Below are 82,759 nucleotides of genomic sequence, written 5' to 3'. Positions count from 1 at the left end.
CGATAATTCCCAAGATTTAGGCAGAAATGTCGGACGACAACTTCTGGCAGATGGCGCAAAAGCGATTCTCGACTTGGGAAATGACTAAAACAATCCTCAACACCCGTGCTGTTGAACAGCAAAAACACACTCAGGAAATTTTTGAAAAAAACGGTTTTCAAGTTATCAATTTCCCTTGTCTGGAAATCGTAACTGTTTCAGATACAGATTTTGTAAGAAAACAAATTATCGAAACATCACACTCAGATGTATTTGTTTTTACCAGTCAGAATGCCGTTATTCATGCTTTTAAAATACAACCAAACTGGAAAATTTCAAAAAATGCCACAGTCATTGCCGTAGGCAATAAAACTACTGAAATTCTTGAACAATATTACTCAGGGGATATCTGGGTTCCGGAGAAACACAACTCCGAAGGTGCTATTGAGCTCATAAAAGGTTTCAAGAAAACATCGAGTCTCGCTTTAATCACCGGTAAATCCGGCCGTGATGAAATCCAAAATTATTGTGAATCAAATAAAATTAAACTCACCCAAATCAATGTCTATCAAAGACAAACTCCAACTGTTGATCCAGATGTAATACAGGAAATCCAGAACAGTAAAGACTTATTGATACTCGCAACCAGCACCACAACACTCGCACATCTTAAAAAGATGGTCTCAGAAAAACTATGGAATAAATTCCAGCATCAAACCATCATCTCTGCCTCCGTTCGTATTACTGAATATGCTAAAGAACTTGGCTTTCAAAGCATCATCACAACAAACACTGCGAATCCCGAAGAGATTTGTTTGTTTTTGAATGCAGTGCGTTTATGAGGGCCGAGTATTTTGAGCATCGAAGGTTGCCGCGGACTGGAATACCGGGGTTCCCTAGTTTGGTTACTTTATTGGGTGGCGGCGAAGTAATATTAGAAGTTTTAGACAAATATATCGAAATATGCTACATTTCTTCTGTTGTAAAATAATACCAGTTGTATGATAAATCTTCCTCTGATTCATAAAGGCAAAGTTCGTGATGTTTATCAGGTTGACGAAAAAACTTTGCTTATGGTTGCTAGTGACCGGTTGAGTGCTTTCGATGTGGTATTGCCTGATATCATTCCTCAGAAAGGTCAGTTACTCACACAAATTTCCAATTTTTGGTTTGATATGTCTAAGAATCTTATCAGCAATCACTTAACAGGAGCATCAGTTAAAGATGTGATTGAAAACGCTGATAATGATTTGCAGGCTCGCTCGGTTGTGGTGAAAAAACTCAAAGCCTTGCCTGTTGAGGCAATTGTCAGAGGATATATCATTGGTTCGGGTTGGAATGATTATCAAAAGACCGGTGAGATTTGTGGCATTCAGCTACCTGAAAACCTCAAGCAAGCTGAAGAATTGCCGGAACCGATTTTTACACCTTCTTCAAAAGCAGCCGTCGGTGATCACGATGAGAACATTTCGTTTCAGAAAATGATTGATCTTGTTGGCGAGAATTTAGCGAAACAGGTCAGAGATGTTTCCATCAAATTGTATCAGATGGCATCAGCACATGCTTTATCGAAGGGTATAATTATTGCTGACACCAAATTTGAGTTTGGTTTGGATGAAAATGATAACTTGGTATTGATGGATGAGATATTGACCCCGGATTCATCGCGTTTCTGGAATCTGGAAAATTACAAAGTCGGAACTAGTCCTGAAAGTTATGATAAACAGTTTATCAGGGACTATCTGGAAACCTTGGATTGGGATAAAACACCTCCGGGTCCGCATGTTCCTGCTGATATTATCGATGCAACGGCAAATAAATATCGCGAGGCTTTTCAGCTGATTACCGGGAGAGAATTTATATGAGTAGCAGTCAAACCATGCAACAACTTCTGCAAGAATACGCATCCAGCCATCAAAATAAAACCAACAAAATCATTCACTTTATTTGTGTTCCGGTTATTTTTTGGACGATTGTCGCCATGTTATGGTTGGTTAAAATTCCATATGTTGAAAATCTCGCTTTAGTGACCTCGGTATTACTGAGTTTTTATTATCTTGCCAAAGATTTGAAAGTTGCCATTCAAATGATTGTCTTCACCATTTTATGTCTGTTGCTGACTGCATTTGTGGAAAAACGAGGCTTACCACTTCTGGAAATAGCTTTGATACTCTTTGTTGTTGCATGGATTTTCCAATTTATCGGACATCAGATTGAAGGTAAAAAACCCTCTTTTTTCAAAGATTTACAGTTTTTACTAGTTGGACCTGCCTGGATTATCAAACAAATCTTCGGCTAAAACTTCAACAAATTGTAAACCGATTTAACACCTTTGCGTTAGGTTAGGAAACCATGGTTTCTTGCTTAATCAATATTTGGAGATAATAATGAAAAAAATCTATTACAAATTCATCGTTGCACTTTTTGCAGTTTTTACATTTTTCGGAACCTCCCAAGCGGGATTCGATATCACTCGTATGACGACGATTGTCGATGACTTTCAGGGGTCATATACGGTCACTAACAGCGGACGCAGAGAAGATATGGAATTCACAGGAACAGAGTTGACAGAGTTTTCAAGTTTCCATCCAATGCCTGATAATGGCGATGTTACTATCTCAGGAACTCTTTCAAAAGTGATTGAAAGAGGTGAAGAAGGTTTAACAACATCATCAGATGGTAATTTGGTTTTCTCGAATCCTGATAACTCAGTGAATTTGAGTTTTGAAGGTTTGCAGGTGATTGTCCAAGAAGGTGAAGAACCGCAAATCTCCGGAACTGTCAATGTCAATGATGAATCATTCGATGTGGCAGACTTACCGGACCCCATTCGCAGAATGTTAAGAGCTGTTTTTCACTTAACACGCAGATAATTATTCTTCCTGAGCCTGTTGTTGCAGGCTCAGCACTTTTTCCTTATAACGACTATTGTTCTGAATTAATTCAATTTCCAGAAGATGATTACACATTACAATCGCTTCCTTTTTTTGACTGTTGAATAAATAACTTTCTGCCAAAGTTAATTTTACGCCGATTGTAAGTATGTGTTCATCACCCAAGCTATTTTGGCTTAAAACTAATAACTCCTCACCTTCCTGAACAGCTTTGGAATAGTCTCTTGTCAGATTATAGGCTTTGAGAATATTCATTCGAGCATAGATTGTTGCTTTATTATCCTCACCAAATTGTTGTTTTTGCAATTCATACAATGGTAATAGCATTTGCAGAGCTTTGTTTCCCTGATTGGCTTTCATGTAATAACCCGCAAGTGTGGTTTTTACCTGATTGGTTTCAAAATGATCAACTCCATAATGGAGTTCATAGTTTTTAACCACATTTTCCAATTCCTCAATCGCTTGTTCCATTTCATCATTTAAAAAACTCAACTGTGACATCAGTAAATCAATGTGTGCAGTCAGCATGTGTTGTTCACCAAAATTGGAAACAGCAATTTTTCGAGCCTTTTCAGCATACTCTCGAGCTTGTTCAATCTGTCCGGAAACGCGAAGAAAGAAACCATAATTGAGGTAGGTTTTTGCAACTAGTGGATGGTTTTCGCCATAAATCTGTTTTTGAATTTCTATCGTTTTATTGTGAATACGATGCAACTCTTTTTCCGGCAAGGGGCTCATATTCCCATAAGCAGCTGCCAGTTTGTATAAAATGTTAGTGCTAGTTGTAGAAACTTCTGTGTTTGCATCATTGCTTTCTTCAAGAGCTTTTTTCAGGATTTCAACAGCTTTGATTGTTTTTCCGGATTCATCATAAATTTCTGCAAGAATCAGTCGGCTGGAGATTTTATCTTTGAGAGTCGCGGAGTTATTGTCAATAACAGTATTCAGCTTTGTAATTGCTTCTTCAAAATTTCCTTGTTTGTAAGATAATAAGGAGTCCAGTTGAGCGAATAGAATCTTTTCACTGACTTGCAGATTCGAGATTTTTGCTTTTAAAAACAGCAATTCGGATTCGGCTTTCTGATATTCATGTTGCTCCAGGTAAAGTCGAATCAACTCTAATCGTGCAGAAAAATTGCTCGAGTCACTAGTTATAGAGTTGCTTAATAATTTTTCGGCTTCACTATATTGTCCGATTTTTGATAAAGCAGAGCCAATGGTTTGTTCAAGAGCCGAGCTCAACTCAGAATCATTAAACGAAGTTTCCTGAATTTTAACTTTGGCATTCATTAAAAGTTCTTTTACAGAAATTTCTTTACCTTTAGTGATGTCCGGGTCGTTCATTTGAATAGAGTCAATCAAAAAATTAGTCACTTGATTGGCCTTGAGTGCCTCTTGTTGAGCTTTATTTTTTTCCTCAACAATGACTTTGATACCGATGATTAATGAAAAGATTAAAGTTGTAGCTACAAAACTTAAAAGCGGATTTCTGGCAATTGACTTAGTCAAAATATAGAAACTACTTTGTTTGCGAACAGATACAGGGCGTAATTCCAGATAAGCATTCAAATCATTAGCAAACATCGCCATTGATGAATATCTTTTACGACTATCAACCTTTAGTGCTTTTTGTAAAATCAAACTGAGATCTTTTTTAAGTCCCAGTTTTTTCAATGTTTGCGTTGTTTTTCTCTCAAAAATATTTGAGTCGAATTTTTGTTGTTGGTCAATACAATCGGAGTTTGATAGTTTCTGATTTCCGGATAATAGCTCAAGTAATGTTATTGCCAATGAAAAAACATCGGTATTAGACGTTATATTTTCATGATTGATTTGTTCCGGTGAAGCATAGTCGGGAGTAAAAATTTTATTTGTATATGCTGAGTCTTCCGAATCATCCAGTTGTTCGAAGGATGCAATACCAAAATCGACCACTTTGGGATTTCCCATTGAATCTATTAAAATATTATTGGGTTTAATATCTTTATGAGTGATTAAGTTCTGATGGGCATAATCAACCGCCTGAGCCACTTTGATAATAAGCCTTAGAATATGCTTTTCTGATAGCTTTTTATCAGAAACATATTGGCTGATAGTTTGGGCATTTTCAATGTAGTCCATGACCAAAAAAGGGATACCATTTTTACTAATCCCGCCGTGGTGAAAAGATATTATATTTGGATGATTGAGCTTGGAAAGAGTGATTTGTTCTCTTTCAAACATACCTCTCAGAGAATCAGAAATATCGCCCTCAACAATGGTCAGAAGTTTTAACGCCACATACTTTTGAATATCACTATTGCGTCGTTTCGCCTTGTAAACATTTGACATTCCACCTTGCCCGATTCGGTTTATAAGGTGATATTCCTCAATATTTTTTCCGCTTAAATCCTCTGATCCTTCTCCAGCGACCTGAAAAAAAACCAAATCAGGTTCGTTTATTAAGGTATCTTCATCGCTTTGTGATTGAACCAAGTTGATTAATATCGGCTTGACAATGTCCTCTATCGAAGTGTCATTTGTTATCTGTAAAACAGCTTCATCTTTTGGGAGGTCTATGTATTGTTCAAAAAGTTCTCTGGCTTTCTTCCAGTGTTGCAAAGAATCGCTACTGTTCATCTTTTTTCAAATCATTGGAAAGTGTGATGATAAAAGACTTGGTCATGTTCCATTTTCTGATTATAGTCCTTTTGGAAACTTCGTTAATATCAGCAATTTCTTGCAAGCTGTGACCGGAAAAAAATCTCAATTCAGCAAGTTCTGCCATTTCTTCATCAATCAAATGAAGTTTAGAAATAATTTCGTCAATTTCTAAAAGTCTAAAATTGATATCGCTATCACCCATTACTTGCGTTATTGGTTCTTGGCTGATTTCACCGGCTCTTTTTAAACGAACATTTTTGCGCACATTATCAACCAAAAACTGGCGCATACATCTGGCAACGGTACAAATGAAGTGTTTACGGTTTTCAAAAGACATTTCTCCCGGTTTTGCCAGCTTCATGTAACACTCATTCACCAAAACTGTGGGTGTGATAGTTTGTCCCCTATTTAAACGGGCCAATTGTGAATTTGCCAACTTTTTTATTTCAGGGTACATCAAATGAAAAACACGATCCAAGGTGTCTTTGCTGTTAACCTTGCTGGCAAGAATTTGAGTGATTTGATTATTCATAAAGTGCTATTCTAGCATATAAACATGACTGAAAAATTAACAGTGAATTGTAATAGTTGATAATTGCATCACAATATTTTTCCGGTATGTTCTGAGATGTTGGTATTAATTAGCAATTGTAGATAGACAAGCTGATTTTACTGAATTAGAATTTATTGGCTACTTTTAAAGATTGCTATGCAAGACAATTTCACTCAACAATTAAACGGAAAGGAAAATCTGGAAATTTCTCCCGAAGTCTATGCTGAATTAGTAAAAATTGCTCGCTCAAATCTGAATAGGAATAAAAGACACCAAACATTGGATACATGTGCATTGGTGAATGAGTCTGTTTTAAAGTTTTATCAAAGTAAAAAAGATTTCTTTTCCTCCAGAGGTCATTTTTACGCACTCATGTCGAAAATCATGCGTTCACTTGTCATTGATTATGCACGGAAAAAAAGCAGTGAAATTCATGGTGGTGATCTCAAGAAAGTCACTCTAACCAGTCTTTATGATGAAGACGCTTCGGTACCAATGGAGTTTAACCATGTTCTGGATATTGATAATGCAATGCTAAAACTAGCAGAGTTAGACTCTCGATTGGAACAGATGCTGATGATGAAGTTTTATGGAGGATTGACTTTACCTGAACTGGCAGAAAGTTTTTCCACCTCAGAAAGCACTATCAAGAGGGAGCTGAGAATTGCCAGAGCTTTTGTGCAGTCTCAATTGAGAGAATACTCAGATATCTGAATCAACTTTATTGTCGAATTGTTCTTGTAACATTTGGACATGCGTTTTTATTCCTAAATAGTTTTCAGGATAAATTGTCCAAAGTTTCCATGCTTTATCTAGATAAGATTGAGCTGTTGAAAAGTCTTTTAATTGAATTGAATTGTTGATATTCAAAATTTCAAGATAGGCACTGTAGTAATTGTAAGATTTCGTTTGGGTACATGGTTGGTATTTTTTTATCAGTTTTTGAATTTCACCTTGACTTACGTTTCCTTCTATCCCGAAATAAGCATCAATAAAATACATTTGGCACTTCTCTCTGGAATTTAATTTCATATTTTCTGACAGACTAGATTTTGCCAGTTGATATTCTTTTTCTGCTTCTTGAATATGATTTTGTGCAAGCAAAACAAGTGTTTTGAAGAGATAAATTTCAAACACTTCACTTTCTTTACCATTGCTTTCTTTCAGATAGTATTTTATTGCTTGGTTATAAACATCAAGTGACTTTTCAAGTTCTCCGGCATAAAAATACTCTCTTCCGAGGTTTCGTAATCGAAATCCAAATGCCTTGGGTTTTTTATCGGGAAAAAGACTCATCACCAAATCGACAGAATTTTGTCTGTATTTTATGGATTGAGATGGTTGGTTAGCTATGGTGTAATAAACGCCTTTGAGGTTCAACCACTCTCCATTGAGTTGAGTTTTCTCCAGTTGATGTTGGTTGATAGATTGTTCGATTTCATTGATATACAAGAAGGCGGCTTCTTGTTTGCCGTTAAAAAGTAATGAAAAAGCAATGTCAATTTTAGCAGAAAGTAAAGATGCGACTTCGTATTCGTTAATACTTTCAAATAAAGATAGAGCCTCGCGAACTTTTATCTCTGCATCGTCGTGATAGTCAAGATTAATCAAGGTTGCAAATTGATCCATTAAAACAGAGGCGAGGAACTCGGTATCAGATTTGTGTTCGCTTCGTACTATTTTTTCAACTTTTTGATATACTTCCAATGCCTTTGTGTCATTTGATTTTTCATGCTCCAGTCGTGCGTTATATAATAGAAACATTAAACAAATCTTGTCATTCTCAGAGAGTTTTTGGCTGCATTGCTCATAAATTCCATTCAGTGCCTTTTCAAAGTTATCAATTTTTTCCAGTGAAAGATAACTTTTTAAAATAGTACTCATGAGTTGATATTTGCTTTCCGGTTGTAACTCTGAATCTTCTCTTAGACCTTTAATTGCGGTATCTAGTAAATTCTCAACGGTCACCTCTTTTTGGTTTTCAGTCGGTTGGGCACTGGTAAATATATTTTGTAAAAAGTCTGAAATTTGTTTCGATTTTTGACTTTCGATGACAGCAATTTTTTTCTGTGATTCAGCGATGTTTGCTTTATTAATCGAAAAAATAGTAGCTATTGCTAGTGAAACCAACATCATTACGATAGCAATCGTTGTTATTTTATGTCTTTGAACCAGTTTAGTCAGAGCGTATGTCGTGCTGGGTTTACGAGCTGAAACAGGTTTGTTTTGCAAGTAATTATTTAAATCATCAGCAAAAGCCTGAACCGATGTATAGCGTTTTTCCGGTTCAATTGATAAGGCTTTGAGCAAGATGTTTTCCAAATCACCTTTTATTTTTGCGGTTTGTATCTTTGATAACTCCGGAAAAACAGCTTTGGAGGAATCTGTTCGTTCAGTCACACGCATGACTTTTCCTGAAACCAGTTTTTGTTCCCTTTCCAGTTGTGTTTCATGTTGATAAGGATGAAATCCGGTGATGAGTTCGTAAGCAATCACTGCAAGTGAAAACATATCACTGTGAGTGCTGACCGGTTTGCCTTGAATTTGCTCCGGGCTTGCATAATTCCGGGTCATGATTTGAGTGGCGGTTTGATTAGCCTTTCTTTCATCTTCGGGATTGAATAATTTTGCAATGCCAAAATCAAGTAATTTTACAATTCCTTCTTCAGTTACCAGGATATTTGCCGGTTTTAAATCCCTATGGAGGATTAAATTTTGATGAGCAAAGGTAACGGCTTTGCAGGTTTGAATAATCAACTCAATTCTGGCGTTGAGGTCAGGTATGCTTTTTACACAGTATTGATCAATTGTTTGACCGTCAATATATTCCATTGCCAGATAAGGTCGTCCTTCTTTAGTTGTTCCTCCATCCAATAATCGGGCGATATTGTTATGAGTCAATTGAGCGAGAATTTGACGTTCATTCTCAAAACGGAGTTTCATTTCTTCATTGAAATTATGGTTTGGAAGTTTAAGCGCGACTTTTTGTTCAAACATTCCGTCATTTCGTTCCGCCAAATAAACTTGCCCCATTCCTCCTTGACCAAGAACTTTAATGACTCGATATTTATTGATTTGTTTTTCTAATAAATCTGAATCTTCAATAGATTCATCTATAGTTATTTTGTTTGATACAGATTGAATATTTTCTGTTAAATCCGGTTCGCTGTCAGCATTGAGCATTTGTTTTAGTAATTCCGACTGAGATTGATTGAGAACGCCTCGTTTTAAAAGGTTGTCAATTTCTTTGGATTGCTCGCCGGAATTATGGTTCACCAATTTTGTGAACCATAATTTTACTTTCTCGAAGCTTTCTCTGGAATTTTCTGAAGACATTGTGTCAATAACTCAAAATTGTAATTGATTATATTTTCTTTCAATAATTAAAACAATCACCTCTAAAGCTCAAAGTCATCTGCAAAAATTAAATCTTTAAACTCATCAGCTCCGGCATCATCCATTGCACCTTGTGGTCTCGCATCATTTTCAAAATCGGAATCCAAAGTGCCTACAAAATGGTCAACCGCCGGAGAATCTCCTTGAATATGGAAATTTCCAGAAGCGGGATTGGCGAATAACGGATCAGCTTGAACAGTATTGGTCATTCCTAATGTATCATATTGAATCACTGAATTTCCGACAACAACATTTCCTTGGTTATTTGGGTGTAAAAGTGAGTTAGCCGTGTTTCCCCAGATTATCCCACCATCAAAACTGATGGCTCCACTACCCAATGTATAAAAAATGGCCTCGTCATTATTGTTGTGTGCAAGAGTCACATTGTTTAAATTCACAGTTCCTGCAAAGTTGGAAAAAATCAATCCTGAAGAGTTGGTATTGAGAGTGTTGTTTGCAAATACAGAATTATCTATATCAACCTGGACAGAAGACTGACCAACGACATCGACTATACTGCTGTTTGTGTTATCGACTACCAATGTTTTATGCACTGTACCTGATGAACCGCCGGTGAATCTGAAAATTGAACCGGTGTTTCTCATGATTTTAGTACACGGAGGATTTGCACAGACTGACCCTAATACAAAACTTGCGGTATCCTGAACAGAGATTACTGATGTGAATTTATTATCACTGATTTCTAAATCACTAAGTTGGGCAAATGTTGTACCCGATAATAATAAACTGTTTCCGTCACCGCTAACATTTGCAAGTTCATTAAAACTCAAACGACTACCTTCATGATGAAAGGTCAATATACTGTTATGAGCATAGATTCCAGCACCATTGGCACTCTTGTTATAGCTGATATCAACAGGTCCATTACCATTTAATGTATTCCCCAAACTGATTGTACAAGATGAAGCACTGATTCCACCGCCTTGACCATTTTCACCGGCAACAGTGTTGCCTTTGTCGATTCCATCAGCAAATTTTCCGATAACCGTATCGTAGGCTGAAATTGTGGAAGAACCACAGAAAATTCCACCACCATCACTCGATGCGTTGCGATAGATTTCAGTATTGCCTGACAGGTTCAGTTGAGCTCCTAATCGGACACTAATGCCACCACCAAAGAATGATTCGTTGTCGTGGATATGTGAATTTTCAATATTGAGCGTTCCATTTCCATAAACATAAATACCACCATCGTAATCATTAAAGTTATCGTGTTGAGCTCCGCTAATGTCCAACCCTGAAATATTGACGGTTTCGCCTCCACTCACATCAATTTCCAAAACCGGTCCTATATCATCTAATTGCAGGTAAGTGCGATTGGCAGTGAAAACCTGACAATTGCTATCGAGTCCACCCCAAATATTTAAACTTTTATCGATGTATAATTTAGCTTCAACTCCACTATATGTTCCTTCTGCAATCATGATTGTATCACCGGAACCAGCGAAATTGAGTGCTGTAAGAATATTCGGAAACCCACAATCATTCCCGGGACCAACAGTCAAAGTGACTGCTTTTGTAATAAAAACATGACTCAATAAAACACAAAATATAATAATTTTTTTCATTTCTTTTCCCCAAAGATTTTAAAGATACTAGTACCATCGAAATTTTCAGAAAACCGGGTCAAAAAAGTATAAAGTATAAAAAGTTTTCTCCAAGGTAAGAAAAGTCTAGTGTAAACAATTGATACACAATGAAAAAATACAGGTTAATCATGATATATTGGATGTTCTAATTAAAACAAAGGGGAAAATTTATGAGTCTTGAAAGTTTATTAATTACATTACTGATAGGTGCGGTTGCCGGTTGGCTTGCCGGAACTTTAATGAAAGGTTCGGGTTTTGGATTGGTAGCAAATATTGTTGTTGGTATTTTAGGTGCTTTTGTTGGTGGGTTCTTACTGGGTAAACTTGGTGTTTCTATCGTCGGAGGTTTACTTGGTTCTATCCTGAACGCAACTATCGGAGCGATTGTATTATTAATTGTAATTGGTTTCGTTAAGAAAGTTATGAAATAGCAAATATCTTAATGGAGTCACTGTGAACAGGCTGTCTGTTATATAACATTCAGCCTGTTTTTGTATCTAAAACCTGGCTTTAAGCTTTATTGGCAACGAGGACGTTTGCCTTGTTGCAATGCTTGTTGTTGCAACTGTAAAGCATTGGGCATGTATGCCGAAAGCTTCTCAATCCTTTTCTCAGGATTCGGATGAGTTGACATAAATTGAGGGACTCTGGAACTTGATGCAGCAGCCATGTTTTTCCATAAATTCACACTTTGCCGTGGATCAAACCCGGCTTTTGCCATAAGATCAATTCCGAATAAATCGGCTTCACTTTCATGAGTTCGGCTAAATGGCAACAAAACTCCAATTTGAGCTCCCAAGCCTAGTGCAGACATCAATGCTTTTTGATTTCCTTGATTGTCCATTTTGTTTTTACTGATAGCATCGGTTGTTTGCAATGCTAACTCTAATCCAATTTGTTGAGAGACTCGTTCTGCTCCGTGACGAGATAGCACATGAGCAACTTCATGACCGATAACTGTTGCCAATTGATCTTGGTTTTTTGCAACATTCAGTAATCCGGTATGCACTCCGATTTTTCCACCGGGAAGTGCAAAAGCATTAGCGCTGTTATCTTCGAATACAACTGTTTCCCATGCTTGTTGTTTCCATGAATCCGGAAGCTCGTTGATTATTGCTTGAGATACACATTGGACATATCTTTGTGCTTGCTGATTTGTAGAAATTTTTGAAGATGTTTTCATTTTTTGAAATGAGGTAACACCCATCTGATTCATTTCAGCATCGCCAATGAGGATGAATTGCTTTCTTCCCATTGGAGACGTTGCACAGGAAGATAATAAAGCTACAGCAATGAAACTCAATAAAATTTTTCGGAACATAACATATACCAAAGTAGTAAGATACTTGAGATAGTATGCTGAAAAGACGAATTATTCAATATGTTGAAGAATCAATTATCAGTCTTTTATAATTTGAGAGCTTCGATTGGCTATTTTAGAATTTGAAAAATTTTATTGAGAACGACAGTAATGTTCTCCGTGTTATCAGGCAATTCGTTATGAATTAAACTTTGAGCCTGTTCGCACAGAGAGCTGAGTTCATTAAACCCATAACTTCCGCTTGAGCCTTTCAATTTATGTAAGGCGGCACCCAAACGGGAGAAATCCTTTTCTTCCCATGCTGTTTTTATTTCGGTGGCTTTCGCCGGAAATGTGGATTGGTATTTTGTTTTCAGTTTAAGAAAAGCATCATCCATGACTTAGTCACCGACACACATTGTCACTGTAGCTGTTGAAGTAGCTCCGTTACTATCAACAATTGTGTATGTGAAAATATCATTACCAATAAAGTATCCCGGAGCCTGATAACTCATGCTACCATCTTCGTTAACAACTAGAGTTCCATTTAATGTTGAAGTATCGACTGAAACCAAGCTAATTGCATCGCCATCCACGTCGCTGTCATTTTCCATGGGATTGAAATCCAGTGAACCGCCCCAGGAAACCAGATAGAGGTCATCGACAGCAGCAGGTGCATTATTATCAGATTCAACAGTTACTGTCACTGTGGCACTTGCAGTCGTTCCATCTTCATCAGCAACTACATAAGTGAATGTATCTGTGCCGACAAAGTCTTCATTAGCCTGATAGGTTACAGAACCATCAGGATTGATAACAACGATACCATTTGTTGGTTGAGAGACGGATTCTGTGGTTAATGAGTTACCATCACTATCAGAATCATTGGATAAAATGTCTATAATTAATTGTTCAGAGCCAACCGCAATTGCTGTATCATCAACAGCGACCGGAGCATTATTTAAAACCTCAACTGAAACGGTTGCAGTTGCTTGTCCACCATTACCATCATCAACTGTGTATTGGAAAGTATCGATACCAACATAGCCATTATTTGGTGTATAAGTCAGAGATGTTCCGTTATTGACTACAGTTCCGTTTGCAGGTTGAATTACATTTGTTACTGTCAAAGTGTCATTGTCAGGATCAGAATCATTATCCAGAATGTCAATCAAGGTTGCACCCGAATTACGGAAAACAGTCAAACCATCATCCGCCGCCAGTGGAAGCTGATTGAGATAGACGATATCGCCTAATGTTTCAATTTGTTCCTGAGTTTCGAAACGATAAACATCGACTTCACGTTTGTGTTTGATTGGGTTCTTCAATGCTCGTGATAACCAAGAAGGAGCAATCTTAACAGGAGTTTTCACCCACTTAACCGGAACATCTTCTGCCGGAATTTCAGCTTCTTTAAATTCTTTTTCCAGGCTGAGGAAGCTCACCGTAACTCTTCTGTTTTTAGGTTGTTCTTCCGGGTTATTATTATCGAATGCAGGCTCTGTTTCCCCTTTTCCGGATGAAAGAAGCAATTCCGCATCAAGACCCTGTGTCATAAAAAAGTCATGTGCTGCCTTTGCTCTTCTCTCAGACAACCACTGATTATAAGTTTCAGTTCCTATAGAACATGTGTGTCCAACGATGTTGATTTTTGAACCGAGTGTTTCTTGTTTGATTTGTTCGATTAAGTTTGCCAGCGTTTCTTTGGTATCTTTACGCAGAAGTGATGAATCCAAATCAAAAAACGCCATGGTTGATAAATTGATTTCGTTTTGGACAACAACTCGTCTTTCCTCTTTAAGTCTTGCCAGTGCTTCCTCATCAACAACTTTAACTTCTTCGTATTTTTCTGTTGGCTGATAGGTATTGCCGAAATCATAACGGTACATCAAATAAGCACGAGTGTCGTCTTTATCCAGTTCAAAGTCACCATCCTTGCTTAATTGTCTGAGACTTAACGCTAAAGAATGCCCGGTGTTTTTAAAGTATTTCTCTAAATCAACACTTGCAGTCAGTTGGTCAGAATTGTAATCGCCTTTTTCATAGTCCAAACCACCGGTTAAACGAACTAAATTGGAGTCAAAATATTTACCAATTCGTCCACCAACACCCCAGTCATAGGCCTGTTCATAGGTGCGAGTGATAGTTTCTATGGTTTGATTCTGCATGTAATCCAGACCATCAATTGTTCCATATAGGACGTTGTAATTGAATGTCGAAGTTTCATTGGACAGTCTTTCGTCTGTAAGAGCTTTACTGAGATTGAAATTCCAGAATTTATTTTGTTTTTCTTGTCCAAAACCCAAACTCAGTTTTTTATCATCGTAAGTATTTTGATCAACAGCTAAAAACAATTTGTTGATTTTCAGGTTTTCGTGGTTATCAATCAAATCTTGTTCACTCGGATTGCCCGGAATCCAATGGTAATCCAACTCAAGACCACCAGCGCCATCGGAATACCAGCCCTGAGCCATAAAATTGTTTCGATAGCTATTATTGAATGACTTTAAAAACTCACCAATAAAATCACCATCTTCGGTGATGCCGATTCCGATGCGACTGTCGTCACCACTATATGAAACATTGATTTGATCCAATGCTTTGTTTTCAAATTCCGAATCTGAATCTGAGGCTCCGGAGACAGACACAAGTCCTGCACAGAACATGGAAATTATAATTTTTTTAGTGTAGCTTTTCATAATTGATATTATTTTTATCGAGATTTGGGAGATTTTAGCAAAGAAAGCAATGATTTAGAACTATTATCTAGAAACAACCTTAAAAAGAAAAACAATAAGAGCGAAATAATAACAAATTCAGTTTAAATCATGAAAACAATGTTAAAATGAGAGTTGTTTTAGTGGTAAAGTTTGATTCAAAAAGTGAAAAAAGCGATAGTTACAGGAATTACAGGACAGGATGGAGCCTATTTATCTCAGCTACTTTTAGAAAAAGGTTATGAAGTCTATGGAACCTATCGTCGGACCTCCACAGCTAATTTCTGGCGAATAGAAGAGCTCGGAATTACCAATAATTTGAATCTTCACTTGGTAGAATTTGATCTCACCGATCAGGCAAATTGTATCAAAATGGTGTCTGACATCAGACCGGACGAAATCTATAATTTGGCTGCTCAAAGTTTTGTTGGTGTATCATTTGATCAACCCATTGCGACAGCGCAAATTACCGGTTTGGGTTGTTTGCATTTGCTCGAAGCCATTCGTTTGGTTGATACAAATATCAAATTTTATCAGGCGAGCACTTCGGAAATGTTTGGAAAAGTTCAGGCTGTTCCGCAAAATGAAGGCACGCCATTTTATCCTCGCAGTCCTTATGGTACAGCTAAATTATTTGCTCATTGGTCGGTGGTTAATTATCGGGAATCTTACGATATCTTTGCTTGTAGTGGCATTTTATTCAACCATGAAAGCCCGCTTAGAGGAACTGAGTTTGTAACCCGAAAAATTACCGATGCGGTTGCCCGAATCAAAGCCGGAAAACAAGACTTTCTACAGCTTGGAAATCTTGATGCCAGAAGAGACTGGGGATATGCCAAAGATTATGTGGAGGGTATGTATTTGATGTTACAAGCAGAGAATCCGGATAATTATGTGCTGGCGACGAATCGCACAGAAACGGTCAGAAAATTTGTGCAAATGGCGTTTGCTTATGCGGAAATTGAAATTGAATTTAAAGGTGAAGGAGTTGATGAGATTGGAGTCGACACATCAAGTGGCAAAACAGTTGTTAAAATCAATTCAGCTTATTATCGCCCGGCAGAAGTCGATTTGCTGATTGGAGATTATTCAAGAGCTGTAAAAAAATTGGGTTGGAAGCCTCAATGCAGTCTCGAAGAATTGTGCAAAATGATGGTTGAAGCTGATTTAAAGAGACACCGCATCGGATAAAAAAGAATTGAAACAAACAAAATGTACGCAATAATTGTAGCTGCAGGCAAAGGACAAAGATTTGCTTCGGACACACCGAAACAATTTCTTGAAATTGCCGGAAAAATGGTTGTTCAGCACAGTATTGATGCCTTTGATAAAATAGAAGAGATTGAAGGTATTGTTATAGTAATGCCGAAACAACAAGCACTCTGGAAAAATATTGAACTCACCGCTTCAAAACCATTAATGTATGCAACCGGTGGTTCATCCAGACTCAGTTCGGTTTTACATGGCTTGCAAATTCTTGAACCTTTAGTCACAGACAATAGCTGGATTTTGGTTCATGATGCCGCTCGTGTGTGCGTGAAAAACAGCGACATCAACAAACTCATTCAGTCATGCAAACAACAAAATCAAGGCGGATTGTTGGTTAAGCCGATAACTGACACCATAAAATTCAGTAAAGACGGTAAAAATGCTGACAAAACTATCAATCGAGATAATTTGTATTCAGCTCTAACTCCACAAATGTTTCCTTTTGGTCAATTGGTTGAGGTTTTACAAAAAGCGGATATCGAACTCACGACCGATGAAGCCTCTGCCTTTGAACAAGCAGGAATCAGGCCATTACTGGTTAAAGGCCGTTCAGATAATTTCAAAATTACCTATGCGGATGATTTGTTACTGGCATCATTTATTCTGAGGAAAGGTCAATGAGAATTGGCAGCGGTTATGATGTTCATGCTTTTTGTGAAGGCGACCATCTCATTTTGGGCGGAATTAAAATACCTTTTCACAAGTCTTTCAAAGCACATTCTGATGGCGATGTATTGATACACGCTATTTGTGATGCACTACTCGGAGCATTGGCACTCGGCGATATTGGTCATTTGTTTCCTCCAAGTGATAACCAATGGAAAGATTGTAACAGTGATGTTTTTTTGAAGCATATTCACAATCTCATTCTGAAAAAAGGTTACCAAATAGGAAATATTGACACAACAATTATCTGTGAAAAGCCTAAAATCAAACCTTACATTTCATCCATCCAAACTAATCTTTCTGAAATTCTAGGCATCAATCATAAACAAATCAGCATCAAAGCCACAACAACTGAAAAACTGGGCTTTTGTGGTCGCGAAGAGGGAATAGCAGTTCAGGCTGTTTGTTTATTGGAAAAAACGACATAAAAAGTATTTATACCTAGAAGTCACACTGTTAATTTGTGCTATCATTGTGTTGAAAAAGTGTTCACTGGGGGTGTAGTTCAATGAAGAGAATAATTCTTATCTTGCTATTTTTCGGGATAACAGCAAACGCTCAAAATATCTTCAAGAATGAATTTGAGCAGCTAATAGCAACAAGAACATCAACAATGAATATGGTTGACCCTCATGTTTTTTTACTTTTATTGCAAATAGTTTGTACGGATATTACCAGTGAATTAAATTCAGAGTTTAACAATTCTTTGACACAAGATTCAGATGGTGATGGATCAATTGACTTAAATCAAATCACCCGTTTAACCACGGATCAACCGGACTATCTTACTTCAAGAACTTTGAATGCCTCTATGTGGGATGCGGATTGTCCGATTCCTTTACATAGTGCGGCATGTCAACCCCGTACCGGAACAACCCCAATTATAACCACTACCACTTTTAGTCAGGATTCTACTTGCCTCGCACCTCTTGCGAATACAACTAGTGGATATATTCCAGAACCTAATACTGTTGATTTTCCATGTTATGCAACAGAGCCAGAAGATTTTGATATGAATATATTTGGAAGCAGTATTACTCTTTCAGGTTATCAGCAAAGTTTAAAATATGATGGAGGTTTATTATTGAGTGATGGATTGAGTCGAGGATTTATCAGTGAGACTGATGCTGAAAACTTTATCATTCCTCCAACCACACCCATTATTGGAGGAATGACTTTGGCATTTTTGTTGCCCGGTGGAATGGGGAATTGTAGCGCTAATGACGACAGGGATTTAGGTCCCGATGGAATCACTCAAGGCTGGTGGCTATACTTTAACATTACTTCGGAATTGGTTGAGTATGAAATTCCGAACAACTAATTGGATTTTAATTTTTTAATCATCACAATGGCATTTTCTCTGCCATTGATGGTTTTGTAATAACCTTTTCGGATTCCTACTTGTTCAAATCCAAATGATTGGTAGAGGTTTTGAGCCACCGGATTTGATTCTCTGACTTCGAGAATGAACTCTTTGGATTGGTTGTAGATGCAGATATTTTCCATGTATTGCAGCAGTTTTCTCCCTAAACCCTTACCTTGATATTCTCTATCGATACACATGTTGAGCAAGTGAGAATCCTCATAACCCGACATTAAAAAAGAATAACCGATAATGTCGTTATTTTGATTTTTTACGACAATGGAATGATAACCGGCAAGTAAACAGTCGAGCATGATTTTTTGGCTCCAGGGAACCGGATAATTATTTATTTCAATTTGATGAACCTCATCCAAATCCTGCTTTGTCATTATGTCAAAAAATATTTTTCCCATGAGTGACTGTATATCTTAATCAGAAAATGTCATATAATACCTTAACAAACAAACTCTTTAAACAAACAAAAAGTATTAATTAACTATGTCAGAAGCAGTTCCCAACGAGGCAACCGAGAAAGATATCCACGCCCTGAATGTAGCTTTGGATGATAATCGGATGCATGAAGTCGAACGAATGATTAATTCGTTTCCGGCGGCGGAAATTGCTTTTTTCCTGGAATCTTTACCTAGCGATAAAAGGAACATTGTTTGGGAACTGGCTGATAGCGAACATAGCGGTGAAATTCTGGTTCACCTGCATGACGAAGTCAGAAGCAGCCTCATTGCCAGCATGGAAAACGAGGAGCTTGTTGAAGCCACGGCCGATTTGGAGCTTGATGACCTTGCTGATATTATTCAGGATTTGCCAAAAGAAGTCTCTGATGAACTGTTACTGTCAATGGACAGAAACAATCGTGAGTTACTTAAAACAGCTTTATCCTATCCGGAAAACTCTGCCGGTGGTTTGATGAATCCGGATGTGATAACCATCAGACCGGATGTGACTTTGGATGTGGTGTTACGTTATATTCGTATGCGAGGTTCCCTGCCCGAACCGTTGGGAGATTTATTTGCAGTTGGTCGAAATGGCCATTATCGGGGTCGTTTGAACATCAATGACTTGTTTTTAAAAGATCCGAATACCAAAGTCGCCGATATCCTAGATATGGACTCTCCTGCAATTTTAGCTAAAACACCGGCCAGTGAAGTGGCTCAGGACTTCCAGCACTATGACTGGATTTCAGCACCTGTTGTTGATGAGAATAACACTGTGATAGGCCGCATCACTGTTGATGATATCGTGGACGTGATTCGTGATGAATCTGAACATTCCGTCATGCGTATGGCAGGCTTGGATGAAGAAGACGATATGTTTGCTCCAGTTTTAAAGAGCTCTAAACGACGAGCTTTATGGCTGGGAATTAACTTACTCACCGTTCTGTTGGCCGCTTATGCGATTGGTTTTTTCTCTGCCGCTTTAGAACAAATCGTTGCCTTGGCAATTCTAATGCCAGTTGTTGCCTCAATGGGTGGAATTGCCGGTTCTCAAACATTGACCTTAATGATTCGTGGTATGGCAACCGGGCAGGTTGGTCTTGGCAATGCTAAACACTTGCTGTCGAGAGAGGTTTCAATTAGCGTGATTAACAGTTTTGTCTGGGCATTTGTTTTAGCGGCGATAACCTTTTTATGGTTTCGACAATGGGATATTGGTTTGGTTATTGGTATTGCATTGACGGTTAATCTCATAGCCGGAGCTTTTGCCGGAGTTATGGTTCCGATAATTTTACGCAGAATGAGCATCGATCCGGCAATTGCCGGAGGTGTGGTTTTAACAACGGTAACGGATATTGTTGGATATGTTTCTTTCCTTGCTTTGGGAAACTGGATGTTATTAAACTAACAAGAGCTAAAGAGCTTCTTCGTCCAATTCACCGGTGCGAATTCTCACAACTTTCTCCAAATCGGAGACGAAAATCTTTCCATCACCAACTTTATTACTACATGCTGTGTTCAAAATAGCTTCAATCACCTCATCAACCATTTCCGCTTTGACGGCTATTTCCAATTTCAATTTTGGCAAGAAATCCACCACATACTCAGCTCCACGATACAGCTCCGAATGTCCTTTTTGACGACCGAACCCCTTCACTTCTGTCACCGTAATTCCGGTAATTCCAGTCTCTTCGAGCGCATCTCTGACATCATCCATTTTAAACGGCTTGATTATGGCGGTTATCATTTTCATAATAATTTCCTGAGGCATTAATTCATACAGAAACATTTTTGCATAACAGAGTAAATTTTATCAACAAATAGTTTTTTCCCGTTCACAAAAGGTCAAAAGCTAACCTCAATATCATGTGATTATGGTAGAATTTGTCCTTTATTCACAAAACACAAAATCATGATTAAACCACAAGCAGTAGAAGATGTTGTCAATAAAATCGGTGAACTGATTCCGCAGGATATAAAAACTCTCAGAGAAGATTTTCATAAAAATGCCAAGGCGGTATTGGTTGCAGGTTTAAAAAAAATGGATTTAGTCACCCGCGAAGAATTCGAAGTTCAAAAAGCCGTCCTGGCAAAAACCCGTGAAAAACTGAAACTTCTGGAAGCAGAATTGAAGAATCTTAAGTCTTCAGTAAAATAAATCACATTAATCCTATGCCTCAGTAGCTTTTTTAAAAAAAGCAATAAACTACGCTATTCTAGACATCGGGCAGAAATCATTCTTTGGCTTGATCCCTTACGAAGCCTAAATACGTTGATAATTACTGGTAATCTTTCCCTCTATCAGAAATTGAGAGAGGTTTATACTTCGTTTTATGTCAAGTCAAAACAAACGTAATTTGGCGCTATAGATTAGTTGTTAATTGCTTATACTCCATTATTTTGTTCTAAAATTTAAAAAATTATTGACCCTCCCATAATACTCAATCATTGAAAACTTAATGACTAATCATTTAGTTTGCAATAGTGTCAGCTCACAATAATCCCAGTTTCGTCGGTTTTGTTGGTGAGACCAGATGATACTGAAGTTTTTAGTTTTTTCAGGGTCAAAATAGACTGAAATCTGATAATCTGCACTTTCGCTGCGATCATCAAGAAAAATGATTTGGTCTTTATGGTTCACACCACAGATTGAGCTTGGAGATTTTTTGTCCGTGTCTATAACAGAAAATCCATACTGGTTATAATCGCATACTATTTCTGAACCTTCCGGTAAATTCCAAGGTTGATGTCCCAGCTTTCGTGTTGTGTGCCATTAAAAAACACATTGACGGGAAGAGCCTCAACTCCCTGTTTAAATCTTGGTTTTTTGGCGGATTGTAAAACTTTATTTTCCAGAGTGATTTTCTTTAGCGCCATTTGAACCGGTTTGTTCGGCGTTTCCGGGAAACTAAAAACCCGGATGTTATAACCGGCATGTTCATACAACCTTTCCCATTGTTGCGTATGCGTCGGAAAAGCATCTGATGATACTGTAATACCATTTGGTGATATCAGGAACTTCACTTGATGGGGAGAAAGAGTGGATGTTTGTAGTTCCCAGACTGGTTTATAGGTTGAGTGGTATGTGTTAATCAATTGCATATTATCACTGAGATAAACTTGCACAGTTCCGCTGTCAGATTCATGGTTTTTAAACCACTTCAAAATGAAATTTTGTTTTTTTATAGAGAGTGCAATAGCAAAACCCGATGTGAGTTCTGGAATAAAATCAAATACCAACTCCCTGCGTGTTGCTTTTCCAAACTGATCCAGCCATATCAGAGGTTGAGTGGATTCAATACCTACATTTGCATAGCTGGATTCAGCAGGAACATCAACTCGCAGCGCGCCATTTTCAAGTTTAGCAACGGTATCAAACTCAGTTTTTGCTTTAACGTATTGTTGCCAGTTATGACCGAATAACTCGCCGTCAAATAAAACTGTTTTTCCTGTTTTGGAAGAAATTAAAGAAAAGTCATTTTCTTTTTGGTAATTGATGTCCTGCATTTCAATGCTTTTAAGCGCCAGCTTAACCGCTGAGTTTTCTTCTTTCGCATGAGTCATAGCACTGACCTTATAGCCGTAACGATAGAGATTAGTGTTTGAAGTGATTTTGCCTTGCAGGATAATATTATGATTTCGATTTTTTACAAGAACAACTTTGTCTGATTGAATATTAACGACTATTTCACTGAGCTGTTCCATTGGGAAACTTCCACTCATTAATTTCTTCTTTTCAATCCATAGAGAAGCGGTTGCAGTCTCTCCATTGTCTTCTTTATTGACCTGAAGCCGAATGATATGAGATCTCCATTCTTTGTTAGCATCCCAGTTATCCGGAATGATAGCATAAACAAAACCTGTGGTTTGTTGCGGATCGATGCCAAACTTTAACTGAACAGCCTTGTTTGTACTGTATTCAGGAAATTGGAATAAAGTATTCGCTGAACGAATTCCTGTCTTTCCCCAAGAATTTCCCTCAGGAACATCGACAACCAATGTTTTATCTTTTAATTGTGCGAATTTTGGAAAATCACCGCCAGCCCATGCAAGTTCAAGCCATGTCTTACCCAATTCTCCATTAAACAATGTAAACTCTTGCTGACTTTGAGCATTCGATAGGCTCTAATGAGACATGCATAACAGAATTACTGTTGTTGCCCTGATGATATGAATATTCTTAATGAAGTTTAACATCACTAACACCCCAACTCAATCGACAATTATTACAAAGAGTATAGCACTCGACAGGTGTTTTCAGGTTTGAATTCTATTCAAATTAACATTTTGTTGATAATGGTCAATTACAATCAAAACTGGAGTTGTTCTTATTTCAAAGTATTTTAGTTTTTTTCAAAAACTGCTCTTAACTAAGGAGCCCTGACGATAGCGTAAAATCCTTGAGATGATTCATTTATCAAATAAAGTTTGAGTAACTCACCAGATTTCGTAGATTCGAGAATAGTATGAAGCTCATTGGCTGAATTGAGAGTCTTGCCGTTAACTTCTCTGATAATATCTTGTGATCGCACATTTTTATCATAAAAATAACTGAGCGGGTTTATATCAGTAACTTGCACAAATTGTTGATCGTGAATATAAATCGTTTCATATTTTAATCCCGGCCAAAAATCGTCATTATGCTCGTTGTCATTAGATTCAACTTTAGAGTCGACGATAGGTTCTCTCTCCTCGACAACAATATCATAATACTCGGATTGGTTATTTCTAAAAACTTCCAAACGAGTTTTTGTTCCGGGTTTTAAGGAGGATATGTAATTAATAAGGCTACTGTTATCGGTAATCTCTTTTTTGTCAGCAGCCAAGATAATATCACCGTGTTTCAGTCCTGCTTTTTTTGCAGGTGATCCTGACATGACGTCTTCTATTAAAACTCCAGTAGGTTGGTTTAACCCAAAAGCTTCTGCGATATCAGCATCAACAGATTGAACTTGTGTCCCAATATAACCACGACGAGTTTTGCCATTTTCCTTTAACTGAGGCAAAATGTAAGAAACGATATTAGAAGGAACTGCAAAACCAATGCTTTCTGAACCAAAGTTGACAGCTGTTGCAACTCCAATCACTTCACCGTTAAGATTAATGAGTGGACCACCGGAATTTCCAAAATTGATTGCCGCATCGGTCTGAATAAAACTCTCAAGACTGCTGTCAGGAGTGATATTGATTGAACGTCCTTTCGTTGAAACAATTCCAACGGAGACTGAATTGGAAAGCCCCAAAGGAGAGCCAATAACCATCAACCAGTCGCCCATATTAACCTTGTCGCTGTCAGCCAATTTAAGATATGGCAATTCGGCTTTTGATTCAATTTTTAACAATGCAATATCATTGGCAGAGTCAACTCCAAGAACTTTGGCTGAATAGTCGCGATCACTATGGTGGATAATAATGCGCAGAGCATCCTCAATTACATGATGGTTGGTGATAATCAGACCATCAGGGCTGATAATAAAACCCGAACCGCTGGTGTCACTTCTAAGTTCATCAGGCGATGAATCTGTTTCAATGTTGTTTTCCGGAACGGGTAAAGGATTTATTGAATCATCAGGTAAAGCCGGAGCTGAACTTTTATCAAAAAGTTTAACTGCTTGTATCGAAACAACAGCAGGAGAAGTCGATTTTACCAGTTCGGCAAAATCCGGCAATATGATTTGATTTTTTGATGGTTGACTTTGTTTTGCAAGCGAACCTGTTATCAGCAGATTGAGTCCTGCAAAGATAATGATGGCTTTGAATATGAACCTGTTTATACTGCCATAGATTTTCATGAGATGCCCCGCCTGATTTTTATAAATTTTAAGTTAAAATGTCTTGGTGGTCAATTAGACTTTAAGTTAGCGTAGTTTGAATTTTTATAGCAAATGCAATAAATTCATCATTGCAAATCCATTGAGTTCCTGACTGAAATTTCGCGATAAGCCGATGACTTTAAATTTTTCTCCCATCTCTGATGGAAGTGTGAGTTTTTTCAACTCAGTGGTTTTTTCATAGTATTTGCTGTAATTGTCATTGCTGTCACCAAGCAGGTTTTGAATGCCCAGACTCATTAAAAAATAAGCCTGTGTGGTGTAACCGTCAACGTCCAGTCCGCAATCATCCGCAGCTTCGGCTACAGCGGTAAAATCTACAAACGCGGTGATATCCTGCAAACCGATATTTTCAAAATAATCAAAATTGGCCTTATGCCGATGATGACAAACCAATGTGCCATTATTTCGTTGAAGATGATAATAGGCATCGCGTTCATAACCATAATCGACAAACAAAACCACACCTTTTTTCAGGTTTTGTGAGATGGTATTCAGCCAGGAGGATAAATTGGGAATAAACTCTGAAACATAACTTTCCGGCAAATCTAATTCTTTCGCGTGTAATTGCTCATAGAGATTTTGTGGAAATTCTGACCAAAGGGTTTTGAAATCGTCCTTATAATCGACCCGCATTTGTTGATATTGATTGTTCGAGTATTTGAAAACTTCAACAGGTAAAGCATCAATCACCTCATTGGCAAAGATAACTCCTTCAAAATCATCTTTAAGTGGTTCGCTAATCCAGCAAACAAGTTGACTCAAATGTTTAGGTAAGGATTTGATTTTTTGCTTTTGTCGATGCTGTAGATCTGCGCTCACTTCCAGAATATAATACTTTTCCGGTAAGCTGTTAAGATTATCTAACTCTGTCAAACAATCAAAACAAAATTGCCCGGTACCGGCTCCCAGTTCCATAATTACCGGAGAAATTAAACTTTCAATAATTTGTCGAAATTGTACCGCTAAAGACTTAGCAAATAAATCTCCCAACTCTGGCGAAGTTATAAAGTCACCTTCTTTTCCAAACTTGTGCGTTCCCGAAGAGTAATATCCCAATCCTGGTTCATAAAGACACATATTCATGTATTCAGCAAAACTGATACTATTTTGCTGTTTTATTTTTTCAATAATTTTATCTTTCAGAGCCTGTGAGTGGCGTGTTAAACTGAGTTGTGAAGAATTATTTTGTAACATTTTCAGATGACTGATACCAATAAAGTTATGTTAGTGACCGGTGCGGCTCAAAGACTTGGGGCTTATATTGCCAAAAGTGCTCATGCCAACGGCTGCAATCTGGTTTTGCATTATCGAAGTTCCGTTGCTCAAACGCAAGACTTGCAACAACAACTCAATCAAATTCGTCCTGACTCCTGTATCATTTTTCAAGCTGATTTTAATGAGGAAACAGAGTTTTCCAGTCTTCAAAAGAACATTGAAAAACAATTTGGCAGATTAGATGTGTTGGTTAATAATGCTTCAGATTTTTTCCCTACCGATATTGATGAGATTACAGTTGAGAATTATGACAAATTGTTTAACAGTAATGTCAAAGGTCCGTTGTTTATGGCGAAAAGCTGCTATCCATTACTCAAAAAATATCAAGGAAACATTATCAATTTGGTGGATATTCATGCCGATAAACCACTGAAGAAATATCCGATTTACTCTATGGCAAAAGCGGCTAATAAAATGATGGTTCAATCACTGGCGAGGGAATTTGCCCCGGATGTCAGAGTTAATGGCATTTCTCCGGGTTGTATTATCTGGCCGGAACAGGAAATGCCGGGTTATGAAAAAGAAGAAATTTTAAGTCGAGTTGCATTACAAAAGGTCGGTAATCCCCAGAATATCTATCACACAATAAAATATCTTATCAGTAATGACTACATCACCGGACAAATCATTCGGGTGGATGGTGGTAGAAGTTTGTTTATGTGAGTGATTTGCTATAGAAATTTAGCTTTTTGAGATATATTAGATTAAGTTTAATTCAATCAGGTTGTGATATGAAATTCATTTTAATAATTGTATGTTTCCTTTTCGTCAATACTTCTGCATCAGCAGATTCATATATTAAGGCTAATGCCTATCTCGATGTTAAATCCGGCAAACTGGTTGAGCCTGCCAATATCTTAATTAAAGATGGTAAAATTTCAGCCATAAATCCAGAATCAATTCCTCAGGACATTAAAGTCATCGAGCTAAAGGGGCAAATATTACTTCCGGGTTTGATGGATATGCACACCCATCTGGATTTGGACTATAGTGATGGTTTTGGAAAAATTATCACACACGAGAGTGCCAGCAAAGGCGCAATCCGAGCAACAAAAAATGCTGAAAAGACCCTCATGGCCGGATTCACAACCGTCAGAAATGTTGGCCAGGTTCATATTACAGGGGAGTTAATTGGTGTTGCTTTGTCAGAAGCTGAACAGGAAGGCTGGATTGTTTCACCAAGAATTATCCCGGCAGGACACATGGTAACCATTAGTGGAGGACATGCCGATTTGACGCTAGGTCTTTCTGAAAACCTGTTTGAGCCTGAACCAAAACATGGTGTGGTTAATAATAAGGATGAAGCGATTGAAGCAGTTCGATACCAAATTAAACATGGAGCTAAAGTGATTAAAGTTCACGCCACAGCCGGAGTCATGTCTCTGGAAGATTCGGTCGGGGCTCAACAGCTCAGTGATGAAGAAATGAAAGCTATAGTTGAAGAAGCCGAAAGACACCATACGAAGGTAGCCGCTCATGCTCACGGAGCCGAAGGGATTAAAGCAGCTATAACAGCGGGTGTTTCATCTATTGAACATGGGTCACTTTTGGATGACGAAGGCATTCGAATGATGAAAAAACACAATGTCTTTTTGGTTCCAACGACCGGTTTAGTGGATTTTGTCATGGAAGGAATTGACCGCAACGATCCCAAAATTGCTGCCAAAGCAAAATATGTTCTTCCATTAGCAAAAGAAAATCTTTCCAAAGCCATCAAAGCCGGAGTAAAAATAGCATTGGGAACTGACTCGCCACTGATTCCTCACGGAGATAATGCTCACGAACTTTCAGCAATGATGGAACAAGGTATGAGCGAACTCGATGCTATTCAATCCGCCACAATAAACTCAGCTGAGTTATTAGGAGTCAAAGACCGGGGACAAATCAAACAGGGTATGCTAGCAGATATCATAGCAGTAAGCGAAAACCCTTTGAAAAACATCAAAACTCTTGAAGATGTGACCTTTGTAATGAAAGGCGGAAAAGTGTATAAAGAGTTGTGAACTAAAAAAAACTATTTCAACTCTGCAATCTGAACTTGGTAGGATTGATACCACTTTTCCTTGCCCATTTTCTGAGCTTGTAAATGTTCAGAGTTTTGTTGCCATCGTTTGATATCTTCTTCAGATTTCCAATAAGAAACTGCTATCTCCTGATTTCCTTCGGTCACAGCAATAAAATCAATACAATCATATTTTGCCATTGCAAGTTCACGCAGTCGTTTCGCGGTGCTTGAGTATTGTTCGTCCAACTGTTTAGTTTCAGCTCTAAAAATAACTGCAAACATCTTATTCTCTGATATACCAATAAAAAGTATATTCTATCACCATGTGATTTGCTTTTATCGACAAAATGAATTGTAATTAATTTTCACACTAGTTGATGAATCATTATTTTGGGATAATGTTGAATTATCTCAATTTAATAATATATTGTGAAGTTGCACTCAACTATTTTTAATCGGCATTTTCTATGATTTTCATCGGCTCTTTGATTGGCTCCATTATCGGCTTTAAGTTTGGTGGCTTTTTTGGCATGATATTTGGTGCTTTGTTAGGTAGCAGAGCTGAGGTTTGGGTTCGTGAGAATTTATTAGGAGAACCCAGTCGGCAATATAGGGTTCAGCAAAGCTATTTTGAGGCACTGTTCACTTCTATCGGCAAGCTGGCAAAAGTTGACGGAGTTGTGACCAAAGATGAAATTCGCCGTTGTGAATCCATCATGCAGAGAATGCAACTGACATCCGAACACCGAAAACAAGCCATCAATTATTTCAACCAGGGGAAACAACCGGGTTTTGATATCCGTCCGGTAATTGAGAAACTTTACTTCGCATCCGGCAGGTCATATTCTATCAAGCAAATGTTTATGGAAATGTTGCTGGAAGTGGCTGCCGCTGAAAACCAAATCAAACAATCCGAGTGGCAATTGATGTTGCAAATTTGTGAGTATTTAAGATTTCCTCAGAATCTATTCATTACCTTAGCCCGAATGCGGGGCTTTGATGCCAACGGCAGTCGTTCACAATCTTCTAATCAAAGACAACAATGGACACGACCTCCGCAACAAAAAACCAACCCTTATCAGGTTTTAGGTGTGAATCAGTCTGACTCCAAAGCCGTTATTCGTAAAGCCTATAAAAAGCTCATGAGTTCTCATCATCCGGATAAATTAATTGCGAAAGGAATGCCACCGGAAATGATTGAAATTGCCAAAAATAAAACTCAGAAAATCCAGGCGGCTTGGGAAGACATTAAACAGCAAAGAGGATTTTAGACCCAGAGTTGTACTTTGATCAATTAGTACTAATTTTGAAACCCAATAATTCCCACGCCTTTTCTGCGACTGTCTCCGGTTGCGGAAATACAATCGCCTGAGCGAACAGCATTAACTCCTCCAAAAAATAAACTTCGGGTTTTCCATTGATTAACTTTGTTAAATGAGGCAAGAAGCGACTCAATCTTTTGCAAACTAACTCCTTTTTCGATATCCAGAGTATCATTTTCGTAGTGCATTCGGGGAGAATTGACAGCCTGACTGAGAGTCTTTCCTGAGAAAATATGATATATCACCTGAAACAATGCGGTTTTGATTCGGTTTGAACCACCGGTTCCAACAGCAATCTTGCAGTCGTGGTTTTCAAGAATTGTTGGTGACATCATGGAAATCATTCGAGAATCCGGTTGAAAATTAAAAAACCCACCTATGTTTATATCTTCTTCACCCAAAAAATTATTGAGCATAAAACCGCTCTCTGGCACAACATAGCCACATCCCTCTCCGTTAGACACGGTCAGGCTGGCAACATTTCCTTGTTGATCGATAACACTCATGTGAGTTGTGCCTTTTGAGCTTTGCATTTGGATATTTTCTGAATTTTTAATGCGATCGGCATGCATCATTGCTTCAATTATTCGAACACCATCAGGTTTGTTTGGATTTTTCAGAATGTGTTTAAGCTGCTCAATAATTAACATTCCTCCGGTGGTCGGTGCAGAGTTTGTCATGATTGTCCAGTCCTGAATATTGTCGACCAGAGGTTCTCGAACCAATACCTGATAATCATGAAAATCCTGTTGTGTTAACAAACCGTTTGATTGTTGCATATCCTTGATAATAGATTGCATCGGACTTCCTTGATAAAACCAACCTTCAGAATGGGTGACTAAATTTTCTAAAAATCGAGCTAAGTCGGGGTTAGTAAAGTTGTCACCGGTTTTATAGAGTTGATTATCCTTATTTTCAAAAATAGCTGCCACCTCAGGTGTCGACTCAAGGATTGGGCGCAGAATTCTCAGAATTTCAGCGTAAAGTGGTTCAATTTTATAACCCGAATACGCTGTTGAAATTGCAAATTCAGCTAACTCTTGTAGAGGGAGTGTACCGTATTTTTTATGAATGGCAAAAATTCCGGCTGGTATTCCGGGGACAGCAGCAGATGCTTTACCAATATGAAATTCTTGCTGAACGTCTCCGAAATCTCCGTGAATCGGAAAAAAGTCTTTATTTTGAGGTGAAATGTCTTTAGGAGTTTGAGCGAAGAAATCAAAAATCTGCGCTTCTTCTCCATTCGGATGAGCCAGTAAGTAACCACCACCGCCGGGTGAAGATAATAATGGTTCGCTCACGAATGACATAAACAATGCTGCCAGAATGGCATCGTAGGCATTCCCGCCTTTTGCCAGAATTCTCACAGCGGCTTTGCTGGTATAATAATTTCCGGTCGCAACTGCGTAAGTCTTTCCTTTTACGTTCAAATATTAAACCTCAAGATTAAAAGTAACCGGCCCGTCATTTTGCAAAGAAACCTGCATATTCGCTGCAAATTGTCCGGTTTGAATTTTACCGGGAAGTTTCAGACTAGCTTGGTTTACAAAATAGTCATAGAGTTTTTTCCCGGAAACCGGATCAGCTCCACTGGAAAAACTGGGACGTAAGCCTTTTTGAGTGTTTGCAACCAGAGTGAATTGTGAGACGATAAGTAGTTCGCCCTCAATGTCTTTTAAAGAAAGATTCATCTTGTCATCTTCATCTGAAAAAATTCGGTAATTACAGACTTTTTCCAGTAATTTGTCAGCGATTTCTTCTGAATCCTGCTTTTCCACTCCTAAAAGCAAAAGAATTCCTTGAGTGATTTCTCCCACGGTTTGACCATTCACTTCAACTTTAGCTTCTTTGACTCTTTGAACTAATGCTTTCATAGCGACATTATATTATAGAGATCTTATCGAGTCCCTATTTATTATTTGAAAATAGTTTTTCCTATAGCTTGTAGGAAATTTCCTACAAACCAAAAGTATTTTTCCTATATTCACTTCACGTTAAATCCGGATAATGAGCATTGTGGAGGAGAAAAGGGAGATTCTCAGATTGTTCTTATTGAAAGGAATACGTGGATAAGGCAATAAAGGTAACAGCGTAAGGATGGCAGTTATCATAAAGACGGATTTTTTTCGGGGAATATGGATTTGAATACGGATGTTCAGACTTTTAACCGTCGGATGATTCCGGCGGTTTTTTTTGCAAAAAAAATGTGAATGCCTTACCATTAGGCAGTTTCCAATTCCTATAATCCAATTTGAAGGTATTTTTATTTAAAGCTATATTAGCATTAGGAAGAGTTCTATCTCTTTCAGCAGGTCGTAAATTCGCATCTGTTTTGGGGTGGTTGTTCTGGTTACTGTCAAAAAAGAATAAAAAAATCACTCTGACCAATGTTCGCAAATGCTTTCCGGAAAAATCAGAATCACAACAAAAACAACTCGCCAAAGCCTGCATCAATTCCACTCTGATGAATTTTATGGAGTTAGGCCGAATTTGGGATAAAAACAAATCGGTTGATGATTTGGTTGACAACATTTTTGGAGTGGAAGACTTTCAAAGTGCTTTGAAACAAGGAAAAGGTCTGCTTTTGGCAGCTCCGCATTTTGGTAATTGGGAAGTTGTCAATTTGGTTTTAGCACGATTTGAGAAGTTTGCTTTTTTGTACAAAGCGCCGGATGATGAAAAAATCGAACAGCTATTAATTGAATCCAGAGGTAAATCTGAAGCCTTACAGATTGAAGCCAGTCCCAAAGGCGTGAAGAAAATTCTTTTGCATTTGAAAGATCAGGGATTCATTGCGATTTTGCCCGATCAAAGACCTAAAAGCGGACAAGGGATTTTTGTGCCTTTCTACAATATTCCGACTTACACCATGACCTTATTTCCGAAATTAGCGGTGAAAACCCAAGTGCCGGTGTTTTTTGTTTATGCGTTAAGAACCATAAAAGGTTTTGATGTTTATTTTGAAAAATCAAGCGATGAAATCTATGGCGACATCGAACAGTCTGCGACATACATGAATGCACATATTCAGAAAATAGTGGACAAAGCTCCTGAACAATATCAATGGACTTATAAAAGATTTAGTATTCAACCAGAGAACGAACCTCCATTTTACCAATAACACCAATGACGAAGAAATCTGTTTTTTTAATGGGACCAACCGCAGCCGGTAAAACCGAAGCGGCGATTTTTCTGCATGAAAAATACAATTGCGACATTATTTCAGTTGATTCAGCGCTGGTTTACAAACAAATGGACATCGGCACTGCTAAGCCGAGTACCGAAGAATTACAAAAAGCACCTCATGCTTTGGTTGATATTATTGAGCCCTGGGAATCCTATTCAACGGCAAATTTCTGCAAGGATGCTTATGGTTTGATGGAACAGTCGATTGCAAAAAATAAAACTCCATTGTTAGCTGGTGGAACGATGTTGTATTACCGGAGTTTGCAACATGGTTTGTCAAAATTACCCGATGCCGATGAGGGGATTCGACAAAAGTTATTAGATGAAGCTGAAACTCATGGGTGGGAATATATGCACCAACTGTTGCAAAAAATTGATCCCGAATCGGCTGCCCGTATCAAAAAGACCGATCCGCAACGCATTCAACGAGCTCTTGAGGTTTTTCACATTAGCGGAAAAACCATGACTGAATTGCACAAGGAGGATCAAGGGAACGAACTCGATTATCAAGTCTTAAAAATTATCATAGCTCCAGATCGAGCCTTATTGCACGAGCGGATCGAGCAAAGATTCCGACAAATGGTTCAACATGGTTTCATTGAAGAAGTCGAAAAACTGAAAGCGAATCCTAAAATCAAACTCGAAATGCCATCCATGCGTTGTGTCGGTTATCGCCAGGTTTGGCAATATCTGGATGGCGAATTTGACTACGACGAAATGATTTTCAGAGGAATTGTTGCGACCCGACAACTTGCAAAACGACAATGGACATGGTTGCGAAAAGAACAAGATGCCATTTGGCTGGACTCTACCAAAGTGGGTTATCTTAATCAGATTCAGTCGCTAATTGAGGAGTTTTTATAGCTTTTGTATATAATTTATCCAGTAATCAACTGAATTACAAAAGTTTCAATTTTTGATTTCAGACAACTTCCATGCTTCGCATTATGTTAGAATGCTATGTCTTTGTTAGAGTAGAAATCAACCATGTTATCCAATAGTGAAATTGCCAAAAGTGTGACAACTCAACCCATAAAAGAAATTGCAACAGCAATGGGGATTAGTGAGTCGGATATGATTCCTCACGGAACAGAAATCACCAAGGTTCATATTAATGCTTTAAACAAACCTCAAAACAACTCAGGGAAATTGATACTGGTTTCAGCGACCACGCCAACCAAAGCCGGCGAAGGAAAAACTACTACCTCCATCGGTTTAGCACAAGGAATGAAAAAACTCGGTGAATCAGTTTGTCTGGCTTTGCGGGAACCTTCATTAGGACCATGTATGGGCATCAAAGGTGGTGCAACCGGTGGCGGATATGCACAAATTGTTCCTAATAGCCGAATCAATTTACATTTTACCGGTGATTTTCATGCCATCACTTCTGCTAACAATCTGATTTCGGCAATGATTGATAATCATATTTATCATCGTAATCTATTAAACATCGACCCCAGACGCATTGTTTGGCGTCGGGTGATGGACATGAATGATCGTAGTTTGCGAAATATCGTTGTTGGACTCGGAGGAAAAGCTCATGGTGTCCCACGAGAAGGCGGATTTGATATCACCGCTGCTTCTGAAATCATGGCGATATTATGTTTATCCAACGATTTGGAAGACTTAAGAAATCGTTTGGATAGAACGCTTCTGGCATATAATCATGATGGAGAACCTATTTATTTGAAGGATTTAGAGTTTACCGGTTCACTCATGGCATTGCTTAGTGATGCAATTCACCCGAATTTAGTGCAATCGCTGGAAGGTTGTCCGGCATTTGTTCATGGTGGACCTTTTGCCAATATTGCTCATGGTTGCAATAGTGTGATTGCCACTAAAATGGCAATGCATCATTCTGATTGGGCAATCACCGAAGCGGGTTTTGGTTTTGATTTAGGTGCCGAAAAATTCTTTGACATCAAGTGTCAATCCGCAGGACTTGACCCGGCGGCCGTTGTATTGGTCACAACTGTCAGAGCATTAAAGTTGCATGGCGGAAAAAATGCTGAAGAACTGGAAAACGAAGACTTAACGAGCTTGTCCGAAGGTTTGTCAAATCTGGATAAACATATTGAAAGTGTGCAACAGTTTAATAAACCGATGGTTGTTGCTTTAAATCGTTTTATCAGTGACTCTGATGCAGAGGTCGAGTTAGTCAGAAAGCACGTTCAAAGCAAAGGCATTCGATTTGCTGAATCCAGACATTTTACCGAAGGCGGGAACGGCTCTGTCGAGTTGGCAAAAGCCGTAATTGAAGTTGCTGATACTTCACGAAAATTCATACCACTTTATGATAAAACCGATTCGGTTTTCAAAAAAATTAAAAAAGTCAGCCAAAAAATGTATGGCGCAAAAGACATTGCTTTCACCAAAGATGCTGAAAAGGATTTACTACAAATTAAAAAACTGGGACTCGAACATTTACCCGTTTGCATCGCAAAAGCTCCCAGTTCCCTATCGGATGACCCTAAACTGCATGGTCGCCCAAAAGACTTTTTTGTCACCGTCAGAGGCATCCAAATCAACTCCGGTGCCGGATTTCTGGTGGTTCTTACCGGCAACATCATGCGTATGCCCGGATTACCCAAAGCCCCGGTTGCTTTAAAGATTGAGTTGCAAAAAGATGGAACAATTACAGGTGTGGGATAATTGTGTCATTCTGAACGAGTGAAGTGATTTGAAGAATCTCAAATCTTAATTCTGATAAGGGGAAAATGTAATGTGCTGATGTTGGGCGTTAGGTCAAACTACATTTCATCAATCTATCATTCATTTTTTGCTCGTGCAAAAAACGAATCAAAAAACACGCCCCGACATTCCGGCCTGCGGCTTCCTTCGATACTCTAAATATTCAGCGCGTAACAAAACTCGCTTCGCTCAAACAGTTGTTACGCTTATTTCCGAATATTTCTCCGTGTCTCAGCGGAATGTAAGGGGGTTAATAAACAATCTGTCAGAGTGTACGTCGTCAAATCATTTTGGACCACAGCCCTCATAAATTAAGCTTGAGCGAGAAACTCTCCACCTGGAGCTTCAAGCCTTTGTTCTAGAATCGGCAGCATATTCATTGATGATGGCCGACAGATCTTCTTTGAAATTAACTCATCACCTATAGAAATATCGCACCCAGCTCACCAGCCAAACCCCATGCCTCTGCAATAAAGGTACTCGCATTCTTAATTGGCTGCCAAGGCAACAAATATCCAAGTTCAATTTTACTTATTTCTTGTGCTTCATCTTCGTAGTAGTCCACTTCTGTATCATTTATAAAAGCACTCACTGTGATTAGTGTGTCAGTTTGCCACTTTTCTATGTTGTCTTTCCGCGCATAAAAAAATACTTCACCACTTCCATCAGTGAGTAACCCCTACGATTAAGCATTGAAGCTAATTCAGAGAACAGTACCGCTACGGGCTTGAGTGTAACGATAACCTCTTGGTGCCACCGATCTTTTTCATTTCTTCAGCTAACGACCAAGCTGTGCGGTGCAAACGAAGCGTAGCGTAGTTTGCATCGAACAAGCGCCTTGTTATGCATTTACACCCTCAAATGGAAAACTGTTTAGAACAGTTTCTACCAATTCATATACGGTAGCATAGTCATAATTCTGTCGCCCCATCTTCGGGGTCAAGTATCTGCCATGCGCAAGCCAGTGTCGATATTTTAGCGCGCCTTTTAAATCACCAATGATCTTAGAAGTTCCGTGCGCATTACTTTCCACGCTTCAGAATGTCATCTTCCAGCGAAGCTTTTGAGTTCTTTGTTTTGAACAAATTCCTAAAAGATCTCGAAAGTGGGTCTCTTTTCTTTTTGTAATTTCTTTGTAAGTAATCTATTCTAAACGCAGCTTCTAGAGTTGCCAAAAGCGTAAGTGAAGATGTGTGATTTAGCTCTTCAATCCTTGATCTCAACTCGTTAGCCAAATCTTCTCTGGAATAACCAAAAAAACCTCTCCTCCAAGGCGTGGTTATTGTTCAAATAATACATTTTAAAGGACTGCTCTGAGTCCGAATAATAATTTGCAATTTCGACAAGCTCTAATTTTTCATTTGAAAAAAAACCTTTTTAGCCACCGACAACCTCCATTAGTGCGCTAAGAAATGTTTCTTGATTAAATTCTATATATTTTATTCTTGGCGGTGGGGTCGATATTTTCCATTCCCATTCAAGTATTTTAGACACCTCCTCTTGTTTGGAGGCTCTTCCCCTTCAATCCATATATTTACTTTTATTTTTGGACCTGATGAATTTTTATTAACAAGAACGAACCGAATAGTTCCGTTTTTACCTATTAAGTCCACGCGGCCTTTTGCCCCAATAAGATTCGTACCTATCGGTTCTAATTTAACTTTATGCCCAGCCAATTCTATATTTAATACTTTTACTGTATAGCCGCCAATATATTCTTCATAAATTTCTTTATCTGTATACTTTATGCTTACCTTATTATCTTCAATATATTCTTTTAGAAACTCTTCCGCCTTACTGTAATATTCTGAAAGATAATTTAGCCACTCATCTCTCTGATTATCCCAATTGATAGGTTCTTCTTGAGATTTCTTCGCGGCCTGCTTATTTATGAAGTCATCGAAATCTTTTTTGCTCATGATATATGTCTTTTATTAAATTAATTCCGTTTAGTTACATGTTTTATTGCATAACAATTTATTATATGTGCATCAATGCAAGATATTAAATATTTTGCGTATTTTAATGCGCCCATTTTCATGGCTTTTGATACTAACATACTGATTTTTTTATGTAAAGTGATGTTTTAGTACGCATATAATCGCTATGAACCTGATATCATTTCACACTTTCATATTTCCGTAAATATCCGGCTATATGTGCATTTTTGGAAGATTCCTGCCTTCGCAGGAATGACGAGTTAGTTTGAAGTACTTACGACTTTGTTGATTAAGTCTTCTTCGCTCAGAATGACGGCGTTCTTTTAAACCCCTTTACTCTCACCGAGATATTTTTGAAAAATTTGGAGCAAAGTTTGCAAGTGTTTGAACATTGCTTGCAATGTGAGTTTTTGCAAACGCCAAATTTGAGAAAATAGTGAGGGAAGCCAACGGCTGAGAGTTCGGGGCGTGCTTTTACGCTCCTTTTGCACGAACAAAAGGAGCAAAGAAAAGATACTGAAATAAGTTCAGCATGACTTGTAAATATTTTAGATTTCTCGACTACGTTCGAAATATCGAGTAAACAAGTCAAGTACATAGGCAACAGCGTAACATTAAAAAATCCATTTTTAAATTTTTTGTATCACTCCCAATCCCAAAGCACAATTTCCCAATCATCGTGATCGTCTTTGTAGGTTTTAATCGTTTCAAAACCCACTTTTTCATGGGCTCTCTTGGAACGAGTGTTGCGACTTGAAATTTGGGTAACAATGTAATCAAAATGTGGAGACATACACTTTTTCATGTGTTGGTAGAGTCCGGCAAACACACCTTGAGAACGGTACTCTTTGGCAACACAAACTTGTCCCATTACAAAATATTGGGTATTTCCAAGTTTTTCGCCTTTATGTTCCAATAAATTGATTCGTTCAAACATGGTGAACAACACCGGAACTTCATCAGCAAAATCTTTTAACATCACTAAGGCATATCCCGCAATTTTATCTCCGTCTTTGGCAATGATATGTCCATAAAGAGAGTTCATCCGGGTGAGCAAGTCAAGATTGTGTTTTACGGTTACAAAACCTTGCTGTTTTAGTTCTTCATCAGAAATGTTGGAAGGAAGATTGATGGCTTGTAAGTCAATAATCTGTTGCAACTCAATGCTGTTCTCTGCGGTTTTGTATTCAATCATGATGTTTGTGATATTAAACAAAAATTAAAAGCAAATTATATCTTATTCGCTCAACCAGTCACTTAATTGTTTTTCATTCAAAAGCGATTTAATGGTTTCATCCAACATTCCTGCCTGATTGAGAAACTGAATGTGAGGACGAGCTTCATCGAACTGTTCAAGCATTAACAGAGCCGTGGCATAAGTATGACGATAGTATTTGTTATTTGGCTCCTGCGAAGTCACATACTGAATAATTTTCAACGCTTCATTTGTGAGCTGATTAAATTTTTCATTTTCCTCAGTGCTTCTAAATTGTTCAGCAACCAGCAATAAATCGATACAAAAGTCATTAGCTACAGAATAGTTCTCTGAGTCGCGTTGATAATTCTCACGCGAAATTTGCAGACCTTTTTCCATATACAATAGCGCATTTTGACTATCTTGTATTTGTTGATAGATTTCTCCCAAGGTGCTGTATGTGTACGACAATCTCTCGTTTATATTCCTTGTTTAAAGGAGCTTGTGATTCTAGGTTTAAACCATATTCCAGTGCTTTATTTGCGGTTTCAAGCCCTTCATAATGTTTGCCATCTTCAAGATAGAAGAAACTCAGTTGATTGTGCAGAATACGAATATTATTCATTTTGCGCAAATCTTTAGCGTCAATTTCAATAGCGTGATTTCCTTGAATAATAGCCTTTTTTAAATCGTTGATACCCAGTTGTAAACTGCCAAAGTCGATTTCATACCAAGATTTTAATTGCAAAGCGTGCGAATAGTTATAGAGCCAGTTTGCAGAATTCGGCTCGTTCTCGAGCATTTGTTGGCAAAGTTGTAAATTATTGTTGATTGCCTGAATTGCTAATTCAGGTTTGCCGTATTCGAGATAATAATAACCTTGTTCCAAATAGGCTTCGGACAAAAATTGTTTGTCCCCGTTTGGATTCAGCGAAAGATATTCTTTTGAAGATTCAACAGCTGTTTTCAGGGTTTCTTCGGTTTTTTCTTCCTGTCCTTCGGAGCTTAATACTTGCGAGTGATAAACACTCAGGCGCGAAAGCAAATTGTAGTATTCAGTTAGCTGATTGCTTTCTGATTTGTATTTTCCCAGATTTTTTAGTGCTTGCAAGAACGCCTGATTGGCTTCAGTCGATTGCTCCAATTGGTCATAAACTCTTCCGGCATTGATGTAGGCTGTTGCTGATTGCAGATATCCTTGAGGTGAAAGTTGATTGTTTTCCTGCGCATTAAGATGATTGATACTTTTATCAACAACTTGCTTGAGAATATCCACCCTGCCAATTTTTACCAGGTTTTCGTACAAATCATTCAGCATAAAATTCATCAATTGATCAGTGGCATTTTTTTCCTTGATAGTCAGAGACTGCTGATATTTGATATCGCTGGTGTATTTAATTGCAAAATAAACTCCGGAAATAAAAACAGTGGCAAGCAAGGTCGAGAGAAGTTTATTCCGTTTGATTGATTTAACAAATATGTGCGACAGCTTGTTGTTGTTAAAACTCAGAGGAAAGTCCATTAACCAGTTGTTTAAATCGTTTCTCAGTATGGCAACAGAATCGTATCGCTGTTGCGGGTTTTTCTGAACACACTTCAAGACAATCTCTTTCAAGTCCTTTGGGATGTCTGATTTCAGAATACTTAGTTTTCTGTTCTCATTAAATTTTTTAATATCAAACTCATCCTTTCCACTCAACAACTGGAACAGTACTACTCCCAAAGAGTAAATATCCGATCGATGGTCGGGCTTATTATTCTGAACTTGCTCCGGTGAACTATAGCCATAAGTGGCAAAAATCAACTGATTGTTATCATTATCTTTCTGTTCTTGAGCGATACCGAAATCAATCAAAACAGGATAAGGAACATTGTTGATTGGTTTGATTAAAATATTGCTGGGTTTAATATCTTTGTGAATAATTCCACGTTGGTGCACAAAATCGAGTGTGTCACATAAGCTGATAATCAGTTTAGCAATGTCACGATCGCTGAGCTTGTCTGTGGAACAATATTCATCAATATGCTGCCCAGAAATGTACTCTAAAACCAACCACGGTTGTTCAGAGCCATCTTTGGTTTGAGTGACATCCGCATCAATAATCGGCACAACCCCCGGATGTGATAAATCTGCTAGCAGTTGCATTTCCTGTAAGAATTGCTCTTTCAGAATCGAGGATTTGTAGTTGTTGGAAATAAATTTAATAACTACTTGTTGTTGATAGATTCCATCATTTCGTTCTGCCAGATAAACATCACTTTGGCCGCCGCTATCAATTTTGCGGATGATTTTATATTTGGAATTGACAGTAACACCTGGTTCTTCATCACCTGAAAATGCGGATGTCAAAAGCTGACTGATATTTTCAGAGGCACTTTCTAAAGAATTCTCAGGTTTCCATTTTTTTGATTGAAAATAGCTTTGGAAATCGAGACTTTCATCCTCATCAAAAGATGAGTCTATTTCATCCCATAATTTTTCGATGTCTTTTTTCATGCTTGCATGGCAGCTGCCAGCATGGTTCTGGCTTTTTGCCAATCACGAAAAACTGTTCTCTCACTGAGATTCATCACATCTGCAATGTCATTAAAATCCATATCACCAAAAAATTTATAAGTGAAAACTTTTTCCAGACGTTCATTGTAAGATTTGAGTTTTGTCAGACATCGGTCCAGCTCAATTAAATAGTCAGATTCGTTGATGACTTCTAACTCGGGAACGATTGTGTCATCCAGATAAGTCATCGCACGGTTCTTTTTAGCCTCATTCAGTAATATGTGCCTCATTGCCAGTGAACAATAAGCAAAAAAATGATTGCGGTCATTGAATGTGTTTTTATTTTTTTGGCTTTTTAACCACGCTTCATTGACAAGTGCCGTTGTATTGAGACCGGCATCCTGAACTTTTAATCTTTGCCCGTGAGCGATTTTTTTCAAATGCTGATAAATCAAATCCATATCCTGATACTGGTCATGAGTTGCCTCAATTCCTTCACGGTTTATCAGTTTGGTGACATCATCGCTTAGCATGTTTTAGTCATTGTAAGAGTCCTAATCATGTTATCAAACCGAGTTTCTCAACTCAAGAGAATACTTTTTTTGAGAGTCAGAATAAAAAAATGTCAGTAAAAACCGGCTTATGTTGTTAAACATTCTACTAAACAACAATTTGTGAGGAGAAAATGAAATTGAAACAACTAATTATTTTAAGTCTGGTCATTGTATTAACAGCTTGCGGAGAGAGCGGCACTCCAAGAGAGAGAGTGGAAAGCAATCTTTCGAAATTGATTAAAGCCTGCTCTGACAAGGGTGGTGATTATAGCGGAGCTGCTGGTTTGGTGGTTTATAACGGTTCTGACCGTAACAGAAAATACAAAGACCTGGCATCAGCAGAGGGTGACGATAGAAGCATTCTAAACTCAACCTGTTACAGAATCAGCAAACTGATGAACGGCAAAAACAGCTATACCTTGATGAAATTTGAAGAAGAGCCTGAATCAGAGGGTACATGGTACATCCAAACCGTCAAATTTGATGGAAACAAAACAGCTCAACTGGCATTTCTGGATATTAAAGGAACTATGGCATTGGGTGATATTGACTGATAGGGAAAGAAATGAAAAGTAAAAATTTTAAACATGTAACACAATTCTTGGTGATTATTGGAATTCTGGTGATGACAGCTTGTGGAGGGAAGGAAGAAGGTGAAGAAGTGATAGGTTCAACAAATCAAAGTAACAATAGTGGTTGTAAAAAGCTCTCGCCGGAACAAGCCGGCGAGCAGGTTGTTGCGATTTATCGTAAAGCAATGAAAGAAACAGTTGATTTATTAAAGGATAAACCGGATGCTGAATCTGTCGAAAAGACATTTCATACATCTTTGGAAAACTATCAAAACCAACTTTTGAAAATTGGTCAACATGTAATGACCATGAACCCACAACAAAAAGCTGTCGTTGAAAGTGCAATCAACAAAGAGCATATGAATATGCAAATCAATAAGGAAGCTAAAGAGTTATTTGCAGACTTTTCCAAACTAATCTTTGAATATCGCAATCATAAGGAGCTTTATGCAAATCTTAAATCTATAAATATCATTACCCAGTTTGCTTTTTTTGATTTGTTGAAAAAACAAAATCCAAATGCGGAACAAAAATGGGGAGAGATGATGAAACCAACATCGTGTAAATAATTCGAGATTCACTAGCAGACTAAACCGAGAAGATTTTTTATATCTTTTCGGTTTTTGGTGTCAGTAAATTCCTCTTTGGGTTGTTATAAAAGGAAACAACCAAAGAAGTATCATTATGAAATCGTTCAAACTATTACTATTTACCTTTGTAATCTCGATACAAGCTGTAAACGCAGATGTATTTACAGTTAATTCAACATCAGACGGAGATGTGTGCAATGTTTCCATCTGCACATTACGCGGAGCGATAAACGATGCGTTGGCTACCGTTGGTGCTGACACCATTGAATTTAATATTCCTGTTGATCCAATCAATGAAAATTATTTTCAAGGAGGTTCAGGAGCAACGGCTTTTCAATATTGGTTGATACAACCCGAATCTGAATTACCAAATCTGATTGACATTACAATTGATGGCACAACAGCCGGAACTTCTAATGTTGGTAATCCAACCATTGTTTTGGATGGCTCTTTAGCAGGAGATCAAGACCCTGGACCTTCGGATACTTTAGACGGATTGACACTTTTGGAAAACAGCCACATTAAAGCTCTTGCTCTTATCAATTGGTACAATGCCGGAGTGAGAATTGGTTATTTCACAGGAGACTACGATGATGATGCTTTTAACAACTCCATCACAAGCTCGTGGCTGGGTTTGAGTATTCCTTTTGGACAAGCGAGTGCTCCCAATAAGTATGGAGTTATAGTCACTACCAATGGAGGAACAAACAATATCATTGGTGGAAATATGGCTACTCAAGGTAATGTGATTTCTGGAAATTTACAATTTGGAATTTATTTTGATTATTATCTCTCTGAGGGTAGTGTCGGTGTTTTTGGCAATAAAATAGGAACTAACCCTGAAGGAGACCTGGCTGTTCCGAATGATAGTACTGGCATCATTTTATCTACCAGAGCGAATTCCAACATAGTAATTGGTAATGAAACTCCCGGTTTGGGTAACCTGATTTCAGGCAATAATATAACAGGCATACACGTATCTGCTTCTGATAAGGAAATAAATCTGGTCATTGATGGCAATCTTATTGGAACAGATATTAGCGGGCTTTCTGCTCTTCCAAACCGAGAAGGGATTACTCTCAACACAGGCAGAAATATAATTGTAAAAAATAATGTCGTTTCCGGAAATAGTGGTCGAGCGATTGATTTATCACACAGTTCTGATTCCCCACTTAAAAATGTTGACCTATTAGGCAACTACATTGGTGTGGGTATTGATGGTCAGACACCTCTGGGAAACCAAATGGGGATCTATGCTGGCGGTATTGCCATCAATACCAAGATAGGTGCACCCGGCGAAGAAAACATTATTGCCAATAATGGACCGTGTAGTGCTTCAGCAGGCTGTGGTTTATATATGAGCGGTTTCACTAACAATGCGATTGAGGTCAGATATAATAGCTTTTACAATAATACCAATCAAGGCATCGATCTTGAGGCTGATGGCTTCACACCCAATGACCCTGGTGATTTTGACTCCGGTGCTAACCGATTACAGAATTTCCCAGAAATCAATACTGCCGCTCATGATCCATCAGGCAACCGTCTGAGTATCAATTACTGGATAGACAGCCACTATGCGGCTAGTGATTATCCGATTACCATTGATGTTTATGCTGCTGATGCGGATGGTCAGGAAGGAAAAACCTGGTTGGCAAGTACCACTTTTAGTCAGAGCCAATATATTGTTGGAAATCCGGTAACAAGAACATTGACCGCACAGGGAACCATTTCCGAAGGCGATGTTATTGTCACCACAGCCACCGATGCCGGTGGTCGTACTTCCGAGTTTTCACCCGGAGTGACATTATTGGGTGAACCTGACTATTCAATAAGCTGTTCCCACAAAGAAATCACTACAACAGCAGCTTTAACATGCACGATTCAATGTCAGGCAGAAGCAACCAATCTTTGGTTGGAAGAAATCGGACTTCGATGTGAAAATCCCGATTCAAATTGCACTTTCAGCAATGGAGGAGAAGTTTCTTTCGGAACAGGGGATCTTCAGCCATTTACAGTAGATATCAATCATACCGGAGTGACAGGAACACACCTTAATGAAATTGTTGGTGACGTGGGAACTCAAGCCGGAGTTATTGAAAGAGCCGAAGTGATTACCATCAACCAATTAGATGTGGCTGATTATATTTTTACAGACAGTTTTGATGGAATTATTTGTCAGTAAATCGCGGAATGAATTGTTATTGAAGTAAATGATTAAAAAAGGGGAAAGTTATGAAAAAGTATTTATTCCTATCTATACTACTATGTTGCCAGGTGGTTGAGGCAACTATTATACTCGTTGATAGCAATCAGGATACACAAACAAATGATGGAAATTGTACTTTAAAAGAAGCCTTGCTAGCAGCTAATCTTAATGTTGCCGTTGACCAATGCCCGGCCGGCCAGACATTTCCTACCCAAGATGTAATTGAATTGCTTCCTAATGTCCTTAATGATGCTATTGAACTTGGATTTCAATACCCAATCATTGAAGGGGTTTCCATTATTGGACCTGGCTCAGACAAGCTAGTTTTATATCCTTCTGTCAACAATACAGGTCATATTTTCCAAATCAATACATCAGGACAAGATGTTGTTTCATTAAGTGGATTCCGAATAGGTGGTGCAAAATCAAGTGCCATTGATGTGGTCGCAACTAACGAGTTAATAATTGATGATGTGAAGTTTATCAATAACTCTGCTGGAACAAGTAGTAGTGGTGGGGCGATTAACGCTTATAATTCCGGTGGATGGATTAGAGTGTACAATTCAGAGTTCATCAATAATCAGGCAACCAGTAAAGGAGGAGCCATTTATCTTGAGAATTATTTATTGGACGTCAGTGACACAATATTCACTAACAACTCATCCAGTTTTGGCGGGTCAATATATCACTATGGTACATTCAATAATGGAATTGAAACATTTATCATAAACAGAAGCGAATTCATCAATAACCACAACAATATCGAAACAGGCAATAACAAAATCAGTATTAAGGAATCTCTTTTTATGCAAAACACGGGTACTGATGTGTTTTTATCGGTTTTCAGTAAAGGTTATATAGAAAACTCGCTATTCATTGAAAACACGGCTACAAATACTATACATATCCACGATAATACTGTAAATACGGTCAGATTTAATACATTTACCAAAAATCAGGGGTTTGAAGTTAATTCAACTTTAAACTCAAACACTCAAGTACAGAGAAATGCTTTTGATACAACCGTTGGTTGTATTGATGATGCCACAAGTACTCCGACCTATCACAGAAATGTTGATAGTGGAACATCATGCTCGGGAAGTTTTGCCTATGATATCAAAAATACTGATTCCAAATTATTGCCCCTTGGGTTTTATGGGGGATCTAGACTAATAACACCTCCATCAATTTCCAGTCCATTGGTTGATGTGGATTCAACATCAGGTTGTACCAGCAATACCCGTGACTTATCCGGGATTGGACGTCCGCATGACGGAGATGGCAATGGAACAGCCGAGTGCGATATCGGAGCCGTAGAACTTCCTGAAGATTTTGATTATATTTTTATTAATGGTTTTGAATGATTTGATTATAATCTATCAAATAAGTTAGACTTGCTGGGAATTAATAATACCGAGTCCCTCATGAGCAAAAACACTATGAAAGTCAGAGCTGCTGTTGCCTGGGCAGCCAACGAACCATTATCGATCGAAGAAGTTGACCTGGAAATGCCAAAAAAAGGTGAAGTTCTGGTCAGGATTGTCGCTACCGGCGTTTGTCATACGGATGCATACACATTGTCCGGTCAAGATCCTGAGGGGATTTTTCCTTCGATTTTAGGACATGAAGGCGGAGGGATTGTCGAACAGGTCGGTGAAGGTGTGACAACTTTGAAAAAAGGGGATCATGTTATACCCTTATACACGGCTGAATGCGGTGAGTGTAAATTCTGTAAATCTGGTAAAACCAATCTTTGTTCCAGTGTCAGGGAAACTCAGGGACAAGGATTGATGCCGGATGGCACCAGTCGTTTTTCAAAAGATGGAAAAACGATCTATCACTATATGGGCACATCTACATTTGCTGAATACACAGTGTTACCTGAAGTGTCTTTGGCCAAAGTAAGTAAAGATGCCCCTCTGGATAAAATCTGTTTGCTTGGTTGTGGTGTTACTACGGGAATTGGAGCTGTCTTCAACACCGCAAAAGTAGAAGAAGGAGCAACAGTAGCTGTGTTTGGACTGGGAGGAATCGGTCTGTCAGTAATTCAAGGGGCGAAGCTGGCGAAAGCGGGTAAAATTATTGGTGTTGATGTCAATCCAGATAAATTTGAAATGGCAAAGAAATTTGGTGCCACTGATTTTGTCAATCCTAAAGATTATGACAAACCAATTCAGGATGTTATCGTCGAACTCACAGATGGAGGCGTGGATTATTCCTTTGAGTGTGTCGGAAATGTACAGCTTATGCGCTCGGCGCTGGAATGCTGTCACAAAGGCTGGGGGGAATCAATTATTATCGGCGTTGCCGGTGCCGGTCAGGAGATCAGTACCAGACCTTTTCAACTGGTGACTGGAAGGGTCTGGAGAGGCAGTGCTTTTGGCGGAGTGAAAGGCAGAACAGAACTACCGGGATATGTTGACAGATATATGAGTGGCGAAATCAATCTGGACGACCTTGTAACTTTTAAACTCCCTCTTAGCAAAATTAATGAGGCATTTGATCTCATGCATGAAGGTAAAAGTATCCGTTCCGTGATTGATTATACAATGGAGTGATTGTGACTTTTGAAACTTTAAAAAAACATAAAACATTTTCCGGTGAAACAATTTTTTGCCGGCATGAAAGTTCATCGACTCGAACCAGCATGGCTTTTTCTGCATTTTTACCAGTTGATATTAAAAAGATTGATTCAGCTATCATTTGGCTGTCAGGTCTGACATGCACTGAAGAAAATTTTATTACTAAAGCCGGAGCACAATTTTTTCTTCAGAATACTTCGACCATGATTATTTGTCCGGACACCTCACCTCGTGGGCTTGATCTTCCAGGAGAACATGACAGTTATGATTTTGGCAGTGGCGCAGGTTTTTATTTAAATGCACGAACTGAATATTTCAAAGATCATTATCAGATGTATGACTACATCACGTGTGATTTAATCGAACTGTTGCGAAACGATTTTGGCATTAAAAAATTTTCTATTTCAGGACACTCAATGGGAGGCCATGGTGCATTGGTGCTTGGATTGAAAGAACCTCAGATATTTTCTTCGATTTCTGCCTTTTCTCCTATAGTAAATCCAACTCAGTGTCCGTGGGGACAAAAGGCTTTTCAGGGGTATTTGGGAGATGACAAGCAGTTATGGAAACAATATGATGCCTGTGAATTATTAAAGACAGGAAAATCAAGTGAAGCCCCCTTACTTGTTGATCAGGGGTTGAATGATGAATTCTATCCACAACAGTTACTTACTGAAAACCTTGAAATTGTATGTAAAGAGAGTGGACGGGCCTTAGACCTTACGTTTCATAAAGGATATGATCATAGCTATTATTTCATCAGTACATTTATTGAAAAGCATATTCGGTTCCATTTAAACTATTTGTCATAATTCATTAAGTTACAGAAAAAAGCAAATCATTACTTAATGGTAAGTATGAGATAAATTCATTCATCATTTAGGTGATTCAAAACCACCATGTGACCTTTAGCATATAGACTTCAATATTTCTCATTTGTATGATAAACGCTGTTATTAACCAAATTGAGAAAGCTCATGAAAAATACAATTAAAACTCTGATTCTTGCGACAATGACTTTTACTTCAGCTCAAGCGGTTGAGGTTGATGAAATTATTAACGGATATATTGAGAATACCGGTGGTTCTGAAGCATGGAATAATTTACAGGGAATGAAACTTTCCGGAGAATTCAATCAGGGTGGTATGAAGTTCCCGTTTGAAATTCTTAGCCTTAAAGATGGACGCCAATACATGAAGTTCACCTTTCAAGGTAAGGAATTGAAACAAGGTGTTTTCGATGGCGAAACCATGTGGAGTACGAACTTCATGACCATGAAAGCGGAAAAAGCTGACGCAGAATCGACTGAAAACCGTAAATTGGAGATGAATGACTTTCCAAGTCCTTTTTTAAATTGGAAAGAAAACGGTTACACCGTTGAGTTAATGGGAACAGAGAGTAAGGAAGGGTCAGATACCTACAAAGTCAAATTGGTAAAAGAGCCTTTAACAGTTGATGGTGAATCTGTTGAGGATATTAGTTATTACTATTTTGATACTGAGGCTTTTGTTCCGGTAGCTGTTGAGACAGAAATTCGCCAAGGACCTATGAAAGGTAAGGTTGGCGAGAACAAAATGAGCGACTATCAGGAAGTGGAAGGCTTTTATGTGCCATTTTCAATGACTCAAGGGTTAAAAGATGGTCCCGCCGTGACAATGACTGTTTCCAAAGTTGAATTAAATCCTCAAGTTTCTCAGACTGATTTTGACATGCCTGTTGAGACTGAAACTGCAACTGAAAAAACAGAGACCGCAGAAGCATCTGCTGAAAATAAATAAAGGTGATTGATATGAAATCTTCGTTTTATAAAAAATCAGCTTTAATTCTGGCTCTTGGACTTTCATCATCATCTTTTGCTGACGAGGCCGTATTAAAAGGTGATGCATTATTTGGTAATATGACGGCCAGACAAATTGGTCCCGCTGTCATGAGTGGGCGTATTAATGACATTGAGGTTCATCCACAAAACAGCAAAGTGATGTACATCGGTTCAGCCGGAGGTGGTGTTTGGCGTTCCCAGAATGGAGGAGCATCATTCGACCCGATTTTTGATGATCATGTTCAATCCATTGGCGTCGTCAAAGTTGATCCGGTTCAACCGGACAAAACGATTTGGGTAGGAACCGGTGAAACCTGGACCAGAAACTCGGTTTCAACAGGTGATGGTTTGTTCCGTTCTGATGATGGCGGTACAAACTGGAAACGAGTTGGATTTGAAAACTCGGAAAGAATTGCCGGAATTGAAATTAATCCCAAAAACCGAAATGAACTTTATGTTTGTGTCTTAGGTGCTCTTTGGAGTGATAGCGATCAGCGTGGTATCTATAAATCAACTGATGATGGCAGTTCTTGGGAAAAGGTTTTATATATTGACAATAAGACTGGTTGCTCTGATGTCATAATGGATCCAAGTGATTCATCGGTGCTTTATGCTTCTATGTGGGAATTCAGAAGAACAGGGTGGTCCTTCAATTCCGGTGGCAACAATAGTGCGTTATACAAGTCTGTTGATTCCGGCAAAACCTGGAATAAAATCCACAACGGATTTCCTGAAGGGAAACTCGGTCGCATCGCAGTAGCTGTTGCTCCTTCGGACAGCAATATTGTTTATGCGGTATTAGAAACTGAAAAAGATAGCGAAAAAGGGTTATACCGTTCTAATGATGGCGGTCAATCATGGAATCATTTGAACAATGACTTTGGTTTGGTGGTGCGTCCGTTCTATTTCTCCAGAATTACTGTTGATCCGAGAAACCCGGATGTTGTTGTTAAAGCCGGCGTTTTTGGTTCAATCAGCCGTGATGGCGGAAAAACATTTAAAAACCTGGGGCAAATGCATCCGGATATTCACGATATTGTTTTTGATATCAATGACTCCAATCGCATGTATGTTGCGACTGATGGCGGACTATACAGAACATGGGATGGTACAAATACCATGGAAATTGTCGCCAATTTACCAATTTCACAATTCTATCATGTGAGTGTTGATAACCATAAACCTTATAATGTTTATGGTGGTTTACAAGACAATGGTAGTTGGTACGGACCTTCGTCCTCTCCAGGTGGAATAGAAGCCAGAGACTGGGAAAGCATTGGTTTTGGTGACGGATTCAGAGTGATTAAACATCCAACCAAAGATATTGTTTATTCTGAAATGCAAGGTGCTGAAAATGTTTGGCGTTTCAACAAGAGCTTGGATGAAGTTAAAACCATTCAACCTCTCAAAGAAAAAGGTGATCCGAAACTTCGATTTAACTGGAACGCACCATTGGTTCAAAGTCCCAATAAACCGGATCGTATTTATATGGGCAGTCAGTTTTTATACCGCTCCGATGATACCGGCGATACTTGGAAAAAGATTTCATCAGATTTAACCTACAATGATACTTCCAAACAGAATCAAGAAAATTCCGGCGGTTTGTCTAAAGATAACTCCGGAGCTGAAAACTACGGAACCATTTTTACCATTGCAGAATCTCCTTTGGATGAAAAAATCGTCTGGGTTGGAACCGATGATGGCAGAGTTCAGGTAACAAAAAATGCAGGTAAGAAATGGCAAAGTGTGGAGTCGAATATTTCAGGTTTGCCGAAAGGCACCTGGGTTTATCACATTGAGGCAAGTGCTCATGATAGAGGAACAGCCTATGCGGTATTTGACGGTCATACTGCCGGTGATTCAACACCGTATGTCTTTAAAACAACCGACTTTGGCAAGAGCTGGACATCATTAGTTACTGACGACATTAAAGGATTTGCTCGTAGTTTTCAGGAAGATTACAAGAACCCGGATTTGTTATTTCTGGGAACTGAAAGAGGGCTTTTCATTACAATAGACGGCGGAAAAAACTGGAGTCACTTTACCAATAACATGCCTTTGGTTGCCGTTCATTATTTGGAATTACAACCACAAACTAACGATTTGGTTATGGCAACACATGGTAGAGGTATTATCATCATTGATGATATCAGTCCATTGCGTGAAATCAATGCCGATGTTTTAAGTAAACCGGTTCATTTCTTTACTTCAAAAGCAAAAACGATAAACGAAGCCAGTGGTTTTGGTGGATACAGTACCGAAATGGAGTTTGTTGGTCCTAATCCCAATGACAATGCCCGAATTGCATACTATTTACAGAAACGACATATTTTTGGAAAAACAAAAATGGAAGTTTTTGATAAAGATGGCAATATGGTCGCGGAACTTCCTGCCGGAAAAGCAAAGGGCATCAATATTGTTAACTGGAATGGAATGCTGAAAAGACCAAAATTGGCTAAGGCTAAAACCTTTGCATTTGGTGGATTAACAACTCCTCGAGCCCCAGCGGGAACATACAAAGTTGTATTCACAAAAGGTAAAGAAAGCTATGAAACCGAAGTTGTTCTAAAGAACGACCCTGATTCTCCATATACAGATAAGCAAAGAACTGAACTTTATAAAACCACTATGTCTTTATATGAAATGAATCAGGAACTTGCCTATCTTGTTTATAAAATTGATGCTTATCTGGCAGCAGCTGAGTCAGACGCTGAAGATAATAAAGATTTAATTGCTCAGTTGCAAAGCCTGAAAGAAACTTTAGTTATCACTTCTGGTGACAACTATGTGGGTAGTGCGGAAAAGCAGTTGCGTGAGAAATTAGCAGATCTGTATTCAAAAGTTGCCAGTGGTTTTGCACCTCCTTCTTCTCCTGAGAAAGCAAACATGAAGCTACTGAGTGAGAGTCTAGAAGAAGCTGAAAAGACTTTTGAGAAAATTTATAAAAACGAAATCAGCGAGTTCTTAAAAACAGGAAAATCAGTCGAGATTCAATCTTATGAGGATTTTCTAAAAGAAGCGTAATAATAATTTCAAGCTAACCTTTTAAAGCCTGTATTCATTACAGGCTTTTTTATTTCAGCTCAATTTCCACGCCGGAAACCGAATCCTCGCTTGCCAGCAAAAGATAGTAGCCATTACCGATAGCTAACAAACTCACTTGCGCCGTTATACTTTTAGAGTTATCAATTGTCTTTTCAACAAATCCTTTGAGTTGCCACTTGGAAATATCATCAGACTTTCTATCCGGATGACTAATAAATAATTTCGCCATATTCCAAAAATTGATGTCCACAGGGTTATATATCTTCAAAACACCTTCATCTACCTTGATTGTTGCATTGACTTTAATTTGTTTGTGCTGATAACTGATATTATCGGTTTTTGCCAAGGGTAAACGAAATCTTCCGGATATTTTCTCGATTTGAATGTTTCCCTTGATAGAAGATTGTCCATTAATTGAAAAGTGAGTTGACATAGATTTATGTACACCCATCGCTTTACCGTCAGAATAATCCGGCAATTTCTCAACAAAGTTGTTGTTTTTCAGATAGGACTGCATCAGGTAATCAGCTTCATCAGTATGTTCGCTCGCAAATGCTGATACAGATAAAACGCTAAGGAGTAAAGTTTTATAAAACATTTTTATTCAGTTAATTTGATTCATATAATTATAAACAAACTTAATGTCCTTTAACTGACACACAGATCTATTTTTATCATTTAAGATAAGAATTGTCCGAAGTTTTAAGTTCTTTAATTCAAATTTATATGATAAAAAAACAAAACATGTCATGAATTCTTAACCAAACCGCCATATTTTTGAAACATTATCACTCTAAAATCCTCATCAGTAGAAAAAGAGGTATAAAAGATGAGAACCTTAAATTGGCTGCATAAATGGGACGTGATTTGTATTCATAAATTATTAGACGCATCAATACATTCAAAATTACTTCCTGTAAGCCGATGGATATCAAAATCCGGTGATGGTTGGCTGTACGCTTTGTTTGGACTATCGTCGTTAATTTTCACAAAAGGCGAATCTAGTTATTTTTGGGCTTTAGCTTTGGGGTTTGCGATTGAACGACCTCTTTACTATATTTTAAAAAATACTCTCAAAAGGAATCGACCATATAGAGTAGCAAATGTACCTCATTATATTGAACCAAGCGATGCTTTCAGCTTTCCTTCCGGTCATACATCTTCCGCTTTTCTTTTCTCAATGATTTCATCCTTATTTATCCCAGTGTTAACCATACCTTTACTCCTTTGGTCAGCATTAATTGGGTTATCAAGAATTGTGCTTGGAGTGCATTTTCCCACAGATATTCTTGTCGGCGTTTTAATGGGATACAGCATTTCAAAATTCACAATAATTTGGATGGGATTAATATGAAAATCTTATATGGTGTTCAAGGAACAGGGAATGGTCATATCAGCCGCGCTCGAGCAATGCAAAAAGAGTTTGCAAAAACAGATATTGAAGTCGATTGGCTTTTTTCGGGTCGTGATAAAGACAAGTATTTTTGTATGAAAGATTTTAAAAACTCCGACTATAGAAAAGGCCTGACTTTTCATGTTGAGAATGGAAAAGTGAACTATTTTAAGACTGCACTTGAACTTGATTTAAAGCAATTCAAAAAAGATATTAAAAGCATTAATATCAACAATTATGATTTGATAATTACCGATTTTGAACCAATTACTGCCTGGGTCGGAAAAAAAACAGATATTCCTGTCATTGGTCTGGGACACCAATATGTTTTCAATTTCTCAATTCCGCAGAAAAAAGGAGATATCTTTTCACGATTTGTACTCAATAAGTTTGCACCCGTGAAAAGCTATTTGGCATTACATTGGCATCATTTTAATCAAAATATTTTGCCTCCGATTATTGAAACACATACACACAAATCAAACATTGTTATTGAAAATAAAGTGTTGGTTTATTTACCTTTTGAAAACCAACACCAAGTACTTAGAAGCTTAGCACCGCTCAAGAGTTTTAATTTCACTGTTTATGCTCCGAAACCAATTAATTCCTTTGCAAAGAATGTTAATTTCAAACCACTATCAAGAGATGGCTTTCTTTGTGATTTATACAATTGTGACGCAGTTCTTGCAAATGCTGGCTTTGAGTTGAGTTCAGAAGTGATTAGTTTAGGAAAACGATTACTGGTTCGACCATTAGATGGACAGGTTGAACAACACTCCAATGCTATCGCTTTGGAAGCATTGAAATATGGAAAAACTATCAAAGCGTTGAATTCTCGATATATCAATAACGAATTGGATTTAGCGGAACGAGTTCAGGTCAATTATCCCAATGTTGCTGAGTACATTGTGAAATGGATAAAAAATGGTATGCTTCAAAGAGATGAAAATTGGTATTCAAACATTTGGCAAGGAGTCGAAGTCAAACGAGAGTTCAGCAATAATCAATTCGGAAGTTTAGTGTATAACTGAATCACTCACTACAAACAAACCAAAACTCTGACTGCATTCATCTGAATCTGTAATTGTTCCAGAGTTTTGAGTGTTTTTTGTTTTTGTTGCTGTAAATACTCAATTTCGCTTTCTCTGACATTCGGATTTCGTTTCGCAAGTGTTTGCAACCTTTCGATTTCTTTATTGAGAACAGATTCTGCTTTTTCCTGAGCTTGTTTAATGTATTCCGGTTGAAGTTTCTCAATCTTAGTTTCGATTGCAGAGATGACTTTTTTAATCTCTGTTTGCTTCATTTTCACAACTTGTAAAGCGATATTCAGAGGAACTGAAGAGTGATTGTTTTGAATTGCAGGAATTGTTAGAGCTTTACTTCGGTCAATGAGTTTTTCATCAGCAACAATCCTTATGGAATCGGTTGGCAAGTATCTTGATATTTGCAAATGACTCTCTGCCGGAGTACTGAAATTAAATAATGATTCTACAATGATTGTTGAAGGTGGCAAGCCAGTGTTTGACAAAGAAATCAAACAGGCGTTACCTTTTTCTTCCGTTGCTATCATCTCCATAGATTCTACAACCATCGGATGTTCCCATGTCAAATAATGCAAGGTTTCATCTGCTAATGCTGTTTCTCTGTCAAAAGTGACACTCATGCCATCTTCTATCAATGCCGGAAAATAGCCTTTTAAAGATTCTCCAGGCTTGATAAATTCAACATTTCGTCTTAATTCTTCATAATCAACACCATAACGATCAAAAATCCGATGCATAAAACGCAAGCACGAGGTGTCTTCTGATGCTAATGCCTGTTCATGCATTTCATCAGCAACAAACGGACGGCAGGAGTTATATTCAAGCAAGCGATCACGACCTTTGTTAAATTCCTGATTCAGGTTTTTGTTCATTTCCTTGGTTTCCTGAATCAAGTCATCCATTTCACAATCTTCAGTTTTCAAACACGAAAGCAGCTTCTCTTTTTGTTTACGGAAAATACTATGAGCTGCCGGATTAACACTTTCAAAAATATTAAGACCTTTGTTATACCAGTGAAATAACTTCTCCATTGCTGTATCCATCAGATATGGAACATGAATATGAATAATATTTTCCTGACCAATACGATCAAGACGACCGATTCGTTGTTCCAGCAAGTCTGGATTTAAAGGTAAATCAAAGAAAATTAAATGATGTGCAAACTGAAAGTTTCTGCCTTCTGAGCCAATTTCCGAACATAGCATGATTTGACTGCCTTTTTCTTCATCAGCAAACCAGGCTGCAGAGCGATCTCGCTCAATCAAGGACATATCCTCATGGAACACAGCAGCATGAATACCAAACTTCTCTCTGAGACTATCAGCAATGTCTAAAACAGTTTGTTTGTGTGCAGCAATCAGCAGAAATTTCTTATGCTTTAATGAAAAAAGTTGCTCAGCCAACCATGGCATTCTGGAGTCCAATTTCGTCCAATTGGGGAAGTTATCAATTCTTTCCGGTGTCAGTTGTAGAGAAATGTCTTTATCAAAAGCCTTTTCATAACAATTATTCAAAGCATAATGATGAAGTTTCCTTTTTGGAAAGCCTTTGATAGCCGTTCTTGTATTTCGAAACAAAAGTCTGCCTGTTCCGTGCTGATCGAGTAACTTCTCGACCAATTGCAGTTTGGATTCTTGCTTTTGAGCCTCATCCAAATTCTCTTCAAAGATATCCTGCACCAATTGGATGTCAGCATCATCTGTAAAAACCTTTGCAGTATTTTTTGCCCCGGTTTTAGTCATTGGCTTTTTGGATCTGAGTACGTCAATGGCATTGACGATGCTTTGATAGTTTTCTTCCCCTTGAACAAACTCTTCAAAGTTAGAAAAGCGATTGGAGTCCAATAAACGAAGTCTGGCAAAGTGGCTTTCTTTGCCCATTTGTTCCGGAGTGGCTGTCAGTAAAAGCACTCCTTTGATGGTGTTTGCCAATTTTTCGACTAAATGGTATTCATCGCTGACGTTATCAATCGACCATTTGATATGGTGAGCTTCATCAACAACCAGCAAATCCCATTGAGTTTGAATCAATTGCTCAGCACGTTTTGCATTTTTTAGCAAAAATTGCATAGGAATTATTGCCAATTGACTGTTTTCAAAAGGAGTCTCAAATTCAGAAGATTCTTCAATTCCCAAACATTGCTCTTCATCATAAACACTAAAATGCAGATTGAAACGTCTCAGCATTTCTACCATCCATTGGTGTGTCAAACTTTCAGGGACAATTACAACAACTCTTTTGGCACGATTTTTGAGTAATTGCTGGTGAATGATTAACCCGGCTTCAATTGTTTTACCCAAACCAACTTCATCGGCTAGCAAAACTCTTGGTGAAAATCTCTTTGCTACTTCTTGTGCGATATACAATTGATGTTTGAGAAGCGATGTTCTGCAACCCAATAAACCATAAAGCGGATTTTTTTGAAATTCGTTAATTTTTGAAATGGCCAACTGGCGAAGATTGAACCATTTATTGGAGTCCAAATGCCCAGAAAGTAATCGTTCCGATGGACGATCTAATTTAATTGAATCAGCGATTTCAGTTTCAGGGAGAAGAACATCATTACATTTTTCATCAATACCTTGGTAAATAACTAACCCATTAAACTCTTTCACGTCCTCAACGGTTAATGTCCAGCCGTCTCTGGAAGGGATTTTGTCGCCTTTTTCGAAGATGATTCGGGTGATTGGTGCGTTGTCTTTGGCATAGACACGAGCTTCATTCGCTGCCTGAAAAACAAGTTTGACCATTCTGTGATTGATTTGCTCTACACTTCCTAAACCCAGTTCTTGCTCGGTTTGACTGATAAATCTTTGTCCAACAGTAAAATCAAATTGTTCTGTCATGCGGTAATGTCGAATGATGAAAATGAAATGCTAATGATAGCGAAAAAAAGTTTTGATGCCAGTTTTTGAGGCGAGAAAAACAAATAAATTGAATATCCGATTATTGCGGATAAAATGATAACATGACTTCCAAAAAATTACTCCAATCTCCTGTTGATTTAACATTCAAAACCTTTGCCGGTTTTTTTGCATTTGGCTTTGGCTCGGGTTTGTCGCCATTCGCTCCCGGAACATTCGGAACACTCGCCGCCATTCCGCTTTACTATCTGTTGGTTCAATTTAGTTTACCTTTATATTTGTGGCTGGTTTTTATTGCATTTATTGTTGGCATCAAACTTTGTGATGTCACCGGTGGACGATTGGGAGTTCATGATTATGGCGGAATTGTCTGGGATGAATTTGTCGGTTTTTGGATAACCATGTGCCTGGTTTCCTTTAGCTGGCAGAATGTTCTGGTTGGATTTGTGCTTTTCCGTTTTTTCGATATTGTTAAGCCTTATCCAATCAAAATGTTGGACTCAAAAGTTTCCGGTGGTTTCGGAGTCATGATTGACGATGTGGTTGCGGGAATTTATGCGATGATATTGTTGTTTGTTGCTGATAAATATTTGCCGCAGTATTTTTAATCCGATACACCGATCTGGAAATACTGAAATCCTTGTTGTTGCATTTTTGATTTTTCAAACTGATTGCGACCATCGAAAAACATATTGGAATTCAGCATTGAGCGTATTTTTGCGAAATCGGGGCTGCGGAATTCAAGCCATTCGGTCACAAGAATCAATGCTTCGGAATTTTCTAATGCCGCATATTTTTCCTGAAAATAGGTCACATTTTGATTGTTTTTGAGATAATGATTTTTTGCCTCATCAACGGCTTTGGGGTCGTATGCCTGAATTTTAGCGCCACGTTTTGTCAGTTCGTTGATAATGGTGATTGATGAGGCTTCACGCATATCATCGGTTCCGGGTTTAAATGCCAATCCCCAGACACTAAATATTTTACCGTTTAAATCTTCACCAAATTGCTTAATCACTTTATCAGAAATGATGTGTTTTTGGGTTTCATTGACTGATTCTACTGCATTCAATATTTGCGGTATGTAGCCATTATCGGCAGCTGTTTTTGCCAAAGCTTTAACATCTTTAGGGAAACAACTTCCGCCATATCCACAACCGGGATAAATAAAACTGTAGCCAATACGGGAATCACTTCCAATTCCATTTCTAACTTTATTAACATCAGCTCCGACCAGCTCACAGATATTGGCAATTTCATTCATGAAAGAAATTTTTGTAGCCAACATGGAATTGGCTGCATATTTAGTCATTTCCGCACTTTTAATGTCCATGCTGATAAAACGGTCGTGGTTTTTCATGAAAGGTGAGTATAACTCATGCATGATGCTCATTGACTTTTCATTGTCAGCACCAACCACGACTCTATCCGGATACATAAAATCATCAATAGCAGCTCCTTCCTTCAAAAATTCCGGATTACTTACAACATCAAAGTCGATATCTATATTTCTGACTTTTAATTCAGCAGTTATGGTTTCCCGAACTTTATCTGCCGTACCAACGGGTACGGTTGATTTATCAACGATGACTGCATAGTTTGAAAGATATTTACCAATACTTTTTGCCACAGAAATGACATACTGTAAATCAGCACTTCCATCTTGGCCGGTTGGTGTTCCCACGGCAATAAAAATAACCTGACAATCTTCTAGAGCATTTTGCAAGTCCGTTGAGAAGAAGATGTTTTTCTTCTTCATATTATCAACAATCATTCGTTCCAATCCGGGTTCATAAATTGGAATGATTCCCTGATTCAGTTTTTCAATTTTCTCTGAATCAATGTCAATACATGTAACTGTATTGCCCATTTGAGCAAAACAAGCACCACTAACCAAGCCGACATAACCAGAACCAATAACTGTTAATTTCATAGTTTTTTAAATTTTTAATCCTAAAAAAACAAAGGGCAATCGACCAATGGACGTTGCCCTTTTTCGAACCTGCATGAAACTATTTAATGAATGTCTTTGAAATAGTTTTTCTTCAATAAATAAGCCATGAATGTAAAGATAACCAAGAACAATAACACCCACGGAGCATAAGCCATACGAATCAATTGAGCTGGTTCAGCAGTGTATGCCAGAAAATTGACTACATCTCTGACTGTCTCATTAAATTCTTCATCAGACATTGTGCCTTGAGATAGCTTTGTAAACTCTTTGAATGAGTGTGTAACAACGCCATCAGCGGTGGTATGCTCTTCAAAATGAGCTTCTTGTACACCTTGCTCTTTCCAGAATACATTCGGCATCGAAGCACCAACAAATAAAGTATTGTTCCAACCCGAAGGCCTGGTTGGATCCTTATAGAAGCTCTTTAGATAGGTATAAATCCAATCAACACCTCTGGCCTTGGCTATGACTGTCAAGTCCGGTGGAGCTTTTCCAAACCATTTTTCAGCATCAGCGGCAGACATATTATTTGTGATATGATCTGTAAACTTTGCACCTGTGAAAATTAAATTTTCCTCAACTTCTTCTTTTGTCAAACCTAAGTCCTGAGCCATACGACTATAACGTTGATATTGTAAAGAGTGACAACTCGAACAGTAGCTCATATAGTATTTAGCACCGTTAATTAACGACTCTTTTGAACGAATATTTGCTTGAGCTTGCTCAAGATGTTCGGAACCTCCTGAGGCAAAAGTATTGACAAAAGGTAATAATAACAATATTAAAATTAATCTTTTCATTAGTGTGTCAACCTCTCTGGAATTGGTTTATGTTTTTCGTTCTTGCTGTAGAAATACAGGAATGGGAAGTAAGCAAAGTAAACTACTGTGCAAACAATTGCCATGTATTTTTGAACTGTACTACCTGACTGCATCCCTAACCAGCCAAGAATGACAAATGCGGTTACGAATGAGAATAATGCAATCTTGAATGGTAATAATCTGTAGCGAATGGATTTCACTTCACTTCGATCCAACCATGGCAATGTAAAAAGTAGAATAATTGCTGTAAACATTAAAATCATACCACCAAGCGGATTCGGTACTGCTTTCAGAATTGCGTAGAAAGGTGTGAAGTACCAAACCGGTTTGATGTGAGCCGGAGTTACGCCCGGATCAGCCGGAGTGTAGTTATCATGTTCAAGGAATAAACCACCCATATCCGGTTTAACAAAAACGATAAACAAGAATATTAACAAGAACATCCCTACGCCAAAAATATCTTTTACGGTGTAGTAAGGATGGAAAGGAATGCCGTCTTTTGGAATACCGTTCTCATCTTTGTTCTTTTTGATTTCAACGCCATCAGGATTATTTGAGCCAACAGTATGCAATGCAGCGAGGTGAAGTACAACCAAAGCTAGCAAGACGATTGGCACTGCCACAACGTGCAATGCGAAGAAACGATTCAATGTCGCATCGGAAACAATGTAATCACCACGAATCCACTCAAGAAGCGTATCCCCAACACCAGGTATCACACCAAATAATTGAGTAATTACTTTAGCACCCCAGTATGACATATTCCCCCAAGGCAGAACATAACCCATGAAAGCTTCTGCCATAAGAGCAACATAAATCACCATGCCGAAAACCCAAATGAGTTCTCTTGGTTTTTTATAGGAACCGTACATTAAACCACGGAACATGTGTAAATATACCACAATAAAGAAAGCTGAAGCACCAGTTGTATGCAAATATCTGATGAGCCAGCCCCATGGAACATCACGCATGATGTATTCCACAGCACCAAATGCTTGTTCAGCATCCGGTTTATAATGCATAGTTAACCAAATTCCGGTAAGAAGCTGATTAACCAATACCAGCATGGCTAATGAACCGAAGAAATACCAGAAATTAAAATTCTTAGGTGCATAATATTCTGATACATGTTCTTTCCACATTTTAGAAACGGGTAAGCGATAATCCATCCAGTCAAGGAATCTTGCACCCATGCCTTTTGAAGTTTTAGTTTTGCTCATTATGCCTCTCCCTCAATTTTTTCAACACCAACAATCAGTCTGTTTTCATCAAGAAAAGCATAAGGAGGAATAACCAAATTAGTTCCTGCCGGAGATCCACTGAATACCCTGCCGGAGATGTCAAATCTGGAGTTATGGCAAGGGCAATAGAAGCCACCTTTCCATTGACTATCAAATGCTTGAGGGACTATTTCAGGATAGAATTTTGGTGAACAACCCAAATGCGTACAAATTCCAACCATAACCAAAAGTTCTTCTTTTCTGGAACGGTGAAGATTTTTTGCATACTCAGGTTGAATGCTGTTTTCGGAATCCGGATCTTTTAATCGATCTGCAAGACCGGGAAGTGTGTTTAACAATGTCTTATCGCGTTTAACGATAAAAATTGGCTGACCTCTCCACATAACCTGCATTTTTTGGCCCATTTCCAGTTTGGAAAAATCCGCCTCAACAGGTCCACCTGCTGATTTTGCCCTTTCACTGGGAAGCCAGGACTTGATAAAAGGAACCGCAGCGAAAGCAGCACCCACCACTCCCACAACAGAAGTGCCAATAAGCAGATTTCTGCGACTTTCATTGACTTTATCAGTCATTATTACTCACTCCTACTTTTTTATTTGAATTTAACCCGCAAATTTTACTCTAAAATTAACTCATTTAACACATAAAGATGTATTCAATTATTCTAATATAGACAAATTTTAGATTTAACCTTGAATTAACAAAGAAAATGCATACTTACAGTTAATTGCCAATCCGATTTTTTATGAAAGACATTAAGTCAGCAGCCAAATTTATTTTTCAGTCAATTCTTGTAGGGTTGGCACTCGGTTTTTTAATTGTCTTTTTTAAACCTGAGTTATTAAATAACAATAACTCTGCATCTGTTAACCCAACATTAACCCCGACCAGTTACGCTCCGGCTGTCAATAAAATTGCTCCATCAGTTGTTAGTATTTATGCACAGAGTGAAAGAGAGGTTGATTTAAATCCTGCAATGAAAAGACTGATGGGATACAGTTCACTCGTTCCACAATCAATCACTCAGCAATATTTGGGCTCAGGCGTGATAATGACCGCAGATGGTTATATTGTTACCAATTATCATGTGATTAATAATGCTACGAAAATCATTGTATCCCTTTGGGATGACACATTGCTTGAAGGCAGTGTGATTGGCTCTGACATTGATACAGACATTGCGGTTTTGAAAATCGAAGCTCTCAATCTTTCACCGGCAAGATTTGCGGACTCCGATCAAACTCAAACCGGGGATATCGTCATGGCTGTTGGAAGTCCTTATGGTTTAAGCCAGAGTGTATCGTTAGGGATAATCAGTGCGAAAGGACGAAGTGGTATCGATGTCAGTACTATTGAAAACTTTATCCAAACGGATGCTGCAATTAACGAAGGAAATTCCGGAGGTGCTCTTATTAATACCAATGGAGAAGTTGTTGGTATTAGTACAGCCACTTTCAATCAAAATGGTGCTCAGGGAATCAACTTTGCAATTCCTTCTAATGCAACACGTCTAATTATTAAGGAAATTGTCAAAAATGGTAAGGTTTTAAGAGGCTGGATTGGCGTCGCCTTGTACAATCCGCAACGATATTATCGTTCACGCATCATCAAACCTGAAAAAGGTGTTTTGGTTTATGGAGTATACAGAGATTCGCCTGCTCTGGAAGTAGGGTTAAAACAAGGAGATATTCTCACTCATGTTAATGAGGAGGAAATCAAGAATGAAAAACACTACAAAGAGCTTATTGCTCAATCGAAACCCGGACAAATTCTAACAATTAAAGGTTATAGTCAGGGACAGCCTTTTGAAAAACAAATTCAGACAGTTGAACGCTTGCCTGAAATTCGCTAAGAAAATAATTTTCAACTTTCAAGTCAACCATTGTAAGATAAATTCGTTTAGTTAGCATGCCATCAATTATGCTAATATAACTGAATGAAATGATAACAACAGCGATTGCAACTTCAAAGACTCAACCAATGGATAACACATTGCAACTGAATCAATTTTTTGTTGAAAACGAAAAGAAAGCCTATGTGATTGCCAACATGTCTTTGAAAAACCCTGATGATGCATTGGATGTGGTACAGGATGTGATGATTAAATTTGTCGAAAAATACCGCAAAAAAGATTTTTCAGACTGGGCATCACTGTTTTATCGGATGTTACACAATCGCATTACTGACTTTCATCGCAAGAATACTCAAAGAAAGTCACTATTCAGTTTTTTTCATAATGAGGAAGAAGATAACGTCATTGACCAAGCTGTCGAGGACAATGAAATTCCTATATTACAAAAACTGGATTATCAACAACAGATGCAGTCACTACAAAATACATTAAATAATTTACCAACTCGCCAACTTCAGGCATTTATTTGCAGGATATGGGAAGGTTTGAGTGTCGAAGACACAGCTAAATCAATGAAATGTTCGCAAGGAAGTGTAAAAACGCACTTGTTCCGTGCTTTACAACAAATCAGAACACAAATCGAATTTAATGAGGATTCTTACAATGGATAAAAAATTAAACCAACTAACTGATGAAATCATTAATACAGAAACTAAAAACTTAGATTCTCACATTTCTGACAATCTGAGGGAGTCCAGACAAAAAGCCCTTACACAAAAAACTCGTTTTTTTGATTTATCCCGATTTTGGCTGATGCCGGTTACAGCAATGGCAGCTCTTGCAGCTTATATTATTTTGCCTTTGTTGCTTAGTAACAGTGTTCCGTTACAGATTAATGATCAACAAGCTCTCAGCATTGTGCAAGAGATGGATATGATTGACCAAATGGAACTGGTTGAAGATTTAGAATTTTACGAGTGGTTAAGCTCAGAAGATGACTTATCCACTATCTAACCGATTGAATATGAAAATGAAATTTTACAATTACAAATTAGCTATCATTTTATCACTTTGCAGCTTATCCGCTTTCTCTCAACCTCAATGGAAAGAATTAAGTGACGAACAACAAAAACTTTTATTACCCTTTGAAAGCAGTTGGAATGAGCTGGATGATGAAACCAAGAAGAAACTGGTCGCAAATACCGATAAATGGATTGCTATGAGTCCTGTTGAGAAAAAGGAATCCGAGCAAAAACTTAACCGCTTTAAGAACCTTCCACCCGAAGAAAGGGAAAAATTAAAAAAACGCATGGAAAGAATCAAAAACCTACCACCGGAACAAAGACAGCGTTTAAAGCAGGCTCATGAAAAGTTTAAGGATTTACCTCCGGAACGCAGAGAAAATTTGCGCAACAGATTTCAGCAGATGCCTCCGGAACAACGTAAAAAAGCATTCAAACGCTTTCAAAATCAACAACAAAGAAAAGAATTCGTCAATCAATTCGATATCGAAAAAAGAAAGCCAATTATCGAAATGATGCAAAGTTTACAACCTGAACAAAGGAAAAAACTCAGAGCACACATGAAGGACATGAATCCTAAACAAAGGCACGATTTAACCCTCAAGTTGTTGGAAATGAATTCGGATAAAAGAGCAAAATTTGTCGAAGGGCTCTAGACCATTCTGAAAAGAACGGATAAGATTATCAGCTTATTTATTAAGCTGAATAATATAGGTCGATGTACCAAATCAATCCAAAAGTTTTAAAAACGCCTGTCGAAGATGGCAAAATTTTACTGCTGGAACCCAAAACCGGTATGTATTATGAGTTGGATGAAACCTCCTGTCATATTTTTCAGTTGCTTTCCCAAGGCGAAACATCTGAAAGCATTGTTCAGAAGCTGGTTGAAAATTATGATGTTTCAAACCATCAAGCTGAGGAAGACTACCAACTATTCTTACAGCAGTTAATTGAAAAGAATATTGTTTTCGAGGGTTAGACGTAAAACTTGACGCAATAAAAAAGCCACCAAATTGGTGGCTTTTAATTTTACTTCCTGAGAAATTAAATTATTCTTTAACTTCAATCAATTCCACATCAAAAATCAATGTGCTGTTTGGTCCGATTGGGCTGCCTGGGCGAGCATCAGAACCATAAGCCATTTCAGGTGGAATGTAGAAACGATATTTTGAACCGGCATTCATCAATTGCAGACCTTCTGTCCAGCCTTTTATGACTTGATTCAAAGCAAAAGTAGCTGGTTGGCCTCTTTTCACAGAGCTGTCGAATTCAGTTCCATCAATTAAAGTACCTGTATAATGAACCACAACAGTTGAGTTCGCGGAACTTGGTTTTGCACCATCACCTTGTTCAACAACTTCATAAAGCATGCCTGATTCTGTACTCATAACGCCTTTTTCTTTGGCTTTTTTGTCCATAAATGCTTTGCCTAATTCCAGGTTTTTGACTTTGTCTTCTTCCAGCTTTGCCATCATTTCAGCACGTTGTTTCTCAGCAGCAGCTCTTTGCTCTTCTTGAAGAGCTTTACGAATTTCAGCAATCTGCTCTGCATTTAATTGCAAATCTCCACCGGCAATAGCATCTTTAACACCGGCAACAAAAGAGTCAGTATCAAACTCCATACCACTTTTCTTGATATAGGCTCCAACGTCAGAACCAATCATGTAATTTCTTTTTTGTAAGTCAGAATCCAAATCAGCTGCAAAAGTAGCTGAAGTCATCAAAACAGTTCCTGCCAATAAACTTGTTACAGTTTTTCTCATATAAATTTCTCCATTTGGAAACGTAAATAAATTTTGTTCGGTAAGGTAAGGCTTGAAGCCAATGATTTCAAGTAAATCACTGAAATGACATTAAATTTACATAAAAATGAAACCCTTACAATCTCCTATTGTCATATTTTTTAATTCATGCGAATATCAAGTCTTGTTTTATGACAGATTGAGATATATTATCAAATCATGCAGTTAGTCAGAATGTTTGAGAAAAAGTTCAAAGAGAAAATTATGAGAAACAAATTAAATCAAAGTGTTTTATTACTATTAGCTTTCATCGTTTGCGGAGTTTCCTTTGCAAAACCCGTAGCTGTTGATTTAAAACCTGAGCCTTATCAAAAAGAAACCAGTCGCTGGTTAGTTCGTTTGCTGGAGCAACTACACTACAAACCGATAAAACTCGATGATGATTTTTCACAAAAAATACTCGACAACTATATTGAAATTCTTGATCCAAACAAAGTGTATTTTTATGCACAAGATATTGCAGAATTTAATAAATACAAATTAGATGTTGATGATGCCATCAAATCCGGTGATGTGGAACTCGCTTTTAAAATCTTCACTCTTTATGTTCAAAGAATTCAGGAAAGAACCGAGTATGCTGTCAAACTCCTTGAAAAAGGTTTCGATTTTACTGTTGATGAAGACTATATCTGGAATCGTGAGGATGAAGATCGAATCACTAATGAAAAAGACATGGATGAGTTATGGAGAAAAAGAGTTAAAAATGATTATCTGAATCTGAAGCTCGCCGGAAAAGAGGATGATGATATTAAAGAAACTCTGAAAAAAAGATATGAACAAATCGACAAAAGGGTCTCCGACTCCAATAATGAAGATGTCTTTCAGATATTTATGAATTCGTATGCCAATTTGATTGAACCACATACATCATATTTAGCTCCCAGAACATCAGAAAATTTCAAGATAAACATGAGTTTGACACTACAAGGCATTGGAGCTTTGTTAGGAATAAAAGATGAACATGTCACCATCATGAAAATCATTAAAGGTGGCCCTGCGGAAAAGCAAGGTGAACTGAAAAGCGGTGATCGAATTGTTGCTGTCGGACAAGGAGAAAGCGGGAGTTTTATTGATGTTGTTGGTTGGAGAACTGATGATGTGGTGGAAAAGATTCGCGGTGAAAAAGGAACGGTTGTCAGATTATCTGTCATTGGAGAAGATGAAAGCCTCGATGCAAAGCCACATATCATCGCGATTGTTCGTGACAAAGTAAAACTGGAAGAACAAGCAGCTCAGTATCAAATTTTAGAAGTCGATTCAGATGCCCAGAATCATAAAATTGGAGTTATAAACTTGCCTGCTTTTTATCTCGATTTTGATGCAAAAGCTGACGGCGAAGATGATTTTCGAAGCACTACCAAAGACGTTAAGAAAATTCTTTCCAAACTTGAGAAAGAAAATGTTGAAGCATTAATCATGGATTTGCGTGACAATGGTGGTGGTTCATTAACTGAAGCGAGAGACTTGACAGGATTGTTTATCGAGCAAGGGCCGGTGGTTCAAATTAAAAATTCTCGGGGAAACATCTCGGTTGATCGGGATATGGATAAATCGGTGGTATGGGATAAGCCGGTTATTGTTCTGATTAATCGTGCTTCTGCATCTGCGTCAGAGATTTTTGCGGCGGCGTTGCAAGATTATGGCAGAGCTGTTGTTGTCGGAGAAAGAAGTTTCGGCAAAGGTACAGTCCAAAGTTTGATTCCTTTGCAAAATTACGCCAGTAGTAGCAATGAACATCCAATGGGACAACTGAAACTGACATTATCTCAATTTTTCCGGATTAATGGCGGAAGCACACAAAATCGTGGAGTAATTCCTGATATTCAATTTCCTGACAGAGCCGGTACCGACAGCTATGGTGAAAGCGAATACGAAAATGCTTTACCATGGACGAGTATTAAACGCTCAAATTATGATATGTCCGGAGACTTAACACAAATTATTCCTGTTTTGAGAAAACAGTACGAGCAAAGAGAGGAACTAAACCCTGAGTTCACTTTTATTAAAGAAGATTATGACTATTACAATGAGCTCAAGGAAGACATCACTGTTTCCTTATCTGAAAGTAAACGAAAACAGGAAAATGACGAGCAAGAAGATAAAAAGAAACAACGTAAACAACAAAGAGAAGAAATCCTTAAAGGTAGCCTTGATCCTGCGATTACCTTAGTCAAGGTTCTGTATAATTCTGAAGATGATGTGAAAGGTGAAACCATTGATCTCAGCGATGAAGAAACCGAGTCTGAGAATAATTCAGAGCCTGACGGAGACTTTATCCTTAAAGAAGCAGCCAGAATTATTTCAGACATGCTGGAATTGGAAAAAAGCAAATTAATAGCTGAAAACTCACAAAAACCATCAGAGCTTGGCAGCAATAACTAGGGTTTAATAATGAAAATTTTTATTATTCTGGTATTGCTTTTTATTATTTATAATCTCGGTCTGGCGATGTTTTATCTGATAAAGGAAAAAGGCAGGGGAACAAATACTGTGCGTTTTCTCACTGTTAGAATTGCAGTTAGTTTCGCTTTATTCATGTTTATCATTTTTGCCATGTATATGGGATGGATACAACCGCATTCATTGTCGAGAGTTCACCCTTAAATAAAAGTAATTATTACCAATCAAAATCTTCGGATTGTAGCTTGTTATTTATAAAATTCCTTATTTGGTAAGCATCATGCAACTCCAAGTAGGGAATTTTTACATGGTGTAACAGCAAATTGGAACCGGCAGTATCAATCTCAAGCGTTGCCATTTTGTTTCTACGATCAAACGGTGATTCATGAATCATAATAGTTTGGATTTTTTTAATTTTCACAAAACTTTGTTTACCAAACCAAACTCCGCTTTTGAAACAAATGATGTCACCATCAAAATAATACCCTGTTTTTTTGACAAAGTTTTTTGCATAGACAAATGCCAAAGGTAAAGTTAATGGAAAAACAAACCAAATATAATTTCTGATTGAAAAATAAGGAAGGTTATCTAAAGTTAGCAAAACAACCAATATCAAAACACTGAGATAAATTCCTTTTTTAAAGACTCTTTTCCATGCACGATGTGGTAAAGATTGCCAATCAACTAAACCAATTTTGATTTTTGGCTCGACTTTTCTGATAAATGATGCCACATCGACTTTTTTAATAATCGGAGCCAGCCAGCGCATGACAATTCCGCTTTTATCGGTATTCACTCCACCCGCTGTTTCTATGGTGATAGTTCTGGCATTAAAAAACTTATGTAACGGATTTTCGCTGATGCGATAAAGTTGAATTTTTTTCAACGGAATCGTAGCAGATACTTTTGATAACAAGCCCATATTCGCTTGCAAACGATCCGTTTGTTTTTCAATCTGAAATTGGTAAAACTTCATTAATGCCCAAAGTACGGACATCAATTGTAAAAATACAAACATTACCAAGCCGATGACAGACACATAAATCACACCTTCTGCAAAAGTGATTTTAGTAAAATCAGGAATAGTAAAAAACAAATCCAGATAGGTCATCAGTTTCATCATAAAGATTTGATTCTGTGCCAAAAAACCAAAAATCAAAGCCCCGTAAACCATTCCTTTCTGCGAAATAATTCCAAATTTGATGACGTCTTTGGTCGAAACTTTAAGCAGATAATCCGCTTGACTTGTTTGCTTATCTTCTGCCTCTTCATTCTGAGTTTCGTCAATAACTCCACCGGAATTGGAATTGGCTGTTTTGACCCGTCGTTTCAATTCCTCAACAACGTCAAGCCCGACAACTCGCATGACAGCTTCGGGTTTGCCGCCGGATGCAGACTCCAGTTGTAATGTTGAAACTTTCAGAATTCTTTGCAAAGGATTTTGCACCACATTGACGTTTTGTATGCGGGTATAAGGTACTTTTCGATGTTGCTTAAAAAAAACACCTTCTTTGATTTCTATTTTGTCGGTTTCCAACCAATAATGATAAAACCAGTATTGTAGAAGCGAAAATGCGGAAATAACGACTGCGAATGCAATGATAATATGATTCGCTGAGTTGACTTTGCTATAGGTGTAAAGCCCCAATGCCAACGGAACAATTGACTTCCAGATTACATGAATCAAAATAAATAACGGCGAAAACTTGTGAAGTCTATTTCCGCAGGACAAGTTCTCTTTGGATTTGTTCATACAGCATCATTGCTTTCATCAAAAGAAAGCGATTCTCGTAAATCTTCAGCATCTTCCCGAAATACCCCGACCAGTTTAACCGAAGCATTTCGTGTCCCTGCGGTATGAATCACAAGTTCAGCTAAATCGAATTGACGATCTAAAGGACCTTGAGCTATGTCGGTATGCTGAACTCGGTTTCTGGGAATAACAATTTTTTTACGCCATAAAACACCATGATTGATATAAAGTCCTTGATGATCCATGGCATAGCTATAGCGATTGTATGCCGCCTTTTGATACCAAAACAGAAAAAAATAAAGCACCCAAACACCTATCAGAGTTTTGCCGATATCAGCAAAATCGGTCTCACTGAAAAACCCTACAACTAATAATACGATTGTTACCAGAAAAAAGATAATCGTGAGTAATAGTCTGTTCATAGTCAGATATTCAGACTCTTGTTGTTTGTATTTTAAATCCTTCATTATCTCGAAATTAATAGAAAAGTTGTCACCAAAAAATTTTAAAGGACGTATGTATCTTATGTAAACAAAAAATATAGGAAATATAAAATGACGTATAAAAAAGCTAGTGATACCAAGCTGCTGATTTTTCTTATTGTGTTTTCCCTCATCAGTCAGGTTGCTTTTGCACAGTATGAAATTAGAAAGCATACCATCAATAGTGGTGGTGGCGTCATGAGTGGTGGAACTTATGAGGTCAATGGCAGTTTTGGACAAGTCGATGTCAATAATAAACAAACAGGTGGCAACTACACTCTGCAAAGCGGTTATTGGCACGAAAACAATGATTTAATTTTTAAAAATGGAGTGGAGTAACTCCGGAGATATATGATGAAAAATATTTTAATAATACTTTTAACATTTGGACTTGGGCTAGCAATGAATGTATCTGCTCAAATGGACAATTCATTCACTTATCAGGGTGAGCTACTGGATAACGGTTCTCCTGCCAATGACACTTATGACTTTCAAGTTGTAATGCTGGATGGAAATGCCGGCCAAGTCGGTGTAACTTCACAACATAACGGTGTTCAGGTGGCCAACGGTCTGTTTTCTCTGAATGTGAGTTTTGGCATTGCTATGTTTGATGGTTATGAAAACTACTATTTTGAGGTAAGTGTTCGTAAAACCTCAGTTGGTGGTGCTTACACAACATTAAGCCCACTTCAACAGCTGCAATCCGTTCCACTTGCCAGTAATTTGGTTAATGGAAATGCTACCGCAGGGCAAGTATTAACTTTTAACGGCTTTCAATGGGGACCTGCAACAAATCCTAGTTCCCCATGGAGTGTAAATGGAAGTGAAATTTACACCAATGAAAATGTTGGTATAGGTACAAATAACCCTGTCCCAAGATTGCATGTTTCAACAACGAGCGGTTTTGAAACTGCAAGGTTTAACGGCGGCTCAAATATGTATGTGATATTTTCAGAAAACGATGTTTTCCGTGGATACATTGGCTCCTATCAAACTCCATCCGGTAGTATTACAGATGCTGATTTTGAAGTGGGAACAACCTCAGGCTCATCGGGCAATCTTCTATTAGTTACCGGAGACAATACTCCAAGAGTGACTGTTGATGCTGATGGACTTGTAGGTGTAGGTACCACAAACCCCGATGCCAAATTACAAGTTGACGGAAATAGTGCTACTGACCCCTACCTTTTCAGGGTTCGTGATGTTGGCAGCACTAAACTTGTGGTTGATAATAATGGAGGTACTGCAATTGGTTCTTTTGTAACACCGCCATCAAATGGTCTTTCTGTTGCAGGCGATGTTAAGCAACCTTCATCAAGTAATGGCATGATGAAGTATATGGTTGAAGCCAGATGCAATGGTGCCAGCTCCTCAATCACTAAGTTTTATAATGGAGTGAGTACTGGCTCGGTAACTTCAGTTTCTACAACAGGCACAGGTATTTGTCGAATTCGTTTTCCTGAAAGCCTAAGTAGCAGATATTTTCAGGTATCCCCAGTCTCAGCTTATACGGTTTCAGCTAATTGCCATAACTCAACCGGTGGTAATGTAGACTTATTCTGTTTTGTATTTAACACTAATACAGGGGTAGGAGTTGACGAAAACATAATGATTCTTGTTTATTAATTCATTCTCAGAAATACTTTAGAAAAATCAGAAAATGAAAATAACATTAATAATTTTAATATTAGGATGTAGTCTTTTTACCAAAATTGCTGCTCAAATTCCTATGAGTTCATCATTTACATATCAGGGTGAATTGCGTGATGGGGGCAGCCCTGCTAATGATAACTATGATTTTCAGATTGCTCTGTTAAACAGCCAGGGGCAACAGGTCGGTGCCATTTCTGAACATATTAACATTACAGTTGAAGAAGGGCTGTTTTCAGTGAATGTGAATTTTGGAATAGATGCTTTTGATGGGATACAAAATTATTATATTGAAGTAAGTGTGAGAAAAACTTCCAATGGTGGTGTTTATACACCATTAAACCCACTACAAAGATTGCGTGCAGTACCACTTGCTACAAATCTTACCAATGGAAATGCCACTCCCGGACAGGTTCTTACATTCAATGGTTCTCAATGGTCACCAGCTGATATTCCTGCTTCTCCGTGGGTTGAAAATATAGGTGAGGTTTTTTATAACGGCAGTATGTTTATAGGCGGAAGTGCTTTCATTAATGAATCCTTTACAGTAAGTGGTCTTAGCCGGCTGTTAGGGGTGACTCATTTCACACAAAATACAGCACAACCAACAGCATACAACGGACAATTAAAGTACATGGCAAATTTTTGGTGCGGGAATGGAAGCACAACAGTAAATCGTTTTTATAACGGAACATTTTCAGCAGGGAATATTTCAGTTACAGGGGGGCCAACATCCGGTTCGTGCGAGGTTGTGTTTCCGGATAACATAAACAACAGATACTGGAATGCAAGTGCTGACTCAAATCTCGCAAGGGGAGTCAACTGTTCCATTGGTGCTACGAATAACAAACTATCATGTATCAGATACAAGATATCTGATGGTGCTGATGCCAGTGGCAACATCAACATACTGATTTACTAAATTAATAGTATCCCGCGACTATGTATCAGTGGTGTTTGACTCATTCAAACACCCTGCTACATTTCTAAATTCATTCAAGCTACATACTTCGGCAACAAATAAAACTTTGGGTATTATGCCTATAAAATGGGGTAAGACATGTATTTTACTCATTAATATTTCTTTCGATAGGATTATCTAATCTCTAGTTGTAATCATCCTTTCACAATCAACAAACATTATGATACTGTTACTAGAAAGAAAGGGGACAAGGTCTTGTAATGTTTTTACGAAAAATCACTAAACACATTCAAAATCAAAATTGGTTTGCGGTTTGGGTTGACTTTATTATCGTTGTGGCAGGGGTTTTTATTGGTATTCAGGTTGCAAACTGGAATGAACAAAGAAGTTTATTCCAGAAAGAAACACAATTACTCAATGAGCTCAAGAAAGAAATTCAAAGTTCAATCACTCTGACAGAATCTAAGATCCAAGCCTATCAGCAAGCAACTGATGCCGGAAAAAGAGTTTTATCGTATCTCGACACACAGAAAACCTGTGAAGAGAACTGCTGGAATCTGATAGTTGATTTTATGCATGCCTCACAGTGGCAAGATATTCACATTAACTCATCCACTTATCACAACATGAGAGACAATGGCTTTCCCACCAATAGAGGCATTATTGATGCCGTAGAGGCCTATCTAGCCCAGAATTCAAACAATGCAGATCCATTTAGCGCACTTCCCGTTTACAGATCATTAGTTCGACAAATCATAAATATTAAAACCCAAGAGTTCTACTGGAAATACTGCTGGTCATTAAAAGATGGAATCGAAAAATACAATTTAAATTGCCCCAAGGGCATATCTGATGAAGAATCCAAATCACTGGTTACAGAAATTATAGAAAACCCGGGAATAAGGCCGAATTTAACAGAGTGGACGGGGGCAATTGTTTCATTACCTACGACACTGGGGGAACAGAATGTTGCAGCCCGGAAAGCGATTGACCTGATTGACGAAGAACTGAGACACCGATAATGTTGTTACGTCGCATCACTCATCACATCAAAAACCAAAACTGGTTTGCTGTGCTTCTTGACTTTGTCATTGTGGTGGCTGAGGTGTTTATCGGGATTCAGATTGTTAACTGGAATGAAAGTTAAATTTGCTCTAAAGCTTTTTTCATCCTGATATCAGAAACCTTTTGTTTGGTTCCAAGATTTTGCGCAAATAAAGATATCCGGTATTCTTCCAGCAAAATATGAAATTCTTGCAATGCTTTACTGTAGATTTCTGAGCCTTCGACTTTCTTAAAAAATGGCAAGCTGATTTTTTTCAACTCTTTAAGTTTTTCTGCTTCCTTATGCGGGTTTTCTATGGCTGAATCCAATCGTATTTCCAGCCCTTTAATAAATCTGGCATAATGCTGAATCTGACCGATTTCGACTTCATAGAGAAAATCCGAATAAATCAAATAATCCAATTGATGATGCATGTCTTCATAAGTTTCTTCGGACAAATAATCGGACTTTTCTTCAATTTCCTGCCAAATTTTATACCAGTTTTCAATCACGGGATTGAGCAGCAAACATAAATCGTTGGCTTGTTTGTACCAGTCTTTTTCCAGAGTTTTCAATAAGTTGTCGAAAGAATCGATATCCCTCACTGGCAGGTTTTTTTCGATAATGCTCTGTAAAACAGCATCGGTGATATGCTCAACTAAGGAGTGTTCCGACTCCAGTTGCGACCAACCGAATTGTGCTTTAATTCCGGGTTTCAAATTCTTTTGCAGATAACGGTGTTTGGCAGGAATTTTTAATAAAACCAATCGTTTCAAGCCATGTAAATGTTCATCCTGTGCTTGTGGTTCAGTTTCAAAAAGGCGTAAACCCACACTGTCTTGTTGATCAATGATTGCCGGATAAGCTGTCAATCCATTTTCCAAGATAATATTTTGCGGAATGTCTTTAAACACCCAATCTTTGGCATGATTGATTTTGAATAATTGACTGGCAGTTTTTTGGAATGAGCGATTGGCTTTTTGGCAAAACTGCTCTTGAAGCTCATCAAAATTTCTGGAAATTTTTAACACTTCTTTTTTGTCATTTATGATTCTGAATAGAAACTGCAAATGCGGAGGAAGCTCGGCTCGTTGCCAAGTTTCAACTGTTGTGTTCAATCCAACCATGCGTTTGACTTGACTCACAATTTGTTGATAGAAATCGCCCTCACCAAACGCTATCGAGTCCATAATCGCCTGAGCAAAGTCATTGGCAGGAACTAAACTACGACGAATTGGTTTTGGTAAAGAACGTATCAATAACTCCAGTTTTTCTTTTAAAAGCCCCGGAACCAGCCATTCAAAGTCGTCTTTTGTAAAGGAATTGAGCCACTGTAAAGGAATTGTTACAGTAATTCCGTCATCTTCCTGACCGGGAGAAAAATTATAATGCAGGTTTAACAGTTGTTGACGAATCTTCAAATGTTGTGGAAATAAATCCTTCTCTGGTTTGCTGCTTCCGCTCTTTGTCAGTTGTTCATGAGTGAACTTCAAACAATCATCGTTTTGAGTTTTCAACCATTTAGACAATTGTTTTTCGCTGTAAATATGTTCAGGAATGATGCTTGCATACAGCTCCGCCAGTCGCCACGGTTCAATCAAAATATCCTGTCGTCTTTGCCGATCTTCCTGAGCCTGAATCTGTGCAATCTTCACCTGGTTGTGACTAGCAAACGCATATCGGTTTCTCAATTGATTCTCAACCAAACCCTGTTCAATAAATATTTTGTGCGAGGTTTCCACATCTGTCGGGCCGAAATGAAAGGCTCTCTTGGCAACAACAGTCAACCCAAATAGTGTTAACCTTTTATATCCCATCACCGAACCTTGCTTTTTCGACCAGTACGGATCAAAAGTTGAGGTTCTAATCACATGCCTGCCAATATCCTCAATCCATTCGGGCTCAATTTCAGCAACGGTTCTGGCATACACTTTGGTGGTTTGCACAATACTGGCCGCCATCACCCAAGAACAGTTTTTGCCAAATAAACCCGAACCCGGAAAAATATTAAAACTACGGTTTCGGGCTCCGTTATATTCGCCTTTCTCTTTTCTGAAACCGACATGCGAAATAAATCCCGATAAAATCGCCTGATGAATTGCCGGATATTCTGCTTCTTTATCATTCAGATGAATTTTTTGTTGTTTCAAAAGATTCAGCAATTGCCTGTAAATATCTAACCATTCGGTATAACGGCGATAAGATAAGAAATTCTCACGGCACCACTTTCTGAATTGTGAGTTGCTGTTTGCTTTGCGTTGTTTTTTCAGTGTTTTCCAGATATTGATAAAACTGATGAAATCCGATCTTTCATGCAGAAACTTTTTATGAGCCGCATCGGCAGCGGATGCATATTCCAGAGGACGCTCCCGAATATCCTGAATGGTCAGTGCTGAAACAATAATTAAAGCCTCTTTGATACAACCCAAAGTCTCTGCCTTGATTAAGATTTGTCCCAACTGCACATCAATTGGCAGTTGATAAAGTTTTTTACCAGATGCTGTGAGTTCCTTATTCTCATCTATCGCATGTATTTCTGTGAGCAACTGATAACCGTCTGCAATCAGGTTATCATTAGGCATATCCACAAAAGGAAATTCATCAATTTGTCCAAAACCCAAAGCGGAAGCTCTTAAAATAACCGATGCCAGTGATGTTCGAAGAATTTCTGCATCAGTGTGTTCGGAGCGTTGTTCAAAATCATTTTCGGAGTACAAACGATAACAAACACCTTCGGCAATCCGGCCACAACGCCCTTTTCTTTGATTGGCAGCTGCTTGAGAAATTGGCTCAACAAGTAATCCCTGAATTTTACTCCGTGGCGAATAACGACTCACCCGTGCTGTTCCAGAATCAATCACATAATGAATTCGGGGAACTGTTAAAGAAGTCTCGGCAACATTGGTCGTCAATATAATTCTTCGTAAGGAACCAGGATGAAATACCTGCATTTGCTGAGCCGCTGTCAGTCGGGCATAAAGTGGTAATATTTCGGTACTGCGAATCTTTTTACGAGTCAGATAATCCTGAGCTTCCAGAATTTCCCTTTCACCGGATAAAAACACCAGAATATCGCCTTCGTAGGAGTTTGCATAAATTTCCGTAACAGCTGCATAAATTCCCAGATTTAAGTCACTGTTTTCTTCATCCAAAGGTCGATATTCAACCGAAACCGGATAACTTCTGCCTTCAACATTGATGACCGGAGCATTATCAAAATGTTTGGAGAATTTCTCGGTATCAATCGTAGCCGATGTGATAATAACCTTTAAATCTTTGCGTTTTTTGGTCAGTTGCTTCAGATAACCTAATAAGAAATCAATATTGAGACTGCGCTCATGCGCTTCATCAATAATGATGCAATCATAAGCATTGAGGAATTTGTCATTCTGCGTTTCAGCCAGCAAAATTCCATCGGTCATGAATTTAATCCAGCCGTCATTCGAATAGCTATCATCAAAACGAACCTGAAAACCAACCTGCTTGCCTAGTTCAACATTCAACTCTTCAGACACCCGTTCAGCTATCGAGCGAGCAGCAATTCGTCGTGGTTGAGTACAGGCAATCGCTCCTTTTTCACCCAAACCGGCGAGCAAACACATTTTCGGCAATTGTGTGGTTTTGCCCGAACCGGTTTCACCGGCAATCACCACAATCTGATTATCCTGAATCGCTTTGACGATTTCATCTCTACGAGCAGAAACCGGCAAATCTTCCGCCAGTTCCACCTTGGGTTTGGTAGCTAATCGCTGCTGAAATTTTTGCGAAGATTGTTCGACTTTCGCTAAAGTTTTTTCAAGCCTGTCCGGATATCTTTTAGACAAAAACAACTGCTGACGCAAACGAAAATAATCCGTCCGCATCACAGAATCCGGTAATTGTTTCAGCAGTTTTTCAAGCATTGCGGAATTATAAGGGAATTAATGATTAGAAACCAATTAAGGAACGCAGAGAGCACAAAGAAGGCGCAGAGGTCGCGAAGATCTTTATCATAATCAGGCTTCCCAATTACAATTCAGTATAAAATCAATTAAAACTAGTTCCAACAAATGTATTGGTTTGTTTAACTTAAGAGCACAATAGACTATACATCAATCAATTTAGGAAAATCATTTTTAGGCATGTGAAATTTCAAACTCATTTCGCCATTACCACGATAGATAAATATCACATTACCGCCATTGTAATCTTTTGGTAGAAAATCAAAAGTCTTGAATACTTGCTCATAAGGCTTTTTATTAGAGTCCTCCCAAGTGATTTTCATTTCATCGAGTAGTTTTGGTTTACTACCTGCATTTGTAGAGCTAGAATTAGCAGATACTGAAACAGGTCCACTAGAGAGCACTTTGCTGTCATACCAAACAACCACATTGCTAATATTTTCTTCACTACGATTATCAATGATGATCCAGTAATTGGTTTCATTGCAACTGACCATGAAAGTACCAAACATCAAAATAATAATTAGCTTTTTCATTAGGGTGCCTCGTAATCTTCTACAACATTCCAATAAGGTTTATCATAGTTTTGCCTCATATACTCTTAGTACTATACATAGGAAACCGACAGTTAACAAGTGGCTGTTATAGCCAGTCCCTTAGTTTTAGAAAATTGAAAAACATTCTTAAACTATGAATCACTTCCAGTTTCACTCGATTCATCAAGAATCGACTTAGGAATTTCTTTTTTGACTTTGACTCCTAAATCAACCAATTGCTGAGACTGACTGATCAGATTGCCTTTGCCTTTGGATAGTTTGTTGAGGGCGTTTTGATAGGTGTCATTGACGGTGTTGATTTGGTTGCCGAGTTTTTCGATGTCCTCAACAAAACCTCTGAATTTGTCGTACAGATTTCCCGCTTTTTCGGCAATAATCCGAGCATTGCGGTTTTGGTTTTCATAACGCCATAGGTTTTCGATGGTTTTTAAGGTGGCAAGCAAGGTTGTTGGTGTGACAACGATAATTTTCTTCTCAAAAGCCTGATTAAACAGCTTGTCATTATTCTGAAAAGCGATGTTAAAAGCCGGTTCTATCGGGATAAACATCAACACAAAATCCAGCGACTGAATGCCTTTGATATTGGAATAATCCTTTTCGCTGAGCGATTTGATGTGAGATTCTACAGCATTGATGTGTTGTTTTAACAATTCTTCCTTGCGTTCCGGGTTTTCAGAAGATGAGTACTTCTCATAAGCAATCAAGGAAACTTTGGAATCAACAATGACCGCTTTTTCCTGCGGAAGATGAATAATCACATCGGGTTTCAGCAAATTGTTTTCCGCATCACGAAAGCCTCCTTGGGTTTCGTATTCCTGACCTTTTCGTAATCCGGATTGCTCCAAAACTCTTTCCAGAACTAACTCGCCCCAGTTGCCCTGAGTTTTTTTATCGCCTTTAAGAGCTGTTGTCAGATTTAAGGCTTCTTTATTGAGTCTTTCGTTTAACTCTTTCAACCCTAGAATTTCTTGCTTGAGAGAAGCTCGTTGTTTGGCTTCGCTGACATAAACATCGCTGACCACTTTTTTGAATTCCTGCAAATGGCTGTTGAAAGGATTGAGAATGGCATCGAGTTTTTCTTTGTTTTGCTCGGCGAATTTCTTTCCTTTCTCATCAAAAATTTCATTTGCCAGTGATTTAAACTGATCTTGAAGCTCTTGTCTGGCTTTGCTGAGCAATTCCAGTTTTTCAGCCGCCGATTGCTGTTGTTGTTCGTTGAGTGTTTTCAGTTCAGCAACTTTGGATTTGAGTTGTGAGTTTTCCTGATTTTGAAATTGTTGCTTTTCTTCAAAAGCCAAAACCTGTTTTTTGAGCTCTTCCAGTCTTTGAACGGTATCCTGAAATTGTTGTCGGGTTGCTGAAAATTTTGCCAATAGGTTTTTATTTTCAATATCGGCTTCTTTTTTTTCGGACTTGAGATTTTCAAAATCCTGAGTGAGGAGCATTCGGTCTTCTTCTAAAGATTCAATTTGTTGCGATTGCAATTTGAGTTCGGAGTGATGTTCGTTAACTAAATTCTGAGTTTGGCTTTGATAACGAAATCGCATGATGATTAACACAATCAGCATTCCGCTTAATAATCCGCCAATAAAGATTCCGATAAGTTGTAAATCAATAGTCATTAAAAAAGACTTATTCTAAATAAAACAGCAAGTGCAGAGATTATACACCAGCATTCTCAAAATCTGAGAATCAAAAGATTAATTATAATTTTCCGTCACACTGTGTCAAAAGTCACGCATGACCTATGGCACTATTTATCAAAGTCAATTTTCGGTATCATAATCATAAGTCAACGATTTATGAGGAACACCAATGACAGAACAAAACAACAACGAAGCAATTGAAGCAGAAGTAGTAAATGCTGAAACTGAAAAAACAAGCAAATGTGCTAACGGAAAATGTAACGATAAAGGGCCGGAGATTTTTAGCAGAATCTTTTTTACCTTGTTATTCTTTTTAATTGGCTGGGTGACCATCTGGGTTTTCGGATTTGTCGTGCTGATTCAGTTCGGGTTTTTAATCATTACCGGAAAAGTTAATAATAATTTGAAAGGTTTTAACAAAGAAGTCGGTCTGTTTATATACGACATGATTAAATACTTGTCTTTCCAGACAGATGTTAAGCCATTTCCTTTCAGAGACTGGCCTTATGACGAAAATCAGGAAAAACAAAATAATAGTGAACTTAATGACGACAATACAGTCAAAGCTAGTAAATAAACAGGTTAAAACTTAAATTTTTCATTTATACTCCTCCCTCGGTTCCGGGGTTTTTCATACCCTCCCTTGAACAACTCTTTCCCCGGAACCACCTTTAACCCTTCGGGGTTAAAGGCTTTATGAGAATCTAAAACAATTTCAAACTTAGCTTTTACGCGACAATAACCAAAAGAATGTTCCTTTGGCAACAACATCACCACTGGAGTCTTTGATAAAAGTTTCCACTTCATAATTCAAAGAATCTTCAACTTCAGGAATTTCACAACGACACTCGGCAATTAAATCACCTTTGGCTTTCTTGATATATTCCATCTCCATTTTCGTCAGAATTCCGCGAATCTGAGATGACATACCTGATAAAACTGCCAAACCACTGGTCATCTCTCCAAGATTAATCAGAGCAACGGCATGAATGCTGCGCAAATGGTTTTTGTTGGATTTTTTTTCTTTGAGAAAATTTATGCAATGCCCGGGAGTCAGATCGGTGACTACCGCCTTAATAGTTCCCGTGTACGGAGCCATCTTGCCAACTCCTATGGAAAACAATTTTTTACCAAATGGTTTATCTTTCAGTTTTTGCCAAGTGGCGAGAATTTTTTCTCCGGGGGATTCATTTTTATTGACTGACATGGTGTATAATTCCTTATTTTTACAGGATAAAAGAGATGTACAGCAATCATTATAAATATGTTTCCGAAATAATCAACAAAGCACTCGAGAAAGCCAATCTGGACGGAGTTTTGATTTACTCAGGACATGCACACAATTATTTTCTCGATGACATGCCTTATCCTTTTGCCTGTAATCCGCATTTCAAATGGATGGTTCCGATTACCGAAACACCATATTGTACGATTCATTATCAAGCGGGTAAAAAGCCGACACTGTATTTGTACCAACCAAAAGACTACTGGCATTCGTTGCCGGCAATGCCACAAGGTGATTGGATAGATTTTTTCAATATTGTTCCGGTCGCTTGTAAGGAAGAAGTACCTGATTACGGAAAATTAAAAAATCATGCGTGGATTGGTCAAGAAAATTCCTGTGAGCATGACTCCTTACAGCACAACCCAAAAGTTTATATGGATTATGTGCACTTTCACCGTGCTTGCAAAACGGATTATGAAATTGAAAACATTCGCAAAGCCAATAAACTAGCATTAAAAGGTCACAAAGCGGCTTATAAATGTTTCAAAAAAGGCAAATCCGAATTTGAATCTCATGTTGCCTACATGAAAGCCACCAATCACAACGAGTATCAGCTTCCTTACGGAAACATCATTGCGCAAAATCAAAACGGAGCGGTTTTGCATTATCAACACATGCAAAGACATCGCCTCCCAAAAAAGCAATTGAAATCATTTTTGATTGATGCCGGATGTAGTGTCAATGGTTATGCCTCGGACATTACTCGTACTTACGCTTATGGAGATGGCGAATTCAAAAAAATGATTAAAGCAGTCGATAAAATGCAGAAAAAACTCGGCAAACAAGCAACTGTGGGAACCAGTTATATCGATCTGCATATACAAGCCCATATGAAATTGGCAGACATTCTCAGAGACTTTGATGTTATCAGTTGTGATGCGCAAACTGCTTTGGAGAGCGGACTCAGTAATGTTTTCTTTCCACA

General features: G+C 38.1%; 78 protein-coding genes (1 of these 78 only partly in view). 43 read left to right on the top strand and 35 right to left on the bottom strand.

The window, feature by feature from the left end; translation table 11 throughout:
• The first annotated feature begins 26 nt into the window (after positions 1-26).
• From R3F25_09185 to R3F25_09170, 4 genes are all read left to right on the top strand, one after another.
• On the top strand, positions 27-821 hold the full coding sequence (locus R3F25_09185) for a uroporphyrinogen-III synthase (GenBank protein MEZ5496992.1): 795 nt from the start codon (positions 27-29) through the stop codon (positions 819-821).
• A gap of 159 nt (positions 822-980) precedes the next feature.
• On the top strand, positions 981-1,844 hold the full coding sequence (locus R3F25_09180; GenBank protein MEZ5496991.1) for a phosphoribosylaminoimidazolesuccinocarboxamide synthase: 864 nt from the start codon (positions 981-983) through the stop codon (positions 1,842-1,844).
• On the top strand, positions 1,841-2,278 hold the full coding sequence (locus R3F25_09175; GenBank protein MEZ5496990.1) for an Mpo1-like protein: 438 nt from the start codon (positions 1,841-1,843) through the stop codon (positions 2,276-2,278). The genes R3F25_09180 and R3F25_09175 overlap by 4 nt, the downstream gene beginning before the upstream one ends.
• An 88-nt stretch (positions 2,279-2,366) precedes the next feature.
• Entirely contained in the window at positions 2,367-2,852 is a 486-nt protein-coding gene (locus tag R3F25_09170) for a hypothetical protein (GenBank protein ID MEZ5496989.1), read from the top strand.
• Here the strand turns inward: R3F25_09170 and R3F25_09165 are convergent, their stop codons facing one another.
• Complete coding sequence (locus R3F25_09165; GenBank protein ID MEZ5496988.1) at positions 2,853-5,492, bottom strand: protein kinase; 2,640 nt, start codon at positions 5,490-5,492, stop codon at positions 2,853-2,855.
• Positions 5,482-6,048, bottom strand: coding sequence for an ECF-type sigma factor (locus R3F25_09160; GenBank protein MEZ5496987.1), 567 nt, complete (start codon positions 6,046-6,048; stop codon positions 5,482-5,484). The genes R3F25_09165 and R3F25_09160 overlap by 11 nt, the downstream gene beginning before the upstream one ends.
• Before the next feature lie 177 nt (positions 6,049-6,225).
• On the opposite strand from R3F25_09160, the gene R3F25_09155 reads away from it, so the two are divergent.
• Complete coding sequence (locus R3F25_09155; GenBank protein ID MEZ5496986.1) at positions 6,226-6,783, top strand: ECF-type sigma factor; 558 nt, start codon at positions 6,226-6,228, stop codon at positions 6,781-6,783.
• Here R3F25_09155 and R3F25_09150 read toward each other — a convergent pair.
• Both R3F25_09150 and R3F25_09145 read right to left on the bottom strand, forming a co-directional pair.
• Positions 6,772-9,405, bottom strand: coding sequence for a serine/threonine-protein kinase (locus tag R3F25_09150; protein ID MEZ5496985.1), 2,634 nt, complete (start codon positions 9,403-9,405; stop codon positions 6,772-6,774). The two genes, R3F25_09155 and R3F25_09150, sit on opposite strands and share 12 nt — an antisense overlap.
• A 62-nt stretch (positions 9,406-9,467) precedes the next feature.
• Positions 9,468-11,054, bottom strand: a complete 1,587-nt coding sequence (locus R3F25_09145; protein ID MEZ5496984.1) for a hypothetical protein — start codon at positions 11,052-11,054, stop codon at positions 9,468-9,470.
• A gap of 191 nt (positions 11,055-11,245) precedes the next feature.
• Here R3F25_09145 and R3F25_09140 point away from each other — a divergent pair, with 191 nt between their 5' ends.
• On the top strand, positions 11,246-11,506 hold the full coding sequence (locus R3F25_09140; GenBank protein MEZ5496983.1) for a GlsB/YeaQ/YmgE family stress response membrane protein: 261 nt from the start codon (positions 11,246-11,248) through the stop codon (positions 11,504-11,506).
• An 86-nt stretch (positions 11,507-11,592) separates the two neighbouring features.
• On the opposite strand, the gene R3F25_09135 is transcribed toward R3F25_09140, so the two are convergent.
• The 3 genes from R3F25_09135 to R3F25_09125 form a co-directional block, all read right to left on the bottom strand.
• Positions 11,593-12,396, bottom strand: a complete 804-nt coding sequence (locus tag R3F25_09135; GenBank protein ID MEZ5496982.1) for a M48 family metallopeptidase — start codon at positions 12,394-12,396, stop codon at positions 11,593-11,595.
• Between the two features lie 110 nt (positions 12,397-12,506).
• Positions 12,507-12,773 carry an Hpt domain-containing protein gene (locus R3F25_09130; GenBank protein ID MEZ5496981.1) on the bottom strand — a complete coding sequence of 89 codons (267 nt, stop codon included), beginning with the start codon at positions 12,771-12,773 and terminating at the stop codon, positions 12,507-12,509.
• Between the two features lie 3 nt (positions 12,774-12,776).
• Positions 12,777-15,074 carry an Ig-like domain-containing protein gene (locus tag R3F25_09125; protein ID MEZ5496980.1) on the bottom strand — a complete coding sequence of 766 codons (2,298 nt, stop codon included), beginning with the start codon at positions 15,072-15,074 and terminating at the stop codon, positions 12,777-12,779.
• A gap of 183 nt (positions 15,075-15,257) precedes the next feature.
• Between R3F25_09125 and gmd the strand changes: the two genes are divergently transcribed.
• The 4 genes from gmd to R3F25_09105 all read left to right on the top strand — a co-directional run bounded on the left by gmd (position 15,258) and on the right by R3F25_09105 (position 18,348).
• The gene (gmd, locus tag R3F25_09120) at positions 15,258-16,283 is read left to right on the top strand and encodes a GDP-mannose 4,6-dehydratase (GenBank protein MEZ5496979.1); all 1,026 of its coding nucleotides are present in this window, start codon (positions 15,258-15,260) and stop codon (positions 16,281-16,283) included.
• 21 nt (positions 16,284-16,304) lie between these two features.
• Complete coding sequence (gene ispD, locus R3F25_09115; GenBank protein ID MEZ5496978.1) at positions 16,305-16,982, top strand: 2-C-methyl-D-erythritol 4-phosphate cytidylyltransferase; 678 nt, start codon at positions 16,305-16,307, stop codon at positions 16,980-16,982.
• Positions 16,979-17,455, top strand: coding sequence for a 2-C-methyl-D-erythritol 2,4-cyclodiphosphate synthase (gene ispF / locus R3F25_09110; GenBank protein ID MEZ5496977.1), 477 nt, complete (start codon positions 16,979-16,981; stop codon positions 17,453-17,455). The genes ispD and ispF overlap by 4 nt, the downstream gene beginning before the upstream one ends.
• 80 nt (positions 17,456-17,535) lie before the next feature.
• Entirely contained in the window at positions 17,536-18,348 is an 813-nt protein-coding gene (locus tag R3F25_09105) for a hypothetical protein (protein ID MEZ5496976.1), read from the top strand.
• Here the strand turns inward: R3F25_09105 and rimI are convergent.
• Entirely contained in the window at positions 18,345-18,803 is a 459-nt protein-coding gene (gene rimI / locus R3F25_09100) for a ribosomal protein S18-alanine N-acetyltransferase (GenBank protein MEZ5496975.1), read from the bottom strand. The genes R3F25_09105 and rimI overlap by 4 nt on opposite strands.
• Positions 18,804-18,888: 85 nt before the next feature.
• Here rimI and mgtE point away from each other — a divergent pair, with 85 nt between their 5' ends.
• The gene (gene mgtE / locus R3F25_09095) at positions 18,889-20,250 is read left to right on the top strand and encodes a magnesium transporter (GenBank protein ID MEZ5496974.1); all 1,362 of its coding nucleotides are present in this window, start codon (positions 18,889-18,891) and stop codon (positions 20,248-20,250) included.
• A 6-nt stretch (positions 20,251-20,256) separates the two neighbouring features.
• On the opposite strand, the gene R3F25_09090 is transcribed toward mgtE, so the two are convergent.
• Complete coding sequence (locus R3F25_09090) at positions 20,257-20,595, bottom strand: P-II family nitrogen regulator (protein MEZ5496973.1); 339 nt, start codon at positions 20,593-20,595, stop codon at positions 20,257-20,259.
• A gap of 159 nt (positions 20,596-20,754) precedes the next feature.
• On the opposite strand from R3F25_09090, the gene R3F25_09085 reads away from it, so the two are divergent.
• Positions 20,755-21,000, top strand: coding sequence for an accessory factor UbiK family protein (locus tag R3F25_09085; GenBank protein MEZ5496972.1), 246 nt, complete (start codon positions 20,755-20,757; stop codon positions 20,998-21,000).
• A gap of 309 nt (positions 21,001-21,309) precedes the next feature.
• Here R3F25_09085 and R3F25_09080 read toward each other — a convergent pair whose 3' ends face one another.
• The 4 genes from R3F25_09080 to R3F25_09065 all read right to left on the bottom strand — a co-directional run bounded on the left by R3F25_09080 (position 21,310) and on the right by R3F25_09065 (position 25,870).
• Positions 21,310-21,483: a hypothetical protein gene (locus tag R3F25_09080; GenBank protein ID MEZ5496971.1), complete on the bottom strand. Its 174-nt coding sequence runs from the start codon at positions 21,481-21,483 to the stop codon at positions 21,310-21,312.
• A 71-nt stretch (positions 21,484-21,554) separates the two neighbouring features.
• Positions 21,555-22,916, bottom strand: a complete 1,362-nt coding sequence (locus R3F25_09075; GenBank protein MEZ5496970.1) for a hypothetical protein — start codon at positions 22,914-22,916, stop codon at positions 21,555-21,557.
• 296 nt (positions 22,917-23,212) lie between these two features.
• On the bottom strand, positions 23,213-24,634 hold the full coding sequence (locus R3F25_09070; GenBank protein MEZ5496969.1) for a trypsin-like peptidase domain-containing protein: 1,422 nt from the start codon (positions 24,632-24,634) through the stop codon (positions 23,213-23,215).
• 84 nt (positions 24,635-24,718) lie between these two features.
• A complete protein-coding gene (locus tag R3F25_09065; protein ID MEZ5496968.1) occupies positions 24,719-25,870 on the bottom strand; it encodes an SAM-dependent methyltransferase in 1,152 nt (383 codons plus the stop codon).
• 6 nt (positions 25,871-25,876) lie between these two features.
• Between R3F25_09065 and R3F25_09060 the strand changes: the two genes are divergently transcribed.
• Positions 25,877-26,614, top strand: a complete 738-nt coding sequence (locus R3F25_09060; GenBank protein ID MEZ5496967.1) for a pteridine reductase — start codon at positions 25,877-25,879, stop codon at positions 26,612-26,614.
• A gap of 68 nt (positions 26,615-26,682) precedes the next feature.
• Positions 26,683-27,954 (top strand): amidohydrolase family protein, encoded by a 1,272-nt coding sequence (locus R3F25_09055; protein MEZ5496966.1) that lies wholly within the window; start codon positions 26,683-26,685, stop codon positions 27,952-27,954.
• An 11-nt stretch (positions 27,955-27,965) separates the two neighbouring features.
• On the opposite strand, the gene R3F25_09050 is transcribed toward R3F25_09055, so the two are convergent.
• Positions 27,966-28,259, bottom strand: a complete 294-nt coding sequence (locus R3F25_09050; GenBank protein ID MEZ5496965.1) for an antibiotic biosynthesis monooxygenase — start codon at positions 28,257-28,259, stop codon at positions 27,966-27,968.
• Positions 28,260-28,423: 164 nt separating this feature from the next.
• On the opposite strand from R3F25_09050, the gene djlA reads away from it, so the two are divergent.
• On the top strand, positions 28,424-29,227 hold the full coding sequence (gene djlA / locus R3F25_09045) for a co-chaperone DjlA (GenBank protein MEZ5496964.1): 804 nt from the start codon (positions 28,424-28,426) through the stop codon (positions 29,225-29,227).
• A 29-nt stretch (positions 29,228-29,256) separates the two neighbouring features.
• Here djlA and R3F25_09040 read toward each other — a convergent pair whose 3' ends face one another.
• Positions 29,257-30,708 carry a gamma-glutamyltransferase gene (locus tag R3F25_09040; GenBank protein ID MEZ5496963.1) on the bottom strand — a complete coding sequence of 484 codons (1,452 nt, stop codon included), beginning with the start codon at positions 30,706-30,708 and terminating at the stop codon, positions 29,257-29,259.
• 3 nt (positions 30,709-30,711) lie between these two features.
• Positions 30,712-31,152, bottom strand: a complete 441-nt coding sequence (gene dtd, locus R3F25_09035) for a D-aminoacyl-tRNA deacylase (GenBank protein ID MEZ5496962.1) — start codon at positions 31,150-31,152, stop codon at positions 30,712-30,714.
• Positions 31,153-31,529: 377 nt separating this feature from the next.
• Between dtd and R3F25_09030 the strand changes: the two genes are divergently transcribed.
• The 3 genes from R3F25_09030 to R3F25_09020 all read left to right on the top strand — a co-directional run bounded on the left by R3F25_09030 (position 31,530) and on the right by R3F25_09020 (position 35,116).
• Complete coding sequence (locus R3F25_09030; GenBank protein MEZ5496961.1) at positions 31,530-32,399, top strand: lysophospholipid acyltransferase family protein; 870 nt, start codon at positions 31,530-31,532, stop codon at positions 32,397-32,399.
• A 5-nt stretch (positions 32,400-32,404) separates the two neighbouring features.
• On the top strand, positions 32,405-33,328 hold the full coding sequence (gene miaA, locus R3F25_09025) for a tRNA (adenosine(37)-N6)-dimethylallyltransferase MiaA (GenBank protein MEZ5496960.1): 924 nt from the start codon (positions 32,405-32,407) through the stop codon (positions 33,326-33,328).
• Between the two features lie 123 nt (positions 33,329-33,451).
• Positions 33,452-35,116: a formate--tetrahydrofolate ligase gene (locus R3F25_09020; protein ID MEZ5496959.1), complete on the top strand. Its 1,665-nt coding sequence runs from the start codon at positions 33,452-33,454 to the stop codon at positions 35,114-35,116.
• A 460-nt stretch (positions 35,117-35,576) separates the two neighbouring features.
• On the opposite strand, the gene R3F25_09015 is transcribed toward R3F25_09020, so the two are convergent.
• The 6 genes from R3F25_09015 to R3F25_08990 form a co-directional block, all read right to left on the bottom strand.
• Positions 35,577-35,747, bottom strand: a complete 171-nt coding sequence (locus R3F25_09015) for a hypothetical protein (GenBank protein ID MEZ5496958.1) — start codon at positions 35,745-35,747, stop codon at positions 35,577-35,579.
• 847 nt (positions 35,748-36,594) lie between these two features.
• Positions 36,595-37,074 carry a hypothetical protein gene (locus tag R3F25_09010; protein ID MEZ5496957.1) on the bottom strand — a complete coding sequence of 160 codons (480 nt, stop codon included), beginning with the start codon at positions 37,072-37,074 and terminating at the stop codon, positions 36,595-36,597.
• A gap of 664 nt (positions 37,075-37,738) precedes the next feature.
• The gene (locus R3F25_09005) at positions 37,739-38,290 is read right to left on the bottom strand and encodes a GNAT family N-acetyltransferase (protein ID MEZ5496956.1); all 552 of its coding nucleotides are present in this window, start codon (positions 38,288-38,290) and stop codon (positions 37,739-37,741) included.
• Between the two features lie 42 nt (positions 38,291-38,332).
• The gene (locus R3F25_09000) at positions 38,333-38,689 is read right to left on the bottom strand and encodes a hypothetical protein (protein MEZ5496955.1); all 357 of its coding nucleotides are present in this window, start codon (positions 38,687-38,689) and stop codon (positions 38,333-38,335) included.
• A 19-nt stretch (positions 38,690-38,708) separates the two neighbouring features.
• On the bottom strand, positions 38,709-40,787 hold the full coding sequence (locus tag R3F25_08995; protein MEZ5496954.1) for a serine/threonine-protein kinase: 2,079 nt from the start codon (positions 40,785-40,787) through the stop codon (positions 38,709-38,711).
• Positions 40,784-41,320: a sigma-70 family RNA polymerase sigma factor gene (locus tag R3F25_08990; protein ID MEZ5496953.1), complete on the bottom strand. Its 537-nt coding sequence runs from the start codon at positions 41,318-41,320 to the stop codon at positions 40,784-40,786. Before R3F25_08990 ends, R3F25_08995 begins: the two co-directional genes overlap by 4 nt.
• A 152-nt stretch (positions 41,321-41,472) precedes the next feature.
• Between R3F25_08990 and R3F25_08985 the strand changes: the two genes are divergently transcribed.
• The 8 genes from R3F25_08985 to R3F25_08950 all read left to right on the top strand — a co-directional run bounded on the left by R3F25_08985 (position 41,473) and on the right by R3F25_08950 (position 52,137).
• Complete coding sequence (locus tag R3F25_08985) at positions 41,473-41,895, top strand: hypothetical protein (GenBank protein MEZ5496952.1); 423 nt, start codon at positions 41,473-41,475, stop codon at positions 41,893-41,895.
• Between the two features lie 11 nt (positions 41,896-41,906).
• Positions 41,907-42,482 (top strand): hypothetical protein, encoded by a 576-nt coding sequence (locus R3F25_08980; protein MEZ5496951.1) that lies wholly within the window; start codon positions 41,907-41,909, stop codon positions 42,480-42,482.
• Between the two features lie 115 nt (positions 42,483-42,597).
• Entirely contained in the window at positions 42,598-44,688 is a 2,091-nt protein-coding gene (locus R3F25_08975) for a hypothetical protein (protein ID MEZ5496950.1), read from the top strand.
• A gap of 50 nt (positions 44,689-44,738) precedes the next feature.
• A complete protein-coding gene (locus R3F25_08970; protein ID MEZ5496949.1) occupies positions 44,739-46,076 on the top strand; it encodes a choice-of-anchor Q domain-containing protein in 1,338 nt (445 codons plus the stop codon).
• A 60-nt stretch (positions 46,077-46,136) separates the two neighbouring features.
• Positions 46,137-47,270, top strand: coding sequence for an S-(hydroxymethyl)glutathione dehydrogenase/class III alcohol dehydrogenase (locus tag R3F25_08965; GenBank protein MEZ5496948.1), 1,134 nt, complete (start codon positions 46,137-46,139; stop codon positions 47,268-47,270).
• Between the two features lie 2 nt (positions 47,271-47,272).
• A complete protein-coding gene (gene fghA / locus R3F25_08960; GenBank protein ID MEZ5496947.1) occupies positions 47,273-48,106 on the top strand; it encodes an S-formylglutathione hydrolase in 834 nt (277 codons plus the stop codon).
• Positions 48,107-48,271: 165 nt separating this feature from the next.
• Entirely contained in the window at positions 48,272-49,072 is an 801-nt protein-coding gene (locus R3F25_08955; GenBank protein ID MEZ5496946.1) for an outer membrane lipoprotein-sorting protein, read from the top strand.
• An 11-nt stretch (positions 49,073-49,083) separates the two neighbouring features.
• Complete coding sequence (locus R3F25_08950; protein MEZ5496945.1) at positions 49,084-52,137, top strand: hypothetical protein; 3,054 nt, start codon at positions 49,084-49,086, stop codon at positions 52,135-52,137.
• A 49-nt stretch (positions 52,138-52,186) separates the two neighbouring features.
• Here the strand turns inward: R3F25_08950 and R3F25_08945 are convergent, their stop codons facing one another.
• Positions 52,187-52,756, bottom strand: coding sequence for a hypothetical protein (locus R3F25_08945; GenBank protein ID MEZ5496944.1), 570 nt, complete (start codon positions 52,754-52,756; stop codon positions 52,187-52,189).
• Between the two features lie 231 nt (positions 52,757-52,987).
• On the opposite strand from R3F25_08945, the gene R3F25_08940 reads away from it, so the two are divergent.
• Together R3F25_08940 and R3F25_08935 are read left to right on the top strand one after the other, a co-directional pair.
• Complete coding sequence (locus tag R3F25_08940; GenBank protein MEZ5496943.1) at positions 52,988-53,512, top strand: phosphatase PAP2 family protein; 525 nt, start codon at positions 52,988-52,990, stop codon at positions 53,510-53,512.
• A complete protein-coding gene (locus tag R3F25_08935; protein MEZ5496942.1) occupies positions 53,509-54,582 on the top strand; it encodes a glycosyltransferase family protein in 1,074 nt (357 codons plus the stop codon). Before R3F25_08940 ends, R3F25_08935 begins: the two co-directional genes overlap by 4 nt.
• A gap of 8 nt (positions 54,583-54,590) precedes the next feature.
• Here the strand turns inward: R3F25_08935 and rapA are convergent, their stop codons facing one another.
• Positions 54,591-57,443, bottom strand: a complete 2,853-nt coding sequence (gene rapA, locus R3F25_08930) for an RNA polymerase-associated protein RapA (GenBank protein MEZ5496941.1) — start codon at positions 57,441-57,443, stop codon at positions 54,591-54,593.
• Between the two features lie 122 nt (positions 57,444-57,565).
• Here rapA and R3F25_08925 point away from each other — a divergent pair, with 122 nt between their 5' ends.
• A complete protein-coding gene (locus R3F25_08925; GenBank protein ID MEZ5496940.1) occupies positions 57,566-58,069 on the top strand; it encodes a phosphatidylglycerophosphatase A in 504 nt (167 codons plus the stop codon).
• Here R3F25_08925 and R3F25_08920 read toward each other — a convergent pair.
• From R3F25_08920 to petA, 4 genes are all read right to left on the bottom strand, one after another.
• Positions 58,066-59,394, bottom strand: coding sequence for a UDP-glucose/GDP-mannose dehydrogenase family protein (locus R3F25_08920; protein MEZ5496939.1), 1,329 nt, complete (start codon positions 59,392-59,394; stop codon positions 58,066-58,068). The two genes, R3F25_08925 and R3F25_08920, sit on opposite strands and share 4 nt — an antisense overlap.
• A gap of 83 nt (positions 59,395-59,477) precedes the next feature.
• A complete protein-coding gene (locus R3F25_08915) occupies positions 59,478-60,215 on the bottom strand; it encodes a cytochrome c1 (GenBank protein ID MEZ5496938.1) in 738 nt (245 codons plus the stop codon).
• Positions 60,215-61,429, bottom strand: coding sequence for a cytochrome bc complex cytochrome b subunit (locus R3F25_08910; protein ID MEZ5496937.1), 1,215 nt, complete (start codon positions 61,427-61,429; stop codon positions 60,215-60,217). Before R3F25_08910 ends, R3F25_08915 begins: the two co-directional genes overlap by 1 nt.
• A 26-nt stretch (positions 61,430-61,455) precedes the next feature.
• Positions 61,456-62,049, bottom strand: a complete 594-nt coding sequence (petA, locus tag R3F25_08905; GenBank protein ID MEZ5496936.1) for a ubiquinol-cytochrome c reductase iron-sulfur subunit — start codon at positions 62,047-62,049, stop codon at positions 61,456-61,458.
• A gap of 173 nt (positions 62,050-62,222) precedes the next feature.
• Between petA and R3F25_08900 the strand changes: the two genes are divergently transcribed.
• From R3F25_08900 to R3F25_08880, 5 genes are all read left to right on the top strand, one after another.
• Positions 62,223-63,329 carry a trypsin-like peptidase domain-containing protein gene (locus tag R3F25_08900; protein ID MEZ5496935.1) on the top strand — a complete coding sequence of 369 codons (1,107 nt, stop codon included), beginning with the start codon at positions 62,223-62,225 and terminating at the stop codon, positions 63,327-63,329.
• Positions 63,330-63,418: 89 nt separating this feature from the next.
• Positions 63,419-64,000 carry an RNA polymerase sigma factor gene (locus R3F25_08895; GenBank protein ID MEZ5496934.1) on the top strand — a complete coding sequence of 194 codons (582 nt, stop codon included), beginning with the start codon at positions 63,419-63,421 and terminating at the stop codon, positions 63,998-64,000.
• Positions 63,993-64,343, top strand: a complete 351-nt coding sequence (locus R3F25_08890; protein ID MEZ5496933.1) for a hypothetical protein — start codon at positions 63,993-63,995, stop codon at positions 64,341-64,343. The genes R3F25_08895 and R3F25_08890 overlap by 8 nt, the downstream gene beginning before the upstream one ends.
• 16 nt (positions 64,344-64,359) lie before the next feature.
• Positions 64,360-65,007 (top strand): DUF3106 domain-containing protein, encoded by a 648-nt coding sequence (locus tag R3F25_08885; protein ID MEZ5496932.1) that lies wholly within the window; start codon positions 64,360-64,362, stop codon positions 65,005-65,007.
• Positions 65,008-65,069: 62 nt separating this feature from the next.
• Positions 65,070-65,330: a PqqD family protein gene (locus R3F25_08880; GenBank protein ID MEZ5496931.1), complete on the top strand. Its 261-nt coding sequence runs from the start codon at positions 65,070-65,072 to the stop codon at positions 65,328-65,330.
• Between the two features lie 70 nt (positions 65,331-65,400).
• Here the strand turns inward: R3F25_08880 and R3F25_08875 are convergent, their stop codons facing one another.
• Complete coding sequence (locus tag R3F25_08875) at positions 65,401-66,114, bottom strand: FKBP-type peptidyl-prolyl cis-trans isomerase (GenBank protein MEZ5496930.1); 714 nt, start codon at positions 66,112-66,114, stop codon at positions 65,401-65,403.
• 243 nt (positions 66,115-66,357) lie between these two features.
• On the opposite strand from R3F25_08875, the gene R3F25_08870 reads away from it, so the two are divergent.
• A complete protein-coding gene (locus R3F25_08870) occupies positions 66,358-68,535 on the top strand; it encodes a carboxy terminal-processing peptidase (GenBank protein ID MEZ5496929.1) in 2,178 nt (725 codons plus the stop codon).
• A 9-nt stretch (positions 68,536-68,544) separates the two neighbouring features.
• Positions 68,545-68,757, top strand: a complete 213-nt coding sequence (locus R3F25_08865) for a twin transmembrane helix small protein (GenBank protein MEZ5496928.1) — start codon at positions 68,545-68,547, stop codon at positions 68,755-68,757.
• A 13-nt stretch (positions 68,758-68,770) separates the two neighbouring features.
• Here the strand turns inward: R3F25_08865 and R3F25_08860 are convergent, their stop codons facing one another.
• Positions 68,771-70,306 (bottom strand): PH domain-containing protein, encoded by a 1,536-nt coding sequence (locus R3F25_08860; protein MEZ5496927.1) that lies wholly within the window; start codon positions 70,304-70,306, stop codon positions 68,771-68,773.
• Entirely contained in the window at positions 70,303-70,773 is a 471-nt protein-coding gene (locus R3F25_08855; protein ID MEZ5496926.1) for a PH domain-containing protein, read from the bottom strand. Before R3F25_08855 ends, R3F25_08860 begins: the two co-directional genes overlap by 4 nt.
• Before the next feature lie 87 nt (positions 70,774-70,860).
• Here R3F25_08855 and R3F25_08850 point away from each other — a divergent pair, with 87 nt between their 5' ends.
• The 5 genes from R3F25_08850 (at position 70,861) to R3F25_08830 (ending at position 74,507) form a co-directional block, all read left to right on the top strand.
• Entirely contained in the window at positions 70,861-71,127 is a 267-nt protein-coding gene (locus tag R3F25_08850; GenBank protein MEZ5496925.1) for a hypothetical protein, read from the top strand.
• Positions 71,128-71,190: 63 nt separating this feature from the next.
• A complete protein-coding gene (locus R3F25_08845; GenBank protein MEZ5496924.1) occupies positions 71,191-72,414 on the top strand; it encodes a hypothetical protein in 1,224 nt (407 codons plus the stop codon).
• Between the two features lie 34 nt (positions 72,415-72,448).
• Complete coding sequence (locus R3F25_08840) at positions 72,449-73,360, top strand: hypothetical protein (protein ID MEZ5496923.1); 912 nt, start codon at positions 72,449-72,451, stop codon at positions 73,358-73,360.
• Positions 73,361-73,620: 260 nt separating this feature from the next.
• Positions 73,621-74,382, top strand: coding sequence for a hypothetical protein (locus R3F25_08835; GenBank protein ID MEZ5496922.1), 762 nt, complete (start codon positions 73,621-73,623; stop codon positions 74,380-74,382).
• Positions 74,382-74,507 carry a hypothetical protein gene (locus R3F25_08830; protein ID MEZ5496921.1) on the top strand — a complete coding sequence of 42 codons (126 nt, stop codon included), beginning with the start codon at positions 74,382-74,384 and terminating at the stop codon, positions 74,505-74,507. The genes R3F25_08835 and R3F25_08830 overlap by 1 nt, the downstream gene beginning before the upstream one ends.
• On the opposite strand, the gene hrpA is transcribed toward R3F25_08830, so the two are convergent.
• From hrpA to rmuC, 3 genes are all read right to left on the bottom strand, one after another.
• Positions 74,504-78,307, bottom strand: coding sequence for an ATP-dependent RNA helicase HrpA (hrpA, locus tag R3F25_08825; protein MEZ5496920.1), 3,804 nt, complete (start codon positions 78,305-78,307; stop codon positions 74,504-74,506). The two genes, R3F25_08830 and hrpA, sit on opposite strands and share 4 nt — an antisense overlap.
• A gap of 182 nt (positions 78,308-78,489) precedes the next feature.
• Entirely contained in the window at positions 78,490-78,882 is a 393-nt protein-coding gene (locus R3F25_08820; GenBank protein MEZ5496919.1) for a hypothetical protein, read from the bottom strand.
• Between the two features lie 152 nt (positions 78,883-79,034).
• Positions 79,035-80,525 (bottom strand): DNA recombination protein RmuC, encoded by a 1,491-nt coding sequence (gene rmuC, locus R3F25_08815; protein MEZ5496918.1) that lies wholly within the window; start codon positions 80,523-80,525, stop codon positions 79,035-79,037.
• 193 nt (positions 80,526-80,718) lie between these two features.
• Between rmuC and R3F25_08810 the strand changes: the two genes are divergently transcribed.
• On the top strand, positions 80,719-81,126 hold the full coding sequence (locus R3F25_08810) for a DUF4389 domain-containing protein (protein MEZ5496917.1): 408 nt from the start codon (positions 80,719-80,721) through the stop codon (positions 81,124-81,126).
• A 144-nt stretch (positions 81,127-81,270) separates the two neighbouring features.
• Here the strand turns inward: R3F25_08810 and R3F25_08805 are convergent, their stop codons facing one another.
• Complete coding sequence (locus R3F25_08805) at positions 81,271-81,756, bottom strand: DUF4442 domain-containing protein (GenBank protein ID MEZ5496916.1); 486 nt, start codon at positions 81,754-81,756, stop codon at positions 81,271-81,273.
• A 35-nt stretch (positions 81,757-81,791) separates the two neighbouring features.
• Between R3F25_08805 and pepQ the strand changes: the two genes are divergently transcribed.
• Positions 81,792-82,759, top strand: partial view of a Xaa-Pro dipeptidase gene (gene pepQ / locus R3F25_08800; GenBank protein MEZ5496915.1) — the 5' portion only. It continues 313 nt past the right edge of the window; 968 of the gene's 1,281 nt are visible here — the first part of the coding sequence; it begins with the start codon at positions 81,792-81,794; the stop codon falls past the right edge of the window.

Source organism: Gammaproteobacteria bacterium, from assembly GCA_041395445.1.
In the GTDB taxonomy this organism is placed as follows: domain Bacteria; phylum Pseudomonadota; class Gammaproteobacteria; order Xanthomonadales; family Marinicellaceae; genus NORP309.
The sequence above is the reverse complement of the archived record's forward strand: the minus strand, read 5'-3'. Positions and strand labels throughout refer to the sequence as shown.

Excerpts from the sequence above, each read along its gene's own strand:
- R3F25_08835 (MEZ5496922.1), top strand. The coding sequence starts at position 73,621 with ATGTTTTTACGAAAAATCACTAAACACATTCAAAATCAAAATTGGTTT.
- R3F25_08895 (MEZ5496934.1), top strand. The coding sequence starts at position 63,419 with ATGATAACAACAGCGATTGCAACTTCAAAGACTCAACCAATGGATAAC.
- R3F25_08965 (MEZ5496948.1), top strand. The coding sequence starts at position 46,137 with ATGAGCAAAAACACTATGAAAGTCAGAGCTGCTGTTGCCTGGGCAGCC.
- hrpA (MEZ5496920.1), bottom strand. The coding sequence starts at position 78,307 with ATGCTTGAAAAACTGCTGAAACAATTACCGGATTCTGTGATGCGGACG.
- R3F25_09130 (MEZ5496981.1), bottom strand. The coding sequence starts at position 12,773 with ATGGATGATGCTTTTCTTAAACTGAAAACAAAATACCAATCCACATTT.
- R3F25_08805 (MEZ5496916.1), bottom strand. The coding sequence starts at position 81,756 with ATGTCAGTCAATAAAAATGAATCCCCCGGAGAAAAAATTCTCGCCACT.
- R3F25_09105 (MEZ5496976.1), top strand. The coding sequence starts at position 17,536 with ATGAAGAGAATAATTCTTATCTTGCTATTTTTCGGGATAACAGCAAAC.
- R3F25_08885 (MEZ5496932.1), top strand. The coding sequence starts at position 64,360 with ATGAAATTTTACAATTACAAATTAGCTATCATTTTATCACTTTGCAGC.
- R3F25_08820 (MEZ5496919.1), bottom strand. The coding sequence starts at position 78,882 with ATGAAAAAGCTAATTATTATTTTGATGTTTGGTACTTTCATGGTCAGT.
- R3F25_09070 (MEZ5496969.1), bottom strand. The coding sequence starts at position 24,634 with ATGAAAATCTATGGCAGTATAAACAGGTTCATATTCAAAGCCATCATT.
- dtd (MEZ5496962.1), bottom strand. The coding sequence starts at position 31,152 with ATGAAAGCATTAGTTCAAAGAGTCAAAGAAGCTAAAGTTGAAGTGAAT.
- R3F25_09005 (MEZ5496956.1), bottom strand. The coding sequence starts at position 38,290 with ATGATTGAATACAAAACCGCAGAGAACAGCATTGAGTTGCAACAGATT.
- miaA (MEZ5496960.1), top strand. The coding sequence starts at position 32,405 with ATGACGAAGAAATCTGTTTTTTTAATGGGACCAACCGCAGCCGGTAAA.
- R3F25_08980 (MEZ5496951.1), top strand. The coding sequence starts at position 41,907 with ATGAAAAGTAAAAATTTTAAACATGTAACACAATTCTTGGTGATTATT.
- R3F25_08985 (MEZ5496952.1), top strand. The coding sequence starts at position 41,473 with ATGAAATTGAAACAACTAATTATTTTAAGTCTGGTCATTGTATTAACA.
- R3F25_09150 (MEZ5496985.1), bottom strand. The coding sequence starts at position 9,405 with ATGTCTTCAGAAAATTCCAGAGAAAGCTTCGAGAAAGTAAAATTATGG.
- R3F25_09010 (MEZ5496957.1), bottom strand. The coding sequence starts at position 37,074 with ATGAGCAAAAAAGATTTCGATGACTTCATAAATAAGCAGGCCGCGAAG.
- R3F25_08935 (MEZ5496942.1), top strand. The coding sequence starts at position 53,509 with ATGAAAATCTTATATGGTGTTCAAGGAACAGGGAATGGTCATATCAGC.
- R3F25_08900 (MEZ5496935.1), top strand. The coding sequence starts at position 62,223 with ATGAAAGACATTAAGTCAGCAGCCAAATTTATTTTTCAGTCAATTCTT.
- R3F25_08920 (MEZ5496939.1), bottom strand. The coding sequence starts at position 59,394 with ATGAAATTAACAGTTATTGGTTCTGGTTATGTCGGCTTGGTTAGTGGT.
- R3F25_08810 (MEZ5496917.1), top strand. The coding sequence starts at position 80,719 with ATGACAGAACAAAACAACAACGAAGCAATTGAAGCAGAAGTAGTAAAT.
- R3F25_08990 (MEZ5496953.1), bottom strand. The coding sequence starts at position 41,320 with ATGCTAAGCGATGATGTCACCAAACTGATAAACCGTGAAGGAATTGAG.
- R3F25_08865 (MEZ5496928.1), top strand. The coding sequence starts at position 68,545 with ATGAAAATTTTTATTATTCTGGTATTGCTTTTTATTATTTATAATCTC.
- R3F25_09175 (MEZ5496990.1), top strand. The coding sequence starts at position 1,841 with ATGAGTAGCAGTCAAACCATGCAACAACTTCTGCAAGAATACGCATCC.
- R3F25_09135 (MEZ5496982.1), bottom strand. The coding sequence starts at position 12,396 with ATGTTCCGAAAAATTTTATTGAGTTTCATTGCTGTAGCTTTATTATCT.
- R3F25_08880 (MEZ5496931.1), top strand. The coding sequence starts at position 65,070 with ATGTACCAAATCAATCCAAAAGTTTTAAAAACGCCTGTCGAAGATGGC.
- mgtE (MEZ5496974.1), top strand. The coding sequence starts at position 18,889 with ATGTCAGAAGCAGTTCCCAACGAGGCAACCGAGAAAGATATCCACGCC.
- R3F25_08870 (MEZ5496929.1), top strand. The coding sequence starts at position 66,358 with ATGAGAAACAAATTAAATCAAAGTGTTTTATTACTATTAGCTTTCATC.
- R3F25_09160 (MEZ5496987.1), bottom strand. The coding sequence starts at position 6,048 with ATGAATAATCAAATCACTCAAATTCTTGCCAGCAAGGTTAACAGCAAA.
- R3F25_09140 (MEZ5496983.1), top strand. The coding sequence starts at position 11,246 with ATGAGTCTTGAAAGTTTATTAATTACATTACTGATAGGTGCGGTTGCC.
- R3F25_09065 (MEZ5496968.1), bottom strand. The coding sequence starts at position 25,870 with ATGTTACAAAATAATTCTTCACAACTCAGTTTAACACGCCACTCACAG.
- R3F25_08830 (MEZ5496921.1), top strand. The coding sequence starts at position 74,382 with ATGTTGTTACGTCGCATCACTCATCACATCAAAAACCAAAACTGGTTT.
- R3F25_09020 (MEZ5496959.1), top strand. The coding sequence starts at position 33,452 with ATGTTATCCAATAGTGAAATTGCCAAAAGTGTGACAACTCAACCCATA.
- R3F25_08840 (MEZ5496923.1), top strand. The coding sequence starts at position 72,449 with ATGAAAATAACATTAATAATTTTAATATTAGGATGTAGTCTTTTTACC.
- R3F25_09165 (MEZ5496988.1), bottom strand. The coding sequence starts at position 5,492 with ATGAACAGTAGCGATTCTTTGCAACACTGGAAGAAAGCCAGAGAACTT.
- R3F25_08950 (MEZ5496945.1), top strand. The coding sequence starts at position 49,084 with ATGAAATCTTCGTTTTATAAAAAATCAGCTTTAATTCTGGCTCTTGGA.
- R3F25_09170 (MEZ5496989.1), top strand. The coding sequence starts at position 2,367 with ATGAAAAAAATCTATTACAAATTCATCGTTGCACTTTTTGCAGTTTTT.
- R3F25_08915 (MEZ5496938.1), bottom strand. The coding sequence starts at position 60,215 with ATGAAAAGATTAATTTTAATATTGTTATTATTACCTTTTGTCAATACT.
- R3F25_08845 (MEZ5496924.1), top strand. The coding sequence starts at position 71,191 with ATGAATGTATCTGCTCAAATGGACAATTCATTCACTTATCAGGGTGAG.
- R3F25_08955 (MEZ5496946.1), top strand. The coding sequence starts at position 48,272 with ATGAAAAATACAATTAAAACTCTGATTCTTGCGACAATGACTTTTACT.
- R3F25_08890 (MEZ5496933.1), top strand. The coding sequence starts at position 63,993 with ATGGATAAAAAATTAAACCAACTAACTGATGAAATCATTAATACAGAA.
- R3F25_09055 (MEZ5496966.1), top strand. The coding sequence starts at position 26,683 with ATGAAATTCATTTTAATAATTGTATGTTTCCTTTTCGTCAATACTTCT.
- djlA (MEZ5496964.1), top strand. The coding sequence starts at position 28,424 with ATGATTTTCATCGGCTCTTTGATTGGCTCCATTATCGGCTTTAAGTTT.
- R3F25_09155 (MEZ5496986.1), top strand. The coding sequence starts at position 6,226 with ATGCAAGACAATTTCACTCAACAATTAAACGGAAAGGAAAATCTGGAA.
- rimI (MEZ5496975.1), bottom strand. The coding sequence starts at position 18,803 with ATGGGAAAAATATTTTTTGACATAATGACAAAGCAGGATTTGGATGAG.
- R3F25_08860 (MEZ5496927.1), bottom strand. The coding sequence starts at position 70,306 with ATGAACAAATCCAAAGAGAACTTGTCCTGCGGAAATAGACTTCACAAG.
- R3F25_08945 (MEZ5496944.1), bottom strand. The coding sequence starts at position 52,756 with ATGTTTTATAAAACTTTACTCCTTAGCGTTTTATCTGTATCAGCATTT.
- R3F25_08970 (MEZ5496949.1), top strand. The coding sequence starts at position 44,739 with ATGAAAAAGTATTTATTCCTATCTATACTACTATGTTGCCAGGTGGTT.
- R3F25_08925 (MEZ5496940.1), top strand. The coding sequence starts at position 57,566 with ATGACTTCCAAAAAATTACTCCAATCTCCTGTTGATTTAACATTCAAA.
- ispF (MEZ5496977.1), top strand. The coding sequence starts at position 16,979 with ATGAGAATTGGCAGCGGTTATGATGTTCATGCTTTTTGTGAAGGCGAC.
- R3F25_09060 (MEZ5496967.1), top strand. The coding sequence starts at position 25,877 with ATGACTGATACCAATAAAGTTATGTTAGTGACCGGTGCGGCTCAAAGA.
- R3F25_09000 (MEZ5496955.1), bottom strand. The coding sequence starts at position 38,689 with ATGGAAAAAGGTCTGCAAATTTCGCGTGAGAATTATCAACGCGACTCA.
- ispD (MEZ5496978.1), top strand. The coding sequence starts at position 16,305 with ATGTACGCAATAATTGTAGCTGCAGGCAAAGGACAAAGATTTGCTTCG.
- R3F25_09090 (MEZ5496973.1), bottom strand. The coding sequence starts at position 20,595 with ATGAAAATGATAACCGCCATAATCAAGCCGTTTAAAATGGATGATGTC.
- rmuC (MEZ5496918.1), bottom strand. The coding sequence starts at position 80,525 with ATGACTATTGATTTACAACTTATCGGAATCTTTATTGGCGGATTATTA.
- R3F25_08995 (MEZ5496954.1), bottom strand. The coding sequence starts at position 40,787 with ATGAAAAAAGACATCGAAAAATTATGGGATGAAATAGACTCATCTTTT.
- R3F25_09145 (MEZ5496984.1), bottom strand. The coding sequence starts at position 11,054 with ATGAAAAAAATTATTATATTTTGTGTTTTATTGAGTCATGTTTTTATT.
- R3F25_08940 (MEZ5496943.1), top strand. The coding sequence starts at position 52,988 with ATGAGAACCTTAAATTGGCTGCATAAATGGGACGTGATTTGTATTCAT.
- rapA (MEZ5496941.1), bottom strand. The coding sequence starts at position 57,443 with ATGACAGAACAATTTGATTTTACTGTTGGACAAAGATTTATCAGTCAA.
- R3F25_08910 (MEZ5496937.1), bottom strand. The coding sequence starts at position 61,429 with ATGGGTGCAAGATTCCTTGACTGGATGGATTATCGCTTACCCGTTTCT.
- R3F25_09180 (MEZ5496991.1), top strand. The coding sequence starts at position 981 with ATGATAAATCTTCCTCTGATTCATAAAGGCAAAGTTCGTGATGTTTAT.
- R3F25_08975 (MEZ5496950.1), top strand. The coding sequence starts at position 42,598 with ATGAAATCGTTCAAACTATTACTATTTACCTTTGTAATCTCGATACAA.
- petA (MEZ5496936.1), bottom strand. The coding sequence starts at position 62,049 with ATGACTGATAAAGTCAATGAAAGTCGCAGAAATCTGCTTATTGGCACT.
- R3F25_09185 (MEZ5496992.1), top strand. The coding sequence starts at position 27 with ATGTCGGACGACAACTTCTGGCAGATGGCGCAAAAGCGATTCTCGACT.
- R3F25_09125 (MEZ5496980.1), bottom strand. The coding sequence starts at position 15,074 with ATGAAAAGCTACACTAAAAAAATTATAATTTCCATGTTCTGTGCAGGA.
- R3F25_09085 (MEZ5496972.1), top strand. The coding sequence starts at position 20,755 with ATGATTAAACCACAAGCAGTAGAAGATGTTGTCAATAAAATCGGTGAA.
- R3F25_08855 (MEZ5496926.1), bottom strand. The coding sequence starts at position 70,773 with ATGAAGGATTTAAAATACAAACAACAAGAGTCTGAATATCTGACTATG.
- R3F25_08850 (MEZ5496925.1), top strand. The coding sequence starts at position 70,861 with ATGACGTATAAAAAAGCTAGTGATACCAAGCTGCTGATTTTTCTTATT.
- R3F25_08875 (MEZ5496930.1), bottom strand. The coding sequence starts at position 66,114 with ATGAGAAAAACTGTAACAAGTTTATTGGCAGGAACTGTTTTGATGACT.